At 71.1% G+C, this 112,958-nt stretch carries 102 protein-coding genes, 1 other RNA gene and 1 pseudogene (1 of these 104 running past the window's edge); 42 read left to right on the forward strand and 62 right to left on the reverse strand.

Translation table 11 applies throughout. The features are described from left to right. Nucleotides 1-393: 393 nt before the first annotated feature. Both IB242_RS00005 and IB242_RS00010 read left to right on the forward strand, forming a co-directional pair. Nucleotides 394-1,641, forward strand: coding sequence for an acetylornithine transaminase (locus tag IB242_RS00005; protein WP_192275154.1), 1,248 nt, complete (start codon nt 394-396; stop codon nt 1,639-1,641). Between the two features lie 7 nt (nt 1,642-1,648). Then, nucleotides 1,649-2,104, forward strand: coding sequence for an HIT family protein (locus IB242_RS00010; RefSeq protein ID WP_192275155.1), 456 nt, complete (start codon nt 1,649-1,651; stop codon nt 2,102-2,104). 417 nt (nt 2,105-2,521) lie between these two features. On the opposite strand, the gene IB242_RS00015 is transcribed toward IB242_RS00010, so the two are convergent. From IB242_RS00015 to thiE, 7 genes are all read right to left on the reverse strand, one after another. Beyond that, complete coding sequence (locus IB242_RS00015; protein WP_192275156.1) at nt 2,522-5,491, reverse strand: EAL domain-containing protein; 2,970 nt, start codon at nt 5,489-5,491, stop codon at nt 2,522-2,524. 271 nt (nt 5,492-5,762) lie between these two features. Continuing rightward, nucleotides 5,763-7,067: a HAMP domain-containing sensor histidine kinase gene (locus IB242_RS00020; protein ID WP_192275157.1), complete on the reverse strand. Its 1,305-nt coding sequence runs from the start codon at nt 7,065-7,067 to the stop codon at nt 5,763-5,765. Then, nucleotides 7,064-7,753: a response regulator transcription factor gene (locus IB242_RS00025; RefSeq protein WP_192275158.1), complete on the reverse strand. Its 690-nt coding sequence runs from the start codon at nt 7,751-7,753 to the stop codon at nt 7,064-7,066. The genes IB242_RS00020 and IB242_RS00025 overlap by 4 nt, the downstream gene beginning before the upstream one ends. A gap of 156 nt (nt 7,754-7,909) precedes the next feature. Further along, nucleotides 7,910-9,025, reverse strand: coding sequence for a type 1 glutamine amidotransferase domain-containing protein (locus IB242_RS00030; protein WP_192275159.1), 1,116 nt, complete (start codon nt 9,023-9,025; stop codon nt 7,910-7,912). Nucleotides 9,026-9,213: 188 nt separating this feature from the next. Further along, complete coding sequence (locus IB242_RS00035) at nt 9,214-9,849, reverse strand: HAD-IA family hydrolase (RefSeq protein WP_192275160.1); 636 nt, start codon at nt 9,847-9,849, stop codon at nt 9,214-9,216. Nucleotides 9,850-10,274: 425 nt separating this feature from the next. After that, nucleotides 10,275-11,567 (reverse strand): glutamate-1-semialdehyde 2,1-aminomutase, encoded by a 1,293-nt coding sequence (hemL, locus tag IB242_RS00040; protein WP_192275161.1) that lies wholly within the window; start codon nt 11,565-11,567, stop codon nt 10,275-10,277. 820 nt (nt 11,568-12,387) lie between these two features. Continuing rightward, entirely contained in the window at nt 12,388-13,008 is a 621-nt protein-coding gene (gene thiE / locus IB242_RS00045) for a thiamine phosphate synthase (RefSeq protein WP_192275162.1), read from the reverse strand. A 185-nt stretch (nt 13,009-13,193) separates the two neighbouring features. Between thiE and IB242_RS00050 the strand changes: the two genes are divergently transcribed. Next, nucleotides 13,194-13,385, forward strand: a complete 192-nt coding sequence (locus tag IB242_RS00050) for a rubredoxin (protein ID WP_192275163.1) — start codon at nt 13,194-13,196, stop codon at nt 13,383-13,385. A gap of 72 nt (nt 13,386-13,457) precedes the next feature. Here IB242_RS00050 and IB242_RS00055 read toward each other — a convergent pair whose 3' ends face one another. The 9 genes from IB242_RS00055 to IB242_RS00095 all read right to left on the reverse strand — a co-directional run bounded on the left by IB242_RS00055 (nt 13,458) and on the right by IB242_RS00095 (nt 20,011). After that, nucleotides 13,458-14,288 carry a SirB1 family protein gene (locus IB242_RS00055; protein WP_192275164.1) on the reverse strand — a complete coding sequence of 277 codons (831 nt, stop codon included), beginning with the start codon at nt 14,286-14,288 and terminating at the stop codon, nt 13,458-13,460. Between the two features lie 128 nt (nt 14,289-14,416). Further along, nucleotides 14,417-14,869: a DUF192 domain-containing protein gene (locus IB242_RS00060; protein ID WP_192275165.1), complete on the reverse strand. Its 453-nt coding sequence runs from the start codon at nt 14,867-14,869 to the stop codon at nt 14,417-14,419. A 62-nt stretch (nt 14,870-14,931) separates the two neighbouring features. Continuing rightward, nucleotides 14,932-15,579: a ribose-5-phosphate isomerase RpiA gene (rpiA, locus tag IB242_RS00065; protein ID WP_192275166.1), complete on the reverse strand. Its 648-nt coding sequence runs from the start codon at nt 15,577-15,579 to the stop codon at nt 14,932-14,934. A 94-nt stretch (nt 15,580-15,673) separates the two neighbouring features. Then, nucleotides 15,674-16,144, reverse strand: coding sequence for an EVE domain-containing protein (locus IB242_RS00070; protein WP_192275167.1), 471 nt, complete (start codon nt 16,142-16,144; stop codon nt 15,674-15,676). Beyond that, nucleotides 16,141-16,731 carry a 5-formyltetrahydrofolate cyclo-ligase gene (locus tag IB242_RS00075; protein WP_192275168.1) on the reverse strand — a complete coding sequence of 197 codons (591 nt, stop codon included), beginning with the start codon at nt 16,729-16,731 and terminating at the stop codon, nt 16,141-16,143. The genes IB242_RS00070 and IB242_RS00075 overlap by 4 nt, the downstream gene beginning before the upstream one ends. Before the next feature lie 233 nt (nt 16,732-16,964). Next, nucleotides 16,965-17,148, reverse strand: a non-coding RNA gene (gene ssrS, locus IB242_RS00080) — 6S RNA. A 114-nt stretch (nt 17,149-17,262) separates the two neighbouring features. Then, the gene (locus IB242_RS00085) at nt 17,263-17,568 is read right to left on the reverse strand and encodes a cell division protein ZapA (RefSeq protein ID WP_192275169.1); all 306 of its coding nucleotides are present in this window, start codon (nt 17,566-17,568) and stop codon (nt 17,263-17,265) included. Continuing rightward, nucleotides 17,565-17,789: a TIGR02449 family protein gene (locus IB242_RS00090; protein WP_192275170.1), complete on the reverse strand. Its 225-nt coding sequence runs from the start codon at nt 17,787-17,789 to the stop codon at nt 17,565-17,567. The genes IB242_RS00085 and IB242_RS00090 overlap by 4 nt, the downstream gene beginning before the upstream one ends. A 68-nt stretch (nt 17,790-17,857) precedes the next feature. After that, nucleotides 17,858-20,011, reverse strand: coding sequence for an EAL domain-containing protein (locus tag IB242_RS00095; protein WP_343237059.1), 2,154 nt, complete (start codon nt 20,009-20,011; stop codon nt 17,858-17,860). A gap of 203 nt (nt 20,012-20,214) precedes the next feature. Between IB242_RS00095 and IB242_RS00100 the strand changes: the two genes are divergently transcribed. From IB242_RS00100 to IB242_RS00130, 7 genes are all read left to right on the forward strand, one after another. Then, the gene (locus tag IB242_RS00100) at nt 20,215-20,760 is read left to right on the forward strand and encodes a UPF0149 family protein (RefSeq protein WP_192275171.1); all 546 of its coding nucleotides are present in this window, start codon (nt 20,215-20,217) and stop codon (nt 20,758-20,760) included. A 1-nt stretch (nt 20,761) separates the two neighbouring features. Further along, nucleotides 20,762-22,090, forward strand: coding sequence for an aminopeptidase P N-terminal domain-containing protein (locus tag IB242_RS00105; protein WP_343237060.1), 1,329 nt, complete (start codon nt 20,762-20,764; stop codon nt 22,088-22,090). 1,380 nt (nt 22,091-23,470) lie between these two features. After that, nucleotides 23,471-23,941: a MarR family transcriptional regulator gene (locus tag IB242_RS00110; RefSeq protein WP_192275172.1), complete on the forward strand. Its 471-nt coding sequence runs from the start codon at nt 23,471-23,473 to the stop codon at nt 23,939-23,941. Nucleotides 23,942-23,946: 5 nt separating this feature from the next. Beyond that, complete coding sequence (locus IB242_RS00115) at nt 23,947-25,038, forward strand: HlyD family secretion protein (protein ID WP_192275173.1); 1,092 nt, start codon at nt 23,947-23,949, stop codon at nt 25,036-25,038. A 73-nt stretch (nt 25,039-25,111) separates the two neighbouring features. Continuing rightward, nucleotides 25,112-26,659 (forward strand): MDR family MFS transporter, encoded by a 1,548-nt coding sequence (locus IB242_RS00120; RefSeq protein ID WP_225539912.1) that lies wholly within the window; start codon nt 25,112-25,114, stop codon nt 26,657-26,659. A 33-nt stretch (nt 26,660-26,692) separates the two neighbouring features. Next, nucleotides 26,693-27,082 (forward strand): VOC family protein, encoded by a 390-nt coding sequence (locus IB242_RS00125; protein ID WP_192275174.1) that lies wholly within the window; start codon nt 26,693-26,695, stop codon nt 27,080-27,082. Between the two features lie 101 nt (nt 27,083-27,183). Beyond that, nucleotides 27,184-28,704, forward strand: coding sequence for an acetyl-CoA hydrolase/transferase family protein (locus IB242_RS00130; RefSeq protein WP_192275175.1), 1,521 nt, complete (start codon nt 27,184-27,186; stop codon nt 28,702-28,704). Nucleotides 28,705-29,868: 1,164 nt separating this feature from the next. Here the strand turns inward: IB242_RS00130 and IB242_RS00135 are convergent. From IB242_RS00135 to nirK, 3 genes are read right to left on the reverse strand one after another with little or no spacing between them, the layout of a single operon-like run. Beyond that, nucleotides 29,869-30,441: an SCO family protein gene (locus IB242_RS00135; protein WP_192275176.1), complete on the reverse strand. Its 573-nt coding sequence runs from the start codon at nt 30,439-30,441 to the stop codon at nt 29,869-29,871. Next, complete coding sequence (locus IB242_RS00140; RefSeq protein WP_192275177.1) at nt 30,438-31,250, reverse strand: formylglycine-generating enzyme family protein; 813 nt, start codon at nt 31,248-31,250, stop codon at nt 30,438-30,440. The genes IB242_RS00135 and IB242_RS00140 overlap by 4 nt, the downstream gene beginning before the upstream one ends. 10 nt (nt 31,251-31,260) lie before the next feature. Next, complete coding sequence (gene nirK, locus IB242_RS00145) at nt 31,261-32,313, reverse strand: copper-containing nitrite reductase (protein WP_192275178.1); 1,053 nt, start codon at nt 32,311-32,313, stop codon at nt 31,261-31,263. 217 nt (nt 32,314-32,530) lie between these two features. Here nirK and IB242_RS00150 point away from each other — a divergent pair, with 217 nt between their 5' ends. Continuing rightward, nucleotides 32,531-34,642, forward strand: a complete 2,112-nt coding sequence (locus IB242_RS00150) for a TonB-dependent copper receptor (protein WP_192275179.1) — start codon at nt 32,531-32,533, stop codon at nt 34,640-34,642. Between the two features lie 32 nt (nt 34,643-34,674). On the opposite strand, the gene IB242_RS00155 is transcribed toward IB242_RS00150, so the two are convergent. Next, nucleotides 34,675-35,577, reverse strand: coding sequence for a LysR family transcriptional regulator (locus IB242_RS00155; RefSeq protein ID WP_192275180.1), 903 nt, complete (start codon nt 35,575-35,577; stop codon nt 34,675-34,677). A gap of 163 nt (nt 35,578-35,740) precedes the next feature. On the opposite strand from IB242_RS00155, the gene IB242_RS00160 reads away from it, so the two are divergent. Then, nucleotides 35,741-36,520, forward strand: coding sequence for a type 1 glutamine amidotransferase domain-containing protein (locus IB242_RS00160; protein WP_192275181.1), 780 nt, complete (start codon nt 35,741-35,743; stop codon nt 36,518-36,520). A 129-nt stretch (nt 36,521-36,649) separates the two neighbouring features. Here IB242_RS00160 and IB242_RS00165 read toward each other — a convergent pair whose 3' ends face one another. Further along, on the reverse strand, nt 36,650-37,441 hold the full coding sequence (locus IB242_RS00165; RefSeq protein WP_192275182.1) for a hypothetical protein: 792 nt from the start codon (nt 37,439-37,441) through the stop codon (nt 36,650-36,652). A 444-nt stretch (nt 37,442-37,885) separates the two neighbouring features. On the opposite strand from IB242_RS00165, the gene IB242_RS00170 reads away from it, so the two are divergent. The 7 genes from IB242_RS00170 to IB242_RS00200 all read left to right on the forward strand — a co-directional run bounded on the left by IB242_RS00170 (nt 37,886) and on the right by IB242_RS00200 (nt 46,819). Beyond that, a complete protein-coding gene (locus IB242_RS00170) occupies nt 37,886-39,841 on the forward strand; it encodes a TonB-dependent receptor (RefSeq protein WP_192275183.1) in 1,956 nt (651 codons plus the stop codon). 2 nt (nt 39,842-39,843) lie between these two features. Next, nucleotides 39,844-43,815: a cobaltochelatase subunit CobN gene (gene cobN / locus IB242_RS00175; protein WP_192275184.1), complete on the forward strand. Its 3,972-nt coding sequence runs from the start codon at nt 39,844-39,846 to the stop codon at nt 43,813-43,815. A gap of 28 nt (nt 43,816-43,843) precedes the next feature. Beyond that, entirely contained in the window at nt 43,844-44,323 is a 480-nt protein-coding gene (locus IB242_RS00180) for a MotA/TolQ/ExbB proton channel family protein (RefSeq protein ID WP_192275185.1), read from the forward strand. Between the two features lie 3 nt (nt 44,324-44,326). Next, nucleotides 44,327-44,668, forward strand: a complete 342-nt coding sequence (locus IB242_RS00185; RefSeq protein WP_192275186.1) for a DUF2149 domain-containing protein — start codon at nt 44,327-44,329, stop codon at nt 44,666-44,668. A gap of 192 nt (nt 44,669-44,860) precedes the next feature. After that, on the forward strand, nt 44,861-45,388 hold the full coding sequence (locus IB242_RS00190; protein ID WP_225539914.1) for a GNAT family N-acetyltransferase: 528 nt from the start codon (nt 44,861-44,863) through the stop codon (nt 45,386-45,388). A 256-nt stretch (nt 45,389-45,644) separates the two neighbouring features. Beyond that, the gene (locus IB242_RS00195) at nt 45,645-46,112 is read left to right on the forward strand and encodes a nuclear transport factor 2 family protein (RefSeq protein WP_192275187.1); all 468 of its coding nucleotides are present in this window, start codon (nt 45,645-45,647) and stop codon (nt 46,110-46,112) included. An 80-nt stretch (nt 46,113-46,192) separates the two neighbouring features. Continuing rightward, nucleotides 46,193-46,819, forward strand: a complete 627-nt coding sequence (locus IB242_RS00200; RefSeq protein ID WP_192275188.1) for a LysE family translocator — start codon at nt 46,193-46,195, stop codon at nt 46,817-46,819. Between the two features lie 33 nt (nt 46,820-46,852). Here the strand turns inward: IB242_RS00200 and IB242_RS00205 are convergent, their stop codons facing one another. The 12 genes from IB242_RS00205 to IB242_RS00260 form a co-directional block, all read right to left on the reverse strand. After that, nucleotides 46,853-47,371, reverse strand: a complete 519-nt coding sequence (locus IB242_RS00205) for a Rossmann fold nucleotide-binding protein (protein WP_192275189.1) — start codon at nt 47,369-47,371, stop codon at nt 46,853-46,855. Nucleotides 47,372-47,568: 197 nt separating this feature from the next. Next, nucleotides 47,569-48,975, reverse strand: coding sequence for a carboxylesterase family protein (locus tag IB242_RS00210; protein ID WP_192275190.1), 1,407 nt, complete (start codon nt 48,973-48,975; stop codon nt 47,569-47,571). A 135-nt stretch (nt 48,976-49,110) separates the two neighbouring features. Next, nucleotides 49,111-51,156 carry a TonB-dependent receptor gene (locus tag IB242_RS00215; protein WP_192275191.1) on the reverse strand — a complete coding sequence of 682 codons (2,046 nt, stop codon included), beginning with the start codon at nt 51,154-51,156 and terminating at the stop codon, nt 49,111-49,113. A 95-nt stretch (nt 51,157-51,251) separates the two neighbouring features. After that, a complete protein-coding gene (locus IB242_RS00220) occupies nt 51,252-52,505 on the reverse strand; it encodes a DUF3526 domain-containing protein (RefSeq protein ID WP_192275192.1) in 1,254 nt (417 codons plus the stop codon). Beyond that, nucleotides 52,502-53,941 carry a DUF3526 domain-containing protein gene (locus IB242_RS00225; protein ID WP_192275193.1) on the reverse strand — a complete coding sequence of 480 codons (1,440 nt, stop codon included), beginning with the start codon at nt 53,939-53,941 and terminating at the stop codon, nt 52,502-52,504. Before IB242_RS00225 ends, IB242_RS00220 begins: the two co-directional genes overlap by 4 nt. Beyond that, nucleotides 53,938-54,666, reverse strand: coding sequence for an ATP-binding cassette domain-containing protein (locus IB242_RS00230; protein WP_192275194.1), 729 nt, complete (start codon nt 54,664-54,666; stop codon nt 53,938-53,940). Before IB242_RS00230 ends, IB242_RS00225 begins: the two co-directional genes overlap by 4 nt. A gap of 371 nt (nt 54,667-55,037) precedes the next feature. After that, nucleotides 55,038-55,760, reverse strand: coding sequence for a DUF4142 domain-containing protein (locus IB242_RS00235; RefSeq protein WP_225539916.1), 723 nt, complete (start codon nt 55,758-55,760; stop codon nt 55,038-55,040). 760 nt (nt 55,761-56,520) lie between these two features. Beyond that, nucleotides 56,521-57,498 (reverse strand): aromatic amino acid DMT transporter YddG, encoded by a 978-nt coding sequence (yddG, locus tag IB242_RS00240; protein WP_192275195.1) that lies wholly within the window; start codon nt 57,496-57,498, stop codon nt 56,521-56,523. A 169-nt stretch (nt 57,499-57,667) separates the two neighbouring features. Further along, nucleotides 57,668-58,108 (reverse strand): hypothetical protein, encoded by a 441-nt coding sequence (locus tag IB242_RS00245; protein ID WP_192275196.1) that lies wholly within the window; start codon nt 58,106-58,108, stop codon nt 57,668-57,670. A gap of 48 nt (nt 58,109-58,156) precedes the next feature. Then, on the reverse strand, nt 58,157-58,657 hold the full coding sequence (locus IB242_RS00250; protein WP_192275197.1) for a hypothetical protein: 501 nt from the start codon (nt 58,655-58,657) through the stop codon (nt 58,157-58,159). A 102-nt stretch (nt 58,658-58,759) separates the two neighbouring features. Then, nucleotides 58,760-59,290 carry a DUF411 domain-containing protein gene (locus IB242_RS00255; RefSeq protein WP_192275198.1) on the reverse strand — a complete coding sequence of 177 codons (531 nt, stop codon included), beginning with the start codon at nt 59,288-59,290 and terminating at the stop codon, nt 58,760-58,762. Nucleotides 59,291-59,412: 122 nt separating this feature from the next. Then, the gene (locus IB242_RS00260) at nt 59,413-59,658 is read right to left on the reverse strand and encodes a hypothetical protein (protein ID WP_192275199.1); all 246 of its coding nucleotides are present in this window, start codon (nt 59,656-59,658) and stop codon (nt 59,413-59,415) included. A gap of 191 nt (nt 59,659-59,849) precedes the next feature. Here IB242_RS00260 and IB242_RS00265 point away from each other — a divergent pair, with 191 nt between their 5' ends. From IB242_RS00265 to IB242_RS00275, 3 genes are all read left to right on the forward strand, one after another. Further along, entirely contained in the window at nt 59,850-61,334 is a 1,485-nt protein-coding gene (locus IB242_RS00265) for a UbiD family decarboxylase (protein ID WP_192275200.1), read from the forward strand. Nucleotides 61,335-61,387: 53 nt separating this feature from the next. Next, nucleotides 61,388-62,386: a peptidase U32 family protein gene (locus tag IB242_RS00270; RefSeq protein WP_192275201.1), complete on the forward strand. Its 999-nt coding sequence runs from the start codon at nt 61,388-61,390 to the stop codon at nt 62,384-62,386. 309 nt (nt 62,387-62,695) lie between these two features. Next, on the forward strand, nt 62,696-63,592 hold the full coding sequence (locus IB242_RS00275) for a U32 family peptidase (protein WP_192275202.1): 897 nt from the start codon (nt 62,696-62,698) through the stop codon (nt 63,590-63,592). Between the two features lie 203 nt (nt 63,593-63,795). Here IB242_RS00275 and IB242_RS00280 read toward each other — a convergent pair whose 3' ends face one another. The 9 genes from IB242_RS00280 to IB242_RS00320 form a co-directional block, all read right to left on the reverse strand. Beyond that, nucleotides 63,796-63,987, reverse strand: coding sequence for a hypothetical protein (locus IB242_RS00280; protein WP_192275203.1), 192 nt, complete (start codon nt 63,985-63,987; stop codon nt 63,796-63,798). Nucleotides 63,988-64,372: 385 nt separating this feature from the next. Beyond that, nucleotides 64,373-65,455 (reverse strand): FAD:protein FMN transferase, encoded by a 1,083-nt coding sequence (locus IB242_RS00285; protein ID WP_192275204.1) that lies wholly within the window; start codon nt 65,453-65,455, stop codon nt 64,373-64,375. Further along, complete coding sequence (locus IB242_RS00290) at nt 65,452-66,069, reverse strand: hypothetical protein (RefSeq protein WP_192275205.1); 618 nt, start codon at nt 66,067-66,069, stop codon at nt 65,452-65,454. The genes IB242_RS00285 and IB242_RS00290 overlap by 4 nt, the downstream gene beginning before the upstream one ends. A 10-nt stretch (nt 66,070-66,079) precedes the next feature. After that, complete coding sequence (locus IB242_RS00295) at nt 66,080-66,577, reverse strand: nitrous oxide reductase accessory protein NosL (protein ID WP_192275206.1); 498 nt, start codon at nt 66,575-66,577, stop codon at nt 66,080-66,082. After that, on the reverse strand, nt 66,574-67,398 hold the full coding sequence (locus IB242_RS00300) for an ABC transporter permease subunit (protein WP_192275207.1): 825 nt from the start codon (nt 67,396-67,398) through the stop codon (nt 66,574-66,576). The genes IB242_RS00295 and IB242_RS00300 overlap by 4 nt, the downstream gene beginning before the upstream one ends. Continuing rightward, nucleotides 67,395-68,327: an ABC transporter ATP-binding protein gene (locus IB242_RS00305; protein ID WP_225539919.1), complete on the reverse strand. Its 933-nt coding sequence runs from the start codon at nt 68,325-68,327 to the stop codon at nt 67,395-67,397. The genes IB242_RS00300 and IB242_RS00305 overlap by 4 nt, the downstream gene beginning before the upstream one ends. Next, nucleotides 68,317-69,609, reverse strand: a complete 1,293-nt coding sequence (locus tag IB242_RS00310) for a nitrous oxide reductase family maturation protein NosD (protein WP_192275208.1) — start codon at nt 69,607-69,609, stop codon at nt 68,317-68,319. Before IB242_RS00310 ends, IB242_RS00305 begins: the two co-directional genes overlap by 11 nt. Next, nucleotides 69,606-71,783 carry a 4Fe-4S binding protein gene (locus tag IB242_RS00315; protein ID WP_192275209.1) on the reverse strand — a complete coding sequence of 726 codons (2,178 nt, stop codon included), beginning with the start codon at nt 71,781-71,783 and terminating at the stop codon, nt 69,606-69,608. The genes IB242_RS00310 and IB242_RS00315 overlap by 4 nt, the downstream gene beginning before the upstream one ends. A gap of 35 nt (nt 71,784-71,818) precedes the next feature. Then, nucleotides 71,819-72,268 (reverse strand): c-type cytochrome, encoded by a 450-nt coding sequence (locus tag IB242_RS00320; protein WP_192275210.1) that lies wholly within the window; start codon nt 72,266-72,268, stop codon nt 71,819-71,821. A gap of 530 nt (nt 72,269-72,798) precedes the next feature. Here IB242_RS00320 and nosZ point away from each other — a divergent pair. Next, nucleotides 72,799-74,715 carry a TAT-dependent nitrous-oxide reductase gene (gene nosZ, locus IB242_RS00325; protein WP_255523443.1) on the forward strand — a complete coding sequence of 639 codons (1,917 nt, stop codon included), beginning with the start codon at nt 72,799-72,801 and terminating at the stop codon, nt 74,713-74,715. A 100-nt stretch (nt 74,716-74,815) separates the two neighbouring features. Here the strand turns inward: nosZ and IB242_RS00330 are convergent, their stop codons facing one another. The 4 genes from IB242_RS00330 to IB242_RS00345 all read right to left on the reverse strand — a co-directional run bounded on the left by IB242_RS00330 (nt 74,816) and on the right by IB242_RS00345 (nt 77,655). Beyond that, a complete protein-coding gene (locus IB242_RS00330) occupies nt 74,816-75,655 on the reverse strand; it encodes an SCP2 sterol-binding domain-containing protein (protein ID WP_192275212.1) in 840 nt (279 codons plus the stop codon). 70 nt (nt 75,656-75,725) lie between these two features. Next, entirely contained in the window at nt 75,726-76,151 is a 426-nt protein-coding gene (locus IB242_RS00335) for a putative zinc-binding protein (protein ID WP_192275213.1), read from the reverse strand. Next, a complete protein-coding gene (locus IB242_RS00340) occupies nt 76,148-77,407 on the reverse strand; it encodes a hypothetical protein (RefSeq protein ID WP_192275214.1) in 1,260 nt (419 codons plus the stop codon). The genes IB242_RS00335 and IB242_RS00340 overlap by 4 nt, the downstream gene beginning before the upstream one ends. Continuing rightward, a complete protein-coding gene (locus IB242_RS00345; protein ID WP_192275215.1) occupies nt 77,404-77,655 on the reverse strand; it encodes a DUF2249 domain-containing protein in 252 nt (83 codons plus the stop codon). Before IB242_RS00345 ends, IB242_RS00340 begins: the two co-directional genes overlap by 4 nt. Nucleotides 77,656-77,841: 186 nt before the next feature. On the opposite strand from IB242_RS00345, the gene IB242_RS00350 reads away from it, so the two are divergent. The 5 genes from IB242_RS00350 (at nt 77,842) to IB242_RS00370 (ending at nt 83,748) form a co-directional block, all read left to right on the forward strand. Beyond that, a complete protein-coding gene (locus IB242_RS00350; RefSeq protein WP_192275216.1) occupies nt 77,842-79,074 on the forward strand; it encodes an alginate export family protein in 1,233 nt (410 codons plus the stop codon). 208 nt (nt 79,075-79,282) lie between these two features. Continuing rightward, a complete protein-coding gene (locus IB242_RS00355; RefSeq protein ID WP_192275217.1) occupies nt 79,283-81,028 on the forward strand; it encodes a ribonucleoside triphosphate reductase in 1,746 nt (581 codons plus the stop codon). A gap of 128 nt (nt 81,029-81,156) precedes the next feature. Beyond that, the gene (nrdD, locus tag IB242_RS00360; RefSeq protein WP_192275218.1) at nt 81,157-81,375 is read left to right on the forward strand and encodes an anaerobic ribonucleoside-triphosphate reductase; all 219 of its coding nucleotides are present in this window, start codon (nt 81,157-81,159) and stop codon (nt 81,373-81,375) included. 14 nt (nt 81,376-81,389) lie between these two features. Further along, a complete protein-coding gene (locus IB242_RS00365) occupies nt 81,390-82,037 on the forward strand; it encodes an anaerobic ribonucleoside-triphosphate reductase activating protein (RefSeq protein ID WP_192275219.1) in 648 nt (215 codons plus the stop codon). A gap of 316 nt (nt 82,038-82,353) precedes the next feature. Further along, nucleotides 82,354-83,748 (forward strand): hypothetical protein, encoded by a 1,395-nt coding sequence (locus IB242_RS00370; protein ID WP_192275220.1) that lies wholly within the window; start codon nt 82,354-82,356, stop codon nt 83,746-83,748. A 51-nt stretch (nt 83,749-83,799) separates the two neighbouring features. Here the strand turns inward: IB242_RS00370 and IB242_RS00375 are convergent, their stop codons facing one another. The 4 genes from IB242_RS00375 to IB242_RS00385 are packed head-to-tail and all read right to left on the reverse strand — an operon-like array spanning nt 83,800 to nt 84,671. Then, nucleotides 83,800-83,997 carry a hypothetical protein gene (locus tag IB242_RS00375; protein ID WP_192275221.1) on the reverse strand — a complete coding sequence of 66 codons (198 nt, stop codon included), beginning with the start codon at nt 83,995-83,997 and terminating at the stop codon, nt 83,800-83,802. A 31-nt stretch (nt 83,998-84,028) separates the two neighbouring features. After that, a complete protein-coding gene (locus tag IB242_RS00380) occupies nt 84,029-84,235 on the reverse strand; it encodes a hypothetical protein (protein WP_192275222.1) in 207 nt (68 codons plus the stop codon). Continuing rightward, nucleotides 84,232-84,360, reverse strand: a complete 129-nt coding sequence (locus IB242_RS20605; protein WP_255523444.1) for a hypothetical protein — start codon at nt 84,358-84,360, stop codon at nt 84,232-84,234. The genes IB242_RS00380 and IB242_RS20605 overlap by 4 nt, the downstream gene beginning before the upstream one ends. Continuing rightward, on the reverse strand, nt 84,357-84,671 hold the full coding sequence (locus IB242_RS00385; RefSeq protein ID WP_192275223.1) for a hypothetical protein: 315 nt from the start codon (nt 84,669-84,671) through the stop codon (nt 84,357-84,359). The genes IB242_RS20605 and IB242_RS00385 overlap by 4 nt, the downstream gene beginning before the upstream one ends. Nucleotides 84,672-85,089: 418 nt before the next feature. On the opposite strand from IB242_RS00385, the gene IB242_RS00390 reads away from it, so the two are divergent. The 3 genes from IB242_RS00390 (at nt 85,090) to IB242_RS00400 (ending at nt 88,066) form a co-directional block, all read left to right on the forward strand. Further along, a complete protein-coding gene (locus IB242_RS00390) occupies nt 85,090-86,529 on the forward strand; it encodes an MFS transporter (protein WP_192275224.1) in 1,440 nt (479 codons plus the stop codon). Between the two features lie 27 nt (nt 86,530-86,556). Continuing rightward, nucleotides 86,557-87,126, forward strand: coding sequence for a TetR/AcrR family transcriptional regulator (locus IB242_RS00395; RefSeq protein ID WP_192275225.1), 570 nt, complete (start codon nt 86,557-86,559; stop codon nt 87,124-87,126). Nucleotides 87,127-87,205: 79 nt separating this feature from the next. Next, a complete protein-coding gene (locus tag IB242_RS00400) occupies nt 87,206-88,066 on the forward strand; it encodes a PA4780 family RIO1-like protein kinase (RefSeq protein ID WP_192275226.1) in 861 nt (286 codons plus the stop codon). Nucleotides 88,067-88,278: 212 nt separating this feature from the next. Here the strand turns inward: IB242_RS00400 and IB242_RS00405 are convergent, their stop codons facing one another. The 5 genes from IB242_RS00405 to IB242_RS00425 all read right to left on the reverse strand — a co-directional run bounded on the left by IB242_RS00405 (nt 88,279) and on the right by IB242_RS00425 (nt 92,114). Further along, nucleotides 88,279-89,004, reverse strand: coding sequence for an rRNA pseudouridine synthase (locus tag IB242_RS00405; RefSeq protein ID WP_192275227.1), 726 nt, complete (start codon nt 89,002-89,004; stop codon nt 88,279-88,281). Between the two features lie 245 nt (nt 89,005-89,249). Next, the gene (locus IB242_RS20325) at nt 89,250-89,960 is read right to left on the reverse strand and encodes a hypothetical protein (RefSeq protein WP_225539921.1); all 711 of its coding nucleotides are present in this window, start codon (nt 89,958-89,960) and stop codon (nt 89,250-89,252) included. Nucleotides 89,961-90,241: 281 nt separating this feature from the next. Next, nucleotides 90,242-90,382, reverse strand: a complete 141-nt coding sequence (locus tag IB242_RS00415) for a hypothetical protein (protein WP_192275228.1) — start codon at nt 90,380-90,382, stop codon at nt 90,242-90,244. A 30-nt stretch (nt 90,383-90,412) separates the two neighbouring features. After that, nucleotides 90,413-90,820, reverse strand: a complete 408-nt coding sequence (locus tag IB242_RS00420; protein WP_192275229.1) for a SirB2 family protein — start codon at nt 90,818-90,820, stop codon at nt 90,413-90,415. A 49-nt stretch (nt 90,821-90,869) separates the two neighbouring features. Further along, nucleotides 90,870-92,114 carry an NnrS family protein gene (locus IB242_RS00425; protein WP_192275230.1) on the reverse strand — a complete coding sequence of 415 codons (1,245 nt, stop codon included), beginning with the start codon at nt 92,112-92,114 and terminating at the stop codon, nt 90,870-90,872. A gap of 142 nt (nt 92,115-92,256) precedes the next feature. Between IB242_RS00425 and IB242_RS00430 the strand changes: the two genes are divergently transcribed. From IB242_RS00430 to IB242_RS00445, 4 genes are all read left to right on the forward strand, one after another. Next, a complete protein-coding gene (locus IB242_RS00430) occupies nt 92,257-92,565 on the forward strand; it encodes a hypothetical protein (RefSeq protein WP_192275231.1) in 309 nt (102 codons plus the stop codon). 103 nt (nt 92,566-92,668) lie between these two features. Then, nucleotides 92,669-92,938, forward strand: a complete 270-nt coding sequence (locus IB242_RS00435) for a hypothetical protein (RefSeq protein WP_192275232.1) — start codon at nt 92,669-92,671, stop codon at nt 92,936-92,938. A 507-nt stretch (nt 92,939-93,445) separates the two neighbouring features. Further along, the gene (locus tag IB242_RS00440; protein WP_192275233.1) at nt 93,446-96,328 is read left to right on the forward strand and encodes a TonB-dependent receptor; all 2,883 of its coding nucleotides are present in this window, start codon (nt 93,446-93,448) and stop codon (nt 96,326-96,328) included. Nucleotides 96,329-96,360: 32 nt separating this feature from the next. After that, nucleotides 96,361-96,861: a hypothetical protein gene (locus tag IB242_RS00445; RefSeq protein ID WP_192275234.1), complete on the forward strand. Its 501-nt coding sequence runs from the start codon at nt 96,361-96,363 to the stop codon at nt 96,859-96,861. 258 nt (nt 96,862-97,119) lie between these two features. On the opposite strand, the gene IB242_RS20775 is transcribed toward IB242_RS00445, so the two are convergent. Further along, nucleotides 97,120-99,900, reverse strand: a complete 2,781-nt coding sequence (locus IB242_RS20775) for an EAL domain-containing protein (protein WP_343237061.1) — start codon at nt 99,898-99,900, stop codon at nt 97,120-97,122. 177 nt (nt 99,901-100,077) lie between these two features. Then, nucleotides 100,078-100,926: an SDR family oxidoreductase gene (locus IB242_RS00455; RefSeq protein ID WP_192275235.1), complete on the reverse strand. Its 849-nt coding sequence runs from the start codon at nt 100,924-100,926 to the stop codon at nt 100,078-100,080. A 92-nt stretch (nt 100,927-101,018) separates the two neighbouring features. Between IB242_RS00455 and IB242_RS00460 the strand changes: the two genes are divergently transcribed. Continuing rightward, complete coding sequence (locus IB242_RS00460; RefSeq protein WP_192275236.1) at nt 101,019-101,444, forward strand: helix-turn-helix domain-containing protein; 426 nt, start codon at nt 101,019-101,021, stop codon at nt 101,442-101,444. A gap of 112 nt (nt 101,445-101,556) precedes the next feature. Here IB242_RS00460 and IB242_RS00465 read toward each other — a convergent pair whose 3' ends face one another. The 3 genes from IB242_RS00465 to hemN all read right to left on the reverse strand — a co-directional run bounded on the left by IB242_RS00465 (nt 101,557) and on the right by hemN (nt 106,754). Next, complete coding sequence (locus IB242_RS00465; RefSeq protein WP_192275237.1) at nt 101,557-103,854, reverse strand: nitric-oxide reductase large subunit; 2,298 nt, start codon at nt 103,852-103,854, stop codon at nt 101,557-101,559. Nucleotides 103,855-104,566: 712 nt separating this feature from the next. Then, nucleotides 104,567-105,316: a helix-turn-helix domain-containing protein gene (locus tag IB242_RS00470; RefSeq protein WP_225539924.1), complete on the reverse strand. Its 750-nt coding sequence runs from the start codon at nt 105,314-105,316 to the stop codon at nt 104,567-104,569. 40 nt (nt 105,317-105,356) lie between these two features. Continuing rightward, entirely contained in the window at nt 105,357-106,754 is a 1,398-nt protein-coding gene (gene hemN, locus IB242_RS00475) for an oxygen-independent coproporphyrinogen III oxidase (RefSeq protein ID WP_192275239.1), read from the reverse strand. A 143-nt stretch (nt 106,755-106,897) separates the two neighbouring features. Here hemN and IB242_RS00480 point away from each other — a divergent pair, with 143 nt between their 5' ends. Genes IB242_RS00480 through IB242_RS00505 form a run of 6 tightly spaced genes read left to right on the forward strand, consistent with a single transcriptional unit; the run spans nt 106,898 to nt 111,549 of the window. Then, entirely contained in the window at nt 106,898-107,062 is a 165-nt protein-coding gene (locus IB242_RS00480) for a periplasmic nitrate reductase, NapE protein (protein WP_192275240.1), read from the forward strand. A gap of 3 nt (nt 107,063-107,065) precedes the next feature. Further along, nucleotides 107,066-107,581: a ferredoxin-type protein NapF gene (gene napF, locus IB242_RS00485; protein WP_192275241.1), complete on the forward strand. Its 516-nt coding sequence runs from the start codon at nt 107,066-107,068 to the stop codon at nt 107,579-107,581. Further along, nucleotides 107,578-107,874 (forward strand): chaperone NapD, encoded by a 297-nt coding sequence (locus IB242_RS00490; RefSeq protein WP_192275242.1) that lies wholly within the window; start codon nt 107,578-107,580, stop codon nt 107,872-107,874. The genes napF and IB242_RS00490 overlap by 4 nt, the downstream gene beginning before the upstream one ends. Further along, a complete protein-coding gene (gene napA, locus IB242_RS00495) occupies nt 107,871-110,366 on the forward strand; it encodes a periplasmic nitrate reductase subunit alpha (protein ID WP_192275243.1) in 2,496 nt (831 codons plus the stop codon). The genes IB242_RS00490 and napA overlap by 4 nt, the downstream gene beginning before the upstream one ends. A gap of 13 nt (nt 110,367-110,379) precedes the next feature. Further along, nucleotides 110,380-110,946 carry a nitrate reductase cytochrome c-type subunit gene (locus IB242_RS00500; RefSeq protein ID WP_192275244.1) on the forward strand — a complete coding sequence of 189 codons (567 nt, stop codon included), beginning with the start codon at nt 110,380-110,382 and terminating at the stop codon, nt 110,944-110,946. A 3-nt stretch (nt 110,947-110,949) separates the two neighbouring features. Then, on the forward strand, nt 110,950-111,549 hold the full coding sequence (locus tag IB242_RS00505) for a cytochrome c3 family protein (protein ID WP_225539926.1): 600 nt from the start codon (nt 110,950-110,952) through the stop codon (nt 111,547-111,549). A 111-nt stretch (nt 111,550-111,660) separates the two neighbouring features. Here IB242_RS00505 and cysK read toward each other — a convergent pair whose 3' ends face one another. Further along, entirely contained in the window at nt 111,661-112,620 is a 960-nt protein-coding gene (gene cysK / locus IB242_RS00510) for a cysteine synthase A (RefSeq protein ID WP_192275245.1), read from the reverse strand. 40 nt (nt 112,621-112,660) lie between these two features. Then, nucleotides 112,661-112,958 (reverse strand): annotated as a pseudogene (gene cobA, locus IB242_RS00515) (uroporphyrinogen-III C-methyltransferase); its annotated part runs 488 nt beyond the window's last position; the annotation flags it as partial.

The following is a 112,958-nucleotide window of genomic DNA, read 5'->3' on the forward strand; positions in this document are numbered from 1 at the left end:
CCGCACCACGCCCGGCGAGTGCATCGGACCTGCGGGCGGCGGAATCCAGCCCTGACGCATGCGCCGGCTCCGCCGGCCATGACCGTCGACGACAACGGCCGGAGTGATCCGGCCGTTGTCGTGTCTGCCGGCGCGACGTGATGCCGGCGAAGGGGCGGCGACGCCAGGGCACTGGTCATCGCCGTGCGCCGGGCAGGCATCCATCGACGTGCCGGGAGTGTCGTCGCTGCCGCGCAAGCGGCCGTCGCGGGGACACAGGCGATGTGATCGACGTCTGCGGCAGCGTCGGGCGCGCAGCACCCGCGAGCGCGCCGATGGCAGCGGCCAGACGCTGGCCCGATAATGCGCGGGCCGGCAGTCGCCGGCGCCATCCAACGGATACCTCCCCACGCCATGAACGCCACCACGCTGCCCGCCGGCGATGCCGCCGCCCTGCTCGACCTGGGACACCGCTACTACCTGCCCGTCTACCGCCCGCGCGAGCTGGTGCTGGAGCGAGGCCAGGGCGCGCGCGTCTGGGACAGCGCGGGCCGCGAGTACATCGACCTGTCGGCCGGCATCGCGGTGTGCGGCCTGGGCCACAACGACCCGGACCTGGTCGCGGCGCTGGTCGAGCAGGCCGGCAAGCTGTGGCACACCAGCAACGTGTTCTACAGCGAGCCGCCGCTGCGCCTGGCCGAGGAGCTGGTCAGCGCCTCGCGCTTCGCCGAGCGCGTGTTCCTGTGCAACTCCGGCGCCGAGGCCAACGAGGTCGCGATCAAGCTGGTGCGCAAGTGGGCCGCCGCGCAGGGCCGGCCGCCGCAGCAGCGGGTCATCGTCACCTTCCGCGGCAGCTTCCACGGCCGCACCCTGGCCACGGTCACCGCGACCGCGCAGCCGAAGTACCAGGAAGGCTACGAGCCGCTGCCCGGCGGTTTCCGCTACGTCGATTTCAACGACATCACCCAGCTGGAAACGGCGATGGCCTCCGGCGACGTGGCCGCGGTGATGCTGGAGCCGGTGCAGGGCGAGGGTGGGGTGATGCCGGCCGCGCCGGGCTTCCTGCGCCAGGTGCGTGCGCTGTGCGACCACCACGGCGCGCTGCTGGTGCTGGACGAGATCCAGGCCGGCATGGGTCGCACCGGCACCCTGTTCGCGCACTGGCAGGACGAGGTCACGCCCGACATCGTCACCCTGGCCAAGGCGCTGGGCGGCGGCTTCCCGGTCGGCGCGATGCTGGCCGGGCCGAAGGTCGCGCAGGCGATGCAGTTCGGCGCGCACGGCACCACCTTCGGCGGCAATCCGCTGGCCGCGGCTGTCGCGCGCGTGGCCCTGCGCAAGCTGGCCTCGCCGCAGATCGCGGCCAACGTGTCGCGGCAGGAGCAGGCGCTGCGCGCCGGTCTGGCGGCGATCGGGCAGGAGTTCGGCCTGTTCGCCCAGATCCGCGGCCGCGGCCTGATGCTGGGGGCGGTGCTCACGCCGGCGTTCGCCGGCCGCGCCGGTGAGATCCTCGATCATGCCGCCGCGCATGGCCTGCTGATGCTGCAGGCCGGCCCGGACGTGCTGCGCTTCGTGCCGGCGCTGAACATCACCGACGCCGAAGTCGCCGAAGGCCTGGCGCGCCTGCGCGCGGCGGTGGCCGATTTCGTCGCCGCACGCTGAGGCCGTCGTGGTCGGCGCCGCCCTCGCTGACGGCGCCTGCGCCTTCTGCGCGATCCTGGCCGGCCGCCTGCCGGCCAGCGTCGTGCACGAGGACGACCAGGTGGTCGCCTTCATGGATCTGCGCCAGGCCGTGCCGGGGCATGTGCTGGTGATTCCGCGCCGGCATGTCGAGACGCTGTTCGAACTGGACGAGGACACCGCTGCCCGGTTGATGCGGGTGGCGGTGCGGATCGCACGCGCGGCCGACCGCGCCCTGGCGCCGGACGGCCTGAACCTGTGGCAGTCCAACCGCGACGCCGGTGGCCAGGAAGTGCCGCATGTGCACCTGCATGTGCAGCCGCGGCGCGTGGACGATGGCCTGCTGCGGATCTATCGGCAGGGCGTGCCTGCGCCCGCCGACCGGGCCATGCTCGACGCGCTGGCGGCCAGGCTGCGCGCGGCGCTGGCCGCACCCGGCGTCTGATCGTGCGTCGGCGGCCGTCGCGCGGCGCCGCCATGCAGAAGGTCGGCTCCGCGTCCGGCCCGGCGATGCGGAAGGAGCGGCCGGGTGGATGCGTCCGCCGCCGTGCCGTTCGATCCGCCTGACGCCGCATCGATCGCCGCTGCGCGCCGACCTGCGGCGCGCTGCCTGCGCCGTGGGCGTTGCGCGGGAACGGGCGGGCTGTGATGGTGCAGCCCTCCTGCGCGCGGACTGGATGATGTCGCGTCGCGCACCCGGCGCGCTTCCAGCGCTTCCACGTCGACTGGATGCAGCGGATGCCGCCGCACGGCCTCGCGCCCGCCTGCGTCCTGCGTGCCCACCAGTGTGCCGATGGCGGGCAGCCTGCAGTCATCCGCGCCGATCGTCAGCCGCCGCAATCGCCACCTGGCCGGCGCGGCGCTACGCCTGCGGCCGCAGCGCCGGGTGCTCCGCCGTGGGCCGGTCGAGGTGGTAGCCCTGGACCATGTCCACGCCCATCGCGCGCAGCATCTCCAGCGTGCCGGCGTCCTCCACGCACTCGGCGACGGTGGTCTTGCCCATGCCGCGTGCGATTTCGACGATGGCGCGCACGAACGCCTGGTTGTCGCGCTGCGAGGGCAGGTCGTGGATGAACATGCCGTCGATCTTGAGCACGTCGGCGTCGAGGTTCTTCAGGTAGGCGAACGAGGCGAACCCGGTGCCGAAGTCGTCCAGGCAGATGCTGACGCCGGTGCGGCGCAGGGCGGCGATGAAGCGCGCCGCATCGCCCAGGTCGGACACGGCGGCGGTTTCGGTCAGTTCCACCAGCAGGCGTGCGGGGGCGACGCCGTGTTCGCGCAGGCTGGCGTCGATGTAGGCCGGAAGATCCGGGTCGTCGAACGAGCGGCCCGACAGGTTGACCGCGATCGCCGGCAAGCCCGGATGCGCGGCCAGCAGCGCGATGCTGCGCTGGATCACCCGGCGGTCGATCTCCAGGATCTTGCCGCTGCGCTCGGCGTGCTCGATGAACTGGCCGGGCATCAGCAGCTGGCCCGGTGCGGTCTCGTCCTCGATCCGCACCAGCGCTTCCAGGTGCGCCAGCGTGCCGTCGGCGGCGTGGTAGATGCCCTGGAAATGCAGGCGCAGCAGGTCGTGCTCGAGCGCGCGGGCGATGCGGTCGTTCCAGGCCAGGCGTTCGACCATGAGCTTGCCGGTGTCGCTGCCCGGCCGGTACACGCTCCAGCGGCCCTTGCCGTCCTGCTTGGCCTGGTACATCGCGGTGTCGGCATGCGCGACCAGATCCTCCGGATCCTCGGCATGGGTCGGGTAGTGGGCGATGCCCAGGCTGGTGCTCAGGCGCACGGTGTGGTCGTGCAGGGTCAGCGGGGTCTGCGAGATGCGGCGCACGATCCGCTCGGCCAGCTGCTGGGCGGTCTCCAGGCCGGCGCCTGGCATCAGCACCGCGAACTCGTCACCGCCGAGCCGGAACAGCGTGCAGCCCTCGCTGCGGCGGACCAGGTCGAGCGATTCCAGCGCGACCCGGCCGAGCACGGTGTCGCCGGCCCGATGGCCGAAGGTGTCGTTGATGTACTTGAATTCGTCCAGGTCGAAGAACAGCAGGCTGAGCTGGTCGGGCGCGCGTGCCGGGTCGTCGAACAGCCGCGCCAGCTCCTTCTCGAAGCGGTGGCGGTTGTAGAGCCCGGTCAGCGCGTCGTGCTCGGCCAGCCGCGCCAGCTGCCGCGCCGTGCGCCGCGCCTCGGTGACGTCCTCCTGGACCCAGAGCCGGCCGATGTGCCGGCCCTGCGCATCGCGCACCGGATACGCGTAGTGCAGGACCACGCGCCCGTCGCACAGGTGGATCTCCTGGTGGCTGGGGTCGGCGGGCCTGGCGTTGGCGGCCTGGTAGCGCCGCATCACCTCGTCCGGGTCGGCCATCCTGTCGCGTGCCGCGCGCAGCACCTCGCGGGTGCTGCCGCCGACCAGCAGCACGTCGGCCGGAATCGACCACATCGCCAGGAACGCGTCGTTGCAGTAGATCACCCGGTCGTCGCTGCCGGCGAACAGGATGCCGCGGCTCATCGCGCCGAGCAGCGCCAGCAGCCGCGCGCGCTCTTCTTCCAGGTGGGTCATGAAGCGGCGGCGTTCGTCCACCTCCGCCTGCAGCGCCTGCGCATGCGCGACCTGCAGGCCGTGCTGCTTCAGCAGTTCGGCCACCATGCCGTCGAACGCACCGGCGAGGCGGCCCAGTTCGTCCTGGCCGTGCAGCGCGACCGGCTGCGGCTCGCTGCCCTGGCCCAGTTCGTCCACCGCGCGGGTCAGCCGCTGCAGCGGCACCGCGACCAGCTGCTGCACACGCCGGCGCAGCAGCCACATCGCCGGCAGCAGGGCGATGACGCCCAGCCCGCAGACGGCAGCCAGCCCCCACATCAGCAGGCGGTTGATCCGCGCCTGCGGCAACAGGTGCACCTGGTACCAGCCCGGGCCGTGGATCTTCGCCCAGGCCACCCACTGGCCGCCGTCGGCGGTACGCCCGGTGCCGCTGTCGGTGCCGGCGTCCACGATCATCGCGTGCACCTGCTCCAGCACCGGGTCGTGGAGGCTGGAGAGCTTGAGCTGGCCGTCGGCGGCGGCGATGCGCGCGCCCAGCTGCGGGTGCGCGATCAACTCGCCATCGGCGCTGAGGATCAGCAGCGTGCCCTCGTCCTCGGCCGGCTCGGTGCTGCGTTCGATCAGGCCCTGGATGGGCAGGTCGTGCCCGACCGTGCCGACCCAGCGGCCCTGCCAGTCCAGCGGGCGGATCACCGACACCATCCACGTGCCCGCCTGGCGGTCCAGGTAGACCGGCGTCCAGAACAGCCGCCGCTGCGGATTGCGCGCAGGCGCCGAGCCCAGCATGGTCGGATAGCCGCTGTTGGTGGCGCTGGCATCGGCGCCGCTGCCCCAGTCCACGCCACGGGCATAGACCATCAGCCCGTCTTCGACGAAATCCATGTAGGCCGAGAAGAACGGCGGCGCCAGCGCCGGCCCCTGTTCGCGCAGCAGGTCGTAGCTGACGACCGCACGCACCCGTGCCGACCGGTCCAGGCCGTCCGGCGGCTGGTGCAGGTACAGCGTCGGCGCGCGCAGGCTGTCCACGTGTTCCGGGCGCAGCCGCCACAGGCCGTCGGCACTGCGCGCGAACAGCGCGTCGAAACGGGCCAGCGCGGCATCGTGGTCGGCCCGGTCCAGCCGCCACAGCAGTTCTTCCTGCAGCCGGCCCACGCTGGCTTCGGCCTGCAGGAACAGCGCCTCGCTGCTGGCGGCGCGCAGCTGCACGGTGTGCTGGGCGAGCGCCGGGACGACGCGGTCCATCGCCAGCCGCATCGCCAGGTAGCCGAACGCGGCGAGCAGCAGCAGCAGCGCGAGGAACAACGCCCAGATGCTCAGGGACAGTCGCTGAATCAGCGATGTTCGCGACCGGGTGTACAGCACGCGTTGTCCCCTGGAAGAAGGGGAACGCCCGGCGGAGTGCGCGCGGCAGACGTTCCCTGCCCGCGTTTCATACTATGGCCCGCCGTGCATCCGCAACCGCATGCGGATGCGCGCGGCGTGGCGCCTGTCGTGACGGGCGTGGAGCGGTGCGGCGGGCCGTGGCGACACGCGCCGGGGCCGTGTTCGGGGCGCAGCCTGCGCGCCGCGCGTGTCAGGCGCCGACCCCGTCGCCGGGTCCCAGCGCAAGGCGGGCGACCGTGCCGCCTGCGGCCGCATCGAAGCGCAGTGCGATGCCATGGCGTGCGCACAGCCGCCGCACGATCGCCAGGCCGAGCCCGAAGCCCGCGCTGGCCTCGCCCTTGGCGAACGGGGCGAACGCGTCCTCGCCGAGAGTGCCGCCCGGGTTGGCGATGCGCAGCCAGCCGCCGTCGACATCGATCGCGACCACGCCGCTGGCGCTGTGGGCGAAGGCGTTGCCGATCAGGTTCGACAGCACGATGTGCAGCACGTTGGCCGGCCACGGTGCGCTGGTGGCGGCGGCCACGTCGAGCGCGACGTCCGCCGCGCGGCCGTCCAGCAACGGCGCCTGCTCGACGATGACCCGCTCCAGCAACGGCAGCAGCGCCACCTCACCGGCCGGTTCGATGCCGTGCTGCTCGCGCGCCAGGGCCAGCAGCGTGGACACGGTCCGTTCCAGCTGCTGGGCGGACTGGTGCACGTGGTCGATCTGCCTGCGCGAGCTCGCGTCCAGGTCGTCGCGCGCGGCCAGGCGCTCGCAGGCGCTGCGGATCACCGCCAGCGGGGTGCGCAGCTCGTGGCTGGCATCGCGGGTGAACTCGCGTTCGCGCGCGACGAAGTCGTCGACGCGTGCGATCAGCCGCTCCAGGCCGCGCGCGAGCGTGCCGACCTCGTCGTCGGGAAAGCTCGCGGCGAATCCGGCCGGCAGCCGATCCGGGTCGGCCTGGTCCACCAGCGCGGCCAGCCGCGACAGCGGTGCGGTCATCCGCCGCGCCAGCCATGCGCCCAGCAGCAGGGCCAGTGCCAGCACGACCAGGCTGGACCAGCCCAGCCACTGCGCGATGCCGCCGCGCATCGGCCTGACCACCAGCTGTTCGCTGACCTCCGCCAGCAGCCAGGCCCGCGTTCCGGCAGCGCCTGCGGCGGGCGGCGTGTCCAGCAGCTCCAGGTGGTAGTGCCGGCCGTCGACGCCGGGAAACTCGCGGCGCCAGGGCTCGTCGGCCAGGCGCGTGCCGAGCGCGTCGGGCAGGGTGTCGGGGTCGACGTGCAGGCTGACGAAGGGCAGCTGCGGTCGCGTCCATCGGCCGTGCGCCGCATGGTGCTGCAGCTGGGCGCGCGCCTCCTGCTGCAGCAGGCCCTGGAAGAAGCGGTCCTCGACCAGGTAGGCGAACACCACCACGTAGAAGCCGTACAGCGCGGCGACGAACAGGGCGAAGCCGGCGAACGCCAGCATCAGCCGGTGGCGCAGCTGCCGGCGCGGGCGGAGGGCCGCGCTCATGCATCGGCCTCCAGGCGGAAGCCGACGCCGTGCACGGTCTTCAGCATCGACACCGCGAACGGGCGGTCCAGCACCTGCCGCAGCGTGTACAGATGCGTGCGCAGCGGATCGGACTCCGGCGGCGCCTCGCCCCAGATCTGCTCCACCAGCTCGCTGCGTGTCAGCGTGCGCGGCCAGGCCTCGGCCAGGGCCAGCAGCAGCTGGCGCGCGGTCTGCTGCAGCTGCAGCGGGCGGCCGTCGCGTTCGATCGCACCGCTGCGCCGGTCGATGCACAGGCTGCCGATGCGCAGCACGTGCGCCGTGCCCGCGCGATGACGCTGCGACAGCGCCAGGCAGCGTGCCAGCAGTTCGGCGCCGGCGAAGGGTTTGACCAGGTAGTCGTCGGCGCCAACGCGGAAACCGGACAGCTTGTCGTCCAGCGCGTCGCGTGCGGTCAGCATCAGCACCGGGATGTGGCGGTCGGCCTGCGCGCGCAGCCGCTCGCAGACCCGCAGTCCATCCAGCCCGGGCAGGCCGAGGTCCAGCACCAGCACGTCCGGTGGAGCGTCCAGCGCCGCCTGCAGGCCGCTCAGGCCATCGGCGGCGAAGCTGGCGGCGATGCCGTTGGCGGCGAACATCGCCTCCAGATTGCCGCGCAGCACCGGGTTGTCCTCGATCACCAGAATGCGCAGCGCGGGCGGATGCATCGTGTCGTCACCTGTTCTCGAACCATGGCGCCGTCGCCGGTGTGGGGTGCAGCGCCGGCTGCAGTGTAGGTGCGAACCGGCGTGCATCGCGCGGACATGCGCACCGCATGCAGCGGCTGCGTGCCGCAGCCACGCGCAGGCCGGGGCGAGCAGGGGTCAGCCGTCGATCCGCTTCAGCAGGGCCCTGGCCTGTTCCATGTCCGGCGTCGCGTCCAGCACCTGCACGACCAGCGCCCGCGCCTGCGCGGACTCGCCCAGACGCAGGTGGACGTCGGCGGCGGCCAGCGTCAGCCGCGGCTCGGTCATGTACGGCAGGGCCAGCTGCATCGTCTGCAGGGCCGGGCGCAGTGCCGTCGCATCGTCGCCGGCGGCCTGCGCCTGGTAGTAGCCGAGGATGCCGATCAGTTCGACGTGGTACGGCGTGCGGTCCTGCGCCAGCGCGGCGGTGGCGCCGGCGATGTCGCCACCGCGCAGGCGCTCGACCAGGGCCATGCTCGCCTCGTCGCGCCAGGGCGTGCGCGCCACCGGTGTGCGGCCCAGGCCACGCACGATGGCTTCGGCCACGGCGGGCGTGGAGTACGGGTTCTGGCCGGTGACCAGGCGGCCGTCGACGACCAGCTTGGGCATCATCAGCGGCGCCTCGTCCCAGTGCGCGCCGCGTCCGCGCAGGGCGTCCTCGAGCAGCCACGGGAACTCGGCCGCCCACTTCTTGCCGAACAGCGCCTCTTCCTCGTTGCTGAAGCCGGTCATGCGCCGGCCTGCGGCCAGCATGCTGCCATCGGCCAGGCGCACGTCGACCAGCGCGGCCGGGCCGTGGCAGACCGCGGCGACGACCGCGCCGTTGTCCCAGGCATCCGCGATCAGGCGCTGCAGCGCCTGATCGCGCGGCAGGTCGAACATCGCGCCCTTGCCGCCGACCACGTAGACCGCGGCGTAGTCGTCTGCACGCAGGGAATCGATGCGGCGGGTGTCGGCCAGCTGTCGCATCGCGCCGGCATCGGCCAGCAGCGCGGCATTGAACGGTTCGTCCGGGTTGTATTTGTCGGCCTCGATCGCGCCACCCTGCGGACTGGCGACCTCCACTGCGAGACCATTGGCCTTGAAGATCAGCCAGGCCTGCGAAAGCTCATCGAACTCGTAGCCCGGTCGGGTCTTGCCGGCATCGCGGCCCTCGCCGCTGAGCACCACCAGCACGGTGTCGGTGGCCTGGGACAGTGCGGACGGCAGCAACAGTGCGGCAGCAAGGACGCAGGAAAGCAGGGGGCGCAGCATGGAAACCTCCGGGCAGTGATGGGCCGGAGCCAGCATCGCGCGGCGGGATCAAGCGGACTTCAAGCGGCGGTCAGCGGGCTTCCGGGCTGGCCCGTCTGCAGATCGTGCCCGCCGCGGATGCATGCGGGCGCGGGCCACGGTCGTGCGTGCCTGCAGGCACCGGCGGTGCTCCCTGCGCAGGCGACGGTTCAGCCCGGGCCGTGCCCCTGCAGCAGTCCGTAGCGACCGAACACGCGCCGCATCGAGCGCGCATCGTCGACCGTATCGGCATGCAGGCCGGCGCGGCGTGCGCCCTGCACGTTGACGAACAGGTCGTCGACGAACAGCGTGGTCGCCGCGCGGGCGTCCAGCTGCTGCAGCGCCTGCGCGTACACCGCCGCCTGCGGTTTGCGTCCGCCGAGCGCGCCGCTGCACAGCACCCGGCCGTGCAGTGCGGGAAACAGCGTCGGCACGATCTGTGCGATCGCCTGCGCCATCAGCGGGCCGTTGTTGGTCAGCACCGCGACCGGCCGGCCGGCGGCGACCCCGGCGACCAGCGCGAGCACGCGCGGATCGGCCTCGCAGGCGGCGACGCGTGCGGCGATCCACGTGGCCTCGTCGATGCGCGCACCGATGCCGTCGCCGAGCCGGCGCAGGTAGGCATCCGTCTGGAGCTCGCCACTGTCGTACGCGCGTTCCAGGCCGGAGCCGAACAGCACCGCATCGACCTGCGCCGCACCGCAGCCGGCCACCCGTGCCAGGTGCACGCAGCGCAGCCGGCGCTCGTAACGCGCGAGCACACCATCGAAGTCGAGCAGCAGCAGGTCGATGCGGGGTGGGATCATCGTGCGGGTCGATCAGCAGGACATCGGTGGATGGAGTGGGTCGGGCAGGCCTGATGCGACGACGGCACGCATTGCTGTCCGTGGAGCCTCGCGCCTGGCGGCATCCGCTTCAGGCGTCCGATGCCTTCATGCTCATCGTGCGATGGCAGCCGCCGCGCGACTCCTGAGTCATCGGCGGGCATCCGGCGCCGTGAAGATCCAGCATGCGGCATGCAGGGTCGGTCTCACCCTGCTGATCCTCCACGGAGGTCCGGCATGTCGCCTCATGGAGCCGGATTCGCGCGATGCCGCCATGCGTAATCGTGCGATGGAACGGGGGCGTGGAATCCCGACGGGGTAGAGGCACCGCCCGCACCCGGCCTGCGGGCGCAGGCTGACAAGACCGATGCGGCGGCAGGCATCGCACGCCACCGCATCTATCAAACTCAACCGGCCGCCACCACCTTGAACGCTTCGCGTGCGGCGGCCAGCGTCGCCTCGATCACCTCGGCGTCGTGCGCGCTGGACAGGAAGCCGGCCTCGTAGGCCGACGGCGCCAGGAACACACCGCGCTCCAGCATCGCGTGGAAGAAACGGTTGAACGCGCCGATGTCGCAGGCGGTGGCCTGGGCATAGGTCTCGACCTGCTGGTCGGTGAAGAACAGGCCGAACATCGCGCCGACGCGGGTGGTGGTGACGGCCACGCCGGCCTCGCGCGCGGCCGCTTCCAGGCCGGCGCACAGCGTGGCGGTGGCCTCGGCCAGGCCGTCGTGGAAGCCCGGCGCCTGGATCAGCTCCAGCATCGCCAGACCGGCGGCCATCGCCACCGGATTGCCGCTCAGCGTGCCGGCCTGGTAGATCGGGCCGGCCGGGGCGATCTGCTCCATCAGCTCGCGGCGGCCGCCATAGGCGCCCACCGGCATGCCGCCGCCGATGATCTTGCCGAAGGTGGTCAGGTCCGGGGTGATGCCGTAATGCGCCTGCGCACCGCCGAGGGCGACGCGGAAGCCGGTCATCACCTCGTCGAAGATCAGGAGTGCGCCGTGCTGCGTGCACAGCTCGCGCAGGTGCTGCAGATAGCCTTCGCGCGGCGGGATGCAGTTGGCGTTGCCGACGACCGGTTCGATGATCAGCGCGGCGATCTCGCTGCCGATCTCGTCGAACAGTTTGGTGGCACCTTCGAAATCGTTGTAGCTCAGCGTCGCGGTCAGCTCGCTCAGGCCGGCCGGCACGCCCGGCGAAGTCGGCACACCCAGGGTCAGCATGCCGCTGCCGGCCTTGACCAGGAACGAGTCGCCATGGCCGTGGTAGCAGCCTTCGAACTTGACGATGCGCTGGCGGCCGGTGGCGCCGCGCGCCAGACGGATCGCCGACAGCGTGGCCTCGGTACCGGAGTTGACCATGCGCACCATCTCGCAGGACGGCACCAGCCGGGTGATGGTTTCGGCCATCGTCACCTCGGCCGCGCAGGGCGCGCCGAACGACAGGCCGTTGCCGATCGCGCGCTTCACCGCCTGGCGCACTTCGGGATGGTTGTGGCCGACGATCATCGGGCCCCAGGAACCGACGTAGTCGATGTAGCGGTTGCCGTCGACGTCGTACAGGTAGGGGCCGTCGGCGCGTTCGACGAAGAACGGCTCGCCGCCGACCGACTTGAACGCGCGCACAGGCGAATTGACGCCGCCGGGCAGCAGGGTGCGGGCGCGTTCGAACAGGGCGTGGGAGTTGGCGTGGTTCATCGTGGAAGTCCAGTGCGGCGTCGAAGCCGCCCATTGTAGGACCCGCCCCTGTGACGGGCACGGCCGGCCGGGTGGACAGGATGTCCGGGGTGCCGGTGCCGTGGGCGCCGCCAGGCGCGATGGAGTTCGCCGCCAGCACCGCGCCGCGTCGCCCGCCGTCATCGACGACGCGACACCCCGCCAACCAGCGCCCCCTGTAGGAGGGGGCTCGACCCCGACCGTGGCCCTTCCGCCCGTGATATCGCCCAAGGGATCAGCCGTCATGCCGCCCGGATGCCCGGATCACGAGGCATCCGATCCGCCGCATCGAACACGCCACCACCCGCCGCGCCCGCTTCAAACGGCGCATCCATCACCCAGCAAGCCCCGGTACCCCGTGGTGCACGTAGGAGGGGGCTGGACCCCGACCGTGGCCCCTCCGCCCGCAATGCCCCCGATGGATCAGCCGTCATGCCGCCGGTACGCCGGGATCACACGGCATCCGATCCGCCGCATCGAACACGCCACCACCCGCCGCGCCCGTTTCAAACGGCGCATCCATCACGCAGCAAGCCCCGGTACCGCGTGGTGCACGTAGGGGGGGGGGCTCGACCCCGACCATGGCCCTTCCACCCGCAATGCCCCCGATGGATCAGCCGTCATGCCGCCCGGATGCCCGGATCACGAGGCATCCGATCCGCCGCATCGAACACGCCACCACCCGCCGCGCCCGTTTCAAACGGCCCATCCATCACGCAGCAAGCCCCGGTACCCCGTGGCGCACGTAGGAGGGGGCTCGACCCCGACCGTGGCCCTTCCGCCCGCAATGCCGCCCGGTGAATCAGCCGTAATGCCGCCGGTACGCCTGCGCCGCGGCGACCGGATCGGCCGCATCGAACACGCTGCCGATCACCGCCAGCAGGTCCGCGCCCGCGGCGACCAGCGGGCCGGCGTTGTCCGGCGTGATGCCGCCGATGGCCACCCGCGGCACGTCCAGCCCGGCTGCGGCGGTCAGCAGCTGTGGCGTGGCCCGACGGGTGACCCGCTTGGTCGTGGTGGGGAAGAACGCGCCGAACGCGACGTAGCTGGCTCCCGCGGCGACGGCGCGCTCGGCCAGGGCCAGGCTGTCGTAGCAGGAAGCGCCGATGATCGCGTCCGGGCCCAGCAGTGCGCGGGCCGCGGCGATGTCGCCATCGTCCTCGCCCAGGTGCGCGCCGGCCGCACCGATCTCCGCGGCCAGCGCCGCGTCGTCGTTGACCAGCAGCGGCACGCCGGCGTCGCTGCACAGTGCTTGCAGCGCGGCGGCCTGTTCGCGGCGCAGCGCGGCGTCGGCGGCCTTGTTGCGGTACTGCAGCCAGACCGCCAGGCCCAGCACCGGGCGCATACGCGCCAGCAGACGCGCGGTATCGGTGTCGTCCGGCGTGATCAGGTAGAGGCCGCGAGTGTGCAGGGAGGCGTGCATGGATATGGGCGCTGGAGCGGGAGACTACTATAGGCCGGCCGCGCTGCATGGCGCGCCGCCCACCCGCGGCATCCGCAGCGGCTTCACGCAGTACGCCGCCAGGCATGCGCTGCATCCACTAGGATGTGCGGCCGCGCGGCATGCATGCCCTGTGTGGCGCCCGTTTCCGTTTTCCGGTGAACACGATGAACGACCTCTCCGCAACGCAGTACCGCAGCTGGATGTGCGTGGTCTGCGGCTTCATCTACCACGAGGCCGAGGGCCTGCCCGAAGAAGGCATCGCCGCCGGCACCCGCTGGGAGGACGTGCCCGAGACCTGGACCTGCCCGGACTGCGGCGTGACCAAGGACGATTTCGAGATGGTCGAGCTGGACTGAGGCGATCGCCGCGTCCCTGGCCCGCGCGTCCTTGGCCGCGGTGTGCCACGGGACACCGCCGCTCGCGGCCGGTCAGTGCAGCGAGGTACGCGTGGCGCTGGCGCCGATCAGCTGTTCGCGCACCGTGGCCGCATCGCCGGCATCCGGCGCCAGGTGCAGGTAGCGCGCCAGGTCGCGGCGCGCACCGGGCAGGTAATCCATGTGCAGATAGGCCAGCCCACGGTCGCGGACAGCGTCAGGCTGGTCCGGCGAGAGCTTGAGCACGCGGTCGGCACTACGGGCGGCCCGGTCCCAGGCCTCCGCCTCGGCATACAGGCCGTGCAGGTTGCGCAGCATCCGGGTGAGGATCGCGCGGCTGGGGGCGGGGCTGAGGATCTGCAGCAGCACCCGGTCGTCGGGCATCTCGCCCAGGTGCGGCCGCGCGCGCTCGCGCAGTTCCTCCACCGCCAGCGGCCGGCCACCGTTGAACGGATCCATCACCAGCAGCCCGTCGTCCACCGGCAGCCGCACCAGGAAATGGCCCGGGAAGGAAATTCCGTCCAACGGGATGCCCAGCCGGTGCGCGACTTCCATCTGCACCATCGCCAGCGAGATCGGGTTGCCCAGGCGCCGGTCCAGCACCTGGTTGAGGTAGCTGTTGCGCGGGTCGTAGTACTCGTCGTGGTTGCCGCTGTAGCCGAGTTCGTCGAACAGATGGCGGTTGATCGCCGCCATCTTCAGCGGGATCACGTCGATCGCGGCGACCTCCGGCCGCAGGTGGTCGGCATGCGCCTGCACCTGCGCGTCGTACTGGTCGGGATCCAGGTCCGGGTACTCGTCGCGCGCGATCAGCAGCGCGGTCGACAGCAGCGGCAGCCGCTCGTCGTCCAGTGCCGCCAGCGTGTTCCAGTCCGGTATGTTCATGCCGCCCCCCGTGCCCGCGACCCCGGGATGATCGCCCGTCGATCAGGTCCCGCCTGCTCCTGCTATCGGCCTGGGGCCAGGCCGGTTGAGTCCGATCCGTGCACCGGGCGCTCGCCCGGCGTAACGGTTCAGGGTGTGGCGGCGGGCACGTCAGGACCAAAGCGCAGTTCCGCGCCGTTCTCCAGCTTCAGCCGCGCCGCCTCGCCGGCATTGAGTTCCAGCACGTACAGCGCCGGCGCATTGCTCGGGTAGCCTGGGCAGCGGTCGCCGGCCCAGCAGGGCGGCACGTCGCGCTGCTGCGACACCAGCCGGCGCTCGCGGTCGAAGTACAGGATGTCCAGCGGAATCTTGGTGTTCTTCATCCAGTACGCCTGCGGTTCCTGGCGGTCGTGGATAAAGAGCATGCCGTGGCCGGCCTCGAGCACGTCGCGGAACATCAGCCCGCGCGCCCGGTCCGCATCGTTGGCGGCGATTTCCACCGCGAAACGCTCCCCGCCCAGCTCGACCCAGGTCCCGCCGGCCGAAGCGCAGCCGCTGAGCAGCAGGGTGGCGGCGAGCAGGAAGATGCGGGTGATGGCCATGGGAATCCGGTGCGAATGACGATGGAGGGAGTCTACGACGGACGGCGGCGCGCGCTGCGGCCTTACAGCACCACCGGCGGCTCGCCGCCGACGATGACGATGTCGGCGCGGCGGCGGGCGAACAGGCCGACGCTGACCACGCCGGGGATCTGGTTGAGCGCGGTTTCCATCGCCACCGGGTCGGTGATCGACAGGTTGTGGATGTCCAGAATCCAGTTGCCGTTGTCGGTGACGGTGCCGTCGCGCCACACCGGCTGGCCGCCGGTGAGTTCGAGGATGCGCCGGGCGACCAGGCTGCGCGCCATCGGGATCACTTCCACCGGCAGCGGGAAGCGGCCGAGCACCGGCACCTGCTTGGCGGGATCGACGATGCAGACGAAGGTCTCGCTGGCCTCGGCGATGATCTTCTCGCGGGTCAGCGCGGCGCCGCCGCCCTTGATCAGGCACTTGTTGGCGTCGCACTCGTCGGCGCCGTCGACGTACAGCTTCAGCGGGCCGGCGGCGTTGGCGTCCAGCACCTCGATGCCCAGCGCCTTCAGCCGCGCGGTGCTCTGCTCGGAACTGGACACCGCGCCGGCGATGCGGTCGCGGATGCGGCCCAGCGCATCGATGAAGAACGCCACGGTGGAACCGGTGCCGACGCCGACGATCATGCCGTCCTGGACGTAGTCGATGGCCTTTTCGCCGGCCAGGCGCTTTGCTTCGGACATGGTGGGGTGTCGATCAGGGAGGAAGGAAGGCGTGTGCGGGATCCGCTGCCAGAATGCGCGCTGCAGCGATGGGATGAGGCAGGTGCGGCCGTGCTTACTCCAGCGCCAGCAGCAGCTTCCACTGCGCGGCGGTCACCGGGAACACCGACAGGCGGCTGCCGCGCGAGGTCAGCGGGAAGCCTTCGCCGAGCGCGTCGGTGTGCTGCTTGATTTCGTCCAGTGCGATGACACGCGTGAGCTTGCGCTCGAACTTCACGTCGACCAGGAACCAGCGCGGCGTTTCGCGCGTGGCCTTGGGGTCGTGGTACGGCGACTTCGGATCGAACTGGGTCTCGTCCGGGTAGGCATGGCTGGCGACGCTGGCCACGCCGACCACCCCCGGCACTTTGGCGTTGGAGTGGTAGAACAGCACGCCGTCGCCGATCTTCATGCCGTCGCGCATGAAGTTGCGCGCCTGGTAGTTGCGCACGCCGTTCCAGGGCTCGGTACCGACCCGCTGCAGGTCGTCGATGGAGAAGGCGTCCGGTTCGGACTTCATCAGCCAGTAGCGCTTGCGGGCGGTCATGCGGTGCGGGTCTCGCGGAGGTACGTGGCGTGTTCGGTGCAGATCGCGTCGGGGGTGATGTCCCAGTCGGCGGTGTCCAGCGCGGGCACTTCCTGCACCGCGAATCCGGCGCCGACCAGCCACGTCGGCGCGGCCTGCTCGCGGCGGAACGCGAAGCTGCGATCATACCAGCCGCCTCCCATGCCCAGCCGTTGGCCGGCCGCGTCGAAGCCCACCAGCGGCATCACCGCCAGCGCCATCTCATGCGCGTCCAGGGCCGAGTCGGGGTGCACGTCCGGTTCGGGGATGCCGTAGCGGTTGCTGACCAGCGCATCGCCGGCGCGCCACGGTGCGAAGCGCAGCACCCCATCGTCGTGCAGCACCGGCAGGCACCAGCTCAGGCCGGCCGGCAGCCGCATCTGCAGCACGTGCAGGCCGATCTCGCCATCCAGCGCCCAGTAGCCGGCGAGGTAGCCGCTTGCGGGCAGGAACGGCAGGGCGAGGATGCGGTCGGCGAGGGCCTCGGCGGCGGCGATGCGCGCCTTGGCGGGCAGGGCGCGGCGACGCTCGCGCAGTGCGCGGCGCAGCGCGTCACGGTCCTGGGTCATCGGATGTCCGGTGGTGCGTGGGTGCGCGCATGATGAAGGAAAGCCGCGCACAAGTGGACCGGCGGTGCAGGCAAGGAGGCGTCGTCCACCCGCGCTGTGACCGACGCGGGTGGCGGCACGCATGCGCCGCGGCATCGCGCTCGATGCCCCATGCCGGTCGGCGCGCGGTCAGCCGGCGGGCACAAACGAAAACGCCTTCCTGCGCAGGCAGGAAGGCGTCATCGCGAATCTAGGCATTCTCCGCCATTGCCGATGCGGCGAAACGACCTTGAACCCGAGGTTCAAGTGGGAACGCTGGGACCCCATCGGGCTTTCCGCTACGTGGCGGACTTGCACACCCGGTGTCGTCGCATCCCCGGTGTCGTTCTTAAGGGACAAGGCGAATGTTTTGCCAGCTGTCGAACACGGCAGAGAACGCAGGTGGATTATAGCGCCGTGCGCGGGGCTGCCTAGTCCGTTCGTCGGTGCAGCGAGAGAAATCGGCAATGCGCGATTCAGTCTCGCAAAGGCCGCGTCTATCGAACGACGCATTCAGCCGCCGCTGGGCCCCAGCACGCCGTCGAGGCGACGATGCAGCGCGTCCAGCGTGCGGGTGAGTTCGCGTTCCTGCGCGTCGCGCTCGGTCCTGAGCTGCTGCAGCTCATGGGCCAGGTTGAGCGCGGCGAGCACCGCGAGCCGGTCCAGCGCGACCATGCGGTTGCTGCCGCGGATCTCGCGCATGCGCGTTTCCAGCAGGCGCGCGGCGGAGAGCAGGCCGTCGCGTTCGTCGGCGCTGACGCCGACGGTGTACTCGCGGTCCAGGATGCGGACGCTGACCGGTTCGCTGGCGGTGCTCATGTGTGCTGCTCCAGCGACTTCAGGCGGGCGATCATCGCCTCGACCCGCGAGCGCGCCTGCTCGTTCTTGGTCAGCAGCTGGGCGCGTTCGCCGATCAGCTGTTCCTGCTGCTGGCGCAGGCTGCGGTTCTCGTCGCCCAGACGCTGGCAGCGGTCGGCCAGCGCCTCGATGCGCGCGGCCAGGGCACGGAGCTGGGCGGTGGCGTCGGTCGAGGGGTCCATGGGTGCGGCCACGATAGGCAGGGCCGCGGCATGCGGTCAAGCGCCGGGCCCGGGCCCGGCGGCGGCGCTCAGGCGACCAGTCCGTCGCGCTCGCGCAGGAAGCGCAGGGTGGTCTCGCGGTCCATCGCCGCGGCGATGTAGTGGCCCTGGATCTGGTCGCAGCCATGCGCCTCCAGGAAATCGCTCTGGGCGGAGGTCTCCACGCCCTCGGCGACCACGGTCAGGCCCAGCGAATGGCCCATCGCGATGACGGTGCTGGTGATGGCCTCGTCGTCCGGGTCGCGGGTCAGGTCGCCGATGAACTCCTGGTCGATCTTCAGCGTGGTCAGCGGCAGGCGCTTGAGATAGGCCAGCGAGGAGTAGCCGGTGCCGAAGTCGTCCACCGCCACGCCGACGCCGAGTGCGCGGCAGGCATTGAGCACCGCCGCGCTGCGGGCGACGTTGCCCATGATGGTGCTCTCGGTCAGCTCCAGCTCCAGCCGGCCCGGGTCGATGCCGGTCTCGGCCAGGATCCGCGCGACCGTGCCGGGCAGGTCGCCCCGCAGCAGCTGGATCGCCGAGACGTTGACCGACATGCACAGGCCGTCCATGCCGGCCTCGCCCCACTGGCGCAGGGTGGCGCAGGCTTCCTGCAGCACCCACTCGCCGATCTCCAGGATCAGGCCGGTGTCCTCGGCCAGCGGGATGAACTGGTCCGGCGGGATCACGCCGAATTCGGGGTTGTACCAGCGCAGCAGCGCCTCGGCGCCGATCACCCGGCGCTCGCCGATCGACCAGCGCGGCTGGTAGACCACGCGCAGTTCGTCGCGCTCCAGCACGCGCCGCAGCAGGCCGGAGAGGGTCGCGCGGCGGCGGGTCGCCTCGTCCATGTCGGCCGAGTACAGCTGCCAGGTGCGGCGCCCGGCGGCCTTGGCCTGGTACATGGCGGTGTCGGCGTGCTTGAGCAGCTCGCTGGGAACCTGGGCGTGGTCGGGGAACAGGCTGATGCCGATCGACGGCGAGATCGTGATCTCGTTGTGGTCGCCCAGCAGCAGCGGATCGGCGAAGGCATCCAGCACGCGCTGGGCCGCGTACTCGGCCTCGCCGGGCGAGGGCAGGGCTTCCAGGACCACGGTGAATTCGTCGCCGCCGATGCGGGCGACGGTGTGCTGCGGGCCCACCGCGTGCTGCACGCGCTCGGCGGCCGCGCGCAGGACCCGGTCGCCGGCGGCATGGCCGAGCGAGTCGTTGATGTCCTTGAAGCGGTCCAGGTCCAGGAACAGCACCGCCACCCAGCCGCCCTCGCGGCGTGCGCGGACGATGGCACGCGCCAGCCGTTCCGACAGCAGCGAGCGGTTGGGCAGGCTGGTCAGCGTGTCGTAGTTGGCCAGGTAGCGCAGTTCCTGCTCGGCGCGCTTCTGTTCGGTGATGTCGCTGAGCACCACCACGTGGAAGCTGGTGTCGCCGCCGCCGTCCTGGACCCCGTTGCGGCGGACCCGGCACAGGATCTCGTGGCCGTCGCGGCGCGCCATCCACAGGTTGCCCTGCCAGTGCCCGAGCTGGCCCAGGCCTTCGCGCAGCGCGCCCTGCTGGCCGCCGTAGCGGTCGCTGTCGAGCATCGAGAACGGCCGCCCGAGCGCTTCGACGTCGGTGTAGCCGGTGATCTGGGAGAAGGCCGGGTTGACCGCGAGGAAGTTGAGGTCGCGGTCGAGGATGGCCACCGCCTCGCTCATGTTGCGCAGCACTTCGCCGGCGATGCGGCGCTCGGCGTCGGCGTGGCGGCTGGCGGTGGTGTCGCGGGCGGTGCCGGCCAGGCGCAGCGGGCGGCCGCCGGCGTCGCGCTCGACGGTGCGGCCGCGGACCCGCATCCAGGTCCAGCTGCCGTCGCCATCCACGTCCACGCGGTGCTCGGAGACGAACAGTGGCTCGTGGCCGCGCAGGTGCGCGCGCAGGCGGCGGCGCAGCAGCAGGCGGTCGTGCGGATGGACCAGCGGCAGCGGACTGTGGCTGCCGACCATCAGCAGCGAACCGTCGCCGTCCTCGGCATGCAGCAGATGCAGGCGGCGGTTGCGCAGGTCGTAGTCCCACAGCTGCTCGCCGGACCCCCACAAGGCCACGGTCAGGTGCTGGTCGCGCGTGCCCAGCGCCTGCGAATGTTCCAGCTCGTTGCGCCGCCAGTGCCAGCTCAGCAGCAGGACGGCGATCATCAGGGCCACGGCCAGCGCCATCAGGGCGGCGGTCACCGAGGTCGATTCCCGGGGCTGACCACGCTTGGGCGGTGACGCGTCACGCGTGGCAGAGGCATGGCCTGTCGGCGGCTGTGAAAACGGTGTCAGTGTAGGCGTGGCGCCGCGACGCGGACAAGCTGCATGCGTGTCCGATTGCTACACTTCGCAGCCGTCCGCGGCCGTGGACGGACCGTCACCGGATCAGGAGTTTCCAGCGGATGCAGTCATTGCCATCTCCCGCACTCGTCGACGCCGAGAGCCGCTCGCTCGGCCTGGGCGCCCCCGCCGCCGAACTGCATGGCGGCCTCTGCGGCTGGCTTGCCGGTGGCGGTGTCGACCGGGCCGCGTGGCCGGCCAGCGTGCTGGCCGATCCTGCAGCGCCGACGCCGGCCTCGGGCAGCGCGCTCGACCAGCTGCGCGAGGTCACCGTGGCGCAGCTGGCCGATTCCGATTTCGCGCTGGACCTGCTGCTGCCGGCCGCCGATGCGCCGCTGGGCGAGCGCGCCCAGGCGCTGTTCGACTGGTGCCGCGGCTTCCTCGGCGCGTTCGGCCTGGCCGCTGGCGCCACGCCGCCGCTGTCGGAGGAGGGCGCCGAGGCGCTGCAGGACCTGGCCAAGCTGGCGCAGACCAGCGTGGACGAGATCGACGAGGACGAAGAGGACGAGTCCGCGCTGTCGGAGCTGGAGGAGTTCGTGCGCGTGGCCGTGCTGCTGCTGCATGGCGACTGCGTGCTGGGGCCGCGCCACCGCCGCAGCCTGAACTGACGTGCTCAAGCGCATCACCGGGATCGCCACCGCCGAGTACGCGCGCCGCCGCCGCCAGCTGATGCGCATGGCCGGCGACGGCGCGATCCTGGTGCTGCCGGCCGCGCCCGAGCGGGTGCGCAGCCTGGACGTGCATTACCCGTACCGGCAGGACTCGGACTTCTGGTACCTCTGCGGCTTTCCCGAACCGCACGCGGTGCTGGTGCTGGTGCCCGGCCGCCGCCACGGCGAGGCGATCCTGTTCTGCCGCGAGCGCGACCCGCTGCGCGAGCGCTGGGACGGCCCGCGCGCCGGCCAGGAAGGGGCGGTCGACAGCTACGGCCTGGACGACGCCTATCCGATCGAGGATCTGGACGAGATCCTGCCCGGGCTGCTTGAAGGCCGTTCGCGGGTCCACTACCACTTCGGCCGCGACGCCGAGTTCGACCTCAAGCTGATCGGCTGGGTCAACCGGGTGCGGGCGCAGGCCCGGCACGGCGCGCAGCCGCCGCACGAGTTCCTCGAGCTGGGCCACCTGCTGCACGAGCAGCGCCTGTTCAAATCGCGCGACGAGCTCAAGCTGATGCGGCAGGCGGCGGCGATCGGCGTGCGCGGCCACCAGGCGGCGATGGCCGCGGCGCGTCCAGGCATCCGCGAGTACGAGCTGCAGGCCGAGGTCGAGCGCGTGTTCCGCGCCAGCGATGCCTGGCCGGCCTACGCCAGCATCGTCGGTGCCGGCGCCAACGCCTGCATCATGCATTACATGGCCAACACCGCCCGCGCCGCCGACGGCGACCTGGTCCTGATCGACGCCGGCGCCGAATACCGCGGTTACGCCTCCGACATCACCCGCACGTTCCCGGTCGGCGGACGCTTCTCGCGCGAGCAGCGGCTGCTGCACGACCTGGTCTGCGCGGCGCAGGCCGCGGCGCTTGCGGCGGCCCGGCCCGGCGTGTCCTACGCCTCGGTGCACGACGCCGCGGTGCAGGTGCTCACCGACGGTCTGCTGCGGCTGGGGCTGCTCAAGGGCCGGCTGGAGAAGAACATCGCCGACGGCCACTACAAACGGTTCTATCCGCACAAGAGCGGACACTGGCTGGGCATGGACGTGCACGACGTCGGCGATTACCGGATCGACGAGGAGTCGCGCCTGCTCGAGCCGGGCATGGTGATGACGGTCGAACCGGGCGTCTACATCCCGCGCGAGGAGCGCGAGGTGCCCGAGCGCTGGCGCGGCATCGGCATCCGCATCGAGGACGACGTGGCGATCACCGCCGACGGCCACGAACTGCTGAGCGACGGCCTGGCCCGCAGCGCCGACGAGATCGAAGCGGCGATGGCGGCCAGGTAGGCGGGCCGCGGCCAGGGGCGCCCTCCTGCCGGTATGGCGCAGTGTCGCGTTCTGCACAAGGCGGTCGGCCTCAAGCGGCCTCCTGCAAAGGCCGAGGACGATTCTGAAATGGTTGCCGCTGTGCGCGGAAGCGTAGTCGTGCGACGTCGGCCCCTGGTGTTCCTCGTCGGGACGACGACGGGTAGGGGGGCACAGCCCCGACCGCCATGCTGCGGGCATCGGCAAAACGCGCCTCCCACGCAGTGCGGTCGGCCTCAAGCGGCCTCCTACGACGGCCTTGGACGATCCTGAAGTCGTTGCTGCCGTACGCGCGGAAGCGCAGTGGTGCGGCGTCGGCCCCTGGTGTTCCTCGTCGGGATGGCGACGGCGGGTAGGAGGGGCCACAGCCCCGACCGCCATCCTGCGGGCATCGGCAAAGCGCGCCTCCCGCACAGTGCGGTCGGCCTCAAGCGGCCTCCTGCAACGGCTGAGGGCGATCCTGAAACCGTTGCCGCCGTGCGCGCGGAAGCGCAGTGGTGCGACGTCGGCCCCTGATGTTCCTCGTCGGGACGACGACGGCGGGTAGGAGGGGCCACAGCCCCGACCGCCATCCCGCGGGCATCGGCAAAACGCGCCTCCCGCACAGTGCGGTCGGCCTCAAGCGGCCTCCTACAAAGGCTGAGGGCGATCCTGAAACCGTTGCCGCCGTGCGCGCGGAAGCGCAGTGGTGCGGTGTCGGCCCCTTATGTTCCTCGTCGGGAAGGCGACGGCGGGTAGGAGGGGCCACAGCCCCGACCGCCATCCTGCGGGCATCGGCAAAAGCGCGACTCCCATGCAGCGCGGTCGGCCTCAAGCGGCCTCCTGCAACGGCCTTGGACGATCCTGAAGTCGTTGCTGCAGTGCGCGCGGAAGCGCAGTGGTGCGGCGTCGGCCCCTGATGTTCCTCGTCGGGACGACGACGGCGGGTAGGAGGGGCCACAGCCCCGACCGCCATCCTGCGGGCATCGGCAAAACGCGCCTCCCACACAACGCGGTCGGCCTCAAGCGGCCTCCTGCGACGGCCGAGGACGATCCTGAAACCGTTGCCGCCGTGCGCGCGGAAGCGCAGTGGTGCGACGTCGGCCTCTGGTGTTCCTCGTCGGGACGGCGACGGCCGGGTAGAAGGGGCCACAGCCCCGACCGCCATCCTGCCGACAGCGACGGTCCAGCTCCCGCACAAGACGGCCGGCCGCAAACGGCCGCCTGCACCCGGGGCGCCGTCGCCCTGCAGCCGCCCGCCCGGAACCAGCGCCACGGCGCTTCCAGAGCCGAGGCGCCGGCTCCATCAATTCCTTAACGCCCGCCATCGAAACCCGGCCTGCGCTTGAAATACATGCCTAAGCATCTATATCCTTCGCAGCCATGAACAGCGCAGCTGACAAGGAACGCGTGGGGTATCTGGTGGTCGACATGGCCCGGCTGTTCGGCCGCGTGTTCGATCGCCGCGCCTCGCACCTGGAGATCACCCGCGTGCAGTGGCGGGCGCTCAAGCGCATCGGCTGCCAGCCCGGGATCACCCAGGTGGAGCTGGCCGACCTGCTGGACATGGAGCCGATCGCCGTCGGCCGCGTGATCGACAGGCTGCAGAAGGCCGGCTTCGTCGAGCGGCGCGCCGATCCGTCCGACCGCCGGGTCTGGCGCCTGCATCCCACCGCACAGTCGGCGCAGATCATGGACGACGCCGAGGCCGTGGCCCGCTCGCTGCGCGAGGACACCCTGGCCGGCATCGGCGCCGATGAACTGGCCGCGGCCATGGACGTGTTCGGCCGCATCCGCGACACCCTGATCCAGCTCGACCGCGAAAGCCGTGGCGAGCCTTCCTCCAAGAGTTGACCCCGATGACCAGCACCTCCGGTTCCGCCGCCCCCGCCGCGGCTTCGTCTCCCGTCCGCAAGCGCCGCGTCCCGGTCTGGCTGTGGGTGGCCGGGCCGCTGGCCGTGGTCGGCTTCTTCGGCTGGGAGTGGGTCCAGTCCAGCCGCGTGGTCGGCACCGACAACGCCTACATCAAGGCCGAGCGCATCCTGGTGGCGCCGCAGGTCGGCGGCCGCGTGGTCGAGGTGGCGGTCGGCCAGAACCAGCCGGTCAAGCAGGGCGACCTGCTGTTCCGCATCGACGCGCAGCCGCTGGAGATCGCGGTGGCGCAGAACGAGGCCCTGGTGGCGCGCATGATCAACACCGCCAGCGCCAGCCGCGCCAAGGTCACCGGCACCGGCACCTCGATCGCCGCGGCCAACGAGAAGCTGGCATGGTCGCGCCGCGACCTGAAGCGCATGCAGGAGCTGGCCGGCCAGCAGCTGGTGTCGCGGCAGATGCTCGACGACGCGCGCCACGCGGTGGCCGAGGCCGAATCCGAACGGGCCTCGGCGGTGGCCAGCCAGACCGAGGCGATGGCCTCGCTGAGCGGCAGCATCGGCACCCCGGTCGAGCAGCTGCCCGAGTACCGCGCCGCGCTGGCGATGCTGGAAAAGGCGCGCCTGGACCTGGCCCACGCCGAGGTGCGCGCGCCGGTCGACGGCATCGTCGGCATGCACGACCTGCAGGTCGGCGAGTACATCAACCTCGGCCAGACCGCGATGCCGCTGGTCGCCACCGGCACCTGGATCGAGGCCAATTTCAAGGAAACCGAGCTGACCCGCATGCAGGTCGGCCAGACCGCGACGCTGCGCGTGGACAGCTATCCGGGCGTGACCTGGAAGGCGCACGTGGCCTCGATCGCGCCGGCCTCGGGCGCCGAGTTCAGCGTGCTGCCGGCGCAGAACGCCACCGGCAACTGGGTCAAGATCGTGCAGCGCATCCCGGTGCGGCTGGAGATCGACGATGCCGACCGCGCCGACGCGCCGATCCTGCGCGCTGGCATGAGCGCGGAGGTCAAGGTCGACCTGCGCGACGGCAGCGCCGCGACCGCCGATACGGCCACCGCGCACGGCTGAGCCGCCGCGCACCTTCCGCCCTCCTGACGCCCGCCGCGCCGCGGGCGTCATCCGTTCCAGACCCGGACTTCCCATGACCCCGCGCCCGAATACCTCCGAAGGCGGCAGCCGCGCGCTGCTGGTCGGCTCGGTGATGCTGGCCACCCTGATGCAGGCGCTGGACACCACCATCGCCAACGTCGCCCTGCCGGACATGCAGGGTTCGCTGTCGGCCACCCAGGACCAGGCGTCCTGGGTGCTGACCAGCTACATCGTGGCCGCCGCCATCCTCACCCCCGTCACCGGCTGGCTGGCCGGGCGGCTCGGCCGCCGCCGCCTGCTGATCATCGCGGTGAGCGGCTTCACCGTGGCCTCGCTGTTGTGCGGCATCGCCACCGACATCGGCCAGATGGTGCTGTTCCGCGTGCTGCAGGGCGTGTTCGGCGCCTCGCTGGTGCCCATCTCGCAGTCGCTGCTGCTCGATGCGTTCCCGAAGGAAAAGCACGGCGCGGCGATGGCGCTGTGGGGCATGGGCATCATGGTCGGGCCGATCCTGGGCCCGCCGCTGGGCGGCTACCTGACCGAGTACTACAGCTGGCACTGGGTGTTCCTGATCAACCTGCCGGTCGGCATCCTTGCGCTGATCGGCATCATGGCCAGCGTGAAGCAGGACGCGCCGCAGCAACGCCGCCTCGACGGCATCGGCCTGGCGCTGCTCGCGCTCGGCATCGGCGGCCTGCAGCTGTTCCTGGACCGCGGCGAGAGCCAGGACTGGTTCGGCAGCCTGGAAGTGCAGATCGAGGCGGCGGTGGCGTTCGTCGCGCTGTACCTGTACGGGCTGTGGTGGTGGAACCGGCGCGAGCACGCGCTGCTCGACCTGGGGCTGCTGGGCAACCGCAATTTCGCGGTGGGCTGCGTGCTGATCTTCGTGGTGGGCATCGTGCTGTTCGCCACGCTGGCGCTGATGCCGCCCTACCTCAACACGCTGATGCACTACCCGGTGCTGACCATCGGCCTGGTGCTGGCGCCGCGCGGCGTCGGCACGATGTTCTCGATGATGCTGGTCGGGCGGATGCTCGGCCGCGTCGACGCGCGCATCCCGATCCTCACCGGCATGGCGCTGATGGTGTACTCGCTGCACGGCATGTCGCAGTTCGGCACCGAGGCCTCGATCCAGGCGGTGGTCTGGCTGGGCGTGATCCAGGGCGCCGGCCTGGGCCTGGTGTTCGTGCCGATCTCCACCATCGCCTATTCGACGCTGGAACCCTGGAAGCGCACCGAGGCGGCGGGCCTGTTCAGCCTGGTCCGCAACATCGGTTCGTCGGTCGGCATCTCGATCGTGGTGACCCTGCTGGCGCGCGCCAACCAGATCAACCATGCCGAGATCGACGCGCGCATCCCGGCCTTCGGCGCGGAGCAGAGCCTGCTGCCGGCGCTGTGGGACCCGGCCACCGCCACCGGCGCGGCGATGCTCAACAACGAGCTGATGCGGCAGTCTGCGGCGATCGGCTATGCCAACGACTTCTGGCTGATGATGGTGCTGACCCTGTGCGCGATGCCGCTGGTGCTGTTGATGCACAGCGGGCGCCATGCGACCGGCGCGGGCGGATCGCCGTCGGAAGCGGCCGCCGCGGCGCACTGACGCTGTTCCTCGCCCCCAACGGACAGACCACGCATGCAGATCGCCGGCCTTCACCACGTCGCCATCATCGCCTCCGACTACGCGCGCTCGCGCCGGTTCTACACGGAGGTGCTGGGGCTGGAGATCGTGCATGAGGTGCATCGCGCCGAGCGCGACTCGTGGAAGCTCGATCTGCGCCTGCCCGACGGCAGCCAGATCGAGCTGTTCTCGTTTCCGTCGCCGCCTCCGCGCGTGTCGCGCCCGGAGGCCTGCGGCCTGCGTCACCTCGCCCTGCGCGTGGCCGACATCGAGGCGGCCATCGCGCACCTGCAGGCGCATGGCGTGGCCTGCGAGCCGGTCCGCGTCGATGCGTACACCGGACGCCGTTTCACCTTCTTCGCCGACCCGGACCAGCTGCCGCTGGAGCTGTACGAGACCGCCTGAGCGCGATGCGACGAAAGAGCGGGCGCGCATTGCGCAGGATCGGTTGGATATCGCATCCGGCCCGCTAGAATCGGCATTTCAGCCATGCGGATGCACAGCAGATGACGAGCAACAGGATCGCCCACGCCGGACTCGCGGCGAAGCGGATGAGCGCCGAACAGGCCGCCGAACTGATCGGACCGGGCATGTCGGTCGGCATGAGCGGCTTCACCGGTGCCGGCTATCCCAAGGGCATCCCGCTGGCGCTGGCCAACCGCATCAGCGCCGCGCACGACCGTGGCGAGGCGTTCGCGCTGCGCATCCTCACCGGCGCGTCCACCGCGCCGGAACTCGACGGTGCGCTGGCCCGCGCCGGCGGCATCGACTTCCGCCTGCCGTACCAGTCCGATCCCGACCTGCGCGCCCGCATCAACCAGGGCGAGATCGAGTACATGGACATCCACTTGGGCCATGTCGCGCAGTACACCTGGTTCGGTTTCCTCGGCCGGCTGGACGTGGCCGTGGTCGAGGTCAGCGCGATCCTGCCCGATGGGCGCCTCGTGCCGTCGACCTCGGTCGGCAACAACAAGACCTGGCTGGACCTGGCCGACAAGGTGATCATCGAGGTCAACCACCGCCAGCCGCTCGGCCTGGACGGCATGCACGACATCTACTACGGCACCGCGCTGCCGCCGCAGCGCAAGCCGATCCAGCTGACCCATCCGGGCGACCGCATCGGCGAGCCCTACCTGCGCTGCGATCCGGACAAGGTCATCGCCGTGGTCGAGACCGATGCGCCGGACCGCCTTGGCCGCTTCGCGCCGATCGACGACACCTCGCGCCGCATCGCCGGCCACCTGGTCGAGTTCTTCCGCCACGAGATCAAGGCCGGGCGCCTGCACGAGAACCTGCTGCCGCTGCAGTCCGGCGTGGGCAACGTCGCCAACGCGGTGCTGGCCGGCCTGCGCGAAGCCGGCTTCCGCGGCCTGACCGCGTTCACCGAGGTCATCCAGGACGGCATGCTGGAGCTGATCGGCGACGGCACCATCGGGATCGCCTCGGCCAGTTCGTTCGCGCTGAGCCCGGAAGGCGTCGCGGATTTCGTCGCCAACATCGACCGCTACCGCGAGCACATCGTGCTGCGTCCGCAGGAGATCTCCAACCACGCCGAGCTGATCCGCCGCCTGGGCGTGATCGGCATGAACGGCATGGTCGAGGCCGACCTGTACGGCAACGTCAACTCCACCCACGTGGCCGGCACCAGCATCATCAACGGCATCGGCGGCTCGGGCGACTTCGCCCGCAACGGTTTCCTGTCGTGCTTCCTGACCCCGTCGACGGCGAAGAACGGGGCGATCTCGGCGATCGTGCCGATGGTCAGCCACGTCGACCACACCGAGCACGACGTGGCGGTGATCGTCACCGAGCAGGGCCTGGCCGATCTGCGCGGCCTGTCGCCGAAGCAGCGTGCGCGCAAGATCATCGAGAACTGCGCGCACCCGGACTACCGGCCGCTGCTGCAGGATTATTTCGACCGCGCGATGCGCGACAGCCGCGGCAAGCACACGCCGCATCTGCTGAACGAGGCGCTGTCCTGGCACCAGCGCTTCCTCGACACCGGCACGATGCTGCCGCAGGCCTGAGCACGCGGATCGCCGACGGCGTGGTGGCGAGCACGCCTCACGCCGGAGGTCGGTCCGGACGCCGCGTGCAGGCGTTGCGGGAAGCATGCGGCCGGGCGGGTGAGGGGACGAGGGTGGCCACGATCACGGCCGTTTCTGCAGGCCGGCGACGACGGAGCGGCTGGCCGCCTGCAGGCTCAAGGCCGGTTGTGTGGCCACGGTCATCGCCAGCATGCGTATCCACAGGGTGGTCGCGGCAGGGCCGCGCCTGCTGGGGATGGCGTGCGCGGCGACCGGGATCTTGCAGGAGGCCGCTCGAGGCCGACCATGGTGCGGCCGTCGCGGGCAATGCATGACTCGGCATGGCAGTCGCGGCTGCGGCCGCTCCTACAAGGACGATCCGGAACGACGTGGAGCCGTGTAGGAGGCCGCTTGAGGCCGACCGCCATCCATCCGTTCTGGCCAGTGCATCGACTTCCACGCTCGCCGCCAGCGTGTGATTCCACGAGTGGTCGCGGCTGGGGCCGCTCCTACAGGGACGGTCCGGAACGACGTGGAGCCGTGTATGAGGCCGCTGGAGGCCGACCGCCATCCATCCGTCCTGGCCAGCGCATCGACTTCCACGTTCGCCGCCAGCGTGTGATTCCACGAGTGGTCGCGGCTGGGGCCGCGCCTGCGGGGAATGGCGTGCGCTGCGACCGGGATCTTGTAGGGGGCCGCTCAAGGCCGACCATGGTGCGACCAGTCGCGGGCGATGCATGGCTTGGCATGGCAGTCGCGGCTGGGGCCGCTCCTACAGGGACGGTCCGGAACGAGGTGGAGCCGTGCAGGAGGCCGCTGGAGGCCGACCGCCATCCATCCGTCCTGGCCAGCGCATCGACTTCCACGTTCGCCGCCAGCGTGTGATTCCACAGAGTGGTCGCGGCTGGGGCCGCGCCTGCGGGGGATGGCGTGCGCGGCGACCGGGATCTCGTAGGAGGCCGCTCGAGGCCGACCATGGTGCGGCCGGTCGCGGGCGATGCATGGTTTGGCATGGCAGTCGCGGCTGTGGCCGCTCTACAGGGCGGTCCGGAACGACGTGGAGCCGTGTACGAGGCCGCTGGAGGCCGACCGCTTTTCAGCCATTGCCGCCAGCCGGTCACCACACGTGGTCGCGGCGGGGCCGCGCCCACGGAAAGGGGCGCATCATCGTGCGGCGAGCGTCTGCCGCACCTGTTCGACGAAGGCCGGGTCCGGCTGCAGGCCAACCACTTCGCTGCGTGCCAGCGGACGGCCGTCGGCATCCAGCAGCACCAGCACGCTGGTGTGGCTGAAGCTGCCGTCAGGCTGCTGGCGATAGCGCACGTCCAGGCTGGCGGCCAGCGCGCGGACATCGTTCTGCGCCGGGCGCAGCAGGCGCCAGTCGCGCATGTCCAGGCGGTGGTCGGCGGCGGTCTGCTTCAGCACCGCCGGGATGTCGCGCTCCGGGTCCAGGCTGAGCATGTCCACCTCGATGCGGTGACCATCGGCGGCCAGCTGCTTCTGCAGCGCCTTGCCGCTTTCCAGAATCATCGGGCACATCAGGTGGCAGTGCGTGTAGAACATCGAGACCACGCGCGGCTGGCCGCGCAGGTCGGACCAGGCCAGCAGGCTGCCGTCCTGGTCGGTCAGGCGGGCGTCGACCTGGTACAGCGATTCGCTCGGCAGGGGAGCGGTGTCGGTCGCCAGCGCAGGCGCGGCGGGCATGACCAGGCAGAGCAGGAACAGCATCGATTTCATGGCGGATCCTTTGCGCAGCGGAAACCAAGATTGCCCAGCGTCGCGTTGGACTGCAGCGCCGACAGCAGGGCGACCCGTTTGAGGACCGCGTAGTCTTCGCGGTCGGTGAAGGACAGGGCAGTCGCGCCGCAGAAGCGCAGGCGGTCGCCGTCGTCCTGGCCGCGCTTGTCGCTGCCGGCCATCAGGGTGCTGTAGTCGCCGACCCACTCCCACTGGCGACCATGCAGGTTGCGGATGCCGTAGGCGTTGGCCGGTGCGTCGGCGGCCGCGTCAATCGCACGCGGGCTGCCATCGGCGACCAGACGCATGCGCCAGGCGCGGTCCTCGCGCGCGTCGTGGCGGGTGGCGTCGGCCGCGGCGGCGAACTCCCATTCCAGCCAGTCGGGCAGGCGCGCGCCCTGGCTGCGGCAGTAGGCGTCGGCCACGAACCAGCTGACGTGGCGGACCGGTGCATCAGCTGCCTCGTCCGCGCCGGCGGCATCGGCCGACGCCCAGTGCGCCAGGTAGCCGTTGTCGGCGAAGACGCGCGCGATGCGGTCGCGGCGCCAGCGCGGCTCCTTCGCGAGGAAGGCTTCGAACTGGCGGTTGCTGACCGGCTCGCGCATCAGCTGGAACGGTGCGACGTGCCTGGGCCCGATCGCGTCGTCCAGACGCAGGCTGGAGCGGAAATCGCCGCCGGCGAGGGGGAGGTATTCGCCGGCGGCGGGCTGATCCGGTGCGGCGGCGGCCTGCCCCGCCGACAGTGCCGGCGGCAGCGCCGTCAGCAGTGCCAGACAGAGCAGGGTGCGCGGGGCCGCGGTCCGGATCATGGCCAGCTCCTCAGTGCTTGCCGTGGCCGGCGGCGGCAGCCGGCGGTGCGAATTCGCCGGTGGCCTGCTGGCCCGTGTAGATCTCGTGGTTCTCCTCGCCCTCGACCTTGAGGATGCCCAGCGAGCCCTTGTGGAAGGTGCGGAAGATGCTGTGGTCGACCAGCACGAAGTTGCCCGGCACGTCGGCCTTGAACTCCACCATCGTCGCGCCGCCTGCCGGCACCAGCGTGGTCTGCACGTTCTCCTGGTACTTGCTGCCGCCTTCGACGTACACCTTGTCGAAGATCTCGCCGATGATGTGGAAGCTCGACACCAGGTTCGGGCCGCCGTTGCCGACGAACATGCGGATCGTCTCGCCGGCTTCGGCCTTCAGCGCGTTGTCGCCGGTCAGCGAGCCCTCGGCGCCGTTGAACACCACGTAGGTCGGGTGCTCGTCGATCGCCTTGTCCAGGCTGAAGGGCTGCAGGCCGGCCTCGCCGTACTTGCCTTCGGTGTAGAAGTCGCCCTGCATCACGTAGAACTCCTTGTCGACCTTGGCCATGCCTTCTTCCGGCTCGACCAGGATCAGGCCGTACATGCCGTTGGCGATGTGCATGCCCACCGGCGGCATCGCGCAGTGGTAGACGTACAGGCCCGGCTGCAGCGCCTTGAAGCTGAACTGCGTGGCGTGGCCCGGCGCGGTGAACGTGGCCTCGGCGCCGCCGCCCGTGCCGGTCACGGCATGCAGGTCGATGTTGTGCGGCACGTGCGAGTCGTGCGCGTTCTTCAGATGGAACTCGACCGTGTCGCCTTCGCGGACGCGGATGAAGCTGCCCGGCACCGTGCCGCCGAAGGTCCAGAAGTTGTAGGTGACGCCTTCGGAGATCTCCATGTCCTTTTCGATCGTTTCCAGCTCGACCACGACCTTGGCCGGCGTCTTGCGGTCGATCTGCTTGGGCACGTGCGGCGGTGCGGTCAGTTCGGCCTTGATGACCGGCAGTTCCGCGGCGAAGGCCGGCATCCCGGCAAGGCCGGCGGCGCAGGCGATGGCATAGGCGAGAAGCGAGAGTCTGGTGCGTTTCATGGTGTGTCCCCGTCGTGTGTTCGTGGTTGTTGGAGCTCACGTTAGGGAGGCGTCAAAACCCGCTCCTTGACTTTGATCAATTCGCGCACCGCAACCGCGATTGCCTGCGTCCGGCTTGATCTGGATCAGGTCCGGCGCCCTGGAGCAGGCAGATGCTGGGCTCGCACCCTGGACCCGGGTCCAGGCCCCGAGCGTCATTCCAGATCAGGAGTCAGGCATGTCCACGCATGCAGCCCGCGCCCGCCAGGGGCGCTTCGAAGAAGGCAGATCGCTTCCCGTCGCCCTGCTCGCCGCCGCGCTGTCGTTCGCGCTGGCCGCACAGGCCCAGGCCGCCACCGCGGGCGATGCGGGCGACGCGGTCGGCGGCCGCATCGTCACCCTCGACACGATGGTGGTCACCGGCGTCGCGCCGGTGCTGGCCACGACCTTCGTCACCGATACCAAGCTGCCGCGGCAGCCGGTGCCGGCCAGCGACGGCGCGGACTATCTGAAGACCATTCCCGGTTTCGGCACGCTGCGCAGCGGCGGCACCAACGGCGACCCGGTGCTGCGCGGCATGTTCGGCTCGCGCCTGAACCTGCTGACCAACGATGGCCACATGCAGGGCGGCTGCCCGTCGCGGATGGACAACGCGATGTCCTACGTCGCCCCGGAAACCTACGACCGGCTGACCGTGGTCAAGGGCCCGCAGACGGTGCTGTGGGGGCCGGGCGGTTCGGCCGGCACGGTGCGCTTCGAGCGCGACGCGCCGTACTTCGCCGAGCCGGGCGTGGAGATCGCCGCCAGCGCGCTGGGCGGAAGCTTCAACCGCAACGACCAGGTGCTCGACGCTTCGGCCGGCACGCCGCGCGGCTACGTGCGCGTGGCCGGCAACCGCTCCGAGGCCGACGACTACCGCGACGGCAGCGGTGCGCGCGTGCCGTCGGCCTGGCGCAAATGGAACGTGGATGCGTCGGTCGGCTGGACGCCCGATGCCGACACCCTGCTGGAGGCCGGCATCGGCCGCGGCGACGGCCAGGCACGCTATGCCGGACGCGGCATGGACGGCAGCCGCTTCGACCGCGACAGCGCCCAGCTGCGGTTCCAGCGCAGCTTCCATGGCGGCGTGCTGGAGAAGGTGGAGGCCAACCTCTACCGCAACAGCGTCGACCACGTGATGGACAACTACAGCCTGCGCGACCCGGACCCGACCGGCAGCATGCCGATGCCGATGGCCAGCAACGTCGCCAACCGCAGCACCGGCGGCCGCGTCGCGCTGGCCTGGCGGCAGGAGCGCTGGGATGCGACTGCCGGCATCGATGCGCGCGAGGACCAGCACCGCCGCCGCAGCGCGATGGGCCGCGGTGCCTATCTGGCCCAGCCGTGGACGCACGACGCGCGCTCGGCCAATGTCGGCGCCTTCGCCGAAGCCGGCTGGCAGCAGGCGCCGGGCCAGCGCTGGGTGGCCGGCCTGCGCGTGGACCGTGCCCGCGTCGAGGACCTGCGCAGCGTCACTGCCGGCATGATGCCGCGGCCCAACCCGACCGCCGGCGATATCCGCCACGACACGCTGGCCTCGGGCTTCCTGCGTGTCGAAGGCCGCGCCGCCGGCAGCCCGCTGGAGTGGTATGCCGGCGTCGGCCGGGCCGAGCGCATGCCCGACTACTGGGAGCTGTTCTCGCCCGGCAGCGGCCCGTCCGGCAGCGCCAACGCCTTCGCCGGCGTGCAGCCCGAACGCACGCTGCAGCTCGATGTCGGCCTGCAGTACCACGGTGCCGACTGGGACGTGTGGGCATCGGCCTACGCCGGCCGCATCGACGACTACATCCTGTTCGACTATCTGTCAGGCGGCATGGGCAGCAGCACCCGCGCCGGCAATGCCGATGCGCGCATCGTCGGTGGCGAGGCCGGTGTCGACTGGCGCCCGCGCACGCACTGGAAGCTCGGCGGCACGCTGGCCTACGCCTGGGGCGAACTGGACGCCGGCGGCGCGCTGCCGCAGATGCCGCCGCTGGAGGCGAAGTTCAGCGCCGGCTACGACAACCGGCGCTGGTCGGCCGGTGCGCTGCTGCGCGTGGTCGCCGCTCAGCGCCGGGTCAACCAGGGCCACGGCAACGTGGTCGGCCAGGATCTCGGCCCCAGCGCCGGCTTCGCGGTGTTCTCGCTCAACGGCGGCTACCGCTTCAGCGAGCGCGTGCAGCTGGTGGCCGGCATCGACAATCTGTTCGACCGCGACTACGCCGAGCATCTGAACCTGGCCGGCAACAGCGCCTTCGGCTATCCGGCCGACCCGATGCGGATCCACGAACCGGGGCGGAGCGTGTGGGTGAAGCTGGATTACCGGTACTGAACGCGCATCCGCGACACCGCAACGCATCGCGCTCAGTCGCCCAGCACCCGGGCGCAGATGTCGATGAAGGCGCGCAGCTTCGGCTGGCTGCGGGCGGCCCTGGAGAAGTAGAGGAACAGGCCGTCGCTGTCCGGCGAGCGGTCCAGCAGGGCCGGTTCGAGCAGGCCCGCGGCGATCTCGCGCGATGAATGGAAGGTCGACGAGTAGATCAGGCCGACGCCGCGCACGGCGAGCGCGCGCATGAGCTCGCCGTCGTTCACCGTCAGCGGCCCGACCGGATCGATGCGTACGGTCTGGTTGTCCTCGACGAACTCCCAGCGGTAGATATCGCCCTTTTCCGGCCGGCGGAAGCGGATGCAACGGTGCCGCAGCAGGTCGCTGGTGACCTGCGGCCTGCCGTGTTCGGCGAAGTAGCCCGGCGAACCGAACACCGCCCACCGGAACGGCCTGCCCAGCCGCACCGCGATCATGTCCTGTTCGATGTAGGAGCCGATGCAGATGCCGGCGTCGTAGCCATCGTTGATGACCTCGCGCTGGCGGTTGGCGACGGTGATGTCCACGCTGACGTCGGGCCAGGCGTCGAGGAACGCGGGGAGCACCGGTTCGATCACGTGCGGAATCGCCAGCCGTTCCACCACCAGGCGCAGGGTGCCCGCCGGCGCACTGGCCGACTGGCGCACCTCCTCGAAGCCGTCCTGGATCGAGCGGGCTGCCGGGTCGACCGACAGCAGCAGCCGGGTGCCGGCCTCGGTCAGCGCGACCTTCCGTGTCGTGCGATGGAACAGCGGAAGCCCGATCCGCTTCTCCAGCCGCTGCAGCGCCAGGCTCACCGCGCCCGGGGTCCTGCCCAGATCGACCGCCGCCGCGCGGATGCTCAGGCGGCGTGCGATGGCGAGGAACTCGGCGATGCCATCGAAGTCGGCTCCGGGGTGCATCGGGACGTCCACGCGATGAGGGTGGCGGATTCTCCAACGCGCCGTCGCCGGCCGCAACGCGATTGGCATCGTGGATTAAACAACCCATTCCCCTGGGCGGGCTTCATCCGGGCCGGTCCGCTGCCGCACAGTGGCGTCGGACTTCATCCAGCAGGAAGGCGACATGGCGTTTTTCAAGGCGGTTATAGGTGTTTCACTCCTCCTCGCGGGCGCGCTGCCGCTGCCGTCGTCCGCGGCCCAGGCGGCGTCGCCGGCGGCGGGCAAGGTGCTGATTGTTGTTTCGAGCCTGGACCGGAAGACCGAGGACCAGGTCGGCGGGTTCTGGTTTCCCGAGCTGACCCATCCGGTGGCGGTGTTCGACAGGGCCGGCGTGTCCTACGACGTGGCCAGCCCCCGCGGCGGCCTGGCGCCGTTCGATGGGTTCGACCTGAAGGACCCGGCGAGCCTGGCGTTCTGGACCAGCGCCGGGCATCGCAACAAGCTCGGCAACACGCTGCGGCTGTCGGATGTGGATCCGTCGGCCTACGCCGCGGTGCTGCTGGTCGGCGGACACGGGCCGATGTGGGACTTCGTCCGCAATCCCGCACTCGAGGCGATCGTGCGCGACATCTACGAGTCCGGCGGCCTGGTCGCGGCGGTCTGCCACGGCCCCGCCGGCCTGATCGACGTGCGGCTCCGCGATGGGACCCGCCTCGTGCAGGGGCGCCGGCTCACCGCGTTCACCGCCGAAGAGGAGGCCGCACGCGGCTACGACCGCATCGTGCCGTTCGAGCTGGAGTCGGCGCTGGTCGCGGCGGGTGCGCGGCTCTCCGAAGCGCCGGTGTTCGAGTCCCGGGTCGTGGTCGATGGCCGGATCATCACCGGGCAGAACCCGGCGTCGGCGACGCCGCTTGGCGAGGCGATCGTCGCCGCGCTCGGCGCGCGTGCTGGCACGGGCCGCTGAACGGATCTTCCCGGCGATGCGCGCGGCGATCCATCGCCAGTCCCCGCCGGCCGCGGGCGAAGCCGTGGATGCCACGGCTGTGGCCAGGGCAGCGACGGAGCGACCGCCGCCGCCGGTTGGCGGAGCGCGTCAGCGGCAGTTGGATGGATCGACCGCGCGGATCGACTCGATCCGTCCATCGCCGGTTGCCACGTGGACGCAGTCGCGGGACCGGGCGTTCCACCAGGTCACCACCGAGCGGCCGTCGCGCCGCTGCGCATCGCGATCGACGAAACCGCGTGCGCGCAGTTCGGTGTCCGCGCCCGCCGCGCGGGCGCCGACCAGGTCATCCAGCCGGGCCGCGCCGGGTGCGGAGGCATCGCCGGACTGCCACGGCACCTGCGCGGAGCGCTCGCGCAGGCCGGCGCCATAGCCATCGCTGTAGGCGCCATGGTCGGTATCGGCGCGATAGCCATGCAGTGCGTCCCGGTAGCCGCGCTCGTACTCGGCTTCGTGGCGCGCATCGTCGTGGTGGTCGCCGTCGTCGTGGTGATGCGACTTGTGGGCCAGCGCGGCGATGCCGAGGATCGCCGCCGCGGCGACCGCGGCCTTGGCCCCGTCGCTCATCCCCTCCTTGTGGCCGCCTTCCTGCTGGCCGCAGTCGGGCGCGGGCGTGGTCACCACCGACAGCACGCGGCCGCGGTCGCTGCGGACCATCACGCAGCGCCGGTCGCGTGCATTCCACCAGGCGCCGTAGCCGCCCGACTCGGACTGCCGCACGTAGCCGCGTGCCCCCAGCGTCCGTGCCGCCGCGCGGTCGTCCTGGCCCTGCACGTCGCCGAGGCCGGGTGCGGTGTCCTGTGCGAACACCAGCGGCGATGCGGACAGGGTCGACAGGGACAGCGTGGCGACGGCCAGAGCATGACGACGGATGGCGGACATGGTGGATCTCCTTGTAGGACGGCCGGCGTGGCCGCGCCGGCCCAGTGTGCAACGGGTCCATGTACGGGTTGGCCTGCGGATGGAGCTTTGAAACGGCGATCCCGGTTTTCCCGATCGACGCCCCGGGCGCGTGGAGACGGTCAGCCGGCGCGGGCATGCCGGACAGCGGTCTTCGTGCAGGCGTGATGAGGGGCAACCGGGTGTTTCGTCGGCTGCGATGGGTCTGCCTTCCGCGGGACAGGGATGGCGTGCAACCGCGCGCCCGACCTGTGCGTGCCTGGTGCCGAATGTGCTGCCAGTCCTCCACGCGCTGCGACGCGCGGGCGGATCGTGGGGCGCTTGACCCAGATCAAGTGAATCGTTAATAAGAATCGTTATCGTTTCGTGAGTTTCCTTCGGCCGCCACCCGCCGGCAGCGCGGCCTTCCTCTCTGGAGTCTCACGCATGGTTTCCTTCCACCTCCCGCGCGTGCGGGGCGGGCGCGCACGCCTGTCCGCCGGCATCGCCCTGGCCCTGCTGTCGCCGCTCGCGCTCGCCGCCGGCGATGTGCCCCCCACCGATCTGGACGCGGTCGTGGTCACCGCGACCGCCAGCGAGCGCACCGTCGAACGCGCACCGGCCAGCGTCACCGTCATCACCGGCGACGCGCTGCGGGCACGGCCCGCGCGCGATGTGCTCGATGCGATCCGCGATGCGCCCGGCCTGAGCATCCGTGGTGTCGGCGCGCTGGGACGGCGCGTGGTCAGCATCCGCGGCATGGAGAGCCGGCACACGCTGGTGCTCGTCGATGGCGAGCGCATCGCCGCCACCGACCAGGTGTTCGGCATGAGCGACCTGCAGTTCGGCTGGATCCCGCTGGAGGCGATCGAGCGGGTGGAGATCGTGCGCGGCCCGCTGTCCTCGCTGTATGGCTCGGACGCGCTGGGCGGGGTGATCAACATCATCACCCGCGGCGTCGGCAAGGAATGGGGCGGCGCGCTGCGCGCCTCGGCCGGTTCGCTGCCGGAAGACGACGGCGGCGGCTTCCGCCAGGCGGCCGCGCACCTGTCCGGCCCGCTGGGCGAGGCGTTCGCGTTGAGCGTCGATGCTGCGTGGCAGAAGCAGGATCCATTGCCCGAGCCGGACGAAAGCCGGCTCGACCAGCGCGAAGGCCAGGAACAGGCCACCGTGCGTGCGCGCCTGCAATGGACGCCGGCCCAGGGCCACCGCATCGCGCTGACCGCGATGAAGAGCGAGGAGGACCGCTGGTACGACACCAGCAACAGCGCCGGCACGCTGTACTACCAGCAGGCCTACGACTTCGACCGCAGCCAGGCCGGGCTGAGCTACGACGGCGCGATCGGCGGCGGGCATCTGCGCCTGGCCGCGCAGGTGGCCGACATCCACCAGCGCCAGCACAACACGCAGGGCGTGGCGCCGTCGCCGGAGCAGGAAGCCGGCGAGACCACCTTCAACGGCCACTACGGCATCGCGCTGGGCGCCAGCCACCGGCTGACCGCCGGCGTCGAGGCGCGCGAGGAGCGGCTGGAGCATCCGTCCTTCGCCGGCGGCGAGGAAACGGTGAAGCAGTACGCCGGGTTCCTGCAGGACGAGTGGGCGCTGACCGAGCGCCTGGACCTAGTCTACGGCGCGCGCGTGGACAAGCACGACCTGTTCGGCAGCGAGGTCAGCCCGCGCCTCTACGCGGTCTGGCAGCCGGCCGAGCGCTGGACGGTGAAGGGCGGCTACTCGCGCGGCTTCAAGGCGCCGATGCTCAAGCAGATCTCGCCGGACTACCGCTTCGACGGCCCGCACAGCTTCGTCGGCAATCCCGACGTGCAGCCGGAGAAGAGCGACACCCTGGAACTGTCGGTCGGCTACAGCGCCGAGACCGTCTGGTGGCGGGCCACCGCCTACCGCAACACGGTCGAGGACCTGATCGACACGGTCTGCATCCAGTTCTGCACGCGGCCGCTGCGCCGGCTGTACCGCTACGAGAACGTGGACGACGTGCGCATCCGCGGCGCCGAGCTGGAAGCCGGCGCGACCCTGCCGGCCAACCTGCGCCTGAGCGGCAACTACTCCTGGAACGACGTGCGCGACAAGGCCGACGACCTGCGCCTGGCCGAGCGTCCGCTGCAGACCGCGAACGCCCGCCTGGGCTGGTCCAGCGACGACGAGGCCTGGAGCCTGGAACTGCGCTACGACCGCACCGGCCGCCAGCTGCTGGCCGGCACCGCGCGCCAGGAGCAGGGCTCCTACGGCCTGTGGAACGCCTCGGCCAAGCGGCGCCTGGCCGAGCGCGTCGACCTGCAGGTGGGCGTGGAGAACCTGGCCGACCATCGGGTCGAGGATCACGGCGTCTACAACTACCGCGAGCGCGGGCGCTACGTGTACGCGATGCTCGGCGTCGGGTTCTGAGCATGCGCAGGTTGTGGGCATGGTGTTGGGGCGCGCTGCTGTGCGTGGCCGGCGTGGCGGTGGTGGCCGCCGCGCCGGCCGGCACGGCGGCGATGCCCGCGGGCGATCGCGACGCGCGGCTGGTCGTGGTCGGCAGCGGATTCTTCGCACAGGGCAAGCTGGCGCTGTACCGCCAGCTCGCCGCCGCCGAAGGCGTGCAGCTGGACTACCTGCGCACGCCGCTGGATGCGGCCGCGCTGGAGCGCCTCGCCGGCGCCGACCTAGTCCTGGCCGAACTGCCGCCGGTGCAGTTCTACCGCGATGAGCAGCTGCCGACGCAACTGGCCGGACTGCCACGGGTGCTGATGGTCGAGCGCGACCGCGAGCAGGCGATCGGCCTCGAGCCGGCGCAGGCGAGCCTGCTGGCGGCGTATGCGCGCAGCGGCGGCGAACGCAACCTCGGCGCACTGCTGCGCTACCTGCAGCACTGGACGCGGAACGGGCGGCCACCGGCCGAGACCGAACCGCCGCTGGTGATGCCGAAGACCGGCATCTACCACCCCGACTACCGCGACCTGGCCTTCGCCACGCGCGCCGACTACCTGCAGTGGCTCGGCCCGAAGGTGCGCGCCGGCCAGCCGGTGGTCGGCATCGCGATGTTCGCCTCGGCGATCGGCTCGGATTCGACCGCGCACATCGATGCGCTGATCCGCGAGGTCGAGTCGCGCGGCGGCATCGCCCTGCCGTTCTTCCGCGACACCGACGGCGGCGTGCCGGTCGAACAGCTGCTGATGCACGACGGCGTGCCGGTGGTCGACGTGGTCGCCAACTTCGAGATCCTCTACCGCGGCGACATCGGCGCCGACTACGCGCGGCTGGGCGTACCGGTGCTGCAGGCGATCACCTACTGGGACGGGCCGGAAGCGGCCTGGCAGGCCGACCGCCAGGGCGTGTCGCCGGGGGCGACCTCGTTCTACCTGGCCATTCCCGAACAGGCCGGCTTCATCGATCCGCTGATCGTCGCGGCCGGCAAGTCGCGCACGCCGCCGCAGCCGATCGCCGCGCAGATCCGCGCGCTGGCGGCCAAGGCGCTGAACTACGCCGCGCTGCGGCGCACGCCGGCGGCCGACAAGCAGGTCGCCATCGTCTTCTACAACTATCCGCCGGGCGAGAAGAACATCGGCGCTTCCGGCCTGAACCTGCCGGCCAGCCTGCACGCCACGCTGGCCGCGCTGCGCGAGGCCGGCTACAGCCTGGACCTGCCGGAAGAAGCCGCGCTGCTGCACAGCCTGCAGCAGCTGCTGGCCCCGGCCTACCGCGGTGCGGCCGAACTGCCGCCGCTGCTCGATGCGGACCTGGCCGGCTGGCTGCCGCTGCGCGAGTACCGGCGCTGGTTCGACGCGCTGCCAGCCGGGGTGCGCGACGGCATCGTCGCGGCCTGGGGCGAGCCCGAGCGCAGCCCGTGGCTGCAGCGCCGCGACGGCGAGGCGGGTTTCGCGATCCCGCGGCTGCGCCTGCGCAACCTGACCCTGCTGCCGCAGCCGGGCCGCTCGGCACCGGGCGGCGATGGCGACGGCAGCGGTAGCTACCACGACATCGGCCGGCCGGTGGATCACTTCTACCTGGCCACCTACCAGTACCTGCGCGAGCAGGTCGGACGCGATGCCATCGTCCACTTCGGCACGCATGGCACCCAGGAATGGACCTACGGCAAGGAGCGCGGTCTGTCGGTGCATGACAACCCGATGCTGCTGGTCGGCGATGTGCCGGTGGTCTACCCGTTCATCGTCGACGACGTCGGCGAAGCGCTGCAGACCAAGCGCCGCGGCCGCGCGGTGGTGGTCAGCCACCAGGTGCCGGCCTTCGCCGCGTCCGGCCTGCACGGCGACCAGTTGCGCCTGCACCAGCTGATCGAGGAGTACCAGCAGCTCGACCTGGGCGCGGTGCGCGACACCGCCGCGCGGCAGCTGCGCGAACTGGCCGGCAGCAGCGGCATCGCCGCCGACCTGCAGTGGCCGGATGCGCGCATCGAGGCCGACTTCGCCGGCTTCCTGGTCGCCCTGCACGAATACCTCGACCAGCTCGGCGCGCAGGTGCAGCCGCAGGGCCTGCACGTGTTCGGCGCCAGCGCCGACAGCAGCCGGCGCGGCGACACCGTGCGGCTGATGCTGGCCAGGCGGCTGGACGCGGTGCTGCACCTGGACGACCACCATGCCGATGCCGCCGACTACCGCGGGCGTGCGGACGAACCCGGCCGCGCCTGGCTGCAGCGGCACCTGTACGACGGCGTGCCGTTGCGCGCCGACGCACCCGCCGACCAGCGCGAACTGCTGGACGCCGCACGCCGCGCCGACGCGGCGCTGGATGCGCGCAGCGAGATCGACGGCCTGCTGTCCGCGCTGGCCGGCCGCCACGCTACGCCGGGCCTGGGCGGCGATCCGCTGCGCGTGCCCGAGAGCCTGCCGACCGGCCACAACCTGTACGGTTTCGACCCGCTGCGGGTGCCGTCGCGGGCGGCATGGGAGGCCGGGCAGGTCGCGCTGCAGCAGCTGATCGACAGCTACCGCGCCGCCCACGACGGGCAGTACCCGGACAAGCTGGCGTTCTCGCTGTGGGGCGTGGAGACGATGCGCCACAACGGCATCCTCGAATCGCAGGTGTTCGCCGCGCTCGGCGTGCGTCCGGTCTGGGACGACGGCGGCCGGATCGAGAAGGTCGAGCTGATCGGATCGGCCGAACTGGGCCGGCCGCGGATCGACGTGGTGCTGTCGGCCACCGGCCTGTACCGCGACCAGTTCGCCGCGCTGATGCAGCGGATGAACGAGGCCATCGCGCTGGCCAGCGGGGCCGACGGCGGCGACAACGTCATCGCCCGGCACAGCGCCGGCGTGCGCGAACGGTTGCTCGCCCGGGGCCTGGCGCAGGACGTGGCCGACCGCTACGCGCGCACCCGCATCTATTCCAGCGCGCAGGGCAGCTACGGCAGCGGGCTGGGCGGCAACGTGCTGAAGACCGATGCCTGGGAAGCCGACACCGAACTGGCCACCGGCTACCTGGCGCAGATGCAGTACGGCTACGGCCCCGACCCCGCCCACTGGGGCGAGATCCCGGCCGGCGTGAACGCCTACGCCGAGCAGCTGCGCGGCACGCAGGCGGCGGTGCTGTCGCGCTCGTCCAACCTGTACGGAATGCTGACCACCGACGACCCGTTCTCCTACCTGGGCGGGCTGTCGCTGGCGGTGCGCCACCTCGATGGCACCGCGCCGTCGCTGTACATCTCCAACCTGCGCGACCCGGCCGGCAGCCGCGTCGACGATGCCGCGCGCTTCCTCGCCGCCGAGCTGCAGACCCGCCAGTTCCACCCGGGCTGGATCACGCAGATGCAGCAGGAAGGCTACGCCGGCACGCTGGAGATCGTCGGCGCGATGGACAACTTCTGGGGCTGGCAGGCGGTGGATCCGGGCATGGTCCGCGACGACCAGTGGCAGAGTTTCCACGACGTCTACGTTGCCGACCGCCTGGACCTCGGCATGCGCGAGTGGTTCGAACGCAGCAATCCGCATGCGCTGGCGCAGATCGTCGAACGCATGCTCGAGGCCCAGCGCAAGGGCTACTGGGACGCGGACGCGGCCACGCTGCGCAGCCTGGTCGAGACCTGGAACGACCTGGATGCGCGCCACGACGTGCTGCCCGGCAGCGACAGGCTGCGTCCGCACATCGCGCAGCTGGCGGCGGCCTTCGGCCTGGCCCCGCGCAGCGCGCCATTGCCGGATGCGCAGGCGCCGGCATCGCCGCCCGCCGCCGCGGATGCGCCCACGCCGCCGGCCGAGCCGGTGCCGCCACCGCCACCGGCGCCGCCGATGGTCAGCGGCATGCAGCTGCAGCGCGAGCAGCCGACACAGCCGCCCGCGCCGGTGTCCTGGTGGCTGGCGCTGTGGCCAGCGCTGCTGGCCTTCGGCTTCGGCGGCTGGCGACAGCTGCGCACTGTTTCCTGACCCCCTCCATCCAAGAACGACGAACACCATGAACCTGATCGAATCCCTGCTGCACCAGCTCTCCGGCTGGTTCCTCGCCCCGGTGTTGCTGCTGATCATCGGCCTGTTCCTCTACGCCTGTTACGCGCTGGGCGCGTTCGCGATCGAGGCGCTGCAGCGGCGCGGCGGCGGCACGCATGCGATGGAGCGGCACTGGCAGCGCCACGGCGGCGGGCTGGAAGACCTGGAACTGTGGATCCTCAAGCGGCTGGAGCCGCTGCGCATCGGCAGCCGCACCGCGCCGATGCTCGGCCTGGTGGCGACGATGATCCCGATGGGCCCAGCGCTGGCCGGCCTGTCCGACGGACGCATGGACGAGGTCGCGCGCCACGTCGGCATCGCCTTCGCCGCGGTGATCGTTTCGCTGCTGGCCGCCTCGGTGATCTACATGGTGCTGGTGGTGCGCCGGCGCTGGCTGCTGCAGGACCTGCGCCGGATCGAACTGGCCATCGCCGCGCAGGAGGCCTGAGCGATGCGCCGCCGCTATCTCGACGAGGACGACCAGGACGATCCGGTGCTGTCGGTGGTCAACCTGATCGACGTGTTCCTGGTGATCATCGCGATCCTGCTGATCGCGCTGATCCGCAATCCGATGAACCCCTTCAGCCACGACAAGGTGGTGATGGTCGCCAATCCCGGCGAGGCCAACATGGAGATCGTGGTCAAGGACGGCCAGACCCTGGAGCGCTACACCGCCAGCGGCAGCATCGGCGAAGGCGAGGGCACCCTGGCCGGCACCGCCTACCGGCTCAAGGACGGCAGCATGATCTACGTGCCCGAGGGCGAGGGCGCGCCCGGCGGCTCGACCGAGTGAGGCGCCGGTGGGCGCGGCCGGCGGAGGTCGTGCGTTTCGGCCTGCGCGTTCCGGTCGCGCCGCATCGCCGAACGGTTCCCGGCGCCGCCGCCGGAGACGAGGCGTCGTCGCCGGGCCGCTGCCGCTACGCGGCGTTCCTGCGGCCACGCACGCTGCCATACTCGTCCGGCCAGCCAGTCGCCGAGGGTGATCATGTCCGCGCCAGTCGTCGCTTCGCCGCTGTCCGACCTGCAGGTCCGGCATTACGAGCCGGCCGACCTCGACCAGGTCCACGCGCTCTACGCGGAGGCCGAGGCATTCGGCAGCACGCTGCAGCTGCCCTACCAGCCGGCGTCCCATTGGCAGCGCAAGCTCGCGTGCTCGCAGGACGGGCAGTTCTGCCTGGTGGCCCTGCGCGGCGACGAGGTGGTGGGTCAGCTGGGGCTCAAGGTCTGCCGCTCGCCGCGGCGTCGCCATGTGGCGACGCTGGGCATGGGCGTCAAGGCGTCCGCGCGTCGGCTCGGCGTGGGATCGGTGCTGCTGCAGGCGGCCATCGTCCTCTGCGAGCGGTGGATGCAGGTCCAGCGGATCGAGATCGAGGTGTACACCGACAATGCCGCTGCGATCGCGCTCTACCAGCGGCATGGCTTCGTGCTCGAGGGCACCTGCACGCGCTATGCGTTCCGTGACGGGGTGTACGTGGACGCCCACCGGATGGCGCGGCTCACCGGCGCCGGCTAGCCGTGTAATGCCACCGCGTCGTTCACGGGGATCGTGATTCTGGAGATTGGCAGTCTGTAGTCCAGGCTGGCATGTCGGGCAGCGCAGGCAGGTGCGCGACGTGTCTGTCTGCCCGCACCGCACGTCTGCAGCCGACCCGGCCGCGGCCGGTGGAATGATCCGTCCCGGGCAGCGGCCTGTGCCGGCATCGGGCGGACAGGCATGCTGTGCGGCATCGCCCACGTGGCCACCCGGCCGCCCACACGAGACCGCCCCGATGCGCGCGCTGCTCCGCTCCGTTTTCCTGCTGCTGCTCTGCGGCGTTGCCGCCACGGCCTTCGCCGCGCCGCCGGTGGCGCGCGACCTGGCATGCGAGGAGGCCAACCGCGCGCTGGTCGTCGCGTTCTACGAGCAGTTCTTCAACCAGCATCGCGTGCACGAGGCCGCGCGCGTGGTGGCCGACGACTACCGGCAGCACAATCCCGAGGTGCCCGACGGCAAGGCGCCGTTCGTGGCGTTCTTCGCCGGATTCTTCCACGACAATCCCGGTTCCCGCGCGCGCATCGTGCGCAGTGCGGCCGATGGCGACCTGGTCTACCTGCATGTGCACTCGACCAGCGGCCCCGACGACCGCGGCCAGGCGGTGGTGGACATCTTCCGCGTCGTCGACGGCCGCATCGTCGAGCACTGGGACGTGATCCAGGACGTGCCGGCGCAGGCCGAGAACGCCAACACGATGTTCTGACGACCGGGCGCGTCCGCCCGGTGCCCAGTGGGCGCTGGCCAGGCGTGAACCTGCCGACCGCCCTCCGCCGAGCCGCCGCCATGCTTCCGATCGAGACCGCCCTCCAGTTCACCCTCGCCGCCGCGGTGCTGGGTCTGGTGCCCGGACCGGACAACCTGTTCGTGCTGATGCAGTCCGCGTTGCGTGGCGCGCGCGCCGGCATCGCGGTCACGCTGGGGCTGTGCACCGGCCTGATCGTGCACACGCTCGCCGTGGCGTTCGGCGTGGCCGCGCTGTTCGCCGCCTCCGCAATGGCGTTCACCGTGCTCAAGGTGATCGGCGCTGCCTACCTGCTGTACCTGGCCTGGGGTGCCTTCCGCGCAGGCGGCGCCTCCGCACCCGCGGCGACGGCGGTGGGCGATGCGCCGCTGCGGCTGTATCTGCGCGGCGTGGTGATGAACATCACCAACCCCAAGGTCGCGATCTTCTTCCTGGCCTTCCTTCCGCAGTTCGTGAGCGCCGGCGCCGGGCCGGTGTGGCTGCAGCTGGTCCAGCTCGGCGGGCTGTTCATCGCCACCAGCCTGGTGGTGTTCTGCGCCATCGCCGGCGTCGCCGGGCGGATCAGCGGATGGCTGCGGCGCAGCCCGCGCGCGATCCCGCTGATGAACCGGCTGGCCGGCGTGGTGTTCGTCGGCCTGGCCGCGAAACTGGCGACCGCCCAGCGCTGAGGCCGCCGCAGCGCCGTGCGCGGCGGTGACGGCTCAGCCGGCGATCAGGCCGAGCCGACGCAGCTGCGCTTCCAGCCCGGCGATCGAATCCCACGGATGGATCGGCGAGTTGCCGCGTTCGTCCGGCGGATTGGACGGCAGCGTGTCCGACCAGCCGCCGGTGCCGGTCAGCGGCAGCAGCGGGCGCCGGTGCAGCCAGGCCAGGCAGACCTCGGAGATGGTGCCGGCACGGCCGCCGATGACGATGCAGGCGTCGCCGGCCAGCGCCATGATCAGGTTGCGCGCGTCGCCCATGCCGCAGGGCACGACCACCGTGGCCGGCCAGTCCGTCGCCGGCATGGTGCCTTCCGGGATCACGCTCAGCACCAGGCCACCGGCGGCGACCGCATGTTCGGCAGCCACGCGGGTGGCCGGACTGCCGCAGCCGCTGACCACGGTGATGCCGTGGCGCGCGAGCAGTGTGCCGGCCTGGCCGGCGAGGTCGTAGGCGGCCGAGCCGGGTTCGGCGCTGCCGAGGATCGCGACCTGGGGCCGGCGTGGATGCAGGGACATTGCGGTGCTCGTCTCGCGAAAGGGCGCCGATTGTACGGGCAGGCCGCATGCAGCGGCCGCAGGCCAAGCGGACGTTGCGTCCTGCGCGCGGTGCAACCGGCCGGCACCGTAGCCATCGGTGCCGCGGCGATGCGCGCGCGACGCGGCGTGACCCGCATCGCGCGGCATCGGCGCGCCCGTGGACCTCGCCGGCGCGCTCAGTCCGCCCAGGGATCGGCCTTGCTGCCGGCGCCGCCTTCGGCGTCGAACTCCAGCAGGGTATGCCGCTGCGGTTCGTAGGCCTGCCACGCCGGCAGGCCGCCGCCGTTGGGATCGCCGCTGCGCACGAAGTTGACCAGGTAGGCGCTGGCCAGCGTGCCGACCGCGCGGTCGCCGGCGCTGGTGTCGGCGCCGTACTTGATCGATTCGGTGCGGAAGAAGAACGGGATCTCGCTGGCGTGCGGCGCGCCGCGTGGCGCGTCGGCGCGCGCGCTGTCGGCCACGTAGGAGAACCGGTAGTAGTGCACCGGCACGTCCTGCCCGGCGAGCAGCGTGGCCACCCTGCGTGCGCCGGCGACCATGTAGCCGTCCCGGCCGCCGATGTCGTCGCTGGTCGCGCCGATCATCACCGGCACATGCTGGAACGCGCCGCTGCGGTAGGCGGCTGCGCTGTCGACCGCGACGGTGCCGTCCACCACCGGGCTGCTGAAGGTGCGCGGCCCGGTGGATGGCGTGAACAGCGCGGTGAGGTCCAGTCCGTCGACCACCGCCTCGGCCGGCAATGCGCGCAGCCGCGCCAGCGCATCGTCGGCGTCATCGGCGATGCCCTTGCCGCGTGCGAACGCCAGCCCGGCCTGCTCGGCATCGGCCAGCGTGCCGTGCGCGTCGCCGTCGCCGCCGGACTGGATCACCGCCTTGTGGAACAGGCCGCGCGCCAGCGGCGAGGTCAGCAGCGCATGCACCGACATGCCGCCGGCGCTTTCGCCGATGACGGTGATGTTGTCCGGGTCGCCGCCGAACGCGGCGACGTTGCGGCGGATCCAGTGCAGCGCGGCGATCTGGTCCATGTAGCCGTAGTTGGCCAGGCGTCCGCCATCGGGATCGGCGGCGCTCAGCTGCGGATGGGCGAAGGTGCCGAAGCGGCCGACCCGGTAGTTGAAGCTGACCACCACGATGCCCTGCCGTGCCAGCGCGTCGCCGGCATAGGTCGGTGGCGAGGCGCCGCCGTTGACGAAACCGCCACCGTAGATCCAGACCATCACCGGCAGCGGGGCCGCGGACCGTGCCGGCCGCCAGACGTTGGCGTACAGGCAGTCCTCGGCCGGTGCGGTGCCCAGCGGCGCGGCATCGCTGGGGAACGGCTTCTGCATGCAGTCGGCGCCGTAGCGGGTCGCGTCGCGCACGCCACGCCAGGACGCGGGCGGCTGCGGTGCGCGCCAGCGCAGCGCACCGACCGGCGCCGCGGCGAACGGGATGCCCTTGAACGCGATCACGCCATCGGACGCGGTGCCACGCAGTACGCCGCTGTCGATCCGCACCTGCGGCGCCGGAGGCGCGGCGACGGCGCTGGCCGCCGGCAGCAGCGCTGCCGACAGGATGATGCCGATGAGACGGGAAAGCGGCATGGGGCGACTCCTGCGGGCGGCGGTGGTCGCGCAAGGATACGCCGCGGACGCGGCCGCTCAGGTGCCGGTGTGGCTGCCGGCTCCCGCCCCGGCGACCGCAGCCACGGGCTGGCGCGCCGCGCCGTCGCGGCGAGGTCAGTGCTTGAAGGTGAATCCGAGGTAGAGCGTGCGGCCGGCGGCCGGCGAGAACATCGGCTGCGCCTGCTCCCAGAAGAAGCTGTCGTACCAGACGTAGGCGTACTCGCGGCCGGTGGCGTTGCGCAGCTGCAGGTCCAGGGCGACGTGCGGGCCGAGCTGGTACTTCGCGCTCAGGTCCAGCACCGCGAACCCGCCGAACTTGCCGGCGACATTGCGCTCCTCCAGGTAGTAGTCGCCCTGCGCGCGGCCCTGCAGGCCCAGCTGCAGCGCGTCGCTGGCCTGGTAATCGACGCCGATGGTGCTGATGTGGCGCGGGGTGGCGATCACCTCGCGGCCCTCCAGCGACAGCGCGGGCGCGCGGCCGTCGCGGGTGATCGTCGCCTCCTGGTAGGCATGCGATGCCCACACCGTCCAGTCCTCGCCCAGCTGCGCGTTGAACTGCGCGTCCACGCCGCGGCGGCGGGTCTTGCCGAGCACGACCGTGGTCCCGGTGGCGGGCATGTTGGAGACCTCGTTGGCCGCGTCCTGCTGCCACAGCGCGATGCGCGCCTGGGTGCCGGCGAACGGGCTGAACGTCAGCCCCATCTCCATGCCGGTGTTGGTCGATGGCGCCATCGCGGCCTGCCCGGCGGTCAGGTAGGCCGGGGCGGTGGCGCCCGTCAGCACCTGGAAGCTGCGCCCCCAGTTGGCGTAGAGGTTGGTGGCCGGCGTCAGCGCGTAGACCACGCTCAGCTTGGGCTGGTCGATCGTGCCGTAGCGCTGCAGCGGCGCACGGATGCCGCCGGGCAGGGAGGTGTCGCCGTCGAATCGGTCCACGCGCCAGGCGGGCACGATCTTCAGCGCCTCGATCGGCTGGTAGATCGCCTGCACGTAGGCGCCGACGTTGTCGAAGCTGTGCCGGTCGTCGTTCTGGATGCGGGCGGGTGCGGCGTCGAAGTCGGTGGGCTCGGCGTAGCTGAAGCGCTCGCGCCGGTAGCGGTTGTCCTGCTGCTCGTAGTTGAGGCCGCCTTCGAGTGTGAGGACATCGCCGCTGCGCCAGGTCAGCGTGGCCAGCAGCCCGTTCTGCCGTTCGTCCCAGAGCCGGCGCTGACGCGGCGCGTTGCCGGTGGGCAGGTCGCTGAAGGTGACCCGGCGCTCGTCCTCGTAGGCGTTGTGGTACAGCTTCGCGCCGAAGGACAGGTCCCCGGTCAGGGCGAGGTCCAGGTGCAGGCCGAGCTGGCGCATGTCGCGGTCGTCGCCGTCGTGGGCGTTGCGCAGGTCCGACCCGCGGCGATGCGCGGCCATTTCCGCGGCGGTCATGAAGCCCGGTTCGTCGGCCTCGTGATGGTAGGCGCGCGCGGTCAGGCCGATCCGCATGCCTTCGTCGAGGTCGCCATAGAACCACTTGCCGCCCAGCGTGTACTTGCGCGAACTGTCGTGGTCGCGATAGCCGTCCGAGGCCTGGTAGCCGACGAAGTAGTTCTGCGCGAAGCGGCCGTGCTCGCGGCCCAGCGCCAGCTGCGCGCCGCGCGTGTCGAAGCTGCCGTAGGCCAGGCGCGCGTCGGTGTAGTCGCCGCCCTGGCGGGTGCCGAAGTTGATGTTGCCGCCGATGTTGTGCAGCCCGTAGCGCGGGTCGTTGGTGCCGCGCACCACCTCGATGTAGCTGATCTCCAACGGGAACAGCATGTCGATGAAGCGCTGGTTGCCGCTGTTGACGTTGCTCGGGATGCCGTCGATCAGGGTCTTGATCGCGTTGAGGTAGCCCTCGCCGTTGAACGCGCGGAAGCTGACCTTGCCCGACTCGGCGCCGGCCCGGGTTTCGGTGAGCTGCATGCCCGGCATCTGCCCGAGCAGTTCCCAGCTGTGCGCGACGTTCCTGTCCTCGATCCGGTCGGCACCCATCACGTCCACCGAGGTCAGGACCTGGTTGGCGTTGAGCGCGCCCGTCGTGCCCTCGCGCACCTCGACCTTGCCCAGGGTGAGGGCGGAGCCGGTGGACTGGGCCTGGGCGAGCGGTGCGGCGAGTGCGGCCAGCAGCGCGACGGCGAGGGCGTTGGAGGTCATGGTGGGCATGCGGTGCGGGTGCTCGAAAGGGTGCAGCGGGATGCGGCACGGCGCGGGCGCCGTGCGGTGCGTGTGGAGGTGCAGCTGGCGTGCGGTTACTCGGGATCGAACCGCGGCGCCTTGTCGAAGTCCTCGCCGGTGAACGGGCGGTCGCCGAACAGATAGCCGTAATAGAACCGGCGCAGCTGGCCGTGGTAGTCGCGGATGCGGTCCTGGTAGGCCAGGTGCGCCTGCATGTCGGTGCCGGCCCAGCGGCTCAGCAGCACCTGAATGCCCACCGGCGGCAGCAGCCAGCCCAGGCGTTCGGCCGCACGCGAACGGCGCTCGATGCCGTCGCGGTAGGCACCTGCCTCCAGTGCCACGCTGTCGTCGCCGTTCTGGTGGAAGGCCAGGTACCACTTGTAGTGGAAGTCGGTGCCCAGCGGTGCCGAATCGCTCCATTCCGGATAGCGCGCATAGAAGCGCTGCATGGTGTGTTCGCGCGGGATGTCCCAGGCGCCGTTGACCGCCTCGCGCTGGGCGCGGGCGATCTCGGCGCCCTGGCCGACCGGGATCGCACGCTCGATCGCCACGTGCGCCAGCGCGGGCAGGACCAGGGCGATGGCGACCCAGGCCGTGGCCAGGGTCGCTGCGTTGGTGGCCGACGACCAGCCCAGCCGCGCCACCAGCAGCGCCAGCGCCGCCCAGAACAGCACGTAGGCCGCGGCCAGCCCGAGCACCGCCAGCAGCAGCGGCGGCGCCACGCCCTGGTGCAGCGCGACCGCGACGAAGGGCAGCCCGACGCAGGCCAGCACCGCCAGCACCCGGACCAGTCCGCGGCGCAGGTAGACCCGCCCGGCACCGGCGGGGAGTGCGCGCAGCATGCGTTCGCGGCCGGACTCGGTTTCGGCCGAGCGCAGGTCGTGGAACAGCACGATCACGAACAGCGGCAGCAGGAAGACCAGCAGGAACGCGTAGTCGAAGCGGCCGGCCAGCGCGAGTTCCGGGTTGAAGATGTCGCCATCGTGGATCTGCGCCTCCAGGCCGAGCGCACGCACGCGCAGCATGAACGGCGCGACGTCGCGCATGCCGACCGCGGCGAAGGCCAGCGGCGAGGGCGGGTTCCAGGTCGGATGGAAGCTGTAGTAGGCCGCGCTGCCGGCGTCGGTGGAGTCGCCATGGGCGGCGGCGACCGCGGCCATGTCCGTGCGCTGCAGTGCCTCGATGCGGTCGATCGCGGCACGCTGGCTGTCGATGCGGTGCACGCCGGAAAGCAGGCTGACCACGCTCAGCAGCGCGAGCAGCAGCAGGCCGGCCAGTGCGATGCGCGAGCGGAGCAGCAGGGCCAGTTCGAGACGCCACAGGCTCATCGGGCCACCTCCAGCCGGCGCGCCGCCAGCACCAGCAGCGCGGACGCGGCCAGCAGCCAGGCCAGCAGGACCAGGGTGCCGGGCAGCAGCGCGCCGAGCAGGACGCGCGCGGATGCCGGCTCGAAACGGAACGGTGGAATCTGCTGCCAGTGCGTGCTGTCCACGCGCTTGCGCCGGTCCGCATCGGCATCGCGCGCGGTGTCGTCGGCATAGCTGACGCCATCGGCCTGCAGCTGGTTGAGCTGCTGGACCATGCGGTACCGATGCGCTTCGGCCTGTTCGAGGAAGCGCAGGTGCGCGGACAGGTCGGTGGCCGCCGCGGCCATCGACAGCTGGCGCAGCGCGATGGTCGGGCTGAGCGCCGAGAAGAAGGCGACCAGCCGGTTCTGGGCGTGCTGGATGTCGGCGCTGCGCGCGGCGTAGCGGTCGAACAGGCCGGAGGTGAGGCGCTCGCCTTCCACCGCGACCAGGCCCTTGTAGTTCACCGGCAGGTCCTCGATGCGGTCGACGCCGTGGCGCTGCAGGACCTCGCGCTTGAAGCCGGCGAAGTACGGGTCGTCCGGGTCGTGGCTGTCGCCGATCCGGCGCAGGTCGGCGGCGATGCCGACATCGGTCTGCAGCCGGTCCGGCAGCGGGTACGTCGCGTAGGCCAGGTCCGGCGCCACCCGCGGCACCAGCAGCACCGACAGCGCCCAGACCGCGACCAGGGCGAGCAGGGCGTCGCGCCGGCGTGCGACCAGCGACGAGACCGCCGCCACCAGCACGCACCACAGGCCCAGGTACAGCGCATAGCCGAGCATCAGCACGACCGCCACGCCGGGCGATGCACCCGGGGCGGCCGCCATCGCGGCGAGCCCTGCGAAGGCCGGCAGCATGAACAGCAGGGCGATGCTGGACAGCGCGGCGAGCTTGCCGGAGACGATCGCGCGCAGCGGTGCGCCCTGCAGCATCAGCTGGCGCAGCGTGCCGCGCTCGCGTTCCTGCGCCAGCAGCCCATGGCCGAGGAACACCAGCACCAGCGGCGCCAGCACCTGCAGCACGAAGGCGGGGGTGAGCTGGCCGAAGCGGGTCAGCACCGAGCCCTGCATCACGTCGCCGAAGTTGGCGCTGTTCTGGCGATGGCCTTCCAGGAACATGCTGCTGCCGGTGAACGGATCGACACCGGCGTCGAACGCCGCCAGCGCCGAGGGCAGGCGATAGACGAAGTGGCCGTAATGGACCACGCGGTGCGGATGCCGGTCGGGCTGGGTGTCGAAGGCCTCCTGCGCCGCGGCCTGCTGGCGCGCACGGTACTCCTCGGCCCCGCGCATGTGGTGCCAGGACACGACCGTCGAGACCAGGGCCAGCATCGCCACCAGCACGATGCCGGCCAGGGCGGTGCGGTTGCGCAGCATCGCGCGCAGCTCGCTGCGCATCACCAGGCTCGCCGCGCTCATGCGACGCGCGCCCTGCCGGAGAAGTGCGTGTGCAGCGCGGTCAGGTCGAAGCCGGCGCGGTCTTCCTCGTGCGCGATGCGGCCGCCTTCGAGCACGCCGATGCGGTCGGCCACGTCGATCGCGCCCATCAGGTCGTGGGTGACCATCAGCACCGAGGTGCCGCGGGCGCGCACCGATTCCAGCAGCCGGTGGAAATCGGCGCTGGCGCCCGGATCGAGGCCGGACGTGGGTTCGTCGAGCAGCAGCAGCGGCACTTCGCGCATCAGCGCGACCGCGATGGCCACCTTCTGCCGCATGCCCTTGGAGAAGCCGCCCAGGCGCTGGCGCCAGGCGCTCTCCTGCAGGCCGACGGCGCGGAATGCATCGCGGATCGCATCGGTGCCTGGCGCATGCCCGGCCAGCGCGAGCAGGTAGTCGGCGTTCTCGGTCGCCGACAGGTGCTCGTACAGCGCGACGTTTTCCGGCAGGTAGGCGAGCAGGGCGCGCGCCCGCGACGGCTCGCGCCACGGGGTCACGCCGTCGATGGTCACCTCGCCGGCATCGGGCTTCAGGAAGCCCAGCAGCACCGACAGCGTGGTCGACTTGCCGGTGCCGTTGCCGCCGAGCAGCGCATAGAGGCTGCCGCGCGCGACCTGCAGGTCCAGGCCGGTGAGCACCGGCTTGCCGGCGAAGGAAACGACGATCCCGCGCAGATCGACGAGGGGAGAGGACGTGGAGGCTGGCATCGGCCCTGTGAAAGCTCGGAACGGGTGGCGAGCCTAGCATGTGATAACATTACACATCCAGTGCGGCAGGCGCTTTGGCGACAGCGTGATGCGTGGTCGAGTGCCGCGCAGGTGGTGTCGAGCGCGGCGCGACGGACGCCATGGCCGATCGCCGAGTCGGGCAGGAGAGCGCGGCTGGCAGGCGGATCAGGCAGCCGGCGGTGCAGATGCATCGGCATGCGGCCGCTGACGCCGACGGAGAAAGGGCGCCGTCGCCCGGGGGAGGGCAGGGCGACGGCGAAGGACATGCAGGGCGCGCGGCGGATGCGGCGGAGCGTCCATGGATCCGTCGCCGGTCCGCGGAGCGATCGGGACATGCGGGCGGGACGCGATCAGCGGCTGCCCTGCTGCAGTGCCTTGGCTTCTTCCAGATGTCTGGCCACATGCGCGCGGGTGGTGGTCAGGTGCTGCCTGACCTGCGGGCTGCCGGCACCGGGAATCAGCGTGCTGTCGAGCATCTGCAATGCCTCGCCGTGGTCCTTGACCATCGCATCGACGTAGGCCCTGGCGTAGGCGTCGCCCTCGGCCTTGTCGAGGGCGGCGAGTTCGCGCGTGCTCTTGTCGCGCTGGGCCTTGGCATCGGCGGCGTCCTGGTCGGGCCCGAGCGCGTTGGTCTGCTCGCGGTTCTGCGTGTGCTGGTCGATCATCGTCTGTGCGTAGCGGGCGACCTCGCCGCCCACGTTCTTGCGCAGTGCCTGTTCGCTGGCGGCGATCTCATGCGCGTTGATGGCGTTCAGCACGCCGAGGGCCGCTGCGTCCTGCCCTTGCGCAGCCTGCGTGCCCGCCGATCCGCTGCGTTGCTGTGCGTCCTGGCCGCGCATGTCCTGCGTCGACGTGCCCTGGCCAGTTGGGGGCGATTGCGGCGTGCCGGTCCGCGCGTCCTGGGCGTCGGCTGCGTACTGTCCAGCGCCATCGGCGCCGGCAGTCGCCGCCGGCGCCGCGCCAACGGCGGTGTCGGGCGTGGTCGGCTGGTTGGCGGGGTCCGGTTCCTGGCGGCAGGCCGACAGGGCGAAGACCAGCGGAATCAGTGCGAGCGTGCGTGCATGCTTCTTCATGTGGGGCTCCTTCGGTGGGTGCCGGTCCACCGTGCAGGAGGACCGGGCGACGACCATGGCTGGGTCGCCACGGATGTCGCAGCATGCGTGGGCCACCGTTATCCACGGCTGGAATCGCCGGTGAAATCCGCTTTACATCGCCGCGGTGCGGGCGAGGTGCGGGCGACAAGTGGGGACGAGCCTTCACCAACGCGCCGCACACGCGCGTTCATGGGCAGTCGCTTACGCCCGAGCCAATGCAGCCTGTGCGTTTGGACGATCGCCGTCGATGGCGTCGATGGCGTCGACGCGCGAAGGCACGCGGATAGAGACGCATCCGTGCCCCCTTCGTGCCATCAACTGGAGGAATCCAGCGAGCGGTGGTGCGCGCGGATCGCGATGTGGACTCCATTGGCGAGGAAGGTCGCGCGATCCCGTGCGTGGACGTCTCCGTCGGCCGACATCACGAGCGCCACCGGGGCGACCTCCGCCGTGCGGCGCCGGCAGACGATCCCCTCAGCCGTTCAACCGGGCCCGCGCGCAGTCGGGCTGTCGCGTCATGCGCTTCTGCGCCGCCACCACGCATGGCGGGGAAGGGCGGATTGCTGGCAAGCCACCCGCGCGAAAGGGGTGCCAGCAGCCGGATCGAGGACTCCGGCCCGTGCATGCAACCGACCAGGGAGGGATGCACGTTGCTGGCGTCCCCAGCCTGCGAGCACCGGGGTGAAGCAGGCGTCTGATCCGCGCCGCGGTCTGTCGCGATGTCGTCGGCTGCGCCCGCTCACTGCGCCGGCGTTTCCACCGGTACCTGGATGATCGGCGCGGCCTGGACCGGGAGAGGCTCGGCACGCGCGCCGCGCGTGGACCACCAGCACAGCAGCGAGCCGGAGACGACCAGCATCACGCCCTGCGTGAACCCGGCACCCGGGCGCAGCGCCAGCCACATGCAGCTGAACAGCACCGACAGCACCGGCGCGAAGTAGGAAAAGATCGCCATCGAGGTGATGTTCCCGTGCTGCAGCCCGTGGTTCCAGCAGCAGTAGGCGGCGGCGGTGAGCAGGCCGAACATCGCCACCTGGCCGAGCCCGCCCCAGTGCAGCGGCAGTGCCGGATCGCCGCCGAGCAGATACTTGAGCCACAGCGCGCCGGCGGTGAACAGCATGAACAGCGGCACGCCATTGCGGCTGCCACCGATGCGCCTGGTGACGACCGAATAGCTGGCCCACATGCAGGCCGCGCACAGCGCCAGTGCGTAGGCGACCGGGTTGTCGCGCACGTTGCCCATCAGCATCGCGGGCGACCAGGCGCGGTCGCCGGTGACCACCAGCATCACCCCGGCCAGGCACAGCACCGTCGCCGGAGCCAGCAGCCAGGTCGCGCGCTGCTGCCGGGTCAGCACCGCCAGCAGCACGGTCAGGCAGGGCCACAGGTAGTTGATCATCACCAGTTCCAGCGCCTGGCCGCGGCCATGGGCCAGGCCGATCGCCAGCGCCAGCGAGATCTCGCAGCCGACGAACAGCGCGCCGCCGATCAGCAGGTAGCGGCGTGGCAGGCTGGACGGGCGCGGCACGCCCAGCATCAGCGCGGAGAAGACCGCCGCCGCGGTGAAGATCAGCGCGCCGCCGCCGGTGGGGCCGAAGATCTCGGAGATGGTGCGCAGCATCGCCAGCACCGGGCTCCACAGCAGCACGGCGCTGGCGCCGATCAGGGTGGCGGCCGACGGCAGGGCGGTGAGACGCGGAACACGGAAGCCGGACATGGGGCGGATGCGCTGGAGTGACGTGCGGACGCGCAGCACGGCCCCGCATCCAGATGGGACACGGACGGCAGGGCAGGACGCGGAGTTCCTGGGAGTGCGCTGGTCTGTCGCGACGTCCCGGGGGCATCGCCGGCGCGCGGAACACGCGGGCGGAGTCACTGGAGCGGGGTTACAGCAGCCGACTGGCCGGCGCGGATTCTACGCTTCCGGTGGCCGGCAGCAAGATGGTCCGTCGGCCTTCCCGCTGGCGCTCTGGCGATGCCGGAGCCTCGCCATGCAGGCTGCGCTGCAACGCCAGCGCCAGCACGCTCGACGGCCGCGTCGAAGCGCCCATCGCCGGCGCCATCGCAACCCAGCGCATGACCGGTCGGTCAGACAGGCCGGACAGCCCGACCGATGCCGGGCGCGCCATCGTTGCAGGCTCGCTGCGGCGCAGCCGCGCTGCCGGCCACCCGGACCACCCGGCGCATGCCGGTGCAGTGGCACTGGGCATCACGTCGCGGTCGTCGCCGTTGTCGGCCGCCACCAGCACGGCAGCCGGCGGGATCGAGGCCAGGCCTGACCAGCCAACCGCGGGCGGTGCGAGGCGTGCCACGGCGCTGCCGTTCATCGCGCGGATCGACACCTGCGGCTGCCGGACCGGCGCAGGTCGCCGCGATCAGGCAGGTGGCGGGTCGTTGCTGGCCTGGACGCTCGCAGCGGGCCCGGTTGCATCGGTCAGCGGCACGACGCCGGGAAGCGCGGTCGCGTCGAAGATCGCCGCGCCGGTGACGAACACCCGGTGGCGCGGGTCGTCCACGCCCGCGAGCGGGACACGGTCGGTCCATGACGCGACGCCGGCACCGCGCAGTTGCGCCTGCAGGGCCTGGGCGCGTGCAGGCGAGGCGAAGATCCCCACGCAGTGGTCGTGCCGCAGCAACATGATCCGGTCGCGGAATGCGGCGCAGGCAACGGCCTCGTCGTGAAAGCTGGCGATGGGCGGTGCGTCCCGGCCGCGTTCGCTGAAGAAGATCCGCCAGCGGCCATGCCTGTGTGCCAGGCACAGTGCGTCGGATGCCTGGCTGGTGTCGCCGACCGCATACAGCGCCGGGTTGCAGCCTGCGGCGTGCAGGCGTCGCGCGAGCTCGTCGGTGGTCATGCCGAAGTCACCGAACGGCATGTCGGATCCGTGGAGCGACATCCATGCCTGTCGACGTCATGCCGCGCCGGTGCGCGACCTGCCGGTCCAGCTTCCAGTCCGCACCGTCCGCTGGAACACGGCTCATCCGGGCCCGTGCGTCGCCCAGGCGCTGGTGCTGCCGTCGCGGGCGAACTGCTCGACGGTGTAGCGCTGCACGCGCCCGTCGGGCACTTCCATGCCGGGCGAGCCCAGCGGCATGCCGGGCAGGACCAGGCCGCGCACGTCCGGACGCTCGGCCAGCAGGCGCTGGATGTCGGCGGCCGGGACATGGCCTTCGACCACGTAGCCATCCACCTTCGCGGTGTGGCACGAGCCCTTGCCGTAGGGCACGCCGAGCTGCTTGCGCACCGGCTCGAGGTCGTCGGTCTCGGTCACGTCCACCTGGAAGCCGGCGGCGCGCAGATGATCGACCCAGCCGGTGCAGCAGCCGCAGCTCGGCGACTTGAACACCTCCACCAGCGGCAGCGTGCCGACGGCGGGGCTCTGCGCGGGCCGGGCCGCCTGCACGGGTACGGCGGCGGCCGCGACGGTGGCCGCCGGTTCGGCGCAGGCCGACAGCGCCAGCCCGGCCAGCAGCGGCAGGATCAGGGTGCGGGTGGACGGGATGCGCATGGGGAACCTCGCTGGAGTCGATGTGGCGCGCCGTTCATCGGTGGCCGTGGCGGCGCGGGCGGCGGTCCTGGTGGTGCCGCGTCGCAGGGTGCACGGCATCCGCGCGCGCGGCAAGCGTGGACTCAGCCGCTGCAGCCGCCGCAGCACACCGATGGCATCCGCTCGATCCGCGAGACCGGCACCGGGTAACCGGCTTTGGCCAGCAGCAACGACAGTTCGAGCTCGCTGGCGTTGGCCCAGATCCGCAGGTTGCCGCTGGCGGCGTCGGTGTCGATCAGTGCAGACGGATCGAACTCCAGCAGCGCGCCCTCGACCGCGGCGAGATCGGGACGGGTGGTGCCGGCGTGGATGGTGAATTCGAGCTGCATGCGGTCCTCCGGTTGTGCGTGCGACCGTGGCGGATGGCTCCGCCACGTTTGCGGCAAGCCTGGGCCGCAGGCGCCTGCCGCGCACTGATCCACATCAAGCCGGGGCGGGCCGGGCTTGACGTGGGTCAGGGCGTTTCACGCCCGCCGCCGCGCATTCTCCCCGTCCCATCGGACACACGGAACGCAAGCGCATGCCCATGCACGATCTGCGCGCCTTCCTGCAGCACCTCTCCATCCACCGCCAGCTGCTGGAGGTGGACGCGCCCATCGATCCGGAGCTGGAAAGCACCACGCTGTGCCTGCGCGCGCTGCGCGAGGGCGGTCCGGCACTGCTGATGCACAACCCCACCGGATCCGAGCACAGCATGCTCGGCAACCTGTTCGGCCATCGCCGGCGGATCGAGCTGGCGTTGGGCGACCGCCCGGTGGCCTCGCTGCGCGAGCTGGGCGAACTGCTGGCCGCGCTGAAGGAACCCCGCTGGCCGTCCTCGCTGCGCGATGCGCTGCGCAGCTGGCCCGAGCTGGCGCAGCTGGCCAACGTGGCGCCGAAGGTGGTCGACGACGCGGCGTTCTGCGAGCGCGTGATCGAAGGCGACGACGTCGACCTGTCGGCGCTGCCGATCCAGCGCTGCTGGCCGGAGGATGCCGGCAAGCTGATCACCTTCGGCCTGGTGGTGACCCGCGGCGTGCACCAGCCGCGGCAGAACGTGGCGATCTACCGGCAGCAGCTGATCGGGCGCAACCGGGTGATCATGCGCTGGCTGCCGCATCGCGGCGGCGCGCAGGACTACGCCTCCTGGCAGTACGCGTATCCGGACCGGCCGTTCCCGGTGCTGGTCGCGATCGGCGCCGACCCGGCCACGCTGCTGGCGGCGGTGGCGCCGGTGCCGGACACGTTGTCCGAGTACGAGTTCGCCGGCCTGCTGCGCGGTGCGCGCAGCAGGGTCTGGCGCAGCCAGAGCGGGCTCGACGCGCCGGCCGGTGCCGAGATCCTGCTGGAAGGCGTGATCCACCCCGGCGACACCGCGCTGGAAGGCCCGTTCGGCGACCACACCGGTTACTACAACGCGCAGGGCACCTTCCCGGTGCTGGCCGTGGAGCGCGTGCGCATGCGCCGCGATGCGATCTACCACGGCAGCTACATGGGCCGTTCGCCACACGACGAACCGTCGGTGCTGTCGATGGCGCTCAACGAGCTGTTCGTGCCGATCCTGCGCAAGGTGTTCCCGGAGATCGTCGACTTCTACCTGCCGCCGGAAGCGTGCTCGTACCGCATCGCGGTGGTCAGCATCCGCAAGCAGTACCAGGGCCACGCGCGCCGGATCATGATGGGCGTGTGGTCCTACCTGCGGCAGTTCACCTACACCAAGTTCGTCATCGTCACCGACGACGACGTCGACGTGCGCGACTGGGGACAGGTGATCTGGGCGATCTCCACGCGCGTGGATCCGGCGCGCGACAGCATGCTGGTGGAGAACACGCCGATCGACTACCTGGATTTCGCCACGCCGGTGTCCGGGCTGGGCTCCAAGCTCGGCCTCGACGCCACCCGCAAGTGGCCGGGCGAATCGGCGCGCGAATGGGGCCGCGCGATCGCGCTCGATCCGCAGGTCGAACAACGCATGGAAGCGCTGTGGTCGCGACTGAGCCGGGCCGAATCTGACATGGATCAATGAGGCATCGCCGGGTGCCGCCTAGCATGGCGGTCCCGTCGAGAAGGGAGCGTGCGATGCAACTGGTCTGTCCGGCCGGCAACCTGCCGGCGCTGCGTGCGGCGATCGATGCCGGAGCCGATGCGGTCTACGCCGGCTTCCGCGACCAGACCAACGCGCGCGCGTTTCCCGGCCTGAATTTCGACGAGCGCGAACTGCGCCAGGGCATCGCCTACGCGCATGCGATGGACCGCCAGGTGTACCTGGCGCTCAACACCTATCCCGACAGCGTGCGACTGCCGTACTGGCACGCCGCGGTCGACCACGCCGCCGAGCTCGGCGTGGACGCGATCATCGCCGCCGAGATGGGCGTGCTGGACTATGCCTGCCGCACCCATCCGCAGATGGCGCGGCATCTGTCGGTGCAGGGGTCGGCGACCACCGCGCCGGCGCTGCGCTACGCGTACGAGCGCTTCGGCATCGCCCGTGCGGTGCTGCCGCGGGTGCTGTCGGTGCAGCAGGTCGAGCGCCTGTGCGCTGCCTCGCCGGTGCCGCTGGAGGTGTTCGCGTTCGGCAGCCTGTGCATCATGGTCGAGGGACGCTGCCAGCTGTCGAGCTACGTCACCGGGCAGTCACCGAACCGGCATGGCGTGTGCTCGCCGGCCAGCTTCGTGCGCTGGGACGAGCACCCGGACAACAGCCGCAGCGTGCGGGTCAACGACATGCTGATCGATCGTTTCGCCGAGGGCGAGCCGGCCGGCTATCCGACCGTATGCAAGGGCCGCTACGACGTCGGCGGCGAGGTCTTCCACGCGCTCGAGGAGCCGACCAGCCTCAACACGCTGGAACTGCTGCCGCGGCTGGCCCAGGCCGGCGTGGCCGCACTGAAGATCGAAGGCCGCCAGCGTGGCGTCGCCTACGTGCGTGCGGTCGCCTCGACCTGGCGGCAGGCGATCGACCGGCACCGGCGCGATCCGCAGCAGTGGCGTGTCGAGCCCGGCTGGCAGCAGGCGCTGTCGGCGCATGCCGAAGGCCAGCAGACCACGCTGGGGCCGTATCACCGTGCCTGGCACTGAGGTCCGTACCGCGATGACCCGCGTGCGCCGGCTGCATGGGCCACCGTGGCCGGCGACGCGTCCACGCGCATAGGTGTTCTTTCGCGCGTCGTGGGCGTGGGTGGCCGGCGCTTCGGCTCGCCCGCCTGCATCGCCCGTCGCGTGGAAGCCACACGTCGCATCCGTATCGCTGCATGGACGCCGGTACCGCCGCGCCCTCGACACCGCCGCATCGATACGTCGGCGCCGCACCCGCGCATCGACCGACACCCGCTCGACCCGGCGCCGCCATCCGGTGGCCGCCCGGCATTCGTCGTACAGGAGCAGCCCATGAAACTCAGCCTCGGACCCCTGCAGTACTTCTGGCCGCGCGAGACCACGCTGGCCTTCTACCGCGCCGCCGCGCAGTGGCCGGTCGACATCGTCTACCTGGGCGAAACCGTGTGCAGCAAGCGCCGCGAACTGCGCACCGCCGACTGGCTGGCGCTGGCCGACGAACTCGCCGCGGCGGGCAAGGAGGTCGTGCTGTCGACGCTGGCGCTGATCGAGGCCGAGTCCGAGCTGGGCGTGGCGAAACGGATGGCGGAGAACGGCCGGTTCCTGGTCGAGGCGAACGACCTCTCCGCGGTGCAGCTGTGCCGCGAGCGTGGCGTGCGCTTCGTCGGCGGGCAGTCGCTCAACGTCTACAACCATCGCGCGCTGGCGATGCTGGTCGAGGACGGCATGGCGCGCTGGGTGCCCGGCACCGAGCAGGGCCGGGTGCTGCTGCAGGAGCTGCGTGCGGCGCTGGAGGACGCCGGCGGCACGATGCCCGAACTGGAACTGCTGGCCTGGGGGCGGCTGCCGCTGTCGTACTCGGCGCGCTGTTTCACCGCACGTGCGCTGGACCTGCCCAAGGACGAGTGCGGGTTCCGCTGCATCGACTACCCGGACGGCCTGCCGCTGGCCACGCGCGAAGGCGAGCCGTTCCTGACCATCAACGGCATCCAGATCCAGGGCACGGAAGTGATCGACATGGGCCCGCAGCGCGACCAGATGATCGCCTGTGGCGTCGACATCCTGCGCCTGTCGCCGCAGGCGCAGGGCATGGAGGGCATCGTCGCGCATTTCCGCGACATGCTCGGCAAGGCCGAGCCGCCACCGCCGCTGGGCGCACGCAACGGTTACTGGGACGGCCAGCCGGGCAAGGCCTCGCTGTCCGGGCCGTTCCCTCAGGCGCGGCCCTGACACTGCGGTGCCGCCGAGGGCGGACGGCGGGCGCGCATCCTGTCGTCCCGCGCTCGGGCAGGACGGTGGTCGAGGCGCATCAGCCCCTGAGGCGCGGCGACGAGGGCCAGGTCCGCGGGATCAGCAGTCCGGCCCATGCGGCCTCACGCCGAGCTGGCGCGCCCGCGCGATGCAGGTCGCGCCGCGCAGATGCGGCAGGCGGGTCAGTGCGGCATCGCGCGTGGGTCGCGGTGGCTGGCGCGGACCAGATCGACGTCGGCGGTCATCGGTTGCGGGACCCGTGGCGCGGCAGGTGCCGGACGCGCCGTGGGATCGGAGGCGTGGTCTGCCTCGCCGCTCATGACCAGGGTCAGCATGTCGAACGCGGAGTGCTGCGGAACGGAATCGGCCTTCATGTCTGCTCCAGAGGGACGGGGCGGGCGTGTGGTTCGCGTCCGCCGGTGGGCGTGCGTCTGCATGGTCGACCCGCGGGGAGGGTGCTGCATTGATGCAGGTCAAGGCCCCAGGGGCACGTGGGCGCTGCCTGGCGCGTGCGTCGCGGGCCGATGGCCACCGGTCGCCGCCCGCGACCCGGCGGTGAAGGGCCGGCTGCCTTCGCGTTGCGGGTGTCGCCTGCGCCGGTGACCGCGAGCAGCGTCGATTTCCGGGCGACGTGCCCGGACCCGCACAGCCGGGACGCGACCGGCGAGGACGTCGCCGCCGGTCGCGTGGCTTCGATGGGAGCGACGTGAAACGCGAGCGGCCTCCGCGTCGCCGCCGGCCTGCGCAGCGTGGACGGGCTCAGCAGGGGCCGTCGCCGAGCGCGTGGATCCGTACCTTTCGCTGCGGGTCCGGGCGCAGCGCCAGCCGGGCCTGCATCGCCTGCGAGAGATGCAGGGTGCCGTCGTGCGCCTGCAGCGCCACGCAGGCCACGCCCATGTCATTGGCCACGCGGTCCATCCTGTCGGGGCCGGCGACCATCAACGCGGTGGCAGCCATGTCGACCAGGACCGGATCGCGGCCGAGCACGCTGGCGGCGACGCTGGCGCGCTGCGGGCGGCCGGCGCGTGGATCGATGATGTGGCCGTTCGCGGTGCTCCCGCCGGCGCGTCGGCGCTGGTAGTCGCCCGAGGACGCCAGGCCCTCGCCGTCGCGCAGCTGCAGCGTGGCCAGCAGGCCCTCGCCACCGCGCACGCCGACCGCCCATGGTGTTCCACCGTCGTCGCCCAGCGCCAGCACGAAGCCGCCGACATCGATCAGCGCATCGTCGATGCGGGCGTCCCGGAGCAGGTCGCGGATCTGGCCTGCGGCGAAACCTTCGGACAAGGCGTTGAGGTCGAGCGCGACCGCCGGATTGCGGCTGCTGACCATGCCGTCGTCGGCGATGACGATGTCGTCCATCGACGCGTGCGCCTGCTGCAGCCTGCCGATCGCCCGGGCATCCGGTGCCGCGGTGCGCACCGGGTAGTCGCTGGTATGGAAGCCCCAGGCGGCGAAGGTGCGCCCGGCGGCCGGATTGAACAGCCCGCCGCTCAGCGCATGGCCGCGCCGGGCCTCGCGGATCAGCGCCAGCAGCGTGTCCGGCGGCCGCTGCGCGTGGCCGGCGGCCAGGGCGGCATTGAGCTCGGTCAGCGCGCCGGGTTCCCACGCGTGCCAGTCGCGATGGTCCTCACGCAGCAGCTGCCCGATGCGGTCCAGCGCGTCCTCGGCGCGTGCCGCCTCGGTGCTGCGCAGCTGCACGCTGGCGTGCGAGCCGAACACCAGGTACTCGGCCTGGAAGCTGCGCGCAGGGCGCAGCCAGAGGATGGCCACGCTCGCCAGCGCGGCGAGCGCGAGCAGCGCCAGCGGCGCCGGCCAGGCCCGCCGCTGGCGCGGCGCGGTCACAGCCGTGGCGAACGTGCGAGCGCGTCGACGATGCGCTGCAGCGGCGCCATCGTGTCGTCCAGCACCAGCGGGCTGTCGACGACCGCGCCAGTGGGCCGGTGCAGGTGGGCGGAGGCGGTCACGCCGGCGTGCGCCGCCGGCGCCGTGTCCAGCCGCCAGTGCGCGTCGCCCAGGGTCCACTCCACCGACCAGGCCTGCGGCGACACCCAGCGCACCAGCACCTCCAGGCCATCGGGCCCGTGCAGGGCGACGCCGTCCGGGTGGTGCTGCGGTGGCAGGAAGCCCTCGGGCAGCTGCAGCAGGCCGGCCAGCGCGGCGCTGTCGTCGAAGCCGTCCGGCTCGGCCTCCGCCGCGGGATGGCGGCAGCGCCAGTCCAGCCGCGTCTGCAGATGCCGCTCGTGGCGCTCGAGCAGCTGCAGCGACAGCCAGGCCTCCCAGCCCGGATGTTCGGGCAGGCGGCCATCGGCGATGGCCTGCAGCACCGCGTCGGCGCAGGTGCAGCGCGTGTCGCTCAACAGCTGGCGGCGCATCTGCCGGGTGTCGTACAGCTCCCTGGACAGCGCAGCCAGCACCAGTGCGGTGGCCGGCGGCATGCCGGCGAAGAACGGATCCATCGGTGACTCCTTACATGCCGTGGTCGCGGTGCATGCCGCTGTGCAGCTGCACCATGTCGGGGGTGATCTCGGAGAACGCCAGCACGCGCCCGCCGTGCTCGGTGGCGAAGGCCTGCGCGGCCTCGCGGCTGGAGAAGCTGGCCAGGGTCGGGCCCATGCTGCCCAGCCGCGACGAGCCTTCGACGAAGAACGCCTGCTCCAGTGCGATCCAGTGCCCGGCCGGCGCGTTCCAGTCGGCCAGGGCCATGTCCTGGGTGTAGGCGCCGCCGACGCTGCGCACCTGTTCGGGCGACAGGTACAGCGACAGCAGCTCGACCGTGTCGCAGAACCAGGCGACGTGGCCGTCGGCATAGCGGATCTGGCCCTTGGGGCCGGGATAGTCGGCCAGCAGCATGCCGTCCAGCTCGCACTGGGCGCCGGTGGCCGGCTCCTGCGCGGTCGGGTCGAGCGCCGATGGCGTGCAGCCGCCGAGCAGCAGCGCGAGGGCGAACGGGTAGGCGAGTCTCATCGGAATCTCCACAGCGCGATGCCCAGCGGCGCGACGATCCAGGCGAGCATCGCCGCGCACAGCAGGACGGGGTTGTTCCAGTGGTCGGGCAGCAGCGTGCCGAGGCCGAACGCGGTGCGCAGGCCCTCGCTGCCGTACAGGTTTAGGATGCGGAACACGTCGGCCGGATTGAGCAGCAGCGCATACGGGGCCCACGCCGAGGCGCCGCGCCCGGCCGAGGCGACCAGGATGCCGAGCAGGGCCAGGTCGAACACCAGCACGAAGCCGAACCAGGTCGCGATCGCCGCACCCGATGCGCGCGTGCGCTCGCTGCACAGCACCGAGATCAGCATTGCCAGGCTCAGGAACGCCAGGCCCAGCAGCACGGTGCTGCCGACGAAGGCCAGGTAGAGCCGGAAGCCGGCGATGTCGAGCTGTCCCAGCAGCGGCAGCAGCGCGCTGCCGAAGCCGGCCAGGGTCGCCAGCACCAGCGCGCCGGCCAGCCCGGCGTACTTGCCGAGCAGGAGTTCGGCGCGGGTCGGCGGCAGCGACAGCAGCAGGTCCAGCGTGCCGCGCTCGCGTTCGCCGACGATCGCATCGAAGCCCAGCAGCAGCGCGATCAGCGGCACCAGGTAGATCGCCAGGCTGGTCAGGCTGGCCACGGTCACGCCGATGCCGCGGAAGCCGACGTCGCCGCCCTGCGCGCCGCCGAAATAGGCGATCAGCAGCGCGAACGCGGCGAACACCACCGCCACCGCCAGCACCCAGCGGTTGCGCAGCCGGTCGCGGAACTCCTTGCCGGCCACCGCCAGCGCCAGCCGCCATTGCCAGTCGGGTCTCATGCGGCGGCCTCCGCCTTGTGCTGGTGATGCAGGTACAGGTCTTCCAGGGTCGGCTCCTGCAGCTCGAAGCCGCGCAGCGCCTGCTCCAGCGGGCCCAGGGCAGCCAGCAGGCGCGCCTTGCGCGCATGCGGCACGTCGCAGGCCAGGGTCGCCGCATCGACGGCGGCGACTGCGAAGCCGGCCTGCGTCAGCGCCTGCTGCACGGCTGCGTGCGCGTCCGGTTCCGGCGTGATCCGCGCCCGCGCCGGCAGCGCGGCGTCGGCCGCCAGGGCGGCCACGGTGCCGGTGGCGACCAGGCGGCCGTTGGCCAGGATCGCCAGGTCGTCCAGCCGCGACTGGATCTCGGCCAGCAGGTGCGAGCTGATCAGCACGGTGGTGCCGGCTTCGCGCAGCGCCTGCAGGGTGTCGTAGAACGCATGGATCGCCAGCGGATCCAGGCCGTTGGTCGGTTCGTCCAGGAACATCAGCCGCGGACTGCCGAGCAGGGCCTGGGCGAACCCCAGCCGCTGGCGCATGCCCTTGGAGTACCCGCGCACGTTGCGTCGCGCGGCCGCGGCCAGGCCGACGCGTTCGAGCAGGGCCTCGCACTGGGACGGATCGACCGACTTGAGCCGGGCGAAGAAGCGCAGCGTCTCCAGGCCGTCGAGGTTGTCGTACAGCACCACGTTCTCGGGCAGGTAGCCGATCTGCCGGCGCAGCTGGCGGAACCCCGGGCCGCCGACGTCCTGGCCGGCGATCCGCAGCCGCCCCTCGCTCGGTGCCAGGATGCCCAGCATCATCTTCAGCAGGGTGCTCTTGCCGGCGCCGTTGTGGCCGACGAGGCCGACGATGCGGCCCGGGGCCACGGTCAGGTCCACGCCGCTGACCGCGTGCACCGCGCCATAGCGCTTGCCCACGCCCTCCAGCCGGACCATCGGTTCATCGTGCATCGTGCTTCTCCGGAACCCCGTCGCGCCGGTCCAGCCAGGCGGCCCAGTCGGGATGGTGGGGAGCGATCGCCGGGCGTTCATCGACGATGGTCGGCGTGCGCAGTACCGGGAACTGGCGCGCGATCAGTTTCAGCGTATGCAGCGCGGGGCTGCTGTCGAGCAGCTTGACGAACGGATGCCGCGACAGCAGGCGGTCGACCGCATCGCTGGCCTCGAACGGAGTGTCGCCGGCGCCGTCGCCGTCCTGGTCCCAGCCCAGGTAGTTGCTCCAGTGGTTGCCCTGGCGCTGGCCCCACACCGCATCGCGCGAGGCCACGTAGCGCACCTGCTCGTCGTTGCCGATGAAGTCGTTGCCGTCGATCTGGTTGCGGTAGGAGCCGGCCCACAGATGTACGCCGATCCGGTTGCCGACGATCAGGTTGTCGCGCAGCACGTTGTACTCGGCGTCGTAGATGAACAGCCCGCGGCCGTTGCCGGCGGCGATGTTGGACGCGATCGTCGAGTCCTGGATGGTGCGCAGCATGATGCCGTGGTCGCTGTTGTCCCAGGTGCGGTTGCCCAGCACCTGCAGCTCGCGCACCTCCATCAGCGCCAGCCCGCCCTGGTTGCGGTAGCTGTCGTTGCCCTGCCACAGGTTGCGGTAGGAGTTCATGTAGTGGCTGCCGTAACGCACGTCGTGCATCCGGTTGCCGATGAAGCGCGCATCGTGCGAGACGTCCACGTAGATGCCGTCGCGGGCGAAGGCGATGCGGTTGCGCAGGATCGACGCGTGCTGGCTGTTGTAGAGCTGGATGCCGTTGCCGCGCTGCGAGGACAGGCGATGGCGCATGCCGGTGATCAGGTTGTCCTCGACCCGCACGTGGTCGGCCTTCTCGATCCACAGCCCGAACAGCACGTTGGCGAAATCGCAGCCGCGCACCACCGCGCGGTGCGCGCCGGGCTGCAGGTAGACGCCGGCATGCTGCTCGCCGAGCTCGCCGCCGCTGTCGCGCAGGATCAGGCCCTCGATGCGCACGTCAGGCGCGGTCACCCGGATCACGTCGCCGTGGCCGCCGGCGCTCAGGGTGGGCCGGCCGACACCGCGCAGGGTCAGCGGCTTGTCGATGCGCAGCGATTCGGCGTACAGGCCGCGCGCCACCTCGATGGTATCGCCGGGTGCGGCCCGCGCCACCGCCGCGGCGATGCTCCCGCCGGGATGCACCTGCAGGGTCGCCGCCGACGCCGCCCAGAGCGGCAGCAGGGCCAGTGCGACCGCGGCCAGCAGGTGCGGCCCGGGCTTCATTCGATCACCCGGATCGGGATGAAATGACCATCGCGGCCGACCGGGGTCTGCGGCAGGCCCGCCTTCTCGCGGCGCTTGCGCTCCCTGGCCAGCGGCGGGCAGGCGTGGTCGTCGTAGTAGAGCACCATGCAGTCCAGGCACTGCATGCACTCGGTCGGGTCGATCCGCCCCTGCGGGTCGATCGCCTGCGAGCCGCAGCCGGCCGCGCAGGCCTTGCAGGTGGTGCAGTCGCTCTTGCGCCACAGGCCGAAGACCCGCCAGCGCGACGGGATCGCCAGCGCCGCGCCGAGCGGGCACAGGTACTTGCAGAACGGCCGCTCCATGAACATCGCCGCGACCATCAGCAGGCACCAGAACAGCACGAACGGCCAGCTGCGGGTCCAGACGTGGACCAGGAAGGTGGTCTTGAACGGCTCGACCTCGGCCAGGCGCTCGGCCAGCGCCATCGAATGGAACGAGGCGGCCACCAGCACCAGCAGCACCACGTACTTCAGCCAGCGCAGCCGGTGGTGCCAGCGCGCCGGCAGGGCGAACTGCCAGCGGCGCAGCCCGATCCGGCCGGCGAACTTGTACAGCAGCTCGCTCAGCGAGCCGTACGGGCACAGCCAGCCGCAGAACACGCCGCGCCCCCACAGCACGATGCTGATCGCGATGAAGATCCAGAACAGGAAGATCAGCGGATCGCTCAGGAACAGGTCCCAGCGCCAGCCATCGAACACCGCGTGGATCAGGGTGAGCACCTGCACGACCGAGGGCTGGGCGAGCTGGCCGAAACCGACGTACACCACCGCCACCGTCCACACCGCGATGTGCGGCCACAGCACCCAGCGTTTGTCGGTGCGGCGCGCGCGCGCGGCCCAGCGCCGGTGGGTGGCGTAGAACGCGGTGGTGAAGCCCAGCAGGGCCAGGAACGCGGCGATCTCCCAGCGCTTGGCCGACCAGATCTTGCGCCAGGCCGGCACCGGGACCTCGATGGTCGGGCGCCCGCCTTCCAGGTAATGCGCGGGCAGCCAGTATTCGCTGTCGAAGTTGGCGAACTCGGTCTCGGTCCCTCCGCTGGACAGGTTGGCCAGGAAGGTCAGGCGCCATGGGTACGCGGACGAGAATGCCTCGTCGCGCAGGATGAAGATGCCGGACTCGCGGTAGGCGGGCGCCCCGACGGCCTGCACGCCGTGCAGGTTGAGGTAGTCGGTGTCGCGGAAGCTGTGGGTGTCGACGTCCTGCGAGACCTGGATGCGGTCGTAGATGCCGCCGCGGACGAAGGCCGAGCCCTTGAACGAGCTGCTGCCGCTGCCGATCACGAACAGCGCGTGCTCGCCCGGCTGCAGGTCGTCCATCAGCCGCCGGTAGCCCTGCGCGCCGAGGATGCTGGTGCCGATCGCCGGCGCGTTGAGGTAGCCGAACCACAGGTCGATGAAGGGCTCGCCGGTGTCGCGCGCGCCGACCTGCGCCTGGCTCACGGTCAGGCGGCGCACGCTGCCCTCGCGCACCAGCGTGTCCCAGTCGCGTACCGCGCCATCGTCGCTGAAGCGGCCCTGCGGGCGCGCCACCGCCTGCAGCAGGCCGACCTGGCGGGCGACCGCATGGCTGCCGCGACTGACCAGCTGGTTCTCGGCGATCACCGTGACCGTCGCGCCGCTGACCGCCTTCAATGGCACGTAGTCGCCGGTCGCCCGGCCCAGCTCGAAGCGGGCACCGGCCGGGCTGCCGGTGTACTGGGCGATGTAGGCGTCCAGTTTCTCCTCGGGGATGCCGGCCAGCAGGATCGGTTCGCTGTGCTTGAGGATGCGCGCGCCGCTGATGCGGCCCTGCGCATCCATGCCCACCAGGGTGACGATGGGCTTGCCCGAGTAGCCGACGATCTCCGGCGCCACGTCGGTGGACAGGAACACGTAGCCGACGACTTCCTCGCCCCCCGTGCCGTCGCGCAGGCCGGTGACGAAGGCCGGATTGCCGGTGCGCAGCGAGAAGCGCTGCGCGCCCGGCAGCACGCTGGTACAGGGCGCATGCCGGCACAGGTCGGGATCGGCGAACAGCGCGTCGGGCAGGTCGGCCTCGTAGGAGCCGGCCTGCGCGGGCGCGGCAAAGGCGGATGCGAACGCCAGTGCCAGGCAGGTCAGTGTCCAACGCAGCAGCAGCGCCACCAGCGGGGAGGAGGGAAGAGGTCCTGGCATCGCGTCGCTCCTGGCCGGTGTGTGCCGGCGCCCGCCTACTGGGCCTTGGACACCATGTAGTCCACCGCGGCCTTGACCGTGTCGTCGTCCAGCGACGGATTGCCGCCGCGTGCGGGCATCGCGCCGCTCTCGCCGACATAGCCTTCGATCGCGTGCGTGTGCAGCACGTCCTGGCCCTGCGCGATGCGCGGCGCCCACTGTTCCTTGCTGCCCAGCACCGGCGCACCCAGCGCGGTGGTCGCATGGCAGACCGCGCAGGTCTTCTGGTAGGTCTCCTCGCCGATGCCGCCGGCGTCTGCCGCCCCAGCTGCCACGGCGACCGGTTCTGCGGCCGGTTCGGCAGCAGCGGGTTCGGTCACCGTCGCCGCCGGTGCGGTGTCGGCCGCGGCGGTGGAGGACTCCGGTGCATCCGCAGCACCGCAACCGGCCAGCGCCAGGGCCAGCAGCGCGAGTGCGGAATGACGCAGAACGGGAAGGCTTTTCATGAGGTCTCCGGATGACGTGGCGGTCTGCTGCGCGACCGCGGGCATGCGGTCGATCCGGTGGGCAAGGTAGGCCGCGCGACCGGGCGCCGCATTGACGTAGATCAACGTGCGACGGGCCGCGGATGCGGCGACATGCGCCGTGCGGCGATGGCGCATGACGCGCAGTGAAAGGCACGTGGAACGCGTTCGCTCGACGCAGCCATGCGCGTCCTCGATCTGCACGTGTCTTCGATCCGGGAGGGCGTCGCTGCCGTTGCATCTGCGTGCGTCGCTGCACGGCCCATCGCGGCGATCCGCGCTGCCTCATCGGTGTGTGCGTGGCAACGGGGCCACGGGCGATGCCGGCCGCCGCGGGTTCGCGCGACGTGCGTTGGAGTGGGTAGCACGTTATCGGCGCCGCGGGGTGCGACGCATTGACGCAGGTCAATGTGCCGATGTCACGGGGCTGCCTAGACTGCGACGCCCCGACACGCAATGAACCGATTCCAGCGCTCTCAAAGGGGGCCGATATGAAGGACACACAAGACGTCATGAACAACCCGGGACGTCGCAGATTCCTGGGAACGACGGCCCTGGCCGGCGCCGGCCTCGCAGGCACTGCCGCGATCGGGCTGGTGGGCTGCGCCGACAAGGGCGCCGGTGCGGCGGCCGGGGCCGCTGCAGGCGGCACCAGCGCGGGCAGCGCGCCGCTGCACGGCAGGTTCGAAGTCGCACCGGGCAAGCTCGACGAGTACTACGTGCTGTCCTCGGGCGGCCACTCCGGCGAGGTGCGGATCTACGGTTGCCCGTCCGGACGCACGCTCAAGCGCATCCCGGTGTTCAACATCGACCCGATGGTGGGCTGGGGCATCACCAACGAGTCGCGCGCGATCATCGGCACGCGCCCGGATGGCCAGCTCAAGTACTGGACCGGCGACACCCACCACGTGCAGGGCTCGTACGCCGACGGCACCTACGACGGCAAGTTCTTCTGGGTCAACGACAAGCTGCACAGCCGCGTCGCCCGCATCCGTGGCGACACCTTCGAAGTCGACCGCATCACCGACCTGCCCAACGTGCAGGGCCACCACGGCATCTTCACCGACAAGCGCGATCCGGTGGATGCGGCGCTCAACCACACCACACGCGTGTTCGCCGGTGCCGAGTTCCACATCCCGCTGCCCAACGACGGCCGCGACATGGACACGCCGGACAAGTACGGCTGCCTGTTCTCCTGCATCGACGCGGAGACCATGGAGGTGCGCTGGCAGTGCCAGGTCGACGGCAACATGGACCTGGTCGCCACCTCGTACGACGGCAAGTACGCCGCGTCCAACCAGTACAACGTGGAGGGCGGCGTCCACTACGAGGACATGATGTCGGCCGAGCACGATGCCTGCGTGTTCTTCGACATCGCGCGGATCGAGGCGGCGGTGGCCGAGGGCCGCTTCACCACCATCGGCGACTCCAGGGTGCCTGTCGTGGACGGGCGCAAGGCGGCCAATCCGGACGCCAAGACCGCGCTGACCTGCTACGTGCCGATCCCGAAGAACCCGCACGGCGTCAACGCCAGCCCGGACGGCAAGTACTTCGTGTGCTCGGGCAAGCTGTCGCCGACCTGTTCGGTGATCGAGCTGGCGAAGATCGAGCAGTGGTTCGCCGGCAGCCTGGAGAAGGCGCGCGACGCGGTGATCGCCGAGCCGAACGTCGGCCTGGGCCCGCTGCACACCGCCTTCGACGGCCGCGGCAACGCGTACACCACGCTGTTCCTGGACAGCAAGATCGTGAAGTGGAACGTGGACGCGGCCATCGCCGAGTTCGCCGGCGACAAGACCGCCAAGGTGATCCTGGACAGCGTGGACGTGCACTACCAGCCCGGCCACGGCTACACCTCGATGGGCGAAACCAAGAACGCCGACGGCAAGTACTTCAACTCCGGCAACAAGTTCTCCAAGGACCGCTTCCTGCCGGTCGGGCCGCTGCATGTCGAGACCGAGCAGCTGATCGACATCTCCGGCGACAAGATGACGCTGATCCACGACCACACCGCGTATCCGGAGCCGCATGACGCGCTGCTGATCCACGCGTCGGTGATCAAGACCAAACAGATCTACGACATCGACGAGTTCCCGAACGCGGTCAAGACCGAGGCCGACGTCGGCATCGAGCGCGACGGCAACAAGGTGCACGTGAAGCTGAACTCGCGCGCGCCGACCTTCGCGATGCGCGAGTTCACGGTGAAGAAGGGCGATGTGGTCACCATCACCCTGACCAACCTGGACAAGGTCGAGGACCTGACCCACGGCTTCGGCATCCCGATGTACAACGTCAACTTCATCGTCAACCCGCAGGAGACCAAGTCGGTGACGTTCCTGGCCGACAAGGCCGGCGTGTACTGGTGCTACTGCACGCACTTCTGCCACGCGCTGCACCTGGAGATGCGCTCGCGCATGATCGTCGAGGGCTGACCGGTCGCATGCTCCAATGAAAAACCCCGCATCGGACGATGCGGGGTTTTTTTGTGCCTGCGGAGTGGACGCGCGGGCGCGGCCCGTGCGCGCGGCGAGGTCAGCGGCTTCCGGCCTCGCGCGCGGCGCGCAGCACGCGCGCGCCACGCTGCAGCACGATGCGCTGGGCCAGCGGCAGGTCTTCCCAGGGCATGCGGTCGAGCAGGTTGCGCACGGTCAGGCCCAGCTCGACGTCACCGGTCAGTACCAGCCGGCGCTGGAAGAACAGCGTGTCGGCATCCTCCAGGCGGCTGGCCAGCAGGGCCAGGTCGGTCGCGCTGCCGCGCACGGTCGCTTCGGCCGGTGCATCGCAGACCCGCAGCCGGCCGGCATTCCAGACCAGCACCCAGTGCAGGCCGAGGTCGTCGATGTCGATGCCGAGCCGGCGGTCTTCGATCAGCGCCAGCGCAGCGGCGTCGATGCCGGCCAGCGACCTGCCCAGCAGGCGTTCGACCAGCGGCGCCTGCAGGCGGGCCGGCAGGCGCGCGAGCAGTGGCCGCCAGCGGCGGGGAGGCGGGAGCAGGCGCAGCATCCGGCGCGGGAGCGTGGGCGACAGCGTGTCGACGATCATCGGGCGTGTCCGGGAAGGGAAGGAGGTCTGTGCCTGCTGGCGGCAGGCGTCGGAGATCAGCGTGCGCATCAGGGCGTCGGCGGTGTCGCGCGGCACCGCGACATGGCCGGCGACCCGGCGTGCGCGTGCCAGCACCTGGGCCTCGCGGGGACCATCGCGCAGCGGCAGCCCGGCGATCTGCTTGCCGTGCGCGGCCGCGCGGACCAGGTGGCGGCGCAGTCCGGCCAGCGCGACCACCGCATCGTCGACGTGGTCGATGGCATGGCGTGCGCCACCCAGGGCGCCGCGGGCCAGGCGCCGCAGTGGAACGGATCGGGGGAATACGGGCATGCACCTGCCTTGTGGAAGTACGGTCGCTGGCGATGCTAGCGAGCGCTCCGCCCCAGCGGTCTGACCCACGTCAAGGGCGCCGGGCTTCGTCGTCGGCCGGTGCGTCGGTGGAGGCGTCCGCATCGGACGCGGCGGCCAGATGCCGCACGGCCGGCAGCACGTGCGCTGCATGGACGGCGTCGGCTTCGTCGCGGTCGAAATCGGCATGGCGGCGCTTGCGCACGCCGTAGTCCGACAGGGTCAGGTGCACGTCCGGCACCACGCCGGCCTGGGCCAGGCAGGCGCGCACGCAATGCAGCACGCAGCCGTCCAGCGCCACGATCGCCCGTCCCGAGCGCGCGGTGCGGACCAGGCCGGTCACGCCGCCGCCCACGCCGGCGATGCACGACATCTCGGCGACGCCGGCGCGGTCGAGCCGCAGCGCCAGGGCATTGGCCATCTGCGCGGCGCTCGAGCAGCCCGAACAGCTGTAGACCAGCGGCGGCTTGCCGCTCATGCAGGCGTTCCGTGTTCGCGTGCGAAGGCCCGCGCGCGGTGCAGACAGCGCAGTACGCAGGCGGTGCTGATGGCGTACGCGCCGATCAGCGCGAGGCCGGCGCCGGCCGTCAGCGCCGGCCGGATCGCCGTCGCCGTCAGCAGCGCCGCGGCCACGCAGTGCGCCGCCAGCGCGATCGCCTTGTCGCGGTCAGGCAGCAGCCGCCCGACCGCGGGAATGCGGACGCCGCGCGGGCAGCGGCCGCGCAGGGCGATCCAGCTCACGAAGGCGACGATCTCCAGCAGCATGCCGTTGACCAGCAGCGGAATGCCGATGCCGATGCCGAGCACGCCGGCGAGCATGCCGGCGCGTTCTGAGACGCCGGCCGCGGCGATGCAGGTCGCTACGCCCGCCGCGAGAAGGGCCACGCTGCCGGCACGCCAGAAGCCGACCAGGGCCGGGTTGCGCCGGTGCGGTGGCCGCCACTGCAGCCGGAGCACGGTCAGGCCGAAACCGATCGCGGCCAGTGCCAGCGCCGGCACCAGCATCGGCGCCGGCGCACCGGCCAGGCGCCCGATCACACCGGCCAGCAGCACGCTGCCGATGGCGGTCAGGCCGGCGGCCAGCCACCAGGCGGGAATCGCGGCCGTGCCCTGGAACATCGGCACGGTCATGCTGCCGACCGCCAGCAGCAGGCCCAGCACCCAGCCGACCAGCCCCAGCGTGGCGTGCGCATCGACCAGCCGGTCCAGCGGCCAGGCCAGATGCCCGGCCAGGACCGCGGCGGCCAGCATGCCGGACACGACGGTGGCGCCGAGGGCGACGACCGCAGCGCCCAGGCCGGCACGCAGCACGCGTTGCGCCCCGCGCCGCAGCAGGGCCGGCAGCACCGGCGCGGCCACCACTACCAGCGCGGCGATCATCAGGGCCGAGGCGGGCAGCAGCAGGGCACGCAGATGCAGCAGGCCGCACAGGAACAGGACCAGGCCGGCATTGAGGCCGGCATGCGCCCAGTGCGACAGCGGCAGACCCGCATGCGGCACGCCGGCGGCGACCGGCAGGAACTGCAGCATGCTGCCGAGCATCGCGTTGCCGAGCACGCCGAGGGTGAAGACATGCACCAGGGCCACCGTCGCCGGTGCCCAGCGGCCGAGCGCCAGCGCATCGGGCTGCGCGACCAGCAGCAGGCCGGCGACGATGCCCCACAGCGGCGAGGTCAGCAGGAAGCGCAGCGGCCGACCCGCCTGCGGCGCACGGGTCAGCGCCAGGCCGCTCACGGCCCCGGCCGGTCCGCCAGCAGCGCGGCGGCCGCATCGCGGCGGCAGATCGCGATCCGCGCGCTGCCGTCCTGCTGTTCGGCGACGCGCCAGATGTAGCCCCATTCGTCCAGGATCGGCAGCAGCGGGCCGGGCGCCTGCGGAGTCAGCGCATCCAGGCGGGCGTCGGCGGGCAACGACAGCAGGGCGTCGAGGATGCGGTTCATCGGCTCCGGTGGCGGCAGATGGCGCAGGTCGAGGGCATGCATGGCAGGTCTCGGTGCGGGAATGCGCGCAGGGTCGCAGCGTCGGCCGCGGCCCGCCTTGACCTGCATCAGTCCTGCGCGTCTGTACAGGCGGGGTTGGGAGAGCGGCGCACGCGCGCTTGACCGCGGTCATGGTCGGTCCCGCGGGCGCGGGCCTACGGTGCGCGCAACCCACACGCAGGACAGTCCATGCACGCCGCCTTCCGTTTCTCCACCCTTGCGCTGCTGGTCGCGGCAGCGTCGCCGTCGGCCGCACTGGCCGCCGATCCGGCCGGCGCCTCGCTGGACCTGCGCTACCGCTACGAGCACGTCGACCAGGCCGGCATCGCCCACCAGGCCGACGCGCACACGCTGCGCGCGCGGGTCGGCTACCTGAGTCCGTCCTGGCACGGCTGGTCGGCACGCGCCGAGGCCGATGCGGTGCTCGCGCTGGACGAGCGCCACCACAACGACACCCGCAATGGACGCCGCGCCTATCCGGTGGTGGCCGATCCGGGCGGCGCGGAAATCAACCAGGCACTGCTGCGCCACGACGGCCGCTACGGCAGCACCACGTTCGGACGCCAGCGCATGGTGCTGGGCAACCAGCGTTTCGTCGGCGGCAGCGCCTGGCGGCAGAACGAGCAGACCTACGATGGCGTGCGCCTGCAATGGACACCGGCGACATCGCTGGCGCTGGATTACGCCTGGATCGGCGGCATCAACACGATCTTCGGACCGGCCGACAGCGCCGCCAGCAATCGCGCCAATCCTGCCGACATCGACGGCGACAGCCACCTGCTGCAGATGCGCTGGCAGGTGGCGCCGGTGCTGGCCGCGAGCGCCTACCACCACCGCCTGCGTCTGGACGACATCGCGGTGAGTGCGGCCGCGCCGCTGGGCACGCTGTCCAGCCGCACCAGCGGCCTGCGCCTGGAAGGACGCGCCGGCGCGTGGTCGTACGCGGCCGAACACGCGCGGCAGCGCGAACTGCGCGGCAATCCGTGGCGCCTGGACAGCCGCTATGCACTGGCCGAACTGGGCTACACGCTGCACGGCGTCGCCCTCAAGGCCGGGTACGAGTCGCTCGGCGGCGGCACCGGCCCGGGCAACCATGCGTTCCAGACGCCGCTGGCGACCAGACACCAGTTCCAGGGCTGGGCCGACGTGTTCCTGACCACGCCGGCGTCCGGCATCGTCGACCGCTACGTCGGTGCGACGCTGCCGCTGAAGGGTGGCAGCCTGCAGGCCTGGTTCCACACCTTCGCGCCCGAGCGCGGCGGCGGCGACTACGGCGACGAGATCGACCTGTCCTACGCGCGTCCGATCCCGGGCGTGGCCGGCCTCGACGGGCTGGTGAAGCTGGCGCGCTACCGCAGCGACGACCCGGCGCGCACCGCCGATACCGACAAGCTGTGGCTGCAGCTGCACTACGCCTACTGACAGCAGGCATGGATGCGCCCCGGCACCGGGCGCGTCCGGCGCCTGGCACCGGCATTCTTCCGTCTCGACGCTCCGGGAGACGGCGGGGTGCCGGTCACCGTTTGCGGGCCGGCAGGGTCCGAATCGGGGGCGTCTTGATCCATGTCATACGACATGTGCCGTTTCTTTCCCAGAATCACACAACATCTTGTGTGCGAGGCGAAAGAACATGGAACGGCGCGACTCCCTGCTGCAGCGGTCCGGACAGGTCCTGGTGGACCCGGTCACCTCGGTCGAGGAGTACCTGAGCCGGGCCGACTGGCGGGTCAACGCCAACGCCAACCAGGGCTATTCCCTGGGCGGTCTGATCCTCAACGTGGCCGGAAAGGTCACCGCCAACTACTGGCTGGACCGGGTCTACCCGGCCGAGATCGGCCGGGCCCACCGCGAGGGCGACCTGCACATCCACGACCTGGACATGCTGTCGGGCTACTGTGCCGGCTGGTCGCTGCGCACCCTGCTGTACGAAGGGCTCAACGGCATCCCCAACCGGGTCGAGGCCGGGCCGCCGAAGCACCTGTCGTCGGCGGTCGGGCAGATCGTCAACTTCCTCGGCACGCTGCAGAACGAGTGGGCGGGCGCGCAGGCGTTCTCCTCGTTCGACACCTACATGGCGCCGTTCGTGCGCAAGGACGCGCTGTCCTATGCCGAGGTGCGGCAGTGCATCCAGGAGCTGATCTACAACCTCAACGTGCCGTCGCGCTGGGGCACGCAGACCCCGTTCACCAATCTCACCTTCGACTGGGTCTGCCCGGCCGACCTGCGCGAGCAGACCCCGTTCATCGCCGGCGAGGAGATGCCGTTCACCTACGGCGAGCTGCAGGCCGAGATGGACATGATCAACCGCGCCTACATCGAGGTGATGAGCGAGGGCGACGCCAAGGGCCGGGTGTTCACCTTCCCGATCCCGACCTACAACATCACCGCCGATTTCCCCTGGGACTCGGAGAACGCGCAGCGGCTGTTCGACATGACCGCGCGCTACGGCCTGCCGTACTTCCAGAACTTCATCAACTCCGAGCTGGACCCGGGAATGATCCGCTCGATGTGCTGCCGCCTGCAGCTGGACCTGCGCGAGCTGCTCAAGCGCGGCAACGGCCTGTTCGGCAGCGCCGAGCAGACCGGCAGCCTGGGCGTGGTCACGGTCAACTGCGCGCGGCTGGGCCATCTGCACCGCGGCGACGAGGCCGCGCTGTACGCGCGCCTGGACGAACTGCTGGAACTGGGCCGGCGCAGCCTGGAGATCAAGCGCGAGGTCGTGCAGAAACTGATCGACGACGGTCTGTATCCGTACACGAAGCGCTACCTCGGCTCGCTGCGCAACCACTTCTCGACGCTGGGCGTGAACGGCGTCAACGAGATGATCCGCAACTTCACCGGCGACGCGCACGACATCACCAGCGACTGGGGCCATGCGTTCGCGGTGCGGCTGCTCGACCACATCCGTGCGCGGATGGTGGAGTTCCAGGAATCGACCGGGCACCTGTACAACCTCGAGGCGACCCCGGCCGAGGGCACCACGTACCGCTTCGCCAAGGAAGACCGCCGGCGCTGGCCGGACATCCTGCAGGCCGGCAGCGACGACAAGCCGTACTACACCAATTCCTCGCAGCTGCCGGTGGGCTTCACCGACGATCCGTTCGAGGCGCTGGAGCGGCAGGAGGCGCTGCAGTCGCGCTACACCGGCGGCACCGTGCTGCACCTGTACATGGGCGAGCGCATCTCCAGCGGACAGGCCTGCCGCGACCTGGTGCGCCGCGCGCTGACCCGCTTCCGCCTGCCGTACATCACCATCACCCCGACCTTCTCGATCTGCCCGACCCACGGCTACCTGGAAGGCGAGCACGCGTTCTGCCCGCGCTGCGACGACGAGCTGCTGGCGCGCAGGCAGCGCAGCGTGGCCGGCGCCGCCTGAGCGGCCGCATCCGCCTGTGTCGTTTCACCGGCCGGCGCCGCGCGCTGTGGCGCCGGACCGCGATCCCCCGTTCCACCCACGGCCGCCTTCGCGCGGCCGATCCGATCCCTTCCACAGGAGTCCACCCGATGAGCATCGACACGTCCACCGACACCCTTTCCCTGCGCGATGACGAGCGCCAGCGCTGCGAAGTCTGGACCCGCGTGATGGGCTATCACCGCCCGGTCTCCAGCTTCAACATCGGCAAGCAGGGCGAGCACGCCGAGCGCCGCTTCTTCACCGAGCAGGCCGCCTCCGGACGGGCCTTCGCCGAGCCGGCGCGCAGCGTGCAGGCCCGCGCCGCGTGATCCGGATCGGCGGCATGACGCCGCTGACCACGATCGATTTCCCCGGCCGGCTGGCCGCGGTGCTGTTCCTGCAGGGCTGTCCCTGGCGCTGCGGGTACTGCCACAACCCGGAGCTGCTGCCTGCGCGCGGCAGCACCGTGGTCGCGTGGGAGCGGGTGGCCGGCTTCCTGCAGCGCCGGCGCGGCCTGCTCGACGGCGTGGTGTTCTCCGGCGGCGAACCGCTGCTGCAGGCGAGCCTGCCCGAGGCGGTGCAGGCGGTGCGCGCACTGGGATTCGGCACCGCCATGCACACCGGCGGCATGTATCCGCTGCGGCTGGCGCGGCTGCTGCCGCAGCTGGACTGGGTCGGCCTGGACATCAAGGCGCTGCCGGCGCGCCAGGCGCAGATCACCCGGCGGCGCCTGGGCGAACAGGCGGTGTGGGAGTCGCTCGATCGCCTGCTCGACAGCGGCGTCGCCCACGAGTGCCGTACCACCTGGCATCCGGCGCTCTATCCGGAAGACGAACTGCGCGAGCTGGCGGCCGCACTGGCAGGCCGCGGCGTGCGCCGCTGGGTCGTGCAGGAATGCCGGCTCGATCCGGCCACGCACGGTTCCTGGCGGGCGCCCGACATGACCGCGCTCGCCGGGCATCTGCCGCAGGTGGAGCTGCGCCGCGCCTGACACGCGCCCGGCGCCTGGGGGTGCGCGTTCGCAGATCACATCCGTTGCGGCCGATGGCCTTCATCGGCGGCGTCCGGCCATGGATCGGATCCGCTGGTGGCGGCGAGCGGCAGGGAGGTGCCGACACGGCCGTGGCCGCCCCGGCGATGAAGCGCAGGCCCGCGCGAGCGAGCCACGGCACCTCGTCGATGTCGCGCGCAGGCCCGCCGAACAGCGACGCCGGTCAAGCGACGGACGCGCGCGAGCGGCTATCCTCGCCGCGCGCCGGAAGGCGCCGATGCGCGCCGTCGCGGCAGCATCGCACCAGGGGAAGGGAATGTATCCGGCGATCTTCGTGTTGGGCCTGCTGGCCGCAGGCTGGATGGCGCTGGCGATGACGTTCCTGACGCGGCAGCACGATGCGACCAGCATCGGTTTTGCGGCGCTGTTCTGGATCGCGCTGGTCGCACTGGTCTGGACCCGCTGGGTGCGCCGCCCGGCCGGCTGGCTGATGCGGCTGGCCGCCACCGTCGCGCTGGCGATGCTGGTGTCGGCCGTCTGGACGTGGACGTCCCGGACCGATGTGTTTCTCGACGCGCGCTGCGGCTGCGCCAGCGCGGTGGCGTTCTGGAGGCTGCTGTTCGCCTGGGCGGGCGGCGTGGGCCTGTGCCGGTTGCTGCTGGGACGTGCGCTGCCGCGGCTGCTCCGGCCGCGCACGCTGCGGGAGTGGCTGGCCACCTTGCTGCTGGTCGCATGGACCGCGCTCTGCGGCTGGGTGCTGGCACGCAATGTCAGCGTCGAGGTGCTGGCTGCCTCGGTGCGTCCGCTGCTGCTGGGGCTGGGTCTGCCGCTGCTGGTGCTGGCCACGGTCGCCGGCTGGATCGGCCATGCCAGCCGCGGCTGGCGCCGGCGGCGACGCCAGGTGAAGGCCGACTACCTGGCGCTGGATGCCGCGGCACGGCAGCGCATCCTGTCGATGGTCGAACGTGCGGCCGCGCGTGGGCCGCGCCTGCTGCTGTACCGCTGCGAGGGCGAGGCCGGCTGGCAGCTGCAGGCGCCGCATGTGGGCGGCGCCGCGCTGCTGCCGGCGGACGTGGACTGGCCGGCAGCGGCGGATGGCGACCCGGCCGTGCTGCTGCTGCAGCTACCGCTGCCCGAGGTGCTGCCGGCGCCGTGGCCGTCGCGCGTGGTCACCGTGTGGTGGCTGCCCTCGCAGCGCGAGGCGGTGGTCGCCAGTCATGCGCGCGACGCCGCGGTGGCGGAGCGGGAACAGCCCGTCCGGACCACCACCGACTGGCCGTTGGAGGTGCCGCGTCAGGGCCTGCGCGCGCTCGCGGTGCCGGCCCTGACGCACGATCCGGCCGGCGCGGACGAAGACGAAGACGGACAGGACGAGGACATCTGCACGCTGCTGCTGGCGCGCGACGCCGGCCTGCGTCGGCTGATGGAGGCGGCCAGCACGCAGCCGCGCGAGGTACTGGCCCGCGTGATCAGCGGCGATCCGGACGTCGACGTGGTCGATGCGTGCACCAGCGTGCTGGTGGGCGGCGCGCCACAACTGATCCAGGGCCCGCACGCCGCCCGCTGCGACCGCTGCGCGGCGCCGCTTCGCTTCCTGGTGTCCAGCGGCGATCTGGCCGGAGGGCACGCCTTCGGCGATTCCGGCATCGTCTATGTGTACGGCTGCGACGCCCACCCGGACCAATGCCGGGCGTTCGTCGATTCGCACTGACGCCGATCGGCGTCGAAGGCCGGCGGCACCGGCGCCGCTGGCGCGATGCGGTCAGCGCGGGACGGCGGTCCGCTGGGGGGACGAGGCGTCGCTCGCGGCCGCGCCACGCACGGCACAGGCATCGGCGACCAGTCCGGCCGGGTCGACCGCGGCATTCCAGTCGGGAAACCACAGCAGCGGGCGCGCGCCCAGCAGGTCCCAGCCATCATGGTGGGCGTCGGCACCGCCGGGCGTGGGCATGGGGGTCATGGGGTCGGCACCGTCGTCGCGTGGTCGCCGCTCAGTGCCTGGGCGAGGGCGCGTCGGCGATGCAGGCCATGCCGTGCGCGACGATGCTACGTTCGGCCACCGCGTCCTGCGCCTGGCCGGCGACCAGCTGCTGGCCCAGCCGCGCCAGGCGTACGAGTTCGGCCTGTTCCTCGGGGGTGATCAGGGCGCCGCGTTCGAGCGCGCGCAGGCGGCGGGTTCCCAGATGCACGGCGATCACTGCGCGTCCTCCTCTTGGGTGGACGACGCGGCGTCGGTCGGTTCGACGACGAAGTACTGGAGCAGTTCGGGCAGATGGGTCTGCAGGCGGTTCAGGGCCGCGGCGGTGTCGTGTTCGGTGTTCATGTCAGTGCTTCTGCTTCGAGGTGGTGCGCGTGTTCGTCGGTGGTGCACAGGCAGGCGATGAGGTCGTCGATCATCGCGGAGGTGGCGAGCAGGAAGGAGCGGTGCGCTTCGGCGCGCAGCATCGTCGCGTTGAAGCGGCGTCCGATTTCCCAGTCGGCCCCCGGCGTGTCGATCATCCTCAGCAGCGCCTCCCGATGTGGATCCAGCCCGTCGTAGAACTCGCGATAGGTCCTGCCATGGGCATCGAATCCACCGATCCACACTTCCAGTGCGTCGAGGTGGGGCAGGGCATCGGTCAGGCTGTAGCTCATGGGAGGCATCCGGGTTGCCAGGTGCGCGCATGATGGCGACCGGGACGTCACGGGCATGTCGGCGGAGCGCGCAGGATCTGTGACGCGCATCGCCGTGGATGGCGCCGCGCGCAACGGACGCTGAACGCAGCGGGTCGCGTGGCGCGACGCCGCCGGTGCCACGCACGGATCGCGGCGTCGCCGTGATGGGCTGGCGTGCTTCGCCCATCGCCCATCGCCCATCGCCCATCGCCCATCGCCCATCGCACATCGCACATCGCACATCGCGCACGAGAGCGGCCGTCCGCGCCGGCGTCGCGCCCAGCTCGCAAAGGTTGCCTGTCACCGGCTGGCCCATTGGCACTGGCGCCACGGCTGCGGGATTTGTAACTGTACAAACATGTTTGTATAGTTACGCGCTCGCCCCGGAGTGCTCTCCATGTCCAGAACCAGGCGCTGGTGCCTGCTGCTGATCGTCGCGTCCGGCCTGCTGCTGATCGCGCTCGACAATTCGATCCTGTACACCGCGCTGCCGCGGCTGGTCCGCGACCTGGGCGCGAGTACCGGCGAGGGCATGTGGATCATCAACGCCTACCCGCTGGTGATGTCCGGCCTGCTGCTGGGCGCGGGCACGCTGGGCGACCGGATCGGCCACCGGCGCATGTTCCTGGCCGGCCTGTGGATCTTCGGCGCCGGCTCGCTGGCGGCCGCGTTCTCGCCGACGCCGCTGGCGCTGATCGCGGCGCGCGCGCTGCTGGCGGTCGGTGCCGCGGCGATGATGCCGGCGACGCTGGCGCTGATCCGGGTGACCTTCGAGGACCCGCGCGAGCGCAACCTCGCCATCGCGATCTGGGGCAGCGTTGCCCTGGTCGGCGCCGCGCTGGGTCCGGTGGTGGGCGGGCTGCTGCTGGAGCGCTTCTGGTGGGGGTCGGTGTTCCTGATCAACGTGCCGGTGGTGGCGGCCGCGCTGGTCGGCGCGCAGCTGCTGGCGCCGCATGGCGTGCCCGATGCCAGCCGGCCGTGGGATGCGCCGTCATCGCTGCTGGCGCTGGTCGCGCTGTCCGGCCTGGTGGTCGGGATCAAGGCGTTCGCCACCCGGCCCGCCGATCCGGCGATGGCGCTGGCCGGCTGGAGCGCCGCGCTGCTGGGCGGCTGGCTGTTCGCGCGCAGGCAGGCCCGGCTGCCGTATCCGCTGCTGGACTTCGCGCTGTTCCGGCATCCGGCCTTTCTCGGCGGCGCGCTGGCGGCGGCCTTCGTGACCCTGGGCATCGGTGCGCTGCAGTTCCTCGGCACCCAGCGGTTCCAGCTGGTGGCAGGCTTCTCGCCGCTGCAGGCTGGCATGCTGGTGTCCACGTTCGCGCTGGGCGCGCTGCCGGCCACGCTGCTCGGCGGCCTGCTGCTGCACCGGGTCGGGCTGCGGCCGCCGGTGGCCGGTGGCCTGGCGATCGCCGCCGTCGGTGCGGCGATGATCGCGCTGACGCTGGAGGCGGGCCTGGGCTACACCATCGCCGGCTGCCTGGTGACCGGTGCCGGTCTGGGTTTCACCATCTCGGCCGCATCGGTGGCGATCATCGGCAACGCGCCGCTGCATCGCGCCGGCATGGCCTCATCGGTGGAGGAAGTGTCCTACGAGCTGGGCGCGCTGCTGGCGGTGACGCTGTTCGGCAGCCTGATGGCCGCGCTGCATCCGGCCGGCATGGCGCTGCCCGACCGCGCACAGGCCGGGGCCGCCGCGTTGATCGTGCCGGCGGGCGCGGCATACGATCACGCCTTCGTCGTCGCCGTGCTGCTGGCGGCGGCCCTGCTCGCGGTCGGCGCCGCGGTCACCGGCATCCTGCTGCGCGGTCCCTACGGGCGTGCTCCCGATGGCGGCCACTGAGCACGCCGCCGCCCACACCGGACCCGCATGCGCCCCAGCAACCGCACCCGCATCCTCGACGCCGCCGTCCGCCTGATCGAACAGGCGGGCATGACCGCGGTGACCTTCGACGCGGTCGCCGCCGAAGCGGGCCTGACCCGCGGCGGGCTGACCTATCACTTCCCATCGCGGGAGGCGCTGCTGCTGGGCCTGCACCAGCACATGGCCGGGGCCTGGGAAGCGGACATGGAACAGGCCGCCGGTGGCCGTGCCGACACCTTGTCGCCGGCCGCACGGCATGCGGCCTACGCGCGGGTGTCGTCCGAAGGCGCGACCCGGGCGATGCTGCTGGTGATGGTGGAAAGTGCCGCCGATCCTGCGCATGCGGCGCCGTGGCGTGAGGCGAACGAACGCTGGGCGCCACCGCCGCCGGAGGACGACGTCGAGGATGCGCAGGTGCTGGACCGCTACGTCCTGCGCCTGGCCTCGGACGGGCTGTGGATGCTGAGCGCGATGCCGGACTCGCCGTTGTCGCCGGCCCTGCGCCGGCGCATCGCCGAGCATCTGGCCGACCTGCTGGCGCGCCCGGCCACCGCCGCACGCACGCGCGGCCGCTGACGCCGGCCGGCGGCGGGACACGCCGCCGCGATTCCCGCATCATGGCGGCTCTCCAGGCCATGGCGCGTACGGAACACACGTGAAGACTCCATCCGGGTTGCAGGCATTGATCGATGACGGCGTCATCGACGAAGTGCTGCGGCCGCTCAAGAGCGGCAAGGAAGCGGCCGTCTACGTGGTCCGCAGCGGCGACGACGTGCGCTGCGCGAAGGTCTACAAGGACATGGCGCAGCGCAGCTTCCAGCAGCGCGTGCAGTACCAGGAAGGCCGCAAGGTCCGCGGCAGCCGCGAGGCACGCGCGATCGGCAAGGCCAGCAAGTACGGGCGCAAGCAGCAGGAAACGGCCTGGAAGAACACCGAGGTCGATGCGCTGTACCAGCTGCGCGACGCCGGCGTGCGCGTGCCCGAGCCGTACGGCTACTACCACGGCGTGCTGGTGATGGAACTGGTCACCGATGCCGAGGGCTTCTCCGCGCCGCGGCTGGGCGAGGTCGCGCTGGAACCGGACCAGGCCCGCGACTACCACCGGGTGCTGGTGCGGCAGGTGCAGCTGATGCTGTGCTCGGGCCTGATCCACGGCGACCTGTCGCCGTACAACGTGCTGGTCGGCCCCGACGGCCCGGTGGTGATCGACTTCCCGCAGGTGGTCAGCGCCGGTGGCAACAATGCCGCGCGCACCATGCTGCTGCGCGACGTCAACAACCTCACCGCCTATCTCGGCCGCTATGCGCCGGAGCTGTTCGATACCTGGTTCGGCGAGGAGATGTGGGCGCTGTTCGAGGCCGGCGACCTGCATCCGGACACGGCGCTGACCGGGAAGTTCAAGCCGGACACCCGCCGCGTCGACCTGGACAGCGTGCGCGATGCGATCAACGACGCACGCCAGGAGGCGCTGATCCGCCAGCAGGGCCGCGAGGCCGCCGCCGAAGCCGACGACTGACGCTCGGCCCGCATCGAAGCGTGCGTGCCAGGCCTCCCGATGCCGGCACGATGCTCCGCTCCGGGCCACCCCGCGATGCGATGGCGGACGCCAGGGAGCGACGATCCGTTCGCGGGCCAGGTCATGGAACCATCGCCCGGGATCTTGCCGGGCGCGCTCCGCACCGCGGCTGCGCACCGGCCGGCGCATGTCGATGCGCGGCCGGTGCGGCCTCAGAATTTCTCGCCGACCGGCAGGTAGCGCCACGCACCCGGCGGCATCGCGCCGTCCGGGCCCTTGCCCAGCGGGATCCGGCCGATCCGCAGGCGCCGGATCGACACCACCTGCAGCCCCACCTGCGCGCACATCGAGCGCAGCTGGCCCTCCGCGACGTCCTTGATCGCAAAGCGCAGGCGGGTCTCGTTTTGCCAGCTGACCTTGCACGGCGGCAGCGCACGGCCATCGACGACCAGGCCATGCGCGAGCTTGTGCATGCCGTAGGGCGCCAGCTCGCCGCTGACTTCGACCACGTACTCGTGTTCGATCAGCGCCGCATCCTCGGTCAGCCGGCGCCAGACCCGGCCGTCCTGGCTCAGCACGATCAGGCCGCTGGCGTCGGTGTCCAGCGGCACCAGCGGCGTCAGGCGGTGGAAGTGCCGCTGCAGCGGACGGATTTCGCTGGTGTCGTCGCTCCAGCGGCTGTCGGCCGTCGCCAGCGCGACCGCTGCGTCCATCGCGACGCCGGCCGGCTTGTGCAGCAGCAGCGTCGCCGGCTCGACTTTTTCCAGCCGGGCCTCGGCATCCAGCTCGACCCGTTCGGTCGTCACCCGGTGCTGCGGCGCCTCGATCACCTGGCCATCGACCGTGACCCAGCCGTTGCGGATGAACTGCTCGGCTTCGGCGCGCGAGGCATTGAACAGCTCGGCGACGCGGTGCGCGAGGCGGACGGGATCGGACATCGGACAGCAACCGGCAAGCAGGGGCGCGCAGTGTAGCTGTCCACGCGTGGCGGCGCGGGATGCGCGGGAACGCCGCCCGCAGGCGCGGCTGCCCGTCGTTGAGCGCATGAACGCACGCTGCGCGCATATGCGACGGCATGCGACGAAGGTTCTCCGGGGGATGGCGCCGGGGATCGCGGACCAGCACGGACCGCGGGTTCCCGCATCGGCATGTCCGTGGCTCCGCCGCCCTGCAGGCCGTGCGCTCAGTCGAGGGCGAATTTCAGCTCGCGACGGTAGTGCAGCGGCTCGGTGGCGCGTGACGGATCGGGCGGGAACAGCGACAGTCGTCCTGCAAGGAGCGCAGCGTCGCGCATCCGCTCGCCGACGCCTTCGGCTGTCTCGATCCGCACATCGGTCACCCGGCCATCCACATCGACGTCCATCACCCAGACCAGGCGGCCGACGTACTCGTCGGCTGGAATCGAGGGGAGATAGTTCGGCCGTCCAAGCACATACGGGATGCCGGATGGACGGTGGAACTCCGCCTCCTGCAGCGTCCGCGCGACCTCGAGGGTGCCGCTGCTGCGCTCCCTGCCATCGAGCAGCACCGTGAACGTCCAGATGCCGGGGGTGCCCTGCGGGTCCAGCCGCACGGCGTAGCAGCGCTTTTCCTCGCGGAAATCGGTGTGCCGCTGGCTGCCGGCCGGCTTGCCGGCGGCATCGACGATGTCGATGCGCAGTTCGCGGTACGGCTGCGGTGCGTGGATCGCGGCGACGCAGAGCTGGTGCGCATGCCGGCCATCGAGCAGGAAGCCCCGCGTCGGCTGGCGCGCGAGTGCGCCGTCCGGTGTCGGCGCCCACAGATACTCGACGTACACACGCTCCTCCGGCGCTGCAGGCGTGGTGTCGGCAGCCGCACCGGATGGACTGCCCAGGGCGACGGCGAGCAGCGAAGCGGCGAACGGGTGTGGCACGCGGTTCTCCAGGAGGGCGGCATCATCGCCATCGCCCTGCGGCGTGGCGGATGGACCGGGAGGCCGACGCTAGCAGTCATCCGCGGGCAATGTCACGCCAACGGCGCACGCTGCCGGCTCCGCGACGCCGGTGCGATGGCGACCGGGGCGATGATGGCGCACGACGATACGCATGTCCGATGCGCTGCGCCGCCAGCGTGAGCGCCCCCGCTGGCAGACCGCGCCGATCCTGCGCCCGACCCGGCCGCAGAACGCGCAGGGCGCCACGTCACGGGCCACGCTCACTGCTCCGGTGCCGGCTCCATCGGAGCCGGATGCTGCTCCGGTGCCCGCGTGGACGCACCGGCCGCATTCCAGCATTCCTGCAGCAGGCCGCAGCAGGGCTGGCAGGGGTCGGGCAGTTCCAGTTCGCTCAGGTCCATGGTGTTTCCCTCGCGTGGGTGAAGCGTGGCTCAGCCCAGCAGCAGCGACAGCGCGCCGAGCGGATGATGGGTACGGGCGATGCAGTAGATCTGCAGGAAGGTCAGCAGCGCGGCGACGAAGAACAGCGCACGCCGGCCCCGGCTGCGCTGGCGCCGCTGGCCCAGCGCGAGCATGCCGAACACGATGTAGGCCACCACCAGCACCACCTTCACCGTCAGCCAGCCGTTGGAGAACATGCTGCCGGGCAGGATCGTCAGCAGCATCATCGCCGCGGTCAGCAGCACCGTGTCGATGCTGTAGCTGATGTAGCGCACGGTGGCCCACAGCGGCCAGCGCAGGCCGAGCAGCAGCGCACCGCCGCGCAGCGCGAACAGGGTGCCGCTGGCCATGATCGCGGCCACGTGGACCAGTTTGATCTGCGGGTAGAACTCGATCATCGGGGACGTTCCATGAGGACCAGGTGGTGCATCCTGCGCGCGTTGGCGCTCAGCCGGGGCGGCCGTCGCGACGCGGCGACAGGTAGATGTGGCCGATCCGCGCGACCCACGGCGACAGCGCCAGCAGCCAGCCGACCGCGGCCAGCGCCTGCCAGAAGCCGGGATCTGGCAGCAGTTCGGCGAGCACGCGCAGCGTGGCCACCAGCTGGATCGCGACGAAGGCGAACCAGGCGATGGGGTTCATCTGCAGCGGGCGGCCCGAGTGGCCCGCGGTCACCCGGGTCACCATCGCCACCAGCAGGCTGCCGAAGAAGCCGATGAACAGCGCATGCATCGGCGCGCGGCCGAGCACGAATTCGCCGCTGCCCAGGTAGACCAGGCTCTGCACCAGGTACAGGGCGAAGGTCAGCGGCAGCCAGGCGGTGCCGATGAACAGCACCGCGAGCAGGCCGGGCATGCGGCCGCGCGGCCACCAGCGGTACACCGCGTAGCCGGTGAGGCCCAGCAGCGGCAGGTCGGCCAGCCACAGCCAGGCGTAGGCGTGCACGAGTTCCAGCGCCAGGTGCAGCAGCATCAGGCCCCACACCGCGCCCAGCCACCGCAGCGGCCGCCAGGCGGTGTAGCCCGGCACCGCGTTGCCGGCGAAGAACGGGAACATGCGATGGGCCACGGTCACGTAGACCGGCAGCAGCAGGCCGAAGCCGCCGAACTTGATGCTGGCGAAGGCCCACTGCGGCGAGGCGCCGAGCACGAAGGCGATGAACATCGCGATGCCCAGCCAGCCCAGGACCAGGCCGGCGTAGCACGAGCGCGCATGCCAGGTGATGCCGCGCTCGTCGACCAGCAGCCGGCCGAGGGTGACCAGCGCCGAAGTCCAGCCGGCCAGCGCCATCCACAGGCCCACCGTGATGCCGGCCTCCCAGCCGCACAGGCCGAGCAGGATCGCCAGCTGCCCGCCCATCAGGCCGGCGCCGACGGGCAGGTAATGACGCTTCTCCAGGTCGGGCAGGCCGAGCCAGCGCGGGAAGACCGTCAGCAGGAAGCCGAACACGAAGCTGGGCAGCACCAGGTACTGCATCACGAACGCGTGCAGCCAGCCGCCGGGGACCGGCGTTTCCGGCATCGTCCACAGGCCGAACCGCGCCGACGCCAGCCACAGCGCCCACCACAGCATCGCCAGCAGCACGTTGGCCGCGCCGATGAAGAACATCAGCCGGTGCGGGGCATGCGCCAGCCAGGCGGGGGAGGCGCGCAGGCGCGTCGAGGTCGGGGGCGGGACGATGTGCAGGTGCATGCGCGCAGTCTGCTGCGGCCGGCGCCGGGCCGCCTTGACCTGGGTCAGGGCGGCTTGATCCTGCGCAAGGCCTGGCGGTCCTGCCGGGCCGTACAGTCCGCGCAGGTCGCCGCGCCGCGCGCGGCAAACGGGGGACGGCGCGATGGGCGATGCCTTGCGATGGCGGCACGAGGTCGGCGACGACCCGGCACGGGTGGCCGAGGTCGACGCCGCGGTGCGTGCGGTCGACCCGGATGCGCGGACCGCGTTCGATCCGGCCAGCGGCCGGATCAGCGTGCTCACGGTGATGGTCCCGGCGCTGCTCGAGCGTCTGATCCACGACCTGGACGACCGCCACGCTGCGCGTTCCGGCCCGCCCGCCGGTGGCTGCTGCGGCGGCTGCGATGGGCGTCGCTGCCGCCGCGATGACGCACGCAGCGCAACCACGCCGCTCCGCCCGGGCGGGGCTTGATCCCCGTCAAGGCGGGCAGGGTGGGGCGCGGCCTAGAGTGCGCACCGCAGCCACCCCGGGGTGGTGCATCCCGGGCGCCTGCGCCCCAGCCTACGGAGTCCCAATGTCCGCTTCCCGAGAAGTCTTCCCCAGCGTCAGCGACGGTCTGTCGCGGCTGGCCGCGATCAATGCCGCGATGCGCACCGTCGATCCGGACGCGCAGGTCGCGCTCGACCCCGACAGCGGGCGGATGACGGTGCTGACCGTGATGGCGCCCGAGGAGGTCACCCGCCTGCTGCGGGAACTGGGCGAGGCCGCCGAGCTGCTCGACGGCGAGGACAGCACCGCACCGGCTGGCGACAACTGCTGCGGCTGCGGCTGCAAGCACGGCTGATCCGGGCCGGTCGCGACGGTCGGCTCGCCGTCACCGCGGATCGGCGCCGACGCCCGGCGCCCGGTCCGCAGCGGGAACAGCGATGCAGTGCCGCGCATGGCAGCACATGGCGGTGCACGCGCGTGCGATGCCACGCGTCTCGTCGCGACCCGACCCGATGCATCGCGAAATGCCGGTGCGTCACCACGCGGATCTGCCGCCATCGACGGTGTCGGCCACACGATCTGCCGATGTGCGGCGATCGCCTCCGGTCGCGTGCGCGAAACGAATAAGAAGATGACGCCAGGTCATTAGCCGCGTTGCGGCGCAGCACCGAAGATGGCCGCCGTTGCCGCCGGGCAACGCGTCGTTGGGGCCTTCGAAGGATCGACTGCCTGCGGATCCACTGCACCTTCGCGTGCGGCGGATCCGGACGGCAACGACGATCCATCGATCCGCAACCGGGCTTCTTCCATGCTCTTTCCGCATCTTGCTCCGTCCCGTGGCCGGGACGGCACCGGACGACTGTTGCCTGCACGCCGCGTCGGCGCGCGCCGCACCACGCTGTCGCTGCTGCTCGCCCACCTGCTGCTGGCGCCGGCGCTGGCGTCCGCGCAGCAGGCCGCCGCCGGGGCCACGCCCGCCGCCGACACCGCGCGCCAGCTCGACGCGGTCAACGTCACCGGCTCGCGCATCGCCCGGGTCGACTACACCAGCAGCAGTCCGCTGACCACGGTCACCGCCGAGACCATCGCGTCCACCGGCGCACCCACCGTCGAGGAAGCGCTGAACCAGCTGCCGCAGCTGGGCCTGGGCGCGAACAAGACCAACGCCGGCTGGGGCGGCACCGGCCAAGCCACGCTGAACCTGCGCGGCCTCGGTGCGCAGCGCAACCTGGTGCTGCTGGACGGCCGCCGGCTGCAGCCATCGACGACCGACAACGTGGTCGACGTCAACACGATTCCGACCGCGCTGATCTCCGGCGTGGAGATCATTTCCGGCGGCGCTTCGGCGGTGTACGGCTCGGATGCGATCGCCGGCGTGGTCAACGTGCAGCTGCGCGACGACTTCGAGGGCATCCAGCTCGATACCCGGCACAGCCGTTACGCGGAAGGCGATGGCGACACGACCGACATCGCGCTGACCATCGGCGGCAACTTCGCCGACGGGCGCGGCAACGCGGTGCTGTCGTTCTCGTGGACCGACCGCGAGGGCGTGGACTACATGGCCCGCGAGTTCTTCCGCAGGAATCCCGGCGGCACCGACTTCCGCCTGCAGACCGGCACCTACGAGTTCGGCGGCAACCTGCCGACACAGGCGGCGGTGGACCAGGTGTTCGGCCGCTATGGCGCCGCCGCCGGCCGGGTGCCGGTCAGCGCGACGACCTACCTGGGCTTCAACGACGACGGCACGCTGTTCGCCGCCAACAAGGGTCCGTTCAACTGGCGTGGCTCCGACACGCTGCTCAACGACACCGGCACCCAGCTCAACAACCTCAACCAGGTCTCGTTGATCCAGGTGCCGCTGGAGCGCCACACCGCGTTCGGCCGTGCGACCTACGACGTCACCGACGATGTGCAGGTCTACGGCCAGTTCAGCTGGTCCAGCCTGGACAGCTATGTCGCGGCCGAGGCCGGCAACATCGGCATCGACGTGCCGGTCGGCAATCCGTTCATTCCCGACGACCTGCGCACGATCCTGGCCTCGCGCAGCAACCCCAACGCGGCGTTCCGGCTGCACAAGCGTTTCGGCGAGGCCGGCCCGCGCACCTTCGAGCGCAGCTTCGACAGCTGGCAGTTCCTGAGCGGGGTGAAGGGCGAGCTGGACGCGATCAACGGCTCCTGGGACATCTACGCCAGCAAGGGCCGCACCAGCGTCCACGAGACCAACAACGGCGCGGTGGTGACCCAGTCGCTGCGCAACCTGCTCAACGCCGCCGACGGTGGCGTCAGCCTGTGCGCCGGCGGCTACGACCCGTTCGGCCTGACCGGGCTGTCGGCGCAGTGCCGCGAGTACCTGGTCGCGGCGACCGTCAGCGAGACCGTGTTCGAGCAGGAGGTGCTGGAAGCCAACCTGCAGGGTGGCCTGTTCGACCTGCCGGCCGGCGAGGTGCGCTTCGCCTCCGGCCTGGGCTGGCGTCGCAACAGCTACGACTTCCAGCCCGACCGCCTGCTGCGCCAGGGCGGCATCGTCGGCGTGCCGGCACGTGGGGCCAGCGGCGGCAGCACCAGCGTCAAGGAGCTCTACGTCGAGACCCTGCTGCCGCTGCTGTACGACACGCCGTTGGCCCACTCGTTGGATCTGGGCCTGGCCTACCGCTACTCGGATTACGAGACCGCCGGCGGCGTCGATACCTACAAGGCGGACTTCACCTGGGCGCTGACACCGGGCCTGCGCGTGCGTGGCGGCTACCAGCGTGCGGTGCGTGCGCCCAGCGTCGGCGAGCTGTATGTGGCCGCGGAGACCGAGTCCAACGGCTACGGCCTGGTGGCCAACGGCGAGGGCGACCAGTGCCAGGCCGGCAGTCCGCTGCGCAGCGGCGCCAACGCCGCCGCCGTCGAGGCGCTGTGCCTGGCGCAGGGCGTGCCGGCCGGCCTGCTGGGCAGCTACATCGACACCCAGCGCGAATCGCTGGCGACCCGCGCCGGCAACACCGCGCTGAAGCCCGAAAGCGCCGACACCTACACGCTGGGCGTGGTGTGGACGCCGGAAGGCACCGGCCTGTCGCTGGCCGCCGACTGGTTCGACATCACGGTCGAGGACGTGATCGGTACGCTGAGTTCGACCCAGGTGCTGGCCGCCTGCTTCAACCGCGATGGCTCCAACCCCGGCTACGCGGCCGACAATTTCTACTGCAGCCTGATCCGGCGCAACGCCGACACCGGCCGCATCGACAACATCGACAAGCCCACTTCGAACATGGGCAGCCTGAAGACCAGCGGCGTCGATGTGCAGATCGACTGGCAGCGGGCGCTGGGCAACGGCGCGCAGCTGACCCTGGGCACGGTGGCCAGCTGGGTCGACCGCTACGAGGTGCAGTCGGTCAGGGGCGGCAACAGCTACGACTACGCCGGCCACGTCGGCACCCTGCCGACCTGGAAGGCGGTCAGCCACGCGCGTTACCGGCAGGGCCCGGGCAGCATCGGCCTGCGCTGGCGCTATACGGGTGCAATGGAGCACTCCTCGAAGGTGCTCAATCCCGCCTCCACCACGCCCGGTGTCGGTGCCTACAGCTACTTCGACCTGTTCGGCGGCTGGGAATTCGGCGAACGCCTGACCGTCAATGCGGGGATCAACAACCTGCTGGACAAGGACCCGCCGCAGGTCGGCGGCATCGCCGGCGTGACCAACGCCAGCACCTACGACATCTACGGCCGCCAGTACTTCGTCGGCCTGACCCTGAAGCTCTGACCCACCACACCACCACCCGCAAGGAACACACGATGAAGAACAGGCTCCTCGTCATGATCGCCATCGCCGGCCTGGCCATCGCCGGCATCCAGAGCGCCGCGGCGCAGGCCCTGGCCGGCCGCCAGCTGCCCGACCAGCCGCGCGTCGGCATCAGCTACTACAAGGTCGCACCGGGCAAGCAGGACGAATGGCTGGCGCTGTACAAGAAGTGGCACCGCCCGATCATGGATGCGCAGATCAAGGCCGGCACCACCACCAGCAGCACGGTCTACGCGCTGAGCAGCCACCAGTTCTCCGGCAACTACGACTTCGTGATCATCAACATCTCGCCGGCCAACCCCAAGCCGCTGGGCCTGTCGCGCGGCGAGCTGATCAGGAAGCTGTACCCGGACATCGAGGCCTACGTGGCCGGTGAGAAGAACCGCTGGGAGATCACCACCGAGCACTGGGACACCAGCCTGCTCGAAGTGGACATCGACGAGGAAGTCCCCTCGGTCTACTACCCGATCATCGACGGAAAGATCGTCCGCTGACGCGCGGCGCCCGACCCGGGCGCCCGCACCACACCTGCGGTGCACGAAAGGCCGGATGCGGCAGGCGTCCGGCCTTCGTCGTGTCCCGCATCGTCGCCACGCCGCGGCGCGGAGCCGCCCCGCGGCGGGGTTCCGTCATGCAGTGTCCGGCGTGGCGCAGGCGCTGCATCGTGTCGCGTGGCCGCATGCCGCTGTCGCCGCCGGTGAGCGGCACCAGCGGCAGTGGCGGCAGCGTGCTCCGCGTCACGTCCGTCGCGGTCATGCCAGGCGGCGGTCCGCTTCCAGCATCGCCTCGAACGCGGCGGCGGTGACCGGCCGGCTGAAGTAGTAGCCCTGGATCTCGTCGCAGCCGCGCTCGCGCAGGAACTCGCATTGCGACGCGGTCTCCACGCCCTCGGCGATGACCTTGAAGCCAAGCTCGTGGGCCAGGCCGATCGCGGCCAGCGCGATGGTCGCGTCCTTGGGTTCGTCCAGCATGTCGCGGACGAAGGACTGGTCGATCTTCAGCGTGTCCACGCGGAACTGCTTGAGGTAGGACAGGCTCGAATAGCCGGTGCCGAAATCGTCGATCGACAGCTTCACGCCGAGCGCGCGCAGCCGGTCGATGGTCGCGATCAGCGTGTCCGGATCCTGCGCGACCAGGCTTTCGGTCAGCTCCAGTTCCAGCCGGTCGGCAGGCAGGCCGGTGTCCTCCAGCGTGCGTGCGACCCAGGCGGCCACGTCCTGCTGCAGGAACTGGCGCGCCGACAGGTTCACCGCCACGCTGACGCCGCCGTGGCCGGCATCCAGCCACGCCCTGGCCTGGCTGCAGGCGGTGCGCAGCACCCAGTCGCCGATCGGCACGATCAGCCCCGAATCCTCGGCGACCGGGATGAAGCGCGCCGGCGACACGCTGCCCAACTCCGGATGCTGCCAGCGCAGCAGCGCCTCGCAGCCGGTGATGCGGCCGCTGGCCAGGTCGACCTTGGGCTGATAGGCCAGTTGCAGCTGGCCCTCGGCCGCGGCCGTGCGCAGGCCCGCTTCCAGCGCGACGCGCTCGCGCGTCTGCTCGCTCATGGCCGGGGTGAACGGCTGGCAGTGGTTGCCACCCAGGTCCTTGGCCCGGTACATCGCCACGTCGGCATGGCCGATCAGCGTCTCGATGCTGTCGCCATCCTGCGGGAACACGCTCACGCCGATGCTGGCGGTCGGATGCACCTGGCGGCCCTGCACGGTCAGCGGCTGGGCCAGGCTGCCGGCGATGCGCGCGGCCACCGCATGCGCCTCGTCGGTGCTTTCCAGGCCGGTCAGCATCACCAGGAACTCGTCGCCGCCCTGGCGCGCCACCAGGTCGCCGGTGCGCAGCATGCCCGACAGGCGCTCGCCCACCGCGCGCAGCACCGCATCGCCGAAGGCGTGCCCGCCACCGTCGTTGACCACCTTGAAGCGGTCCAGGTCCAGCAGCATCAGCGCCACCAGCCGGCCGCTGCCGCGGGCCTCCTGCAGCGCCCGGGCGAGCTGCTGCAGCAGCAGGTTGCGGTTGGCCAGGCCGGTCAGGCCGTCGTGGGTGGCCAGGTACAGCACCCGCTGCTGGGCCTGCTTGAGTTCGGTGACGTCGGTGCCCAGGCCGACGAAGCCGGGCTTGCCGCCGACCTGGAACTGCACGCCGGTGAACAGGTAGGGCACGCGCTGCCCGTCCTTGAGCAGGTAATCGGCCTCCAGCGCGAAGGAGCCGTGGTCGAACACCTCCTCGATCCCGGCATCCACCAGCGGGTGCTGGTCCTCGGGGAAGAACCCGTGCGGGGTCATGCCGTCCAGTTCGCGCGGGCTGTAGCCCGTGACCTCTTCCAGGCTGTGGTTCCAGCGGCGCAGGTGCAGCGTGTCGTCGTAGTGGTGGAACACGCCCGGCAGGGCATCGAGCACCGCGTCGGCGTAGTCGCGTTCCTCGCGCAGCTGCCGTTCGGCCTGGCGCCGGGCCAGCGCCAGGACCACGCCGGCGGCGATGATCAGCAGCATCACACCGAGCTGCCAGGCCTGCTGTCGCAGCGGCATCCCGACCAGGTCGCGGTCGCGCGAGGCGGTCAGCAGCCAGTCCAGGCCCTCGCCCAGCGCGACGCGGCGCGAGGCGGTCCACTGGCCCTGGCCATCCAGTTCGACGTCGCCGGAAAACGTGTCGCCGTCGCCGGAGGCCAGCGCCGCCAGTGCGGCCGGTGCCGGCAGCGGTGCGCGCTGCACGCCGGGGCCGGCGATCAGCTGCAGCCCGACCGCGGAGGGCTCGAGCACATGGAAGGTGGCCGCGTACTGCGTGGCGAGCGCGTCGAGGAAGCGGTTGAGCGCCGGCATGTCGAAATCGGCATCGATCACGCCCAGCAGCCGGCCGTCGGCGCCGTGGAAGGGTTCGACGTAGCTGAAGCCCCACAGCGGCTGCCCGTCGTCGCGCGGCATCCAGCGGTAGGCAGGCATCCAGCTGCCGCGGCCGTGCTCGACCGCCTGCCGGTAGAACGGACGCGTGCGCGGATCGTAGCCGTCGCCGGGCAGTTCCCGGCGCGGCGCCAGGCCGGTGTCGGTCAGGGCCAGGACGCGGACCACCGGTACGGGTTCGCCGGCGCCGGGAAACATCCACAGTTCGATGCCGCCATCGGCGCCGCGCTGGAGATAGCCGTAGGTTCCGGTGGCCTCCAGCGCGATGCCCAGGTGGCTCAGTTCGGGCCGCTGCTCGAAGGCGGCCAGGCTGCGTTCCAGCGCGGCCTGCAGGGTGTCGCTGGAGACGTCCGGCGACAACGCGGCCCGGCGTGCGGAACCGGCGGTCATCTCCGCCGCGTGGATCAGGGTCTGCAGCCGTTCCTGGGTCCGCAGCAGGGCGGTCTCGACGTCGGCCCGCGCCGACTTGCGCATCGCGCCGATGCTCTGCCAGGCCAGCGCGGTGAGGGCGAGCAGCCCGAGCACCACGGTGGTCCGGGCCAGGGTGGACACCAGGCGCGCGCGTGGCGGCGCCCGGCGCGCATGCGGAGTGGATGACGGCGTCGGCCCGGCGGGCACGTCCTCAGCCGGGGCGGACACGCATCGCCCCGGGCCGTGCAACGCATCCGACTGCGGGCGTCGCGGCAGGGCGACGGGCGAGGTCTGTGTTCATGGCCGTCCGGACTCCCCCTGAGCCGCGTCGGAAACCGCTGGCATTGTGCCACCGGTTTCCTTCGGCGAGGAGACGCGCGGATGCGCGGGCGTGGCGCGGGCCGATCAGGCCAGGGCGGCGCGCACCGAGTCCGCCAGCGGCGTGGTCGGACGGCCGATCAGGGCCGAGAGCTGGTGGCCGTCGTCGTCCAGTGCGCCCTGCGAGGCGCCGACATCGAACGAGGCCAGCGCGGCGGCGAAACCGGCCGGCAGGCCGGCGGCGGCCAGTGCGGCGGCGTAGTCGGCCTCGGCGATGTCGCGGTAGGGAATGTCCTTGCCGGTCTGGCGCGAAATCTCCGCGGCCAGTTCGGCCAGCGTCCACGCACTGTCGCCGGCCAGCTCGTAGACCTTGCCGTCATGGCCGCTGCCGGTCAGCGCCGCGACGGCGGCATCGGCGTAGTCGGCGCGCGCGGCCGAGGCGATGCGGCCGTTGCCGGCACTGCCATGGAACGCGCCATGCGCCAGCGCCGCATCGATCGAGCCGGTGTAGTTCTCGGTGTACCAGCCGTTGCGCAGGATGGTCCAGGCCAGGCCGGAGGCCTGCAGCGCCTGCTCGGTCTGGTGGTGCTCGGGGGCCAGGCTCAGCGGCGAACTGTCCGCGCGCAGCAGGCTGGTGTAGACGACGCGACGCACGCCGGCGGCCTTGGCCGCGGCGATCACGTTGGCGTGCTGGGCGGCGCGCTGGCCGAGTTCGTTGCCGGAGATCAGCAGCAGCGTGTCCACGCCCTGCAGCGCGGCGGGCAGGGTGTCGGGCCGGGTGTAGTCGAACCGACGCGCCTGCACGCCCAGGTCGGCGGCCCTGGCGGTGTCGCGGACCAGGGCGATCACGTCCGTGGCGGGTACCTGCTTCAGCAGCGAGGCGACGACCAGGCGGCCGAGCTGGCCGGTGGCGCCGGTGATGGCGATGGTGGTCATGGGGGTGGGTCCTTGGGATGTCCGGGTGGACGGGGAAACCACTGTAGAATCCAGAATTACTTTTCGTAAGTACGCACATGAAGGTAAGTGAGATGTCCGGACGGGAGCCGGTTTCCCCCTCGACGCCGGGTGCCGGCCAGACCCTGTCGGACCGGCTGGGCCGCGGAGACCTGATGGCGGCGGCCTGTCCGTCGCGCGAGGTGCTCAAGCATCTGACCAGCCGCTGGGGCGTGCTGGTGCTGATCGCGCTGCTGCCGGGAACGCAGCGTTTCAGCCAGTTGCGACGCGCGATCGGTGGCGTCAGCGAGCGGATGCTGGCGCAGACCCTGCAATGGCTGGAAGGCGACGGGATGCTCGAGCGCCGCGCGTTCAACACCGTGCCGCCGCATGTGGAGTACACGCTGACGCCGCTCGGGCGGGAGGCGGCGGAGAAGGTGCGCGACCTGGCCGACTGGATCGAGGTGATGCTGCCGCAGATCCTGGCCGGGCGTCCGGGCGAGGACGTCGACGCGGCCTGAGCGTCGGTTCCGTGGCGGGCGGGGGCGCTCGATCGTCCGCGACGCGGATCGCCGAAATGCATCAGGGCCGCGGATGCGGCCCTGATGCGTCACACGATGATGCCGGAACGGCTCAGTGCTTGGGCGTGATCGCCGCGGCCGCGGCCGCAGCGGCGGTCGAGACCGGCGTCGCGCGCTTCGGCGCCACCCACAGGCGGAACACGAAGATCGCCAGCGCGAACGCGCCGACGCTGAACAGCGTGTCGGCTGGGACGCGCATCCACACCAGCAGGTCGATCAGCGGCTGCTGCATGAACTCGGCCGAGCGGGCGTACCAGTAGCCGTGCTTGAGCGTGGCGTTGAGCTGCAGGATGCCCAGCGGCAGCAGGGTGAAGGCGGACATGCCGGCCAGGCCGATGTTGAGCGACCAGAAGCTGGTCTTCATCAGTCGCTCGCTCCACTGCAGGTCCGGCTTGAGGCCGCGCAGGCAGAACAGCATCAGGCCGATGCCGAGCATGCCGTACACGCCGAACAGCGCGGTGTGGCCGTGGTTGGCGGTCAGGTTCAGGCCCTGCATGTAGTACAGCGGCAGCGGCGGGTTGATCAGGAAGCCGAACAGGCCGGCGCCCACCAGGTTCCAGAACGAGACCGCGATGAAGAACATGATCGGCCACTTGTACTTCTGCATCCACGGTGTGGACTTGCCCATTCTGTAGCTGTGGTACGCCTCGAAGCCGACATAGGCCAGCGGCACCACTTCCAGCGCCGAGAAGCTGGCGCCCAGCGCGATGACCGAGGTCGGCGTGCCGGTGAAGTACAGGTGGTGCAGGGTGCCGAGCACGCCGCCGGCCATGAACACGATGGTGGCGAACAGCACGGCGACCGTGGCGGTGCGCACCTGCAGCAGGCCCAGGCGGGTGAACAGGAAGGCGATGACCGCCACCGCGAACACCTCGAAGAAGCCTTCGACCCACAGGTGGACGACCCACCAGCGCCAGTACTCGACCATCGACAGGTGGGTGTGCTCGCCCCACATCAGGCCGGCCGCGTAGAACACGCCGATCGCGACCACCGACAGGAACAGCAGGCTGACGATGGACTTGGACTCGCCGCCGTTGCGGATCGCCGGCCACAGCGCACGGCCGACCAGGGTCAGCCACAGCACCAGACCGATGAACAGGAACCACTGCCAGAAGCGGCCGAGGTCGACGTATTCCCAGCCCTGGTGGCCGAACCAGAAGTTGCGGTCCAGGCCGAGCTTCTGCATCACCGCGAACCACTGGCCCGTGAACGAGCCGACCACGATGATCACCAGGCAGGCCAGCAGCACGTTGACGCCGAGCCGCTGGAACTTCGGCTCGTGGCCGGAGATCGCTGGCGCGATGTACAGGCCCATGCCCAGCCAGGCGGTAGCGATCCACAGCACGGCCAGCTGCGTGTGCCAGGTGCGGGTCAGCGCGTAGGGCAGGATCTCGGACAGCGCGAAGCCGTAGGCTTCCTGGCCTTCCACCTGGTAGTGCGCGGTGGTCGCACCCAGCAGGATCTGCACCAGGAACAACGCGATCACCACCCAGAAGTACTTGGCGGTGGCTCGCATCGACGGGGTGACCTTGATCGCCGCCAGCGGGTCGGTCTTGGGCAGCACCGGCTCCATCTCGTCGCCGTGGTTGACCGCGTAGTGCCAGCCGAGCAGGCCGATGCCCGCGATCAGGAACAGCACGCTGAACACGGTCCACATGAAGGCGCCCGGAGGCGCGGTGTTGCCGACCAGCTCGTCGTAGGGCCAGTTGGCGGTGTAGGTGATGGTGTCGCCCGGACGTTCGGTGATCGACGACCACGCCGCCCACCAGTAGAACGCCGTCATCTGCCGGCGGTGTTCGGCATCGGGCACGGTGTCGTTGCGCATCGCATAGGCTTCGCGCAGCTCGACCATCGACGGATCGTTGCCGAACAGCACCTCGTAGTGCGCGGCGACCTGGCGGATGGCCGCGGCACGATCATTGTCGATGGTGACGTTGCCGGTGGCGGCCTCGTAGGTGTTCGGGCGCAGCAGGTCCTGCACGCGACGCGTGTAGGCGGCCTGGGTCGGCCCGTCCAGCTGCGTGTAGCTGTCCACGCCATGCTCGCGCTTTGCCCAGATGTCGAGCACGGCCTCGGCCTCGCGGTGCAGCCAGTCGGCGCCCCAGTCCGGCGCGACGTAGCCGCCATGGCCCCAGATCGAGCCGAGCTGCTGGCCGCCGATCGACTGCCAGACCTGGCGGCCGGTCTCGATGTCCTTGCGCGTGTAGAGGACCTCGCCGGTCTGGTCGACCAGTGCCTCCGGCAAGGGAGGGGCGTGGCGGTGGACTTCGCTGCCGACCCAGAGCAGGACGGCGAACGAAGCGATGAGCAGGGCAGCGAGCCCGACCCATAGCTTGCGGGTGGAATTCATGGGGTTTTCACTCGGCGTTGGGTAACGCGCGCATGTTCGTCGCGTGTCGCCGCGGCCTCCATGACGTACGTCAAGCCATGCCGGCGATGCAGGTTGCCGGCGGCCGTTCCATGATCCAGATCATGGCGCGGATGTGTCGCAGGCACCGATGGCCTGATCCGTGGCCTGCATGCACGACCAGAGAGAGAGGCCAGGCAGTCTCCCGGATTCCGTGGCGTGGACCGTGGCGGTGCTGGTGCGGTATGCGCTCGACGCGCGAGGTCGGCGGCATGCCCGCAGCCATGACGCTGGTTGGACGCGCTCCTGACGTCGACACCGAGAAAAGGGGGCGCTTGAATCGCTGCCGTTCGCCTGCCTGCCCGGAGCGGCCTCGGCGTGCGGGTCGGCGCTGAGGCCGCTGCCGGCGTCGACACCTGCGTGCGCGCGATGCCGGCCGCCCGACGCTGTCCGGCGCAAGGGCGGGGGGCGATGGCGGTCTCCGTTCCGCCGCCGGGGCGGCGTCACCGTGTCGCGGTAAAGGAATCCGTCGACGAAAGGCGGCTCGGGCAGTCAGCGGCCGCAGGACACCCGTGGATCGGCGACGATGCTTCGTCGGGCCTGCATCGCCCGCCGGCAGGTGCGTGTCGCCGCGTCCGGCCGGTCGAGCGGTGCGGCTGACCGGGTCGGCGTCGGCGAGCGGGTCGACCGGGATTCCGCGGAACGGGTGCGCCGATCAGTGGCGCAGGACTGCCAGCGCGATTTCCTCGAGCCGGGTCAGGTCCATGATCTCCACGTCGCGCTGCTTGATCTGCAGCAGGCCGTCGCGCTCGAAACGGCGCAGCACGCGGCTGACCGTTTCCGGAGCCTGGCGCAGGTAGTTGGCGATGTCGGTGCGCGACATCGTCAGCTGGAAGCGGCGCGGCGAGAACCCGCGCTGAGCCAGGCGCCGCGACAGGCCGATCAGGAACGCGGCCATGCGCTCGTCGGCCGAATGGTCGCCGGCGAACAGCGAGGCCACGCCGATGTCGCGGCTCATCAGCCGGAACAGGTGCTGCTGCAGGTTGGGCAGGCGCGCGGCGAGCAGGGCGATGCGCGGGAACGAGAACCGGCACAGCATCACCGTGTCCAGCGCCACCGCATTGCAGGGGTAGTGGTCGCCATCGATCGCGTTGAGGCCGATGACCTCGCCGGGCAGATGGAAGCCCAGCACCTGCTCGCGGCCGTCGCGGTCGATCAGGTAGGTCTTGACCGTGCCGGCCCGCACCGCGGCGATCGCATCGAAGCGGTCGCCTTCGCGGAACACGTGGTCGCCGGCCTTGAGCGGGCCGACATGCTCGACCAGCACGTGCAGGTCCATCAGCGCCCGCTTGTCCATGCCTTCGGACAGGCAGGCCTGCGAGAACGCGCAGGTCGAACAGAATGTCAGCGTGTCGCCATCGTCAGCGATGATGCTGGCATCGGTGCGCGGGAATACGACGCCCATGCCGCTCCGTTCCGAACTCATCCGGTCCTCCCGGGCAGATTCAGACGGTACGGGAGAACTGCGTGGTCGCAGTTCCGGGCGCTGGCAGGTATCGGTCGAAGCACATCGCAATGATACGCAGCAGGAGCTTGCCCCGGGAAGTCGCGCGCATGCCGGCCGCGCTCACCTCGACCAGGCCGTCGTCGGCGAGCGCGCCCAGGCGCTGCACGGCTTCGGCGAAGTAGCTGCGGAAATCGATCACGTGGCGCTCGCCCACCCGGTCGAAGTCCAGCTCGCCGTGGCACATCAGCTGCTGGATCACGTCGGCGCGCAGGACGTCGTCCTCGTTCATCCGCATCCCGCGCCAGACCGGCAGCCGGCCCTCGTCGATGGCCTGCTCCCAGCTCTGCAGGTCGCGCGGATTCTGGCTGAAGCTGGCGCCGATGTGGCTGATCGCGCTGACGCCCAGGCCGATCAGGTCGCTGTCGGCGCAGGTGGTGTAGCCCATGAAGTTGCGGTGCAGGCCGCCCTTGGCCTGGGCGATGGCCAGCTCGTCGGTGGGCAGGGCGAAGTGGTCCATGCCGATGTAGACGTAACCGGCCTCGCCCAGGCGCTCGATCGCGCGCTGCAGCAGGGCCAGCTTCACTTCGGGCGTCGGCAGCTCTTCCTCGCGGATCTGGCGCTGCGGGCGGAACAGGCTGGGCAGGTGCGCGTAGCTGTAGATCGCGAACCGGTCCGGGCGCGCCTCCAGTGCGATGTCCAGGGTGCGCTCGAAACCCTCCAGGCTCTGCCGCGGCAGGCCGTAGATCAGGTCGACGTTGACCGAGCGCATGCCGTTGGCGCGGCAGGCCTCGATCACCGCCAGGGTCTGCTCGACGCTCTGGATCCGGTTGACCGCCTGCTGCACCGCCGGGTCGAAGTCCTGCACGCCGAGGCTGGCGCGGTTGAAGCCGGCCTTGGCCAGCACCGCGATGTCCTCGGGCGAGACGAAGCGGGGATCGAGCTCGATCGAGCAGTCCAGCTGCTGGCCGCGGGCGAGCTGGAAGTGACGGGCGATCACGTCCACCGTCTCGGCCAGCTGCTCGGGCGAGAGGAAGTTGGGCGTGCCGCCGCCGAAGTGCAGCTGCACCACCTCGCGGTCGCGGTCGAACAGCGGCGCCATCATCCCGATCTCGCGGTAGAGCCGGGTCAGGTAGGCGTCGCCACGCGCGGTGTCGCGGGTGATGATGCGGTTGCAGCCGCAGTAGAAGCACGGGCTGGTGCAGAACGGCACGTGCACGTAGATCGACATCGGGCGCGGGATCGGATCGCCGTTGGTGATCGACGCGATCTCGCGCAGGTCGGCTTCGCGGAAGGAGGAGGAGAACTGCGGCGCGGTCGGATACGACGTATACCGGGGACCGGGAAGGTCGTAACGGCGCAGCAGCTCCGGATCGAAGAGGGGCGTGGTCGGGGGCATGGATGCAGGCTAGCGCGCGCACTTATCCGCAACATTGATGCAGATCAAGGGTTGGCGATGCGGCGATGTGAAGATTCTTCGCCATGTGATAGCGTCCGCACGTCGAGACAGCCAGTCGCCGCGCACGCCAAGGGGGCATGCCGATGGACCCGCCACATCGCAACGAAGGCAAAGCCCGCGAACGCACCGCGTTCCTGCTGTTGACGGCTGTCGTCTTTCCCACGCTCGCGGTCCTGTTCGTTGCCGCCTACGGCTTCGCGGTCTGGTTCTGGCAGATGTTCGTCAGCGGCCCGCCGACCGGGCACTGAGCGATGGCCGCCTCACCCGACCTCTCCCGCCGCGCGCTGCTGCGCGGGCGTGTCCACGCGCCGCCACCCCTGCGGCCGCCGTGGGCGCTGGCCGAGCCCGCCTTCCTCGCCGCCTGCACCGCCTGCGACCGCTGCATCCAGGCCTGTCCGGAACAGGTCCTGGTCCGCGCCGGTGGCGGCCTGCCGGTGTTCGAGCCGGCCCGCGGCGAATGCACGTTCTGCGGTGACTGTGCCGATGCCTGCGCGCCCCGCGCGCTGCAGCGCGGCGCATCCGCGCCATGGGGCCACGTCGCCGTGCTCGGCGAGGCCTGCCTGACCGGGCAGGGCGTGGTCTGCCTCAGCTGCGCCGAGGCCTGCCCGGAGCGGGCGATCCGCATGCAGCGCCGTGGCCCGGTCGCGGTGCCGGTGATCGACCCGGCAACGTGCAGCGGCTGCGGCGCCTGTGTTGGCGTGTGCCCGACCGCGGCCGTCTCGCTGCGTGCCGACGCCGGCGTCCCATCGACTGGAGTGCCCGCATGAAGCGCCACGATGTCCATATCGCCAGTTTCGTCGTCCAGCACCGGGCCGAGGCGCTCGACACGCTGCTGGCGGCCATCGCGGCCAGCGACGACCTGGAACTGGCCGGCAGCGAAGGCTTCCGCAGCATCGTGCTGTGCGAATCCGGCGACCAGTACGCGCTGATGGACCGCGTCGAAAGCCTGCGCGCGCTGCCCGGCGTGCTCGGCGTCAATCTCGTCTACCACCATGCGGAGCCACGCGAGGCGCTCGACGCCCCGCTGGCATCGCCTTCCGTCCCTGGAGCCGCGTCATGACGACCACCCGTCGCGATTTCATCCGCAACAGTGCCGTGGCCACGGCCGCCGCCGCCGCCGGCATGTCCGTGCCGGGCGCCACCACCAATTTCGTCGTCGAGGGCGACCTGACCGCGTTGAAGTGGGACAAGGCGCCGTGCCGGTTCTGCGGCACCGGCTGCGGCGTCAACGTGGCGGTCAAGGAAGGGCGCGTGGTCGCCACCCATGGCGACGTGCATGCCGAGGTCAACCGCGGCATCAACTGCGTCAAGGGCTACTTCCTGTCCAAGATCCTGTACGGCAGCGACCGCCTGACCACGCCGCTGCTGCGCAAGAAGAACGGCGTCTACGCGAAGGACGGCGATTTCGTGCCGGTCGACTGGGACGAGGCCTTCGACGTGATGGCCGAGCAGTTCAAGAAGGTGCTCAGGACCAAGGGCGGCGACGGCATCGGCATGTTCGGCTCCGGCCAGTGGACGATCTTCGAGGGCTATGCGGCCAACAAGCTGATGAAGGCCGGCTTCCGCAGCAACCACATCGATCCGAACGCCCGCCACTGCATGGCCTCGGCGGTGACCGGCTTCATGCGCACCTTCGGCATGGACGAGCCGATGGGCTGCTACGACGACATCGAGGCCGCCGACGCGTTCGTGCTGTGGGGCTCGAACATGGCCGAGATGCATCCGATCCTGTGGACCCGGGTCACCGACCGGCGCCTGTCGCGTCCGCACGTCAAGGTCGCGGTGCTGTCCACGTTCGAGCACCGCAGCTTCGAGCTTGCCGACATCCCGATCGTGTTCAAGCCGCAGACCGACCTGGTGATGCTCAACTACATCGCCAACCACATCATCCAGAGCGGCAAGGTCAACAGGGACTTCGTCGACAAGCACACCACCTTCAAGCGCGGCAACGACGACATCGGCTACGGCCTGCGCCCGGAGCATCCGCTGCAGGTCGCGGCCAAGAACGCCGATGATCCGAACGGCGGCGAGCCGATCGACTTCGAGGCGTTCGCCCGTTTCGTCGCGCCATACACGCTGGACCGGGCGGTGGAGATGACCGGGGTCGAGCGCGGCTGGCTGCAGCAGCTGGCCGAACTGTACGCGAACCCCGAGATCAAGGTGATGTCGTTCTGGACCATGGGGTTCAACCAGCACACGCGTGGCACGTGGGCCAACAACATGGTCTACAACATCCACCTGCTGACCGGAAAGATCGCCACGCCCGGCAACAGCCCGTTCTCGCTGACCGGCCAGCCCTCGGCCTGCGGCACCGCGCGCGAGGTCGGCACCTTCAGCCATCGCCTGCCGGCCGACATGGTGGTGACCAATCCCGAGCACCGCCACCACGCCGAGGAAATCTGGAAGATCCCGCACGGGATCATCAAGGACAAGATCGGCTACCACGCGGTGGAGCAGAACCGCGCGCTGAAGGACGGCAAGCTCAACGCCTACTGGGTGCAGGTCAACAACAACATGCAGGCGGCGGCGAACCTGCGTGAGGAGACCTGGCCCGGCTACCGCAATCCGGACAACTTCATCGTCGTCTCCGACGCCTATCCGACCGTGACCGCGCAGGCCGCCGACCTGATCCTGCCCGCGGCGATGTGGGTGGAGAAGGAGGGCGCCTACGGCAACGCCGAGCGCCGCACCCAGTTCTGGCACCAGCTGGTGGATGCGCCGGGCGACGCACGCTCGGACCTGTGGCAGCTGATGGAGTTCTCCAAGCGCTTCACCACCGATGAATGCTGGCCGGCCGAGCTGCTGGCCGCACATCCCGAATACAAGGGCAGGACCCTGTTCGACGTGCTGTACGCCAACGGCAAGGTCAACGCGTTTCCGGTCGAGCAGATCGAGGAAGGCTATGCCAACCGCGAGTCGGAGGCATTCGGCTTCTACGTGCAGAAGGGCCTGTTCGAGGAATATGCCGAGTTCGGCCGCGGCCACGCGCACGACCTGGCGCCGTTCGACGACTACCACCGTGCGCGCGGCATCCGCTGGCCGGTGGTCGATGGCAAGGAAACCCTGTGGCGCTACCGCGAAGGCGCCGACCCGTACGTGAAGGCGGGCAAGGGATTCGAGTTCTACGGCAACAAGGACGGACGCGCGGTGATCTGGGCGCTGCCCTACGAACCGCCGGCCGAGTCGCCGGACGACGATTACGACATGTGGCTGGTGACCGGTCGCGTGCTCGAACACTGGCATTCGGGTTCGATGACGATGCGCGTGCCCGAGCTCTACCGCGCGGTCCCGGCCGCGGTGGTGTTCATGAATCCGGACGATGCCCGCGCGCGCGGCCTCAAGCGCGGCGACCCGGTCAAGGTCGTGTCGCGGCGCGGCGAGATGCTCTCGCGGGTGGAAACGCGCGGCCGCAACCGCATGCCCAAGGGCGTGGTGTTCGTGCCGTGGTTCGATGCCGGCCAGCTGATCAACAAGGTCACGCTGGACGCGACCGATCCGATCTCCAAGCAGACCGACTACAAGAAGTGCGCGGTCAGGATCCAGGCGGCGTAAGGAGGACATGGCCATGCAGAACAAATCGTTCCTGATCGCCGCCGGGCTCGCCGGCGTGCTGCTGGTGCTGGTGTTCGTCGCCGGCTGGATGTTCGGCGGTCTGTCGGAGAAGAAGCAGGTCGCCGCCGCGACCGGGCCGGCGCCGGTGGCCACGCCGATCGACGAGGCTGGCCTGCTGCCCGTGCCGGGGCAGATCGATGCGATCCGCCGTGGCGTGCCGATCGACCAGGAGCACGCACCGCCGGCGATGGCGCGGGTGGTCAACGACGACATCAAGCGCGTCCGCGCCTACCCGATGCAGCCGCCGACCATCCCGCACGCCATCGACGGCTACGAGGTCGACAAGAACACCAACCGCTGCATGCTCTGCCACGCGCGCTCGAACGCGGCGACCTTCCAGGCGCCGCCGGTGTCGGTCACCCACTACATGGACCGCGACGACCAGTTCCTGGCGACGATCTCGCCGCGGCGCTACTTCTGCAGCCAGTGCCACGTGGTCCAGACCGATGCCCCGACCCTGGTCGCCAATACCTTCCAGGACATCGACAGCGTCCTGGCCGCGCCCGGGAAGGAGGACTGAGCCATGCTGCGTCGCCTCCGCGACTGGGTCCTGGGCTACTGGCGTACCCTGCGCCGGCCGAGCGTGCACTACAGCCTGGGTTTCCTGACCCTGGCCGGCTTCATGGCCGGCGTGATCTTCTGGGGCGGCTTCAACACCGCGCTGGAGGCGACCAACACCGAGGAGTTCTGCACCGGCTGCCACGAAATGCGCGACAACGTGTTCGAGGAGCTGAAGACCACGATCCACTACAGCAACCGCTCCGGCGTGCGCGCGACCTGCCCGGACTGCCACGTGCCGCACAACTGGACCGACAAGATCGCCCGCAAGATGCAGGCCTCCAAGGAGGTCTGGGGCAAGATCTTCGGCACCATCGATACCCGCGAGAAGTTCCTCGACCACCGCCTGGAACTGGCGATGCACGAGTGGGCGCGGCTGAAGGCCAACGATTCGCTGGAGTGCCGCAACTGCCACGACTACGACTCGATGGACCTGACCCGGCAGGGCTCGCGGGCCGCGCAGATCCACAAGCTGTGGCTGGGGACCGGCGAGAAGACCTGCATCGACTGCCACAAGGGCGTCGCCCACCATCTGCCGGACATGCGGGGCGTGCCGCAGGGCTGATCGCCGCGGGCGCCGCCGCAGGCGGGCCTGCCTTCGGTACCGCATCCCCGAACGGAAACAGCCGGCACGAGGCCGGCTGCGTCCCGATTCCGCCGTGGCCCGACCGGTGGATCAGCCCAGCGAGGCCAGCCAGTCGTCGTCCGAGCCTTCGTTGACGCCTTCGAACAGCGGCGTGGAGAAGTAGCGCTCGCCGGTGTCGGGCAGCACCGCCAGCAGCACGCTGCCCTCGGCCGCGCTGGCCGCCACCTGCAGTGCGGCCGCGACGGTGGCGCCGGCGGAGATGCCGGTGAAGATGCCTTCCTCGGCCGCCAGCCGGCGCGCGGTGCCGATCGCGTCCTCGTCGGACACGGTGACGAACTGGTGCGCGACCTCGCGGTTGAGCACCTGCGGGACGAAGTCCGGGGTCCAGCCCTGCACCTTGTGCGGCTTCCATTCGTTGCCGGCCAGCAGCGCGGCGTTGGCCGGTTCGGCGGCGACGATCCTCACTTCCGGACGGGCCAGGCGCAGCACCTCGCCGACGCCGGTCAGGGTGCCGCCGGTGCCCCAGCCGCTGACGAAGTGATCGAGCCGGCGGCCGGCGAAGTCGCGCAGGATCTCGGCGGCGGTGGTCTGACGGTGGTAGGCCGGGTTGGCCGCGTTCTCGAACTGGCGCGCCAGGAACCAGCCGTGCTTGCTGGCCAGTTCCTCGGCCTTGCGGACCATGCCGCTGCCGCGCTCGGCGGCCGGGGTCAGGATCACCTTGCCGCCGTAGGCACGGATCAGCTTGCGGCGCTCGATCGAGAAGGTCTCGACCATCGTCGCGACGAAACGATAGCCGCGCGCCGCGGCGACTGCTGCCAGCGCCACGCCGGTATTGCCCGAGGTCGCCTCGACGATGGTGTCGCCGGGCTTGAGCAGGCCCTTGGCCTCGGCGTCGAGCACGATCGCCAGGGCCAGGCGGTCCTTGACCGAGCCGGCCGGATTGAAGGATTCGACCTTGGCGTAGAGCTCCACGTGCGCCGGAGCGATGCGATGCAGGCGCACGACCGGAGTACGGCCGATGGTGTCGAGAATGCTGTCGTAGATGGCCATTGTTTTCGTCCTGTCGACCGGAAGAGGAGGGCGCGTCGGCTCAGGCCGCGTACGCGAGTGGGAGAGGGGATGCCTGCAGCGGCGCAGCGCCGAACCAGTGCAGCCCGGCCGCCAGTCCGGCGACCTCGCCGAGGATCAGCAGCGCCGGCGATGCCACAGCATGCGCGCGGGCGGTGTCGGGCAGCGTGTCGAGGGTGCCGGTGATGACGCGCTGTTCCGGCCGCGAACCGTTCTCGACCAGCGCGAACGGCGTGTGTCCCGCCCGCCCGCCAGCCAGCAGCCGGGCCTGCAGCTGTTCCAGCCCGGCCACGCCCATGTAGACGGCCAGGGTCTGCCGC

It is taken from the genome of Xanthomonas sp. XNM01 (genome assembly GCF_014851915.1).
Lineage (GTDB): Bacteria > Pseudomonadota > Gammaproteobacteria > Xanthomonadales > Xanthomonadaceae > Pseudoxanthomonas.

Coding starts and splice junctions, on each gene's coding strand:
- IB242_RS00355 (WP_192275217.1), top strand. CDS start 79,283: ATGGAACGGCGCGACTCCCTGCTGCAGCGGTCCGGACAGGTCCTGGTG.
- IB242_RS00425 (WP_192275230.1), bottom strand. CDS start 92,114: ATGCACCTGCACATCGTCCCGCCCCCGACCTCGACGCGCCTGCGCGCC.
- IB242_RS00025 (WP_192275158.1), bottom strand. CDS start 7,753: ATGCATCCGCCCGCGCTGCGCATTCTGGTGATCGAGGACAACCCGGTG.
- IB242_RS00465 (WP_192275237.1), bottom strand. CDS start 103,854: ATGAATTCCACCCGCAAGCTATGGGTCGGGCTCGCTGCCCTGCTCATC.
- rpiA (WP_192275166.1), bottom strand. CDS start 15,579: ATGTCCGAAGCAAAGCGCCTGGCCGGCGAAAAGGCCATCGACTACGTC.
- IB242_RS00060 (WP_192275165.1), bottom strand. CDS start 14,869: ATGGCCATCACCCGCATCTTCCTGCTCGCCGCCACCCTGCTGCTCAGC.
- IB242_RS00030 (WP_192275159.1), bottom strand. CDS start 9,025: ATGCTGCGCCCCCTGCTTTCCTGCGTCCTTGCTGCCGCACTGTTGCTG.
- IB242_RS00110 (WP_192275172.1), top strand. CDS start 23,471: ATGAACAGCGCAGCTGACAAGGAACGCGTGGGGTATCTGGTGGTCGAC.
- IB242_RS00210 (WP_192275190.1), bottom strand. CDS start 48,975: ATGCCGCTTTCCCGTCTCATCGGCATCATCCTGTCGGCAGCGCTGCTG.
- IB242_RS00085 (WP_192275169.1), bottom strand. CDS start 17,568: ATGAGCACCGCCAGCGAACCGGTCAGCGTCCGCATCCTGGACCGCGAG.
- napA (WP_192275243.1), top strand. CDS start 107,871: ATGACGACCACCCGTCGCGATTTCATCCGCAACAGTGCCGTGGCCACG.
- IB242_RS00345 (WP_192275215.1), bottom strand. CDS start 77,655: ATGCATGCCCTCGACCTGCGCCATCTGCCGCCACCGGAGCCGATGAAC.
- IB242_RS00275 (WP_192275202.1), top strand. CDS start 62,696: ATGAAACTCAGCCTCGGACCCCTGCAGTACTTCTGGCCGCGCGAGACC.
- nrdD (WP_192275218.1), top strand. CDS start 81,157: ATGAGCATCGACACGTCCACCGACACCCTTTCCCTGCGCGATGACGAG.
- cobN (WP_192275184.1), top strand. CDS start 39,844: ATGCGCAGGTTGTGGGCATGGTGTTGGGGCGCGCTGCTGTGCGTGGCC.
- IB242_RS00195 (WP_192275187.1), top strand. CDS start 45,645: ATGCGCGCGCTGCTCCGCTCCGTTTTCCTGCTGCTGCTCTGCGGCGTT.
- yddG (WP_192275195.1), bottom strand. CDS start 57,498: ATGTCCGGCTTCCGTGTTCCGCGTCTCACCGCCCTGCCGTCGGCCGCC.
- IB242_RS00140 (WP_192275177.1), bottom strand. CDS start 31,250: ATGATCCGGACCGCGGCCCCGCGCACCCTGCTCTGTCTGGCACTGCTG.
- IB242_RS00490 (WP_192275242.1), top strand. CDS start 107,578: ATGAAGCGCCACGATGTCCATATCGCCAGTTTCGTCGTCCAGCACCGG.
- IB242_RS00330 (WP_192275212.1), bottom strand. CDS start 75,655: ATGCCCGTATTCCCCCGATCCGTTCCACTGCGGCGCCTGGCCCGCGGC.
- IB242_RS00220 (WP_192275192.1), bottom strand. CDS start 52,505: ATGAGCCTGTGGCGTCTCGAACTGGCCCTGCTGCTCCGCTCGCGCATC.
- IB242_RS00405 (WP_192275227.1), bottom strand. CDS start 89,004: ATGTCCGATCCCGTCCGCCTCGCGCACCGCGTCGCCGAGCTGTTCAAT.
- IB242_RS00230 (WP_192275194.1), bottom strand. CDS start 54,666: ATGCCAGCCTCCACGTCCTCTCCCCTCGTCGATCTGCGCGGGATCGTC.
- IB242_RS00070 (WP_192275167.1), bottom strand. CDS start 16,144: ATGACCGCCCGCAAGCGCTACTGGCTGATGAAGTCCGAACCGGACGCC.
- hemN (WP_192275239.1), bottom strand. CDS start 106,754: ATGCCCCCGACCACGCCCCTCTTCGATCCGGAGCTGCTGCGCCGTTAC.
- IB242_RS00295 (WP_192275206.1), bottom strand. CDS start 66,577: ATGAGACTCGCCTACCCGTTCGCCCTCGCGCTGCTGCTCGGCGGCTGC.
- IB242_RS00395 (WP_192275225.1), top strand. CDS start 86,557: ATGCGCCCCAGCAACCGCACCCGCATCCTCGACGCCGCCGTCCGCCTG.
- IB242_RS00315 (WP_192275209.1), bottom strand. CDS start 71,783: ATGCCAGGACCTCTTCCCTCCTCCCCGCTGGTGGCGCTGCTGCTGCGT.
- IB242_RS00150 (WP_192275179.1), top strand. CDS start 32,531: ATGTCCACGCATGCAGCCCGCGCCCGCCAGGGGCGCTTCGAAGAAGGC.
- IB242_RS00225 (WP_192275193.1), bottom strand. CDS start 53,941: ATGAGCGCGGCGAGCCTGGTGATGCGCAGCGAGCTGCGCGCGATGCTG.
- IB242_RS00005 (WP_192275154.1), top strand. CDS start 394: ATGAACGCCACCACGCTGCCCGCCGGCGATGCCGCCGCCCTGCTCGAC.
- IB242_RS00125 (WP_192275174.1), top strand. CDS start 26,693: ATGCAGATCGCCGGCCTTCACCACGTCGCCATCATCGCCTCCGACTAC.
- IB242_RS00460 (WP_192275236.1), top strand. CDS start 101,019: ATGTCCGGACGGGAGCCGGTTTCCCCCTCGACGCCGGGTGCCGGCCAG.
- IB242_RS00370 (WP_192275220.1), top strand. CDS start 82,354: ATGTATCCGGCGATCTTCGTGTTGGGCCTGCTGGCCGCAGGCTGGATG.
- IB242_RS00135 (WP_192275176.1), bottom strand. CDS start 30,441: ATGAAATCGATGCTGTTCCTGCTCTGCCTGGTCATGCCCGCCGCGCCT.
- IB242_RS00375 (WP_192275221.1), bottom strand. CDS start 83,997: ATGACCCCCATGCCCACGCCCGGCGGTGCCGACGCCCACCATGATGGC.
- IB242_RS00500 (WP_192275244.1), top strand. CDS start 110,380: ATGCAGAACAAATCGTTCCTGATCGCCGCCGGGCTCGCCGGCGTGCTG.
- IB242_RS00300 (WP_192275207.1), bottom strand. CDS start 67,398: ATGAGACCCGACTGGCAATGGCGGCTGGCGCTGGCGGTGGCCGGCAAG.
- IB242_RS00310 (WP_192275208.1), bottom strand. CDS start 69,609: ATGAAGCCCGGGCCGCACCTGCTGGCCGCGGTCGCACTGGCCCTGCTG.
- IB242_RS20605 (WP_255523444.1), bottom strand. CDS start 84,360: ATGAACACCGAACACGACACCGCCGCGGCCCTGAACCGCCTGCAGACC.
- IB242_RS00280 (WP_192275203.1), bottom strand. CDS start 63,987: ATGAAGGCCGATTCCGTTCCGCAGCACTCCGCGTTCGACATGCTGACC.
- IB242_RS00350 (WP_192275216.1), top strand. CDS start 77,842: ATGCACGCCGCCTTCCGTTTCTCCACCCTTGCGCTGCTGGTCGCGGCA.
- IB242_RS00420 (WP_192275229.1), bottom strand. CDS start 90,820: ATGATCGAGTTCTACCCGCAGATCAAACTGGTCCACGTGGCCGCGATC.
- IB242_RS00050 (WP_192275163.1), top strand. CDS start 13,194: ATGAACGACCTCTCCGCAACGCAGTACCGCAGCTGGATGTGCGTGGTC.
- IB242_RS00290 (WP_192275205.1), bottom strand. CDS start 66,069: ATGGATCCGTTCTTCGCCGGCATGCCGCCGGCCACCGCACTGGTGCTG.
- IB242_RS00090 (WP_192275170.1), bottom strand. CDS start 17,789: ATGGACCCCTCGACCGACGCCACCGCCCAGCTCCGTGCCCTGGCCGCG.
- IB242_RS00390 (WP_192275224.1), top strand. CDS start 85,090: ATGTCCAGAACCAGGCGCTGGTGCCTGCTGCTGATCGTCGCGTCCGGC.
- IB242_RS00250 (WP_192275197.1), bottom strand. CDS start 58,657: ATGCCGTTCGGTGACTTCGGCATGACCACCGACGAGCTCGCGCGACGC.
- IB242_RS00165 (WP_192275182.1), bottom strand. CDS start 37,441: ATGTCCGCCATCCGTCGTCATGCTCTGGCCGTCGCCACGCTGTCCCTG.
- IB242_RS00170 (WP_192275183.1), top strand. CDS start 37,886: ATGGTTTCCTTCCACCTCCCGCGCGTGCGGGGCGGGCGCGCACGCCTG.
- IB242_RS00155 (WP_192275180.1), bottom strand. CDS start 35,577: ATGCACCCCGGAGCCGACTTCGATGGCATCGCCGAGTTCCTCGCCATC.
- IB242_RS00470 (WP_225539924.1), bottom strand. CDS start 105,316: ATGGGCGTCGTATTCCCGCGCACCGATGCCAGCATCATCGCTGACGAT.
- IB242_RS00035 (WP_192275160.1), bottom strand. CDS start 9,849: ATGATCCCACCCCGCATCGACCTGCTGCTGCTCGACTTCGATGGTGTG.
- cysK (WP_192275245.1), bottom strand. CDS start 112,620: ATGGCCATCTACGACAGCATTCTCGACACCATCGGCCGTACTCCGGTC.
- nosZ (WP_255523443.1), top strand. CDS start 72,799: ATGAACAACCCGGGACGTCGCAGATTCCTGGGAACGACGGCCCTGGCC.
- IB242_RS00255 (WP_192275198.1), bottom strand. CDS start 59,290: ATGCGCATCCCGTCCACCCGCACCCTGATCCTGCCGCTGCTGGCCGGG.
- IB242_RS00455 (WP_192275235.1), bottom strand. CDS start 100,926: ATGACCACCATCGCCATCACCGGCGCCACCGGCCAGCTCGGCCGCCTG.
- IB242_RS00020 (WP_192275157.1), bottom strand. CDS start 7,067: ATGAGCGCGGCCCTCCGCCCGCGCCGGCAGCTGCGCCACCGGCTGATG.
- IB242_RS00270 (WP_192275201.1), top strand. CDS start 61,388: ATGCAACTGGTCTGTCCGGCCGGCAACCTGCCGGCGCTGCGTGCGGCG.
- IB242_RS00235 (WP_225539916.1), bottom strand. CDS start 55,760: ATGAAGAAGCATGCACGCACGCTCGCACTGATTCCGCTGGTCTTCGCC.
- IB242_RS00160 (WP_192275181.1), top strand. CDS start 35,741: ATGGCGTTTTTCAAGGCGGTTATAGGTGTTTCACTCCTCCTCGCGGGC.
- IB242_RS00115 (WP_192275173.1), top strand. CDS start 23,947: ATGACCAGCACCTCCGGTTCCGCCGCCCCCGCCGCGGCTTCGTCTCCC.
- IB242_RS00445 (WP_192275234.1), top strand. CDS start 96,361: ATGAAGAACAGGCTCCTCGTCATGATCGCCATCGCCGGCCTGGCCATC.
- IB242_RS00185 (WP_192275186.1), top strand. CDS start 44,327: ATGCGCCGCCGCTATCTCGACGAGGACGACCAGGACGATCCGGTGCTG.
- hemL (WP_192275161.1), bottom strand. CDS start 11,567: ATGAACCACGCCAACTCCCACGCCCTGTTCGAACGCGCCCGCACCCTG.
- napF (WP_192275241.1), top strand. CDS start 107,066: ATGGCCGCCTCACCCGACCTCTCCCGCCGCGCGCTGCTGCGCGGGCGT.
- IB242_RS00430 (WP_192275231.1), top strand. CDS start 92,257: ATGGGCGATGCCTTGCGATGGCGGCACGAGGTCGGCGACGACCCGGCA.
- IB242_RS00260 (WP_192275199.1), bottom strand. CDS start 59,658: ATGCAGCTCGAATTCACCATCCACGCCGGCACCACCCGTCCCGATCTC.
- IB242_RS00055 (WP_192275164.1), bottom strand. CDS start 14,288: ATGAACATACCGGACTGGAACACGCTGGCGGCACTGGACGACGAGCGG.
- IB242_RS00180 (WP_192275185.1), top strand. CDS start 43,844: ATGAACCTGATCGAATCCCTGCTGCACCAGCTCTCCGGCTGGTTCCTC.
- IB242_RS00200 (WP_192275188.1), top strand. CDS start 46,193: ATGCTTCCGATCGAGACCGCCCTCCAGTTCACCCTCGCCGCCGCGGTG.
- IB242_RS00320 (WP_192275210.1), bottom strand. CDS start 72,268: ATGAAAAGCCTTCCCGTTCTGCGTCATTCCGCACTCGCGCTGCTGGCC.
- IB242_RS00385 (WP_192275223.1), bottom strand. CDS start 84,671: ATGAGCTACAGCCTGACCGATGCCCTGCCCCACCTCGACGCACTGGAA.
- IB242_RS00415 (WP_192275228.1), bottom strand. CDS start 90,382: ATGGACCTGAGCGAACTGGAACTGCCCGACCCCTGCCAGCCCTGCTGC.
- IB242_RS00130 (WP_192275175.1), top strand. CDS start 27,184: ATGACGAGCAACAGGATCGCCCACGCCGGACTCGCGGCGAAGCGGATG.
- IB242_RS00120 (WP_225539912.1), top strand. CDS start 25,112: ATGACCCCGCGCCCGAATACCTCCGAAGGCGGCAGCCGCGCGCTGCTG.
- nirK (WP_192275178.1), bottom strand. CDS start 32,313: ATGAAACGCACCAGACTCTCGCTTCTCGCCTATGCCATCGCCTGCGCC.
- IB242_RS00435 (WP_192275232.1), top strand. CDS start 92,669: ATGTCCGCTTCCCGAGAAGTCTTCCCCAGCGTCAGCGACGGTCTGTCG.
- IB242_RS00480 (WP_192275240.1), top strand. CDS start 106,898: ATGGACCCGCCACATCGCAACGAAGGCAAAGCCCGCGAACGCACCGCG.
- IB242_RS00335 (WP_192275213.1), bottom strand. CDS start 76,151: ATGAGCGGCAAGCCGCCGCTGGTCTACAGCTGTTCGGGCTGCTCGAGC.
- IB242_RS00100 (WP_192275171.1), top strand. CDS start 20,215: ATGCAGTCATTGCCATCTCCCGCACTCGTCGACGCCGAGAGCCGCTCG.
- IB242_RS00305 (WP_225539919.1), bottom strand. CDS start 68,327: ATGCACGATGAACCGATGGTCCGGCTGGAGGGCGTGGGCAAGCGCTAT.
- IB242_RS00265 (WP_192275200.1), top strand. CDS start 59,850: ATGCCCATGCACGATCTGCGCGCCTTCCTGCAGCACCTCTCCATCCAC.
- IB242_RS00245 (WP_192275196.1), bottom strand. CDS start 58,108: ATGAACGGCAGCGCCGTGGCACGCCTCGCACCGCCCGCGGTTGGCTGG.
- IB242_RS00505 (WP_225539926.1), top strand. CDS start 110,950: ATGCTGCGTCGCCTCCGCGACTGGGTCCTGGGCTACTGGCGTACCCTG.
- IB242_RS00215 (WP_192275191.1), bottom strand. CDS start 51,156: ATGACCTCCAACGCCCTCGCCGTCGCGCTGCTGGCCGCACTCGCCGCA.
- thiE (WP_192275162.1), bottom strand. CDS start 13,008: ATGCACGCCTCCCTGCACACTCGCGGCCTCTACCTGATCACGCCGGAC.
- IB242_RS00190 (WP_225539914.1), top strand. CDS start 44,861: ATGTCCGCGCCAGTCGTCGCTTCGCCGCTGTCCGACCTGCAGGTCCGG.
- IB242_RS00365 (WP_192275219.1), top strand. CDS start 81,390: ATGACGCCGCTGACCACGATCGATTTCCCCGGCCGGCTGGCCGCGGTG.
- IB242_RS00205 (WP_192275189.1), bottom strand. CDS start 47,371: ATGTCCCTGCATCCACGCCGGCCCCAGGTCGCGATCCTCGGCAGCGCC.
- IB242_RS00075 (WP_192275168.1), bottom strand. CDS start 16,731: ATGACCCAGGACCGTGACGCGCTGCGCCGCGCACTGCGCGAGCGTCGC.